The 115343-nt window shown below is 68.7% G+C and carries 95 protein-coding genes and 2 pseudogenes (2 of these 97 running past the window's edge); 41 read left to right on the top strand and 56 right to left on the bottom strand.

Annotated elements, in window-relative coordinates; translation table 11 throughout:
* The 5 genes from ACOYR3_RS01255 to ACOYR3_RS01235 all read left to right on the top strand — a co-directional run.
* Positions 1-72, top strand: the end of a protein-coding gene (locus ACOYR3_RS01255) for a ligase-associated DNA damage response exonuclease (RefSeq protein WP_422846649.1). The gene continues 1005 nt to the left of window position 1, outside the view; only the last 72 of its 1077 coding nucleotides appear in the window; its start codon lies off the left edge, out of view; the stop codon is at positions 70-72.
* Complete coding sequence (locus ACOYR3_RS01250) at positions 69-1862, top strand: ATP-dependent DNA ligase (protein ID WP_422844723.1); 1794 nt, start codon at positions 69-71, stop codon at positions 1860-1862. Before ACOYR3_RS01255 ends, ACOYR3_RS01250 begins: the two co-directional genes overlap by 4 nt.
* On the top strand, positions 1859-4615 hold the full coding sequence (locus tag ACOYR3_RS01245; protein ID WP_422844722.1) for a ligase-associated DNA damage response DEXH box helicase: 2757 nt from the start codon (positions 1859-1861) through the stop codon (positions 4613-4615). The genes ACOYR3_RS01250 and ACOYR3_RS01245 overlap by 4 nt, the downstream gene beginning before the upstream one ends.
* 26 nt (positions 4616-4641) lie before the next feature.
* Positions 4642-5376: a ligase-associated DNA damage response endonuclease PdeM gene (gene pdeM, locus ACOYR3_RS01240; RefSeq protein ID WP_422844721.1), complete on the top strand. Its 735-nt coding sequence runs from the start codon at positions 4642-4644 to the stop codon at positions 5374-5376.
* Positions 5377-5580: 204 nt separating this feature from the next.
* Positions 5581-7815, top strand: a complete 2235-nt coding sequence (locus ACOYR3_RS01235; RefSeq protein ID WP_422844720.1) for an NADP-dependent isocitrate dehydrogenase — start codon at positions 5581-5583, stop codon at positions 7813-7815.
* A 143-nt stretch (positions 7816-7958) separates the two neighbouring features.
* On the opposite strand, the gene ACOYR3_RS01230 is transcribed toward ACOYR3_RS01235, so the two are convergent.
* From ACOYR3_RS01230 to ACOYR3_RS01220, 3 genes are all read right to left on the bottom strand, one after another.
* Complete coding sequence (locus ACOYR3_RS01230; RefSeq protein WP_422844719.1) at positions 7959-9401, bottom strand: hypothetical protein; 1443 nt, start codon at positions 9399-9401, stop codon at positions 7959-7961.
* Between the two features lie 288 nt (positions 9402-9689).
* A complete protein-coding gene (gene ggt, locus ACOYR3_RS01225; protein ID WP_422844718.1) occupies positions 9690-11555 on the bottom strand; it encodes a gamma-glutamyltransferase in 1866 nt (621 codons plus the stop codon).
* A gap of 313 nt (positions 11556-11868) precedes the next feature.
* Positions 11869-13140 carry an MFS transporter gene (locus tag ACOYR3_RS01220; RefSeq protein WP_422844717.1) on the bottom strand — a complete coding sequence of 424 codons (1272 nt, stop codon included), beginning with the start codon at positions 13138-13140 and terminating at the stop codon, positions 11869-11871.
* 65 nt (positions 13141-13205) lie between these two features.
* Between ACOYR3_RS01220 and ACOYR3_RS01215 the strand changes: the two genes are divergently transcribed.
* Positions 13206-14153 carry an AraC family transcriptional regulator gene (locus tag ACOYR3_RS01215; protein ID WP_422844716.1) on the top strand — a complete coding sequence of 316 codons (948 nt, stop codon included), beginning with the start codon at positions 13206-13208 and terminating at the stop codon, positions 14151-14153.
* A 64-nt stretch (positions 14154-14217) separates the two neighbouring features.
* Here ACOYR3_RS01215 and ACOYR3_RS01210 read toward each other — a convergent pair whose 3' ends face one another.
* Positions 14218-15312, bottom strand: a complete 1095-nt coding sequence (locus tag ACOYR3_RS01210) for a helix-turn-helix transcriptional regulator (RefSeq protein WP_422844715.1) — start codon at positions 15310-15312, stop codon at positions 14218-14220.
* Positions 15313-15578: 266 nt separating this feature from the next.
* Here ACOYR3_RS01210 and ACOYR3_RS01205 point away from each other — a divergent pair, with 266 nt between their 5' ends.
* Entirely contained in the window at positions 15579-16310 is a 732-nt protein-coding gene (locus tag ACOYR3_RS01205) for a hypothetical protein (protein WP_422844714.1), read from the top strand.
* Between the two features lie 31 nt (positions 16311-16341).
* Here ACOYR3_RS01205 and ACOYR3_RS01200 read toward each other — a convergent pair whose 3' ends face one another.
* From ACOYR3_RS01200 to mnmG, 13 genes are all read right to left on the bottom strand, one after another.
* Complete coding sequence (locus ACOYR3_RS01200; RefSeq protein WP_422844713.1) at positions 16342-17496, bottom strand: alpha/beta hydrolase; 1155 nt, start codon at positions 17494-17496, stop codon at positions 16342-16344.
* Positions 17497-17616: 120 nt separating this feature from the next.
* On the bottom strand, positions 17617-18579 hold the full coding sequence (locus ACOYR3_RS01195) for a hypothetical protein (RefSeq protein WP_422844712.1): 963 nt from the start codon (positions 18577-18579) through the stop codon (positions 17617-17619).
* A gap of 19 nt (positions 18580-18598) precedes the next feature.
* Positions 18599-19213, bottom strand: coding sequence for a penicillin-binding protein activator LpoB (gene lpoB, locus ACOYR3_RS01190; RefSeq protein WP_422844711.1), 615 nt, complete (start codon positions 19211-19213; stop codon positions 18599-18601).
* A gap of 128 nt (positions 19214-19341) precedes the next feature.
* The gene (locus ACOYR3_RS01185) at positions 19342-19740 is read right to left on the bottom strand and encodes a YcfL family protein (RefSeq protein WP_422844710.1); all 399 of its coding nucleotides are present in this window, start codon (positions 19738-19740) and stop codon (positions 19342-19344) included.
* Between the two features lie 57 nt (positions 19741-19797).
* Positions 19798-21336, bottom strand: a complete 1539-nt coding sequence (locus ACOYR3_RS01180) for a COG3014 family protein (protein ID WP_422844709.1) — start codon at positions 21334-21336, stop codon at positions 19798-19800.
* Between the two features lie 336 nt (positions 21337-21672).
* Positions 21673-22413: a class I SAM-dependent methyltransferase gene (locus ACOYR3_RS01175; RefSeq protein ID WP_422844708.1), complete on the bottom strand. Its 741-nt coding sequence runs from the start codon at positions 22411-22413 to the stop codon at positions 21673-21675.
* A gap of 26 nt (positions 22414-22439) precedes the next feature.
* The gene (locus ACOYR3_RS01170) at positions 22440-23801 is read right to left on the bottom strand and encodes a hypothetical protein (RefSeq protein ID WP_422844707.1); all 1362 of its coding nucleotides are present in this window, start codon (positions 23799-23801) and stop codon (positions 22440-22442) included.
* A gap of 316 nt (positions 23802-24117) precedes the next feature.
* Complete coding sequence (locus tag ACOYR3_RS01165) at positions 24118-25101, bottom strand: ParB/RepB/Spo0J family partition protein (RefSeq protein ID WP_422844706.1); 984 nt, start codon at positions 25099-25101, stop codon at positions 24118-24120.
* A 22-nt stretch (positions 25102-25123) separates the two neighbouring features.
* Positions 25124-25663: an RBBP9/YdeN family alpha/beta hydrolase gene (locus ACOYR3_RS01160; protein WP_422844705.1), complete on the bottom strand. Its 540-nt coding sequence runs from the start codon at positions 25661-25663 to the stop codon at positions 25124-25126.
* A 33-nt stretch (positions 25664-25696) separates the two neighbouring features.
* Complete coding sequence (locus ACOYR3_RS01155) at positions 25697-26509, bottom strand: ParA family protein (protein WP_422844704.1); 813 nt, start codon at positions 26507-26509, stop codon at positions 25697-25699.
* A gap of 23 nt (positions 26510-26532) precedes the next feature.
* Positions 26533-27147, bottom strand: a complete 615-nt coding sequence (locus ACOYR3_RS01150; RefSeq protein ID WP_422844703.1) for a LysE family transporter — start codon at positions 27145-27147, stop codon at positions 26533-26535.
* Between the two features lie 67 nt (positions 27148-27214).
* Positions 27215-27895, bottom strand: coding sequence for a 16S rRNA (guanine(527)-N(7))-methyltransferase RsmG (gene rsmG / locus ACOYR3_RS01145; RefSeq protein ID WP_422844702.1), 681 nt, complete (start codon positions 27893-27895; stop codon positions 27215-27217).
* The gene (gene mnmG / locus ACOYR3_RS01140; protein ID WP_422844701.1) at positions 27892-29865 is read right to left on the bottom strand and encodes a tRNA uridine-5-carboxymethylaminomethyl(34) synthesis enzyme MnmG; all 1974 of its coding nucleotides are present in this window, start codon (positions 29863-29865) and stop codon (positions 27892-27894) included. The genes rsmG and mnmG overlap by 4 nt, the downstream gene beginning before the upstream one ends.
* Positions 29866-30044: 179 nt before the next feature.
* Between mnmG and ACOYR3_RS01135 the strand changes: the two genes are divergently transcribed.
* The 4 genes from ACOYR3_RS01135 (at position 30045) to ACOYR3_RS01120 (ending at position 33116) form a co-directional block, all read left to right on the top strand.
* Positions 30045-30659: an NADPH-dependent FMN reductase gene (locus ACOYR3_RS01135; RefSeq protein WP_422844700.1), complete on the top strand. Its 615-nt coding sequence runs from the start codon at positions 30045-30047 to the stop codon at positions 30657-30659.
* 129 nt (positions 30660-30788) lie between these two features.
* Positions 30789-31922, top strand: a complete 1134-nt coding sequence (locus ACOYR3_RS01130; RefSeq protein WP_422844699.1) for a hypothetical protein — start codon at positions 30789-30791, stop codon at positions 31920-31922.
* A 115-nt stretch (positions 31923-32037) separates the two neighbouring features.
* On the top strand, positions 32038-32829 hold the full coding sequence (locus ACOYR3_RS01125) for a DsbA family protein (RefSeq protein WP_422844698.1): 792 nt from the start codon (positions 32038-32040) through the stop codon (positions 32827-32829).
* Positions 32829-33116: a YkgJ family cysteine cluster protein gene (locus ACOYR3_RS01120; protein WP_422844697.1), complete on the top strand. Its 288-nt coding sequence runs from the start codon at positions 32829-32831 to the stop codon at positions 33114-33116. The genes ACOYR3_RS01125 and ACOYR3_RS01120 overlap by 1 nt, the downstream gene beginning before the upstream one ends.
* 53 nt (positions 33117-33169) lie before the next feature.
* On the opposite strand, the gene ACOYR3_RS01115 is transcribed toward ACOYR3_RS01120, so the two are convergent.
* The 7 genes from ACOYR3_RS01115 to ACOYR3_RS01085 all read right to left on the bottom strand — a co-directional run bounded on the left by ACOYR3_RS01115 (position 33170) and on the right by ACOYR3_RS01085 (position 41585).
* The gene (locus tag ACOYR3_RS01115) at positions 33170-34462 is read right to left on the bottom strand and encodes a cytochrome P450 (protein WP_422844696.1); all 1293 of its coding nucleotides are present in this window, start codon (positions 34460-34462) and stop codon (positions 33170-33172) included.
* Positions 34463-34479: 17 nt separating this feature from the next.
* Positions 34480-35271 carry an SDR family NAD(P)-dependent oxidoreductase gene (locus ACOYR3_RS01110; protein ID WP_422844695.1) on the bottom strand — a complete coding sequence of 264 codons (792 nt, stop codon included), beginning with the start codon at positions 35269-35271 and terminating at the stop codon, positions 34480-34482.
* Positions 35271-35492 (bottom strand): acyl carrier protein, encoded by a 222-nt coding sequence (locus ACOYR3_RS01105; protein ID WP_422844694.1) that lies wholly within the window; start codon positions 35490-35492, stop codon positions 35271-35273. Before ACOYR3_RS01105 ends, ACOYR3_RS01110 begins: the two co-directional genes overlap by 1 nt.
* A 20-nt stretch (positions 35493-35512) precedes the next feature.
* A complete protein-coding gene (locus tag ACOYR3_RS01100; RefSeq protein ID WP_422844693.1) occupies positions 35513-37237 on the bottom strand; it encodes an AMP-binding protein in 1725 nt (574 codons plus the stop codon).
* The gene (locus ACOYR3_RS01095; RefSeq protein ID WP_422844692.1) at positions 37230-37850 is read right to left on the bottom strand and encodes a hypothetical protein; all 621 of its coding nucleotides are present in this window, start codon (positions 37848-37850) and stop codon (positions 37230-37232) included. The genes ACOYR3_RS01100 and ACOYR3_RS01095 overlap by 8 nt, the downstream gene beginning before the upstream one ends.
* 102 nt (positions 37851-37952) lie before the next feature.
* Complete coding sequence (locus ACOYR3_RS01090; protein ID WP_422844691.1) at positions 37953-38732, bottom strand: SapC family protein; 780 nt, start codon at positions 38730-38732, stop codon at positions 37953-37955.
* 192 nt (positions 38733-38924) lie between these two features.
* On the bottom strand, positions 38925-41585 hold the full coding sequence (locus tag ACOYR3_RS01085) for an IPTL-CTERM sorting domain-containing protein (protein ID WP_422844690.1): 2661 nt from the start codon (positions 41583-41585) through the stop codon (positions 38925-38927).
* Positions 41586-42039: 454 nt separating this feature from the next.
* Here ACOYR3_RS01085 and ACOYR3_RS01080 point away from each other — a divergent pair, with 454 nt between their 5' ends.
* The 7 genes from ACOYR3_RS01080 (at position 42040) to ACOYR3_RS01050 (ending at position 49309) form a co-directional block, all read left to right on the top strand.
* Positions 42040-42390, top strand: a complete 351-nt coding sequence (locus ACOYR3_RS01080; protein ID WP_422844689.1) for a hypothetical protein — start codon at positions 42040-42042, stop codon at positions 42388-42390.
* Positions 42391-42398: 8 nt separating this feature from the next.
* Positions 42399-44546, top strand: a complete 2148-nt coding sequence (locus tag ACOYR3_RS01075; RefSeq protein WP_422844688.1) for an IPTL-CTERM sorting domain-containing protein — start codon at positions 42399-42401, stop codon at positions 44544-44546.
* Positions 44547-44851: 305 nt separating this feature from the next.
* Positions 44852-45745 carry an RNA polymerase sigma-70 factor gene (locus ACOYR3_RS01070; protein ID WP_422844687.1) on the top strand — a complete coding sequence of 298 codons (894 nt, stop codon included), beginning with the start codon at positions 44852-44854 and terminating at the stop codon, positions 45743-45745.
* A gap of 191 nt (positions 45746-45936) precedes the next feature.
* Complete coding sequence (locus ACOYR3_RS01065; protein ID WP_422844686.1) at positions 45937-46398, top strand: carboxymuconolactone decarboxylase family protein; 462 nt, start codon at positions 45937-45939, stop codon at positions 46396-46398.
* 169 nt (positions 46399-46567) lie between these two features.
* A complete protein-coding gene (locus tag ACOYR3_RS01060; RefSeq protein ID WP_422844685.1) occupies positions 46568-47341 on the top strand; it encodes a class II aldolase/adducin family protein in 774 nt (257 codons plus the stop codon).
* Positions 47342-47426: 85 nt separating this feature from the next.
* Positions 47427-48035, top strand: coding sequence for a glutathione transferase GstA (gstA, locus tag ACOYR3_RS01055; RefSeq protein ID WP_422844684.1), 609 nt, complete (start codon positions 47427-47429; stop codon positions 48033-48035).
* A gap of 170 nt (positions 48036-48205) precedes the next feature.
* Entirely contained in the window at positions 48206-49309 is a 1104-nt protein-coding gene (locus tag ACOYR3_RS01050) for an alkene reductase (protein ID WP_422844683.1), read from the top strand.
* A 40-nt stretch (positions 49310-49349) separates the two neighbouring features.
* On the opposite strand, the gene ACOYR3_RS01045 is transcribed toward ACOYR3_RS01050, so the two are convergent.
* The 4 genes and pseudogenes from ACOYR3_RS01045 to ACOYR3_RS01030 form a co-directional block, all read right to left on the bottom strand.
* Positions 49350-49928 carry a hemerythrin domain-containing protein gene (locus tag ACOYR3_RS01045; RefSeq protein ID WP_422844682.1) on the bottom strand — a complete coding sequence of 193 codons (579 nt, stop codon included), beginning with the start codon at positions 49926-49928 and terminating at the stop codon, positions 49350-49352.
* 127 nt (positions 49929-50055) lie between these two features.
* Positions 50056-50316: pseudogene (locus ACOYR3_RS01040) on the bottom strand (CZB domain-containing protein); the annotation flags it as partial.
* 93 nt (positions 50317-50409) lie between these two features.
* Positions 50410-52074: pseudogene (locus ACOYR3_RS01035) on the bottom strand (methyl-accepting chemotaxis protein); the annotation flags it as partial.
* 124 nt (positions 52075-52198) lie between these two features.
* A complete protein-coding gene (locus ACOYR3_RS01030; protein WP_422844681.1) occupies positions 52199-54478 on the bottom strand; it encodes a heavy metal translocating P-type ATPase in 2280 nt (759 codons plus the stop codon).
* Between the two features lie 186 nt (positions 54479-54664).
* On the opposite strand from ACOYR3_RS01030, the gene ACOYR3_RS01025 reads away from it, so the two are divergent.
* Together ACOYR3_RS01025 and cueR are read left to right on the top strand one after the other, a co-directional pair.
* The gene (locus ACOYR3_RS01025) at positions 54665-54877 is read left to right on the top strand and encodes a heavy-metal-associated domain-containing protein (RefSeq protein ID WP_291483881.1); all 213 of its coding nucleotides are present in this window, start codon (positions 54665-54667) and stop codon (positions 54875-54877) included.
* A gap of 120 nt (positions 54878-54997) precedes the next feature.
* On the top strand, positions 54998-55477 hold the full coding sequence (gene cueR, locus ACOYR3_RS01020) for a Cu(I)-responsive transcriptional regulator (RefSeq protein ID WP_422844680.1): 480 nt from the start codon (positions 54998-55000) through the stop codon (positions 55475-55477).
* A 237-nt stretch (positions 55478-55714) separates the two neighbouring features.
* Here cueR and ACOYR3_RS01015 read toward each other — a convergent pair whose 3' ends face one another.
* Positions 55715-56581 carry a TetR/AcrR family transcriptional regulator gene (locus tag ACOYR3_RS01015; RefSeq protein WP_422844679.1) on the bottom strand — a complete coding sequence of 289 codons (867 nt, stop codon included), beginning with the start codon at positions 56579-56581 and terminating at the stop codon, positions 55715-55717.
* 157 nt (positions 56582-56738) lie between these two features.
* Between ACOYR3_RS01015 and ACOYR3_RS01010 the strand changes: the two genes are divergently transcribed.
* From ACOYR3_RS01010 to ACOYR3_RS00970, 9 genes are all read left to right on the top strand, one after another.
* On the top strand, positions 56739-57581 hold the full coding sequence (locus ACOYR3_RS01010) for an ABC transporter ATP-binding protein (protein ID WP_422844678.1): 843 nt from the start codon (positions 56739-56741) through the stop codon (positions 57579-57581).
* Positions 57578-58468, top strand: coding sequence for a branched-chain amino acid ABC transporter permease (locus ACOYR3_RS01005; protein WP_108500293.1), 891 nt, complete (start codon positions 57578-57580; stop codon positions 58466-58468). The genes ACOYR3_RS01010 and ACOYR3_RS01005 overlap by 4 nt, the downstream gene beginning before the upstream one ends.
* Positions 58468-59505 carry a branched-chain amino acid ABC transporter permease gene (locus ACOYR3_RS01000; protein ID WP_422844677.1) on the top strand — a complete coding sequence of 346 codons (1038 nt, stop codon included), beginning with the start codon at positions 58468-58470 and terminating at the stop codon, positions 59503-59505. The genes ACOYR3_RS01005 and ACOYR3_RS01000 overlap by 1 nt, the downstream gene beginning before the upstream one ends.
* Positions 59506-59523: 18 nt before the next feature.
* The gene (locus tag ACOYR3_RS00995) at positions 59524-60702 is read left to right on the top strand and encodes an ABC transporter substrate-binding protein (protein WP_422844676.1); all 1179 of its coding nucleotides are present in this window, start codon (positions 59524-59526) and stop codon (positions 60700-60702) included.
* A gap of 13 nt (positions 60703-60715) precedes the next feature.
* Positions 60716-61534: an ABC transporter ATP-binding protein gene (locus tag ACOYR3_RS00990; RefSeq protein ID WP_422844675.1), complete on the top strand. Its 819-nt coding sequence runs from the start codon at positions 60716-60718 to the stop codon at positions 61532-61534.
* A 178-nt stretch (positions 61535-61712) separates the two neighbouring features.
* A complete protein-coding gene (locus ACOYR3_RS00985) occupies positions 61713-63512 on the top strand; it encodes an AMP-dependent synthetase/ligase (RefSeq protein ID WP_422844674.1) in 1800 nt (599 codons plus the stop codon).
* Between the two features lie 85 nt (positions 63513-63597).
* The gene (locus tag ACOYR3_RS00980; protein WP_422844673.1) at positions 63598-64392 is read left to right on the top strand and encodes an enoyl-CoA hydratase/isomerase family protein; all 795 of its coding nucleotides are present in this window, start codon (positions 63598-63600) and stop codon (positions 64390-64392) included.
* 302 nt (positions 64393-64694) lie between these two features.
* Positions 64695-65450 carry a gamma-glutamylcyclotransferase gene (locus tag ACOYR3_RS00975; RefSeq protein WP_422844672.1) on the top strand — a complete coding sequence of 252 codons (756 nt, stop codon included), beginning with the start codon at positions 64695-64697 and terminating at the stop codon, positions 65448-65450.
* A 254-nt stretch (positions 65451-65704) separates the two neighbouring features.
* Entirely contained in the window at positions 65705-67588 is a 1884-nt protein-coding gene (locus tag ACOYR3_RS00970; protein WP_422844671.1) for a beta-galactosidase, read from the top strand.
* A 54-nt stretch (positions 67589-67642) separates the two neighbouring features.
* On the opposite strand, the gene ACOYR3_RS00965 is transcribed toward ACOYR3_RS00970, so the two are convergent.
* Both ACOYR3_RS00965 and ACOYR3_RS00960 read right to left on the bottom strand, forming a co-directional pair.
* Positions 67643-68716, bottom strand: coding sequence for an acyltransferase family protein (locus ACOYR3_RS00965; protein ID WP_422844670.1), 1074 nt, complete (start codon positions 68714-68716; stop codon positions 67643-67645).
* Positions 68717-68753: 37 nt separating this feature from the next.
* Positions 68754-69794 (bottom strand): recombination-associated protein RdgC, encoded by a 1041-nt coding sequence (locus tag ACOYR3_RS00960; RefSeq protein ID WP_422844669.1) that lies wholly within the window; start codon positions 69792-69794, stop codon positions 68754-68756.
* Positions 69795-70071: 277 nt separating this feature from the next.
* On the opposite strand from ACOYR3_RS00960, the gene ACOYR3_RS00955 reads away from it, so the two are divergent.
* Positions 70072-70662: a Spy/CpxP family protein refolding chaperone gene (locus ACOYR3_RS00955; protein WP_422844668.1), complete on the top strand. Its 591-nt coding sequence runs from the start codon at positions 70072-70074 to the stop codon at positions 70660-70662.
* Positions 70663-71760: 1098 nt separating this feature from the next.
* Here ACOYR3_RS00955 and ACOYR3_RS00950 read toward each other — a convergent pair.
* A complete protein-coding gene (locus tag ACOYR3_RS00950; RefSeq protein ID WP_422846648.1) occupies positions 71761-76638 on the bottom strand; it encodes an EAL domain-containing protein in 4878 nt (1625 codons plus the stop codon).
* Positions 76639-76918: 280 nt separating this feature from the next.
* Positions 76919-77713, bottom strand: a complete 795-nt coding sequence (locus ACOYR3_RS00945; protein ID WP_422844667.1) for an IclR family transcriptional regulator domain-containing protein — start codon at positions 77711-77713, stop codon at positions 76919-76921.
* A 249-nt stretch (positions 77714-77962) separates the two neighbouring features.
* Here ACOYR3_RS00945 and ACOYR3_RS00940 point away from each other — a divergent pair, with 249 nt between their 5' ends.
* On the top strand, positions 77963-79384 hold the full coding sequence (locus ACOYR3_RS00940; RefSeq protein WP_422844666.1) for an MFS transporter: 1422 nt from the start codon (positions 77963-77965) through the stop codon (positions 79382-79384).
* Between the two features lie 66 nt (positions 79385-79450).
* Here ACOYR3_RS00940 and ACOYR3_RS00935 read toward each other — a convergent pair whose 3' ends face one another.
* The 10 genes from ACOYR3_RS00935 to ACOYR3_RS00890 form a co-directional block, all read right to left on the bottom strand.
* Positions 79451-80551, bottom strand: coding sequence for a 3-deoxy-7-phosphoheptulonate synthase (locus tag ACOYR3_RS00935; RefSeq protein ID WP_422844665.1), 1101 nt, complete (start codon positions 80549-80551; stop codon positions 79451-79453).
* A 37-nt stretch (positions 80552-80588) separates the two neighbouring features.
* Complete coding sequence (locus tag ACOYR3_RS00930; RefSeq protein WP_422844664.1) at positions 80589-81086, bottom strand: C40 family peptidase; 498 nt, start codon at positions 81084-81086, stop codon at positions 80589-80591.
* An 82-nt stretch (positions 81087-81168) separates the two neighbouring features.
* A complete protein-coding gene (locus ACOYR3_RS00925; RefSeq protein ID WP_422844663.1) occupies positions 81169-84636 on the bottom strand; it encodes a DEAD/DEAH box helicase family protein in 3468 nt (1155 codons plus the stop codon).
* Positions 84637-84787: 151 nt separating this feature from the next.
* Positions 84788-85252 carry a type II toxin-antitoxin system death-on-curing family toxin gene (locus tag ACOYR3_RS00920; RefSeq protein WP_422844662.1) on the bottom strand — a complete coding sequence of 155 codons (465 nt, stop codon included), beginning with the start codon at positions 85250-85252 and terminating at the stop codon, positions 84788-84790.
* A 1-nt stretch (position 85253) separates the two neighbouring features.
* On the bottom strand, positions 85254-86264 hold the full coding sequence (locus tag ACOYR3_RS00915) for a DNA-binding protein (protein WP_422844661.1): 1011 nt from the start codon (positions 86262-86264) through the stop codon (positions 85254-85256).
* A complete protein-coding gene (locus ACOYR3_RS00910; protein ID WP_422844660.1) occupies positions 86265-87455 on the bottom strand; it encodes a restriction endonuclease subunit S in 1191 nt (396 codons plus the stop codon).
* Positions 87452-89014 carry a type I restriction-modification system subunit M gene (locus ACOYR3_RS00905; RefSeq protein WP_422844659.1) on the bottom strand — a complete coding sequence of 521 codons (1563 nt, stop codon included), beginning with the start codon at positions 89012-89014 and terminating at the stop codon, positions 87452-87454. Before ACOYR3_RS00905 ends, ACOYR3_RS00910 begins: the two co-directional genes overlap by 4 nt.
* Positions 89015-89116: 102 nt before the next feature.
* A complete protein-coding gene (gene leuA / locus ACOYR3_RS00900) occupies positions 89117-90805 on the bottom strand; it encodes a 2-isopropylmalate synthase (protein WP_422844658.1) in 1689 nt (562 codons plus the stop codon).
* Between the two features lie 308 nt (positions 90806-91113).
* Positions 91114-91818: an MOSC domain-containing protein gene (locus ACOYR3_RS00895; RefSeq protein WP_422844657.1), complete on the bottom strand. Its 705-nt coding sequence runs from the start codon at positions 91816-91818 to the stop codon at positions 91114-91116.
* The gene (locus ACOYR3_RS00890; RefSeq protein WP_422844656.1) at positions 91815-92522 is read right to left on the bottom strand and encodes a glutamine amidotransferase; all 708 of its coding nucleotides are present in this window, start codon (positions 92520-92522) and stop codon (positions 91815-91817) included. Before ACOYR3_RS00890 ends, ACOYR3_RS00895 begins: the two co-directional genes overlap by 4 nt.
* A 40-nt stretch (positions 92523-92562) precedes the next feature.
* Here ACOYR3_RS00890 and ACOYR3_RS00885 point away from each other — a divergent pair, with 40 nt between their 5' ends.
* Together ACOYR3_RS00885 and ACOYR3_RS00880 are read left to right on the top strand one after the other, a co-directional pair.
* A complete protein-coding gene (locus ACOYR3_RS00885) occupies positions 92563-93873 on the top strand; it encodes an aminotransferase class I/II-fold pyridoxal phosphate-dependent enzyme (protein WP_422844655.1) in 1311 nt (436 codons plus the stop codon).
* Positions 93874-93983: 110 nt separating this feature from the next.
* A complete protein-coding gene (locus ACOYR3_RS00880; RefSeq protein ID WP_422844654.1) occupies positions 93984-94343 on the top strand; it encodes a YciI family protein in 360 nt (119 codons plus the stop codon).
* Here ACOYR3_RS00880 and ACOYR3_RS00875 read toward each other — a convergent pair.
* The 4 genes from ACOYR3_RS00875 to ACOYR3_RS00860 form a co-directional block, all read right to left on the bottom strand.
* Positions 94331-96289: a putative bifunctional diguanylate cyclase/phosphodiesterase gene (locus ACOYR3_RS00875; protein WP_422844653.1), complete on the bottom strand. Its 1959-nt coding sequence runs from the start codon at positions 96287-96289 to the stop codon at positions 94331-94333. The genes ACOYR3_RS00880 and ACOYR3_RS00875 overlap by 13 nt on opposite strands.
* Complete coding sequence (locus ACOYR3_RS00870; protein WP_422844652.1) at positions 96286-96831, bottom strand: YfiR family protein; 546 nt, start codon at positions 96829-96831, stop codon at positions 96286-96288. The genes ACOYR3_RS00875 and ACOYR3_RS00870 overlap by 4 nt, the downstream gene beginning before the upstream one ends.
* A 7-nt stretch (positions 96832-96838) precedes the next feature.
* A complete protein-coding gene (locus ACOYR3_RS00865) occupies positions 96839-98908 on the bottom strand; it encodes a TonB-dependent receptor plug domain-containing protein (RefSeq protein ID WP_422844651.1) in 2070 nt (689 codons plus the stop codon).
* A gap of 147 nt (positions 98909-99055) precedes the next feature.
* Complete coding sequence (locus ACOYR3_RS00860) at positions 99056-101047, bottom strand: WG repeat-containing protein (protein WP_422844650.1); 1992 nt, start codon at positions 101045-101047, stop codon at positions 99056-99058.
* Positions 101048-101300: 253 nt separating this feature from the next.
* Here ACOYR3_RS00860 and ACOYR3_RS00855 point away from each other — a divergent pair, with 253 nt between their 5' ends.
* From ACOYR3_RS00855 to ACOYR3_RS00840, 4 genes are all read left to right on the top strand, one after another.
* Positions 101301-101714, top strand: coding sequence for a YciI family protein (locus ACOYR3_RS00855; protein WP_422844649.1), 414 nt, complete (start codon positions 101301-101303; stop codon positions 101712-101714).
* Between the two features lie 38 nt (positions 101715-101752).
* Positions 101753-102298 (top strand): SRPBCC family protein, encoded by a 546-nt coding sequence (locus ACOYR3_RS00850; protein WP_422844648.1) that lies wholly within the window; start codon positions 101753-101755, stop codon positions 102296-102298.
* Positions 102299-102412: 114 nt separating this feature from the next.
* On the top strand, positions 102413-102823 hold the full coding sequence (locus ACOYR3_RS00845; protein ID WP_422844647.1) for a VOC family protein: 411 nt from the start codon (positions 102413-102415) through the stop codon (positions 102821-102823).
* A gap of 9 nt (positions 102824-102832) precedes the next feature.
* On the top strand, positions 102833-104125 hold the full coding sequence (locus ACOYR3_RS00840; RefSeq protein WP_422844646.1) for an RNA polymerase sigma factor: 1293 nt from the start codon (positions 102833-102835) through the stop codon (positions 104123-104125).
* Between the two features lie 6 nt (positions 104126-104131).
* Here ACOYR3_RS00840 and ACOYR3_RS00835 read toward each other — a convergent pair whose 3' ends face one another.
* The 6 genes from ACOYR3_RS00835 to dinG form a co-directional block, all read right to left on the bottom strand.
* Complete coding sequence (locus ACOYR3_RS00835) at positions 104132-104623, bottom strand: ribonuclease HI family protein (RefSeq protein ID WP_422844645.1); 492 nt, start codon at positions 104621-104623, stop codon at positions 104132-104134.
* Between the two features lie 34 nt (positions 104624-104657).
* A complete protein-coding gene (locus tag ACOYR3_RS00830; RefSeq protein WP_422844644.1) occupies positions 104658-104909 on the bottom strand; it encodes a DUF3297 family protein in 252 nt (83 codons plus the stop codon).
* Positions 104910-105147: 238 nt separating this feature from the next.
* Positions 105148-105759, bottom strand: coding sequence for a PolC-type DNA polymerase III (locus ACOYR3_RS00825; protein ID WP_422844643.1), 612 nt, complete (start codon positions 105757-105759; stop codon positions 105148-105150).
* A 277-nt stretch (positions 105760-106036) separates the two neighbouring features.
* A complete protein-coding gene (locus ACOYR3_RS00820) occupies positions 106037-106537 on the bottom strand; it encodes a pyridoxamine 5'-phosphate oxidase family protein (protein WP_422844642.1) in 501 nt (166 codons plus the stop codon).
* A 180-nt stretch (positions 106538-106717) separates the two neighbouring features.
* Entirely contained in the window at positions 106718-107077 is a 360-nt protein-coding gene (locus ACOYR3_RS00815) for a zinc ribbon domain-containing protein YjdM (protein ID WP_422844641.1), read from the bottom strand.
* Between the two features lie 63 nt (positions 107078-107140).
* Positions 107141-109300: an ATP-dependent DNA helicase DinG gene (gene dinG, locus ACOYR3_RS00810; protein ID WP_422844640.1), complete on the bottom strand. Its 2160-nt coding sequence runs from the start codon at positions 109298-109300 to the stop codon at positions 107141-107143.
* Positions 109301-109474: 174 nt separating this feature from the next.
* Between dinG and ACOYR3_RS00805 the strand changes: the two genes are divergently transcribed.
* Both ACOYR3_RS00805 and ACOYR3_RS00800 read left to right on the top strand, forming a co-directional pair.
* Positions 109475-110749 carry a putative DNA modification/repair radical SAM protein gene (locus ACOYR3_RS00805; RefSeq protein WP_422844639.1) on the top strand — a complete coding sequence of 425 codons (1275 nt, stop codon included), beginning with the start codon at positions 109475-109477 and terminating at the stop codon, positions 110747-110749.
* Positions 110750-110753: 4 nt separating this feature from the next.
* Entirely contained in the window at positions 110754-111674 is a 921-nt protein-coding gene (locus tag ACOYR3_RS00800; protein ID WP_422844638.1) for a TIGR03915 family putative DNA repair protein, read from the top strand.
* 48 nt (positions 111675-111722) lie between these two features.
* On the opposite strand, the gene ACOYR3_RS00795 is transcribed toward ACOYR3_RS00800, so the two are convergent.
* Together ACOYR3_RS00795 and ACOYR3_RS00790 are read right to left on the bottom strand one after the other, a co-directional pair.
* Positions 111723-112751, bottom strand: coding sequence for a pyridoxamine 5'-phosphate oxidase family protein (locus ACOYR3_RS00795; RefSeq protein WP_422844637.1), 1029 nt, complete (start codon positions 112749-112751; stop codon positions 111723-111725).
* On the bottom strand, positions 112748-113404 hold the full coding sequence (locus ACOYR3_RS00790) for a glutathione S-transferase family protein (RefSeq protein ID WP_422844636.1): 657 nt from the start codon (positions 113402-113404) through the stop codon (positions 112748-112750). The genes ACOYR3_RS00795 and ACOYR3_RS00790 overlap by 4 nt, the downstream gene beginning before the upstream one ends.
* 133 nt (positions 113405-113537) lie before the next feature.
* Here ACOYR3_RS00790 and ACOYR3_RS00785 point away from each other — a divergent pair, with 133 nt between their 5' ends.
* Together ACOYR3_RS00785 and ACOYR3_RS00780 are read left to right on the top strand one after the other, a co-directional pair.
* A complete protein-coding gene (locus ACOYR3_RS00785; protein WP_422844635.1) occupies positions 113538-114461 on the top strand; it encodes a LysR substrate-binding domain-containing protein in 924 nt (307 codons plus the stop codon).
* A gap of 115 nt (positions 114462-114576) precedes the next feature.
* Positions 114577-114897, top strand: coding sequence for a hypothetical protein (locus tag ACOYR3_RS00780; protein ID WP_422844634.1), 321 nt, complete (start codon positions 114577-114579; stop codon positions 114895-114897).
* A gap of 102 nt (positions 114898-114999) precedes the next feature.
* Here the strand turns inward: ACOYR3_RS00780 and ACOYR3_RS00775 are convergent, their stop codons facing one another.
* A protein-coding gene (locus ACOYR3_RS00775) for a TetR/AcrR family transcriptional regulator (RefSeq protein WP_422844633.1) crosses the window boundary here: on the bottom strand, positions 115000-115343 show its 3' portion. Its footprint extends 253 nt past the window's final position; 344 of the gene's 597 nt are visible here — the last part of the coding sequence; the start codon falls outside the window, past its right edge; its stop codon occupies positions 115000-115002.

The raw sequence follows: 115343 nt of genomic DNA, 5'->3' as shown, positions 1-115343 counted from the left end.
GACGCCGCTGCAGCGCCCGAACCGGCCACTGCGCAAGCCGACGCGCCCGCGCCCGGAGAGGCCGCGCCATGAAGCAGTTCGCCGCCCTCTTCCAGGCGCTCGACGCCACCACCGCGCAGTCGGCCAAGCAGGCAGCGCTGGTGGCCTACCTGCGCGTGGCGCCCGCGGGCGACGCGGCCTGGGCCGTGTACTTCCTCGCGGGCGGCAAGCCGCGCCAGATGGTGCCTACCAAGCGCCTCAAGGCCCTGGCGCAGCAGGCTGCCGGCCTGCCCGAATGGCTGTTTGACGAAAGCTACGAGGCCGTGGGCGACCTGGCCGAAACCCTGGCCCTGCTGCTGCCCCCGCCCGCGCAGGCGGTGGACCTGCCGCTGGCCGAATGGATGGCGCAGCTGCTGCCGCTGCGCGCCCTGCCGCCCGAGGAGGCCGACGCCCGGCTGCGCGCGCAGTGGGGCATGCTGGCGGCGGAACAGCGCTTTGTGTACTTCAAGCTCATCACCGGCAACTTCCGCGTGGGCGTGTCGCGCCTGCAGGTCACGCAGGCGCTGGCCGCCGTGAGCGGAGTGGACGCCAAGCGCATCGCGCACCGGCTGATGGGCTACACGCAGATCGGGCGGCAGCCCCGGGCCGCCGACTACACAGGGCTGGTGGCGCCTGCCGAGGGCGCGGAGGACAACGCGCCGGACGACAGCGCGGCAGGGCACCCCTACCCGTTTTTCCTGGCCCACCCCTTCAACCAGCCCGTGGCCGACATGCCCGCTTTGCTGGGCGCGGTGCAGGACTGGCAGGTGGAGTGGAAGTGGGATGGCATCCGCGCGCAGATCGTGCGCCGGGCCGGCGCCGTGTGGCTGTGGTCGCGCGGCGAAGAGCTGGTGACCGACCGCTTTCCCGAGCTGGCCGAGGCCGCGCTGGCCCAGTGGCCCGGCGGCACCGTGGTGGACGGCGAGATCCTGGTGTGGCTGCCGGAGGAGCCCCGGCCCCGCCCCTTTGCCGACCTGCAAAAGCGCCTGGGCCGCAAGACCCTGGGCCCCAAGCTGCTGCGCGAACTGCCCGTGGTGCTGGTCTGCTACGACCTGCTGGAGCATGCGGGGCAGGACCTGCGCCAGACTCCGCAGCACGCGCGGCGTGCGCTGCTGGAGGGCCTCGTGGAGCCCCCCGCACCGTTCACGCTGAGCCTGTCGAAGCGCGGCGCAGGACTTCGACAAGCTCAGTCCGAACGGCTGGATGAGTTCAAACTGGCGCCTTCCCCAACATCGGAGCTTGCCTCCACCACTGCGCCATCTCCCAACACCCTGCGCCTGAGCCCCCTGCTGCACGGCGCGGACTGGCCGGACCTGGCCCGCCAGCGCGAGGCCGCGCGCGGCCTGGGCACCGAGGGCTTCATGCTCAAGCACCGCGATGCGCGCTACGGCGTGGGCCGCACCAAGGACGTGGGCGTGTGGTGGAAGTGGAAGATCGACCCCATGAGCGTGGACGCCGTGCTCCTCTACGCCCAGCGCGGCCACGGCCGGCGCGCGAGCCTGTACACCGACTACACCTTTGCGGTGTGGAGCGGCCCGCCGGAGGACCAAGAGCGGCAGCTCGTGCCCTTTGCCAAGGCGTACTCGGGCCTCACCGATGCGGAGATCGCCCAGGTGGACGCCATCGTGCGCAAGACCACGCGCGAGACCTTTGGCCCCGTGCGCAGCGTGGAGGCCACGCAGGTCTTCGAGCTGGGCTTCGAGGGCATTGCGAAGAGCCCGCGCCACAAGAGCGGCATTGCGGTGCGCTTCCCGCGCATGCTGCGCTGGCGGCAGGACAAGCCCGTGGCCGAGGCCGACACGCTGCAGACCCTGGCCGCCCTGCTGCCGGACGCCCGCCCATGAGCACGGCGCGGCGTCCCCGCAGGCCCGCGCCCGCCAAGGCCCCCGGCGCCGCCGACGCCTGGATGGCCGCGCGCGGCTGGCAGCCCTTCGGCTTCCAGCGCGAGGTATGGCAGGCCCTGGGCGAAGGCCGCTCGGGCCTGCTGCACGCCACCACGGGCGCGGGCAAGACCTATGCTGTGTGGCTGGGCGCATTGCAGCACCTGGCACACACCCCACCCGTTCGGGCTGAGCCTGTCGAAGCCGGGGTGCAGCAAGCTCCATCCCCGCCCGTCCGGGCTGAGCTTGTCGAAGCCACCGCACTGCGCGCCCACCGCGCCGCCGCCCCGCCCCTCACCGTGCTGTGGATCACCCCCATGCGCGCCCTGGCGGCCGACACGCTGCGCGCGCTGCAGGCCCCCCTGCCCGGCCTGGCGCCCACGTGGACCAGCGGCCTGCGCACCGGCGACACCGCCAGCGGCGAGCGCGCCGCGCAGGACCGCCGGCTGCCCACGGTGCTGGTGACCACGCCCGAGAGCGTGTCGCTGCTGCTGGCGCGGGCCGACGCGCACGAGCGGCTGGGCTCTGTGCGTCTGGTGGTGGTGGACGAGTGGCATGAGCTGGTGGGCAACAAGCGCGGCGTGCAGGTGCAGCTGGCGTTGGCGCGCCTGTCGGGCTGGAACCCGCAGCTGCAGGTGTGGGGCATGTCGGCCACGCTGGGCAACCTGGCCGAAGCGCTTCAGACGCTGCTGCCCCACCCAGCGCCCGGCGCCGCACCAGCACCTCCGGCGGTGCTGGTGCAGGGGCGCATCGACAAGCGGCTGGACGTGCAGGTGATGCTGCCCGCGCGGGCCGACCGCTTTGCATGGGCGGGCCACATGGGCCTGAGCCTGCTGCCGCAGGTGGTGCAGGCCATCGAGGCGTGTGCGTCCACGCTGGTGTTCACCAACACCCGCTCGCAGGCCGAGCGCTGGTACCAGGCGCTGCTGGAATCGCGGCCCGACTGGGCGGGCATGCTGGCGCTGCACCACGGATCGCTGAGCCAGGAGGTGCGCACCTGGGTGGAAGGCGGGCTCAAGACGGGCACGCTGAAGGCGGTGGTCTGCACGTCCAGCCTGGACCTGGGCGTGGACTTTCTGCCGGTGGAGCAGGTGCTGCAGATCGGCTCGGCCAAGGGGGTGGCGCGGCTGGTGCAGCGCGCGGGCCGCTCGGGCCATGCACCGGGGCGCACATCGAGCATCACGCTGGTGCCCACGCACAGCCTGGAGCTGGTGGAGGCCGCCGCCGCGCGGCGTGCGCTGGCGCAGGGCCGCATCGAGGACCGGCATTCGCCCCGCGCGCCGCTCGACGTGCTGGTGCAGCACTTGGTGACGATCGCGCTGGGCGGCGGCTTTGTGCCCGGCACGCTGCTGGCCGAAGTGCGCCGCGCACCCGCCTATGCGCAACTGGCCGACAACGACTGGCAGTGGGCGCTGCAGTTCGTGCGCCAGGGCGGCGCGTCGCTGGCGACTTACCCGGATTTTCACCGCGTGGTGCCCGACGAGGACGGCATGTGGCGCGTGCCCGATGCGCGGCTGGCGCGCCGCCACCGCAGCAACATCGGCACCATCGTGAGCGATGCGAGCATGCAGGTGCAGTTCGTGAGCGGCGGGCGGCTGGGCTCGGTGGAAGAGAGCTTCATCGCGCGCCTCAGGCCCGGCGACGTGTTCATGTTCGCGGGCCGCCTGCTGGAGCTGGTGCGCACCCAGCAGATGACGGCCTATGTGCGCGTGGCCCCCAAGGGCAGCGCCGCGCTGCCGCGCTGGAATGGCGGGCGCATGCCGCTGTCCAACACGCTGGCCGACGCCATGCTGGAGGTTCTGGAGCAGGCCGAGCGCGGCGTGTATGCCACGCCCGAGATGCGCTGCGCCCGCCCGCTGCTGGAGCTGCAGCATGCCTGGTCGGCCCTGCCCACGCCCGGCCGCCTGGTGGCCGAGACGCTGCACACGCGCGAGGGCTGGCACCTGTACCTGTACCCCCTGGCGGGCCGCCTGGTGCACCTGGGGCTGGCCGGGCTGCTGGCCTGGCGTGCATCGCAGCAGGTGGCCAACACGTTCTCCATTGCCGTCAACGACTACGGGCTGGAGCTGCTGTCGGCCAAGCCCATCGACTGGGCCGCGCTGCTGCCGCGCCTGATCGGCGAGGGCACCCCCACCGCCGTGGGGCAAGGGCTGGAGGACGAGGTGCTGGCCAGCCTGAACGCCACCGAGATGGCACGCCGGCGCTTTCGCGAGATCGCGCGCATCGCGGGCCTGATCTTCCAGAGCCACCCGGGCGAGCAGCGCAGCAGCCGGCAGCTGCAGGCGTCATCCTCGCTGTACTACGACGTGTTCGCGCAGTACGACCCCGGCAACCTGCTGCTGGCCCAGGCCCGCGCCGAGCTGCTGGCGCAGGAGCTGGACATGGAGCGCCTGGCCCGCACCCTGCGCAGCATGCAGGCGAAGGCGCTGAGCGTGCACGCCATCGAGCGCCCCACCCCGTTTGCCCTGCCGCTGATGGTGGAGCGCTTTCGCGAGCGCCTGAGCACCGAGACCCTGGCCGACCGGCTGGCCCGCATGGTGCAGGCGCTGGAGCAGGCGGCCGACGAAACCACCGGCACGCACCTGGTCCCCACGACGGTCCACGCTGCAGACCTGACCTGGGACGAGCCCGACAAGCCCTCCGCACAGCGGCGTGCCCGGCGCGATGCGGGCCCGCGCAGCCCTGTGCGGCACCCCCGCGGCCGGCACGGGTTTTGAAGCCGCCAGCGCCAGCGCGCACCACAATGCCGCTGGTGAACGCACCCGATCACTTCATCGCCGCAACGCCCCCGCAGACCCCGCCTGCGGGCGCCTGCCCGCTCACCCTGCCCTGCGGCACCCTGCTGTGGCTGCTGCCCGAACGTGCCGTGTGGTGGCCTGCGGCCGGCAGCGTGTTCGTGGCCGACGTGCACTTCGGCAAGGCGGCGGCGTTTCGCCGCGCGGGCCAGCCCGTGCCGCATGGCACCACGGCCGGCAACCTGGCGCGGCTGGATGCCGTGCTGGCTGCCACGGGCGCGCGGCGCCTGGTGTTTCTGGGCGACTTCCTGCACGCACGCAGCGGCGCGGAAGAAGGGCTGTGGAAACAGCTGCGGCCCTGGCGCGCCCGCCACGCCGCCGTGCAGATGACGCTGGTGCGCGGCAACCACGACCGGCACGCGGGCGATCCGCCGGCGCAGCTCGCCATGGCACGGGTGGACGAGCCCTGGCCGCCCGTGCCGGGCGCGCCCGTGCTGGCCTGCCACCACCCCCAGGCCGTGGCGGGCCACACCGTGCTGGCCGGGCACTGGCATCCCGTGGTGCGCCTGCGCGGGCGGGCGCACGACACGCTCAGCGCGCCCTGCTTTGGCTGGGGCGACGGGCAGCTGGTGCTGCCGGCGTTCGGGGCGTTCACCGGGGCGTCGCCGGTGGCGCTGCCCCGCCACTGGCGGCCGTTCGCGGCCGCGCCGGGCCAGGTGGTCCGTGTGCCGCCCGCCGCCTGAACGGCGCCGGCATGCCGGCCTGCTACCACCGTTTTAGTGAAAAAAAGTGCGTCCCGCCCATGAAAATTTTGCATTATGAGATTCGATTGCAAAAATGAGGGGGCCCGACAGGCCTGAGCAAGGAGAATCACCGAGCATCCGCATTTGACCCGTTGCGCGCGCCGCCGGCGGGGCATCTACTTACTCCGTTTCGAGAGACAAGCCATGACGACCCAGCAACCATCCATCATCTACACCCTGACCGACGAGGCCCCCCGCCTCGCCACGGCCTCCTTCCTGCCCATCGTCCGCACGTTCGCGGCGCCGGCGGGCATCAGCGTGCTGGAGAGCGACATCTCGGTGGCCGCCCGCGTGCTGGGCGAGTTCCCCGACTACCTGACCGAGGAACAGCGCGTTCCCAACAACCTGGCCGACCTGGGCAAGAAGACGCTGCAGCCCGACGCCAACATCATCAAGCTGCCCAACATCTCCGCCTCCGTCTCCCAGCTCAAGGCCGCCATCGCCGAGCTGCAGGCCAAGGGCTACGCGCTGCCGGACTACCCCGACCAGCCCAAGGACGACAAGGAAAAGGAAATCAAGGCCCGCTACGGCAAGTGCATCGGCTCGGCCGTGAACCCCGTGCTGCGCGAAGGCAACTCCGACCGCCGCGCGCCCAAGGCCGTTAAGGAATACGCGCGCAAGAACCCGCACAGCATGGCCGAGTGGAGCCAGGCCTCGCGCTCGCACGTGTCGCACATGCACGCCGGCGACTTCTACCACGGCGAAAAGTCCATGACGCTGGACCGCGCCCGCGACGTGAAGATGGAGCTGATCACCAAGAGCGGCAAGACCATCATCCTGAAGCCCAAGGTCAGCCTGCTCGACCGCGAAGTGATCGACAGCATGTTCATGAGCAAGAAGGCCCTGCTGGCCTTCTACGAGAAGGAAATCGAAGACGCGCGCAAGACCGGCGTGATGTTCTCGCTGCACGTGAAGGCAACGATGATGAAGGTGTCGCACCCCATCGTGTTCGGCCACTGCGTGAAGATCTTCTACAAGGAAGCGTTCGAGAAACACGCCAAGACCTTCGAAGAGCTGGGCGTGAACGTGAACAATGGCATGGTCGATCTGTACAACAAGATCGAGGCCCTGCCGCAAAGCCAGCGCGACGAGATCAAGCGCGACCTGCACGCCTGCCACGAGAACCGCCCCGAGCTGGCCATGGTGGACTCTGCCAAGGGCATCACCAACTTCCACTCGCCCAACGACATCATCGTGGACGCCTCCATGCCCGCCATGATCCGCAACGGCGGCAAGATGTGGGACGCCAACGGCCGCCTGAAGGACGTGAAGGCCGTGATGCCCGAGTCGACCTTCGCCCGCATCTACCAGGAGATCATCAACTTCTGCAAGTGGCACGGCGCGTTCGACCCCAAGACCATGGGCACCGTGCCCAACGTGGGCCTGATGGCCCAGCAGGCCGAAGAGTACGGCTCGCACGACAAGACCTTCGAGATCCCCGAAGACGGCGTGGCCAACATCACCGACCTGGCCACCGGCGAGGTGCTGCTGTCGCAAAACGTGGAAGCCGGCGACATCTGGCGCATGTGCCAGGTCAAGGACGCCGCCATCCGCGACTGGGTGAAGCTGGCCGTGAACCGCGCCCGCAACTCCGGCATGCCCGTGGTGTTCTGGCTCGACTCGTACCGTCCGCACGAAGCGCAGCTCATCACCAAGGTCAAGATGTACCTGCACGAGCACAACACCACCGGCCTGGACATCCAGATCATGAGCCAGGTGCGTGCGATGCGCTACACGCTGGAGCGCGTGATCCGCGGCCTGGACACCATCAGCGCCACCGGCAACATCCTGCGCGACTACCTGACCGACCTGTTCCCCATCATGGAACTGGGCACCTCGGCCAAGATGCTGTCCATCGTGCCGCTGATGGCCGGTGGCGGCATGTACGAGACGGGTGCCGGCGGCTCCGCGCCCAAGCACGTGCAGCAGCTGGTGGAAGAAAACCACCTGCGCTGGGACAGCCTGGGCGAGTTCCTGGCCCTGGCCGTGTCGCTGGAAGACCTGGGCCTGAAGAACAACAACCCCCGCGCCAAGCTGCTGGCCAAGACGCTGGACGCCGCCACGGGCAAGCTCCTGGACAACAACAAGAACCCCAGCCCCAAGACGGGCCAGCTGGACAACCGCGGCAGCCAGTTCTACCTGGCCCTGTACTGGGCGCAGGAACTGGCCGCGCAGACCGAGGATGCCGAACTGGCCGCCAAGTTCGCGCCCCTGGCCAAGCAGCTGACCGAGAACGAGCAGAAGATCGTCGACGAGCTGAACGCCGTGCAAGGCCATGCGGCCGACATCGGCGGCTACTACCTGCCCGACCTGGCCAAGCTGGATGCCGTGATGCGCCCCAGCAAGACGCTGAACGCCGCCCTGGAAACGGTGAAGTAATCTGGCCGCCCGGCGGACTCAAGCCAAATCAGGCTCCAGCGCTTACCCAGTAAGCGCTGGCAGCTATCAAAACAGTAGCATCAGAACACAAAGGCCCCGCTTTCGAGCGGGGCCTTTGTGCTTTGGGGGTGCGCTGCAGACGCTTACGGGCGCGCGCGCTCCGCAACCCGGCTTTCCAGCGGCGCGGGCACATACGCGGGCACAAAGGCGCAGCCCTTGCCGAACGTGGCCTCGAACGCGGGGCACTGGCGGGCCATGCCCTCGGGCGTGGGCTTTTCGCCCATGTCCACCCAGCGCAGCAGCGCGGCCATCAGCGTGGGGTAGGTCGGGTCGCTCAGGTAGCTGTGCGTGGCGTGGCGGGTGAAGGTCTGCACCAGGCGCGCCGCGCTGCCGCCGCGCTCCATGGTCTGCCTGAAGGCCGCATCCAGCTCGACAAAGGCCGTGGGGTCGTCCACGCCCTTGACGGTGAGAACGGGCACGAGGATGCGGCCCGTGAGGTCCGTGTCCTCGGCAAAGCGCGCCACGGCACCGGGGTCGGCACGGTAGCGCAGCACGGCGGCGTTCAGCGCTGCGTCGTCGGGCGAGCCCTGGTACTGCGCGCCCACGTTGCCAAACGGGCTGGCGCCGCCCGTGCGGTGCTGCACCACGTCGCGGAAGTGGAAGGTGGCCCAGTTCAGGTGGCTCTGGAGGGAGCTGGCCGGGATGCGGATCACGTCCACGATGGTTTGGACCTTGCGCTGCTGCCCGGGCGTGCGCTCGGCCGCGGGCTTGTTCAGCGCCAGGCATTCGTTCACGCGTGCGGCCAGGTCGGCCGGGGTCATCGCCGCATCGGCAGGCAGGCCGATGTTCAGCGGGTACTGCGCCTCGCCGGGCCGGGGGTGGTTGTGGCACAGGGACTGGTAGACCACCCGCAGGTCGGTGCGGAAGTCGTACGAGCGCGTGCCGCCCGCCAGCACGCCGCTGGTGAGCAGCACGGCGTCGTAGGGGCGCTTGCCGTCAGCGGTGGTGGTGAACATCTCGGCCCCCTTGGCCGCCACGCTGGCGCCCCAGGACTGGCCGTGGAGGATGGTGCGCTGCGGCTGGGCCACGTGGCGCACGAAGATCTGCCGCAGCCGCTCGGTGTCCTCGGCCGCGGCGCGCACCGCCACGCCGCCCTGGCGGAAGGTGCTGCCCGCCCAGGCATACCCGGCGCGCACCATGACGGACCAGCGCTCCAGGTCTTCCACCGACCGCTCCCTCTTGGGCGCGCCCAAGGCCGGGCCGCCATGGGCGTGCAGCACCAGGTGGCCGTTCCATTGCTGCGGCAGGGCGATCAGGTAGTAGGCGCCCGCGGAGTCCTGGCCCGACAGGCAGCGCGCGATGGGCGCCAGGGCCGGCGGGCAGGCGGTTCTTTGCGGGGCGGCCTCGGCACGGGCATCAGGCACCCCCACGCCCTGCCCCGCAGGCGCCGCCGCCTGCGGAGGCGGTGTGGAACAGGCCGCCAGCGCAGCAGCCACCAGCAGGCCCAAAGCCCGCGCGGGGCGCAACGCTGCGCGGAGGCAGGGACGGCAGGCGCCTGCAGCCTGCGAACGGATGGATGCGTTCATGGACAGATGCCTCCTGGATGGGGGCCGCGACGCCAGCCGAGAAACCGGGCCGGGGCTGGCGCCAGCGGCCTTCGCGCTGGCGAACGCGGCGCTGCACGCGGTGCGTACCGCGTGCAGGAGGCCCTAGGGATGCTCTGCACGAATCGAGCGGAAAGTGTGCGCTGCGGATCGAGAGGGGCTGCAAGGCGCAAAACGCAGCAATAGCCGTCGCTATTGCGAGGTTTTGCAACGCCGCAGACCGCCCGAGTCCGCAGATGCACACGGCGCGATGATTCGTGAAGAGGATCCCTAGTTGTTGCCTGCCGCAATCCCCTCACGGCGCGGGTCGGCGCCGCCGGCGTAGGTGCCTGCGGCGGGATTGCGGGCGAACAGCCCGGTCTGGCCGCTGGCGCGCACGCCGTTGAACACCACGCCATGCAGGCCGCTGGTGAAGCTGTCCGTCTGCGCCACGGTGTGGCCCCGTGCCTTGAGGCCGTCGCGCAGGGCGGCCGTGTCGATCACCGAGCCCTTTTCCAGCGAGGTGGTGGCGTTGGTCTGCGCGCCAAAGTTGGGCAGGTTGATGGCCTGCTGCACGTTCAGGCCCCAGTCGGCCAGGCCGATGATGGACTTGGCGGTGTACTGGATGATGGCGCTGCCGCCGGGCGAGCCGATCACGCCTTCCACATCGCCCGTGGCGGCGTTGAAGATCACCGTGGGGGCCATGGAGCTGCGGGGGCGCTTGCCGGCCTGCACGCTGTTGGCGATAGGCTTGCCCGCACCATCCGTGGCGGTGAACGAGAAGTCGGTGAGCTGGTTGTTCAGCAGGAAGCCGCGCACCATCTGCAGACTGCCGAAGCCGTTTTCGATGGTGGTGGTCATGGAGACGACATTGCCATTGCGGTCCACGATGGACATGTGGCTGGTGGAGGGCAGGCTGGGCGAGGTGTCCTTGCCCAGGGCCACGGCCACGCCCGGGGGCGTGCCGGCCGCGGGCGAGCCGAGGGTCTGGTCCATGCGGATGAGCTTGGCGCGGCTGTTCAGGTAGGCCGGGTTGACGAGGCCGTCCTGCGGCACGTTCACGAAGTCCGGATCGGCCACGTACAGCGCCCGGTCTGCATAGGCCAGGCGGTAGGCTTCCGAGACCAGGTGCACGGAGTCGAGCGTGTTGGGCTTGAGGGCCGCCACATCGAAGTTCTGCAGGATGCCCAGCGTCTGCAGCACCGCGATGCCGCCCGAGCTGGGGGCCGGCATGCCGCACACCCGGTACTGCACGCGGTACACGCCGCATACGGGCTCGCGCACCTTGTGCGTGTAGCCTGCCAGATCGTCCAGCGACAGGCGGCCCGGGTTGGTGGGGTGCTGGGTGACCTTGGCCACGATGTCGGCCGCGATCGCTCCCTTGTAAAACGCGTCGGCCCCTCCCGCGGCAATGGCGCGGAAGGTGGCGGCCAGCTCGGGGTTCTTGAGCAGCGTGCCGGTGGCCTTGGCCGTGCCGTCGGCGTTAAGGAAGTAGCTGGCGCCGGGCTCGCCCTGCGCCTTGATGCGCGCGGCCGAGCCGGCGATGGACACGCTCATGCGCTGCGAGATGGGGAAGCCGTTTTCGCTGAGCTGGATGGCGGGCTCGAACAGGTCCTTCCACGGCAGCTTGCCATGGGCCTTGTGCGCGGCCTCCAGCATGCGCAGCAGGCCCGGGGTGCCCACGGACAGGCCGCCATCCACGGCGTTGAGGAAGGCCAGCGGCTTGCCATCGGCACCGATGAACTGGTCGGGCGTGGCCTTGGCAGGTGCGGTTTCACGGCCATCGTAGGCCAGCAGCTTGCTGGCGCCCTTGTCGTAGTGCAGCATGAACGCGCCGCCGCCGATGCCCGAGGACTGCGGCTCCACCAGGTTCAGCACCATCTGCACCGCAATGGCGGCATCCACGGCGGAGCCCCCCTTGGCCAGGATGTCCACCCCCGCCTTCACGGCCAGCGGGTTGGCGGCCGAGACCATGTCCTTGTTGGCGTACGCGATGGCCTTGGGCGTGTAGCCCGAGGGCGGTTCGGGCGGCACGTACTGCTCGCCAGGCTCCGGCTGCAGTGCCAGGCCGGAGCCGCCGCCGCAGGCGACAAGGGTGGCGGCCGCAAGGGCACTGAGCGTGGCATGCAAGGCCCGGCGACGGGTGATGAGGGACATGGCTGGTTCTCCTGTGCTGTGGGTATGACGTTGTTGTGCGAATCCGGTGCACGCGCCCAGTGCGGCACCACCGCCCCGGTGGCGGCCGCAGGTTCCATGCCAGCGGCATGAAGGTGCTTCAGCGATTTTTGAGAGCCTCGCCAAAGTGTCTTTTTGGGCAGGCTCCTGAAACGTTCTTACGGATCCGTAAAACATTGTGCGTGCGCTGGCGTTTTTTTGCACAGCAGTCCCTGCACCGCGACAGGCCCCCACGGCACAGCCCCCTCTACGGCAGGAGCCGGGCCCTGCGCGCAAGCAAGGGCCCCCGGAGGCATCAGGAGGCCGTGGCCATGGCGGGCCGCGCAGCCCGCGCCGCCACCCCCACGCCCACGAGCGCCGCCGACACCACGCTCAGGCCCAGGGTCAGGGCCGAGCCGTAGAAGATGCCCGCCGTCATGCCGTGGTCCAGCATGGCGCCGAACACCGGCGCCGCCAGGCAAAAGCCCAGGTCCAGGCCCGAGTACACCGTGCCATACACGCGGCCCGTGGCGCCGGGGGGCGCGGCCCGCTTGATCAGCATGTCGCGCGAAGGGCCGGCCAGGCCCGTGCCCAGCCCGGCCACCGAGGCCACGACCAGCGCCGCCATGCCGGGCAGCAGCCCGGAAGCCACCACCACCAGCAGCGCGGCCGAGCCGAGCAGGCACACGGAGATGATCTTTTCGAGCCGCTGCACGCGCCCCACCAGGAAGCCGCCCACCAGCATGCCCGCCGCGCCGCACAGCATGTAGCCGGTGACGACCATGGCCGTCACGCTCAGCGGCAGGCCGTACATGGACTGCAGTGCCGGGCTGGCAAAGCTCTGGATGGCGCTGAGCGCGCAGGTGCTCCAGAAGAAGAACGAAAAGCACAGCCACACCGAGGGCAGCTTGAGGAAGGCCATGGGGTGCTCGGGTTGGGCCGCCGCTGCGCCGCCCTTGGCCTGGTGCGCCCAGGCGCCCTGGCGGTCATCGAGTGCGTCGCGGTTCCAGACCATGATGGCCAGCACCGTGAGGGCCAGCAGGCCGCCGCACAGGCAGGCCGTGCGCCACGAGCCGGTGGCCGTGGCAATGCCCGCCATGAAGACGGGCGCCGTGGCCCAGCCGAGGTTGCCGCTGATGCCGTGCACCGAGAAGCCGTGGCCCAGCCGCTGCGGCGACACCCGCTTGTTCAGGATGGTGAAGTCCACCGGGTGGAACGGCGCGTTGCCCAGCCCCGCCAGCGCAGCGGCCACCAGCAGGCCGGTGTAGCCCTGCGCCGTGCCCGCCGTGAGGCCGGCGGCCGCAAAACTCGACAGCGCAAAGAACATCACCGGCCGGGCGCCGACCCGGTCCACCAGAAAGCCCGACAGCGCCTGGCCCACGCCCGAGATGACGAAGAACACGGAAACCAGGAGCCCCAGCTCGGAATAGCTGAAGCCGAATTCACCGATCAGCCACGGGAACAGCGGCGGCAGCAGCATGTGGAAGAAGTGGGAGCTGCCATGGGCCAGGCCGATCAGTCCGATCGTGCGGGCATCCTGGCGCAGGGGCGCCGGCGTGGAGGCTTGGGGGGCGGAAGGCTGGGTCATGGACTTGATCTTAGGCAGGCCGGCCGCGGCAGGTTTACGATAGACGGACAACTTCTGTCGCAAACATGCCAACACCCGCCTCACCGCCCCCGCACTTCGCCGCCGCCGTGGTGCCCCGGGAGCGGCGGGGGGTCGCCTACGTGGACTCGCTCACGCCCGAGCTGTTCGTGCCCACCAGCGCGCGCCCCGTGCGCGCCAAGCTGCGCTGGCTGGCCGCCGACACGCAGGTGATGCCGCACAGCCACCCCTGGGCGCAGGTGGCCATCTCGACCACCGGCGTGATCCGCCTGACGGTGAGCCACGGCACCTACATCGTGCCGCCCTCGCGCGCGCTGTGGATCCCGCCCGGCGTGGAACATGCCGTGACCATGGTGGAAGACGCGGACCTGCGCACGCTGTATTTCCACCAGCCGCGCGGCCGGTGCGGCCCTGGTGCCCTGGGCGCGGCGCGCGAGGGCGCCGCCGATGCCGCCGCGGCCCCGGCCCACTGGCGGCAGTGCCGGGTGCTGGAGGTGTCCGACCTGCTGCGCGCCCTGGTGCGCGAAATGCCCACGGCCCCCGACGGCGGCCCGGCGCTCACGGCGGCCGGGCGGCAGCGCGAGCAGCACCTGAGCGCCCTCATCCGCGACGAACTGGCCCACGCCGCCGCCGTGAAGCTGGGCGTGGACCTGCCACAGGACAAGCGCCTGCTGCACCTGTGCGAAGCCGTGCTGGCCGACCCCACCCGCCATGAAACCCTGGCCGACTGGGCGCAAGACACCGGCGCCAGCCCGCGCACCGTGGCGCGGCTGTTTCGCGCGGAGCTGGGCGGCACCTTCACCCAGTGGCGCCAGCAGGTGATCCTGGCCAAGGCCGTGGCCCTGGCTGCGGGGCGCATGCCCATGGGGCACATTGCCGCCGAACTGGGCTACAGCCCGAGCGCCTTCAGCGCGATGGTCCGCCGCACGGTGGGCATGCCGCCGGGGCGGTTCTTCGGCCAGCAGGCTGCGGGGGCTGCAGAGCCCGGGGCCTGATCGGGCCGCCGCGCTCCCCCGGCCGCCAGGGTCTGCGGCGCGACAGAGCCCTGCGAAGAAATTTCTAGGCGCTGCCTGCAATCTGCGCCAGCAGCTCCTGGCGGTTGTTCACCGCCAGGCGCAGGTACAGCTGCCGGCGGTGGTAGACCAGCGTATTGGCGCTGACCCCCATGCGTGCGGCGATCTGCGATTCGGGCAGCCCGCGCGCGAGCCAGTAGGCCAGTTCGTGCTGCCGCTGGGGCAACCCCAGCGCCTGCAGCGCCGGCAGCAGCCGGGCCGCGCGCGCCACCCGCTGGACGATGTGGATGCCCACGGCCGCGCCCTGGCCCGCCGCAGCCGCCAGCGCCGTGGCGCGCAGCGAGAACCAGCCGCTGGCATTGCGCAGTTCCATCTGGGGCAGCGCGGACACCGGGCCCTGCGTGCCCGCGCAGTGCAGGCGCTGCAGCAGCAGCTGCAGCGCGGGCGGCAGCTCGGTGCGGCTGCGCCAGCGCGGACCGAACGCCTGCGCCATCAACGCCTCGGCCTGGGGAGAAAGCCACAGCAGCTTCCCCATGGGCGTGGTGACCAGCAGCGCGCTGTCCTGCACGACGCTGTCTTCCGTGTCCATCTCGCCGTACTGCAGGGCGCGCGCCAGGCAGGACTCGACCTGTGCCAGGACGGCAATCTCCTCGCGGCGAAACCAGGGCGACGATGCAGACCGGTAGAGCTTGAGGGCCCCCACGCCCGCGCCCTGCGGCGTGCGCAGCACCAGGCTCACACAGTCGCGGATGCCCCCGGGCCGCACCACCACGTTGTAGAAATCGCTGCGCTGGAACTCGGCCCAGGGCACCTTGATGAGCCGGTCCAGCATTTGCGGCCCGTATTCGCTGCGCACCGCCTCGCTGAAAAACCGCGCGCTGCGGCTCACCACCTTGCGCTCGCTCTCCAGCAGCCGGTTGTCGAAATACGTCGGCATGAGGGCGCTCATCTGAGGGGCCTCCATGAAGACCTCCAGATCCCCATCGCTGCCCGGATAGAAATACCCCCCGTGGTCGAAACCGACAAGGTGGTGCAGCTCCTTGAAGACCGCGGCAATGAGCTGCGGGCCGTTGACGTCAAGGCACGCCATCTGGTGCAGGCGCGCCATCGCCTGCCGCTGGATTCGGCGCTGGATGGGCATGGTGTTGTTGTGCGTTTTTTTGCAAGCAAGCGCGCCGCAGCACGCCTCGCCAACTTCGCACATCTTATTTTCTGCCACCCCACCCCGCCAGGGTGGGGATGCGCGCGGCCCCGCTCCGTAGGCTCATCCATGTCCCCCGGAGCGTCGTCCGGCCTGCGCTGCGGCGCCCGGGGGGCGGGTTGCACCGGCCTGAATTTGCTCTGCATGCAATGGCGTCAGACAGCCGATCGGAAAGCGCCCCAACACACAACACTACCCACAGACCCATGATCCCCACCACCTTGCGCCGTACGCTGCTGCCGCTGCTGCTCGCGGCATCCACCCCCGTCCTGGCCGAGCCTTATGCCATCACCTATACCGGCACGGTTTCCGAGTCCGAGTTTGCCCAGATCAACGACGGCGAGCCCTACCGCCTGACCCTGGTCTTCGACAACGGCGGAGCCTCCGCCGTGAACCAGACCTGGACCGGCGCACACCTGACGTGCGCCCTGTGGCGCATGAACACGACCGGGGATGTGGCCATCGCGCACGACCTGGCCATCGCGCCGCCCTCGATGGCGGACGGCGCCATCACCACCGATGGGGCGGGTGCGCTGGCGTCCGTGTTTTCCCGGCTCGCCGCCCGCGCCAACAGCAGCACCCCGGGCGCAGCGAACGCGACGGGCATCTCGCTGGGCAGCTTTGTGCGCTGGTATGCCAACGATGCCAACTACGTCCTCTACATCCGCTGGGACACGGACGCCGAGGCGAGCTTTGGCGATGCCGGCGGCGGCGTGGCCATGGCCCCGGGCGCATGGAGCGCTCCCCGGCCCTTCTCAGGCCCCTGCGCCGCCACGGCAGTCCCGCCGCCGGCACCGCCCTCTGCCACGCCGGTGCCAGCGCTGTCGGTGCCCGGCCTGGCGCTGCTGGGCCTGGCGGCCGGCGGGTTGGGCGCACGCAGGTTGCGCCGCAACGCCGCAAACCGCCCTGCAAGGCGCTTGCCCGCAGGGTTGGAATGAATCGGGCGATGGGATGCCCGGCGCGCGGGCGTCAGGGCTGCAGCAGCAGCGGCCCGCACAGCCCGCCCGATGGGGTGCGGGCCCATTGCTCGACCCAGGACCACACCAGCTGCACGGCATCCATGCCTTCCGCGCGGCGCTGCAGGCCATGGTCGGCACCGTCCAGGCGGCGGCCGCAGTACGGCACCGTCCGCACGGCGGCGAGGCGTGCAAAGCGCTCGTACGCGGCAGCTGGCACCAGGGCGTCCTCGCTGCCCCACACCTGCAGGAGCGGCCAGGGGCTTTGCACCAGCGGCAAGGTCAGGGGCCAGCTCCACAGATCGCGCCAATACCCCAGGCTGCGGCCCTGCAGCACCGCGCTGTCGGCCCGCCCGCCCGCCTGGGCCTCGCCCAGGGCCTGCCAGTCGGCCTGCGCCTCCAGGCGTTGCGCCTGCAGGGCCCCGGCCTCCTGGGGGTCCAGCCCGCTGGAGGACAGCACCACCAGGCCCGCCAGCTGCGGCACCTCGGGCGCCAGCGCCGGCAGCAGCTCTGCGCCTTCGGAGATCCCCACCAGCAGCTGCGGCAGCGCCGGAGCGCCCGCCTGCGCGCGTTCCCGCGCATCGGCCTGCAGGGCCGCCCGCGCATGCGCAAGCCAGGTGGACAAGCGGTCCTGCTGCACGAAGTCGCGGCCGCAGTCGCCCGGTGCGGTGCGCGCCTGCGGGTCCACGCCCGGCTTGTGCAGCACCAGCACCTGCGCATGCAGCAGGCCCGCGAAGTAGCGGTCGGCAATGCGGCCCATCCCGGCGCAACCCGAACCGGGGATGACGATGACCCGGTAGCGCTGCGGCACCGTGCGCGCATCGCGCACCAGGGCTTGCAGCGTGGCGCCGCCCACGCCAGGCAGCGGGTGGAGGGCAAAGACGGGGTCGGAAGGGCTGGGGACGGGCGCTGCAGGCGCCTGGGCGGGCGTAGAAGAGCCCCCGGGGGAGACACCGGGAGAGGACTCGGCGGAAGCCCCGGAAGAGGCTTCCTTGCCATACACATCCGCCAGCGATTCGGAGGCCGCGGCCGCGTAGAACGGCGGCGGTGCGGCGCACCCGCCCAGGGCCAGGACGGCCGCCGGGGCCACGACCAGGGCCAGCAGCGCGCGGCCCGGACGCCGCAGGGATGCTGCGGCACCAGCAAGAAGTTTTTTTAGATCACGCACCCCTGAAGTCTGGCACGACTGCGCGGCCTTGAGGCCAAGGGCTGCGGCGCAGCGCGCCGGCAGGGCCGGCGAATGCTGCCGGAATCCCGCCAGCCCCTTCAGGGGCGCGCTGCCAGCCCGCTACTTCAGGATGATGACCTGCTCGGGCTGCTGGGGCACGGGCATGGGCATGGGCTGGCCGCCCTGGGGGTACACGGGCGCGGGGCGCACGCCGCGGGCCAGGTTCGGGTCGGAGTAGCCCAGCTGCATGGCGAGCTGCTGGTACACGTCCTGCGCCAGCGACAGCGAGGTTTCGCGCATCACCTTGGCACGGTTGGGCGGGGCGATGTCGCCGCGGTTGGACAGGATCTTGGTGTCGTTGCCCTCGCCCTGGGCGGAGAACGCGGCCTTGATCTCGTACGTCTTGGTGTTGATGAGCGAGAAGTCGGCCAGCAGCTGCAGGCCGTATTGGCGCGTGGCGCTGGTGGTGCCTTGCAGGGGCGAGAGCGCGTCGGTGAACTCGATGCTGGAGACCACGCCGAAGAGCACGTAGTCGGCGCCGTTGAACTCGCCCTTCTTGATGCGGGCGATCACGTCGTTGACCTGGGGCTGCACCTGCGGCGTGGCCATCTTGCCGCCCTGCACCTGGTTGAGCACCTGCTCGGCCTTGCTGGGCTGGGGCTTGCCGGCATCAAAGCCCTTGCCCTGCACCAGCTTGAAGTAGGTGCCCTGCAGGATGGCGCCCTTGATGTCGTTGGTGTAGCCGCCCAGCTCGCGCTGCTCGATGTAGCTGTAGCGCCCGGCCACATAGGTGCCGCTGGCCTGCTCGGACGCCTGCATGGACTGCTGGCCCGAGTACGAGCCCCCGCCGCCGTACATGCCGTGGCTGTAGCCGCCGCCCTGGCTGCCCTGCGCGCTCATCTGGCTGCTGCGCTGGTACGTGCCGGCCACGAAGTATTCGGACACGCGCTGGGCGTAGGCCAGGTCGGTCACGGCGATCTTGGGGGCCGCGCCCGGCTGCTGCGCCTGCGCGCCCGCGCCCCAGGCCAGCGTGGTGGCCGCGATCACGGCCAGGGCCGTGTGCAAGGTGGTTCTGCGTTGCATGGTGTGCTCCTTAGGCAGATCAGCGCTTGCTGGTCTTGCGAATCTCTTTCTCGTCCTGCCACTCGATCGTGCCTTCCTGCACATCAAACAGCTTCAGCGTGAACTTGTAGTACACGTCCTTGGTCGTGTTGTTCTGCTTGACGATGCTGGTCAGCTCGCCCTCCATGCTGTACTTGGCGGCCGTCATCTGGCCGACCTTGGCGGTGGTGCCCTGCTTGTACAGGCCGCTCTGGTTCTGGCGCTGCAGCTCGTCCACGCCAGCCTGCATCTCGTTGATGGAGCGCACGAAGCGCACCTTGCCGGACTTGACCAGCGCGGTCTGGATGGAGTTCATCACGTTGGTGGTGTCGATGTACTCGCTGGTCTTGTTCTTGACGGTGGAAATGGTCACCGTGGGGCGGCCCTGGAAGATGCCGGTTTCGAGCAGGCCGCCGGTCATCTTCTCGGCAATCATCTGCAGGTCGGTGGAGCCGAACTCGTTGGTCACCAGCTCCACGGCCTTGGCGTCGCCGTAGTTGACCTGGCGGTCGAAACGCACGGTGGGCGAGGACAGGTTCTGGCAGGCCGACAGGGCCAGGGTGCTGGCGGCAAAGGCCAGGATGAGCGCAGTGCGCTGGATGGGTTGGGTTGTCATAGTTGGCTCCTCATGCGGTTTCGCGTTCGGTACATCACAACCGTTCGGGCTGAGCCTGTCGAAGCCTTGCGCGGTGCTTCGACAGGCTCAGCATGAACGGATTTTTCTGTTCAGAGAATGGCAGCGCCTCAGCGAGCCTCCACGTTCATTTCAAGGCGCAAATCCACGGCAGCGCTGGTCGGCGCCACGCTCTTCACGGTCTGCTGGCCCAGGCCCAGCACGGTCATCTGCTTCCACGATTCGCCGTCGCCCACCTGGTTGCCCACGTTGTCCAGCCACTTGAAGCGGTAGAACACGGTGCGGTCGGTGCGGCCCATGTTGGCCATGTCGGCCTGCACGACCAGGATGTCGTTCTTGCGCACGATGCGCATCTCGCGCACGGCGATGCTGTTGGCCTCGCCGCGCAGGGCGATCTTGGAGGCCACGGCCAGCGGGGTGGCCGGATCGTGCAGCTGTGCGCTGGCGGTGGTGGCGGCGCCAGCCAGCGCCACGGTGGCGGCCGCGAGGGCCAACAAACGGACTTTCATGCCAGGTTCCTCGAAAAAAGGCGGATCAATGGATACGGCGGTGGATGGATGGCGGACTCAGTTCTTGGCAGCCGGCGCGGTGGACGTGGACTTGACCGTGCCCTTGGGCGCCGAACGCGTGCGGCTGGTGGTGGTGGTCGTCGTCGTGCGCACGGTCGTGGTGGTTTCTGCGGCGGCAGGCTGCGGGGCCGCGGCCACGGCGGGCAGCTGGCCCAGCATGGCCACGTCGCCGGTCAGAACGCTGTTGTCGTACAGGCGCAGGGGCACCAGGGCGTACTGGCCGTCGATCTTGATGGGCTGGGGCAGCTGGCGGCCGTTCACGCTCACCACATGCTCGCCGGGCGGCAGGTAGCCGCGGGCCACATACACGCGGCCGGGCAGCATGCGCCACATGCGGTCGTCGGCCTGTTCGGTGGCCACCGAGGCGGCCGCGCCGATGATGCCGCCGATCAGGCCGCCGCGCTTTTGCAGCTCGTTCTGCAGCACGCCCTTGGCCACGGCGCGGGTGAAGCCGCGCAGCACCATGCCGGGCATTTCGTCCTTGAGCGCGCGGCGCGCCATCACGTTCACGTCCACCACCTTTTCCAGCTTGAGGTCCGTGCCGGCGGCGGAGATCACCGTGAGCGGGGCGTCCTTGGACGGCTCGATCACGGGGTAGGAAATGCTGGCCGTCACCAGGCCGCGGCCGGTGGGCACGGGCACGGTGAACGCTTTGGGCTTGCGGGCCGGTGCGTCGCCCGCCTCCACCAGGAAGAGCACGTCGGTCATGCGCTGGCGGCGCTTCCAGGTGAAGCCCGTGCGCTGGTCCAGGCCGCGCAGGCCTTCTTCGAGCACGGGGGTGTCGGGCTTGAGCTCGATGGCCTTGCGGTAGCCGGGCGCAGCCAGGCCGGGCTCGTTGAGCATTTCGTACAGGAAGCCGGCCAGGTAGTGCGACAGCGCGTTCGAGTAGCCGTTCTTCAGCGCCAGCACCTCGGGGTCGTTGAGCGTCTCCACGGGGTAGCCATTGAGCTCCTTGCCGCCCGAGGTGGCACCCTTGGACTTGGCTTCTTCCTCAGCGGCCAGCGTTTCCTTGGCGCGGAACTCGGCAATGATGGCCTCGCGCTCATGCGTGCGCTTGATGTCCACGCGGGCGTTTTCAAAATCGCCGACGGCCATGCGGTTCAGGGCCAGGCGCGTGGTCAGCCACACCTTTTCATAGTCCTGGCCTTCATAGACCTTCAGGCGCTCGCTGACGATGGCTGCGCCCACGGTGCCCATCAGCTTGGAGGGGTTGGTCTTGGCGGTTTCTTCCCATTCCTTGACCTTGTTGTCGGCCAGCAGGAAGGCGTTGGTGCTGTCGGGGTAGCGGCGGTCCATGCGCAGCAGCTCGCCGCGTTCCAGGTTGTAGAGCAGCGCGGTCTTTTCCTCTTCCGTCTTGGCCGTGCTCTCCAGGCTGGCCAGCGCGGCCGGAATGCCGCCCGAGCGGCCGGCCGACTGCATGTCGGTGGCCAGCTTGTCGTGGCTCTGCATGGTGGCGCAGCCGGTCAGGGCGGCGGTGAGGGCCAGGGCCCACACGAGGCGCGGGCGGAAACGGGGCGGGAAGGCGGTGGTCGTCATCAATGCTCCTTGCAAATCGGTCGGCGGCTTCACGCCAGAACACCCGAACACCGTCCCTGCGCGGACCCGCGCACCCTTGCGGGCGCAGCGCACAGGGCGGCGTACCCGCGGGGTGGGCAGGAACAGGTAAAAGGAATGCCTCGGGCAACGAGGGTGCCGGCAACCGGTGCGCCCCCTCCCGGCGCATGCGCGTGCTGCGTACAGCCCCTCTGGCTGTGAGTTTTTAGGTAGTTTTGTATGGACTTGTAGCCCGGCGCGCAATGTAGCAAATGCTTGTATCTTTTTTGTAACCGCAATGCGGGGCCACGGCCCTTGCGGCCCACAGCTTGCGGCATGTCAATCTCCGGCACCGGTGCGGCGCTCCAGCGGCAGGCGGTACAGCCAGACCACGCGCCCGCCCGGCACGCCGCATTGCGCGCTGGGCACCACGCCGGGCACCGCGAACTCCAGGCTGGCCAGCCAGGCACCGGGCGCCAGTTCCGCCTGCGCCTTGGCCGCTGCGCGCTCCATGCTTTCAGGCCGCTGGAACAGGTAGACCATCTGGAAGGGCCGCCAGTCGGCCGCCCACATGTCGCCCTGCCGCACCTGCGCCCACGGGCAGCGCAGCGCGCACAGCAGCCGCAGCGGCCAGCTCCATTCCACGCCTTCCAGCGCCGCCTGCGGGTAGGCGCTGCGCAGCGCCTTGAGGCCGTCGCCCAGGCCGCAGCCGGCGTCCAGCACCCGCGCACCGTCGGGCAGCGGCGCCTGTGCCGGAAGCGCCTGCAACGCTCCCGGGGGCGTGGGGAACAGCGGCGCATCGCGCCAGGCGTTGAGGGGGTACACGCACAGCAGCAGCGCCAGGGGCACCAGCCAGGCCCAGTGCGGCAGGCTGGCCCCGCCCAGCAGCGCCAGCGAGAGCGGAAACCCGGCCGCAATCAGGCCGCGGCGCCACCAGGTGCCCCCCAGGACGCTGGCGGCCGTGCCCAGCAGGCAGGCCACCACCAGGGCCGCGGCCGGCGGCACGGCGGCCCGCTGCAGGGCCGCGAAGACAAGCCACGCGCTTGCCCACACGGCAAGCGCGGGCAGCGGCCAAGGCATGCGCAGCGACACCCTGCAACCCCCCCTCAGCGGCCAAAAATGCCGCGCAACAGGTTCACCGGGTTGACCACGCTGCCGGGGTCCGCGCCGCCTTCACCCGCAGGCGGCTGGCCTGCGGGCGCCGAGCCGCCGCCCATGCCGCTCGAATACGCCCCGCCGGCCGGTGCGCCCGGCGCTGCCGAGCCCATGCCGCCGCGTGCGCCCTGCGCCATTTCCTCGCCCAGCATCGCCAGGGTGTGCGACTTCACGCGCACGCGCACGGACCACTCGGGCTCCCATGCGGCCTTGGGGTCGGCCGGGCGCGGCGGGTGCACGATGGTGGTCTCGCCGCCATAGGCCATCATGCGCAGCATGGGGGTGGCGTCGCGCCCGCCGCCGGCAAAGATGCCCTGGGGGATCGCGCACTGCGTGGTCTCGGGCGACAGGAGCACGCGCTCCTTGAGCCAGCGGTCGATGGTGGCGGGCGCCAGGTAGTCGAACAGGCCCATGCCGGTGTCGGGCGTCTCGGCGCTGGACCACATCACCAGGTCGTCCCCGTTCTGCGACATGGCATGCAGGTAGTAGGCGCGCGCATTGCGCACGGGCTGCCAATTGGTGCCCATGCTGTCCTGCGGCTTGCCGGTGGTGCGCAGGTCGATGGCGGGCATCAAGTCTTGCGCCGCGCCCAGCGTGAACTTCATGGACGCGGGAATGCCCTCCCCCCGCACCTGGTGCTCGCCCACCACCGAACTGTCCCGCGACAGGTTCACCTGGTTGCGCTCGTTGGGGTACAGCGCATAGGCCGGGCCCACGCGCGGGCCGCGGTCGGGCACGGCCCGGCCCGCGAAGGCCTGGGCGTAGTCCGTGGGCTTGGCGCGTGCCAGGTCGATCACGCGCGGCTGGCCTGCGCGCACGGTGCTGCCGCAGCCCCAGTACAGCAGGATGCGGCCCTTGGGCTGGTGCTGCTGGTACTCCTGAGGTACCTCGCCCGGCTCGGTCTGCGTGGGCTGCGCGCGGGGCGGGATCAGCGGCAGGGATTCACCCATGCGCATGCCGGGCGGAATGGCCTGGCTGGCCTCCACGCCCGGGCGCAGGCTGTTGTGCAAGGCGATGTCGATGACGCGCGGCGGCATGACCGACATGGCGCGGGCATTGCCGTACGCGGTGTTGCCGCTGCCCGCCCGGCCCTGCGCGCCGCCGCCCGTGCCCCCCATGAGGCCGCCGAGCATGCCGCCGCCGCCGGGCAGGCTGTCCATCTCGGGCATGCCCGCCATGGTGCCGGTGGACAGGTCCATCCACAGCTGGACCTTGGGGGCCTTGGTGTTCTGGGCCTGGGCGCCCAGGCTGGCGAGGCACAGGCCCATAGCCAGTAAAGCCAGGCACACGGGGGAAAAGCGCGAAGGGGTCATGGTCTGCTCCAGGAGATGCGTGGATCACCCGGCAAACCAACGTGGGCCGCAGGGCGGCACCGTCGCCGCCCTGGGGTGAGGCCTTGCGGTCAACCCGGGTGTGTTGAACGCAGCGCAGTGTAGGCCCCGCGCCGACGCATTTTGCCCGCCCAAGTTACGGCTGGAAACCGTTTCCGTGCGCTATTTCACGCGGGGTTGCACCGGCGCGGAACCTGCGGCCCGGCGGCCCGGCGGCCCGGCGGCCCGGCGGCCCGGCGGCCCGGCGGCGCGGATGCACGCGGCGCGGTGATGCGTGCCGAGGCCCCCCCCGGCGGCATCAACCGCGCAGCCGGTCGATCAGCCCGTTCAGCGCTTCGAGCGAGCCGAACTGGATGGCCAGCTCGCCCATGTCTTCCACCCGGCCGTTGCGCTTGACGCGCTTTTTCACCCGCACCTCGACCTCGGCCATCAGCAGATCGGACAGCTCTTCTTCCACGCGCTTGAGGTCGCGCGACTTTTCCTTCTTGGGCTTTTGCGGCACCAGGCTGAACTCGGCGCTGAGCTTCTTCACCAGCGCCTCGGCCTCGCGCACCGACAGCTTCTTGGCCGCGATCTGGTTGCCCGCCGTGATCTGCGCCGCGCGGTCCAGCGCCAGCAGGGCCCGCGCGTGGCCCATGTCGATGTCGCCGGCCATGAGCATGGTCTGCACCGGCTCGGCCAGGTTCAGGAGGCGCAGCAGGTTGCTGGCCGCGCTGCGCGAGCGGCCCACGGCCTGCGCGGCCTGCTCGTGCGTGAGGCCAAATTCGCGCACCAGGCGCTGCAGGCCCTGGGCCTCTTCCAGCGGGTTGAGGTCTTCGCGCTGGATGTTCTCGATGAGCGCCATCGCGGCGGCGGACTCGTTGGGCACGTCGCGCACCAGCACCGGCACCTCGGCCAGGCCCGCCAGGCGCGAGGCCCGAAAACGCCGCTCGCCCGCGATGATTTCGTACAACGGCCCTGTTTCGCTGAGGGCGCCCATCGCAGGGGAGGGCCCCTGCGATGCTCGTTCTTGTCGGCGCAGCCGAGCTTGTTCGTCGTCGAGACGACGAACAAGTATCGGCTGCATGATGCCCTGGGCCTTGATGGACTCGGCCAGCTCGTACAGCGCGCCCTCGTCCATGCGCGTGCGCGGCTGGTACACGCCGGGCACCAGTTCGGACAGCGGCAGGGTGCTGGGCAGGCCGGCTTCAGCGGCCTGGGCCTGCTCCACTTTGTCTTCGACCTTGGGGCCCAGCAGGGCTTCCAGGCCGCGGCCGAGGCCCTTGGGTTTCTTGGTGACCATGGTGTTGTCGTTTTCTCTCACGTCAGATGTTGAACTCGGTGCGCAGCCAGGCCCGCCCCTCTTCCCAATCGCCCAGCCCGGATTCGGCATTGATATGCCCGCGCTCGCCGTAGTCAGCAAACCGCGCCCCCCAGGCCTGCGCCAGCCCTTCGGCGCGCTCGAAGCTGCAGTACGGATCATTGCGGCTGCCCACCAGCACGGCCGGGAACGGCAGGGGCTGGCGCGCAATGGGCGCCCAGCCGGGAATCCTCTCGGCCACATCGGGCCGCTCCACGTCGCCCGGCGCCACCAGCAGCGCGCCGCGCACCTTGGCGGCGTGGCGGGTGTGGGCGGCCCACCAGGCGGTGAGGATGCAGCCCAGGCTGTGCGCAGCCAGCACCACGGGGCCGTCGGCGTCGGCCACGGTTTCTTCCAGGCGGGCCGACCAGTCGCCGCGCAGGGGACGCATCCAGTCGTGCTGCTCCACGCGCTGGTCGCCATGCAGCGCCTCCCAGCGGCTTTGCCAGTGGCCGGGGCCGGAGTTCTGCCAGCCGGGCAGCAGCAAGATCTGAACAGGCTTCATGCTATTAAATGGATAGCTGCTTGCGCTTATCCATCAAGCGCTGGAGGCCATTTTGGCCATTGATGCTGCGGCAGCAGGCATGGTCTGCACGCGCTGCACCATCTCGTGCGCAAATTCCACGAACGACTGGCTGCCCTTGGCGCTGGGGTCGAACACCACGCCGGGCAGGCCGTAGCTGGGCGCCTCGGCCAGGCGCACGTTGCGCGGGATCACGGTGTTGAACACCTTGTCGCCAAAGTGGCCCTTGAGCTGGTCGCTCACCTGCTGCTGCAGCGTGATGCGCGGGTCGAACATCACGCGCAGCAGGCCGATGATCTGCAGGTCGGGGTTGAGGTTGGCGTGCACCTGCTTGATGGTGTTGACCAGGTCCGTCAGCCCTTCCAGCGCAAAGTACTCGCACTGCATGGGCACGATCACGCCGTGCGCGCTGCACAGGCCGTTGAGGGTGAGCATGCTGAGGGACGGCGGGCAGTCGATGAGCACGAAGTCGAAGTCGCCATCGGCCTCCGCCAGCGCGGCCTTCAGGCGCTTCTCGCGGTGCTCCAGCGTGACCAGTTCGACCTCGGCCCCCGCCAGCTCGCGGTTGGCGCCCAGCACCCAGTAGCCGCACTTGTCCGACAGCACGGCCGCCTCCTTCACCGAGGCGGATTCGAGCAGCACGTCGTACACCGTGAGGTCCAGGCTGCGCTTGTCCACGCCCGAGCCCATGGTGGCGTTGCCCTGCGGGTCCAGGTCCACCATCAGCACGCGCTGGCCGATCTTGGCCAGGCCCGCGGCGAGGTTGACGGTGGTGGTGGTCTTGCCGACCCCGCCCTTCTGGTTGGCAACGCAAAAGATCTTGGCCATGTGGTTTCAGCGCTCGGTGGGGTTTACTTGGAAAGGGCCAGCTTGATGCCAAAGCCGACCAGGAACACACCGGCCAGCTTCTCCAGCGTGCGGCCGATGCGCGGGTTGGCGCGCATGCGCTCGGCCAGGTGGTGGGTGAGCAGCACCACGGTGAGGCCGTAGGCAAAGGTCAGCACGGCAATGGTGGCGGCCATCACGCCAAAGGTGACGAGACCCTGGTGGCGGGCGGGGTCCACAAACAACGGGAAGAAAGCCATGTAGAAAACGATGGCCTTGGGGTTGAGCAGCGTAATGAGCCCGGCCTGCCGGAAATAGTGCCGCGGCTGGATGTTCAGGATGGGCTGGGCGCCGGGCTTGGCCGTGAGCATCTTGAAACCCAGCCAGGCCAGGTAGGCCGCGCCCAGCCACTGCACGGCGTTGAAGGCTGCCGGGTAAGTGGCCAGCAGTGCCGCCACGCCGGCCACGGCCGCCCACATGAGCACCTGGTCGCCGGCAATCACCCCCATCGTGGCGGCCATCCCGCCGCGCACGCCGCCCTTGCTGGTGGAGGTGATGAGCGCCAGATTTCCGGGGCCTGGAATGGCGAGGAACACCACGATGGCGGCGACGAACGCGCCGTAGTCTGCAATGCCGAACATGAATCCCCCCGGGCAGTGGCGGGCGGCGCTGCACCGCAACGCCCGCCCAAGAAACGAGAGGCCGAGTTTACGCGACCGGTCGCATCCAGACGATGCAGCGCTCGGCCTCCAGACCCGGAACTGCCAGCGGTTCCACGTGAAACATTGTCACCCCGGGCGGCAACGCCGCGATTTCGTCGTCCGGCCGCTTGCCCTTCATGGCCAGCCACACGCCATGGGGCACGGCCAGGGCGCTGCGCGACCAGGCGACAAAATCGGGCAGGGAGGCAAACGCACGGCAGCTGATAACGTCAAACGGCCCCGCCAGCGTCTCTACCCGCGCATGCACACCGTGCAGGTTGGGAAGCCGCAGCGCCACCGCCGCCTGCTGGGTGAAGGCCGCCTTCTTGCCCACGGTGTCCACGCAGCTCACGTCCACCCCCGGGCAGCAGATGGCGAACACCACGCCGGGCAGTCCGCCCCCCGAGCCGACATCCAGCAGCTTGACCGGCGCGCCCCCGCCCTGCCCCACTGAAGCCGCCTGGCGGCGCAGCGGCGCCACGGCCGCCAGGCTGTCGAGCAGGTGGTGGGTCAGCATCTCCTGCGGGTCCCGCACCGCCGTGAGGTTGTAGACCTTGTTCCACTTTTGCAGCAGCGCCAGAAAATCCATCAGCTGGCCCACCTGGGCTTCGCTCAAGTCCAGCTCCAGCGCCCGGGCACCAGCCTCCAGCTGCATTCGCAGCGCGTCGTGGTTGGCGGGTGCACTCATGCCGTTTCGCCCTCGGCCTTCGCAGGCACCGTGGCAAAGTCCTTGAACCCGCCCTTCTTCAAATGCACCATCAGTAGCGAGATCGATGCCGGCGTGATGCCCGTGATGCGCGAGGCATGGCCCAGCGTCTCGGGCCGGTGGCGGTTGAGCACCTGCCGCGCCTCGATGCTGAGGGCCGTGACCTGCATGTAGTCCAGGTCGGGCGGCAGGCGCAGCTTCTCGAAGTGCGCGGCGCGCTCCACCTCGCCCTTTTGGCGGTCGATGTAGCCCGCGTACTTGGCGGCGATCTCCACCTGCTCCAGCACCGGCTCGCTCAGCTCGCCCAGGGTTTCACGTGAAACATCCGCCGATGCGTACTTGCCGCCGTCCAACGACATCAGGCTGGCATAGCTCACGTCCGGCCGGCGCAGCAGTTCGAACAGGTTGTATTCGTGCTCAATGCTCTTGCCCAGCACCCGCTCGGATTCGGCGGCCGGCAGGTTGCGCGGATTCACCCAGGTGGCCTTGAGGCGTTCTGTTTCACGTGAAACAGCGTCGCGCTTGCGACTGAACGCATCCCAGCGCGCGTCATCCACCAGGCCCATCTGGCGCCCCACTTCGGTCAGGCGCATGTCCGCGTTGTCCTCGCGCAGCTGCAGGCGGAACTCGGCCCGGCTGGTGAACATGCGGTACGGCTCGGTCACGCCCTTGGTGATCAGGTCGTCCACCAGCACGCCCAGGTAGGCCTCGTCCCGGCCGGGCAGCCAGGGCGCATCGCCCCGGCACTGCAGCGCGGCGTTAATGCCGGCGAACAAGCCCTGGGCTGCCGCCTCTTCATAGCCCGTAGTGCCGTTAATCTGCCCGGCAAAAAACAGCCCCTGGATCTGGCGCGTCTCGAAGCTGCTCTTGAGCGAGCGCGGGTCGAAGTAGTCGTATTCGATGGCGTAGCCGGGGCGCAGGATGTGCGCGTTCTCCAGCCCGGGCATGCTGCGCACCAGCGCGTACTGGATGTCGAACGGCAGGCTGGTGCTGATGCCGTTGGGGTAGTACTCGTGCGTGGTCAGCCCTTCGGGCTCCAGGAAGATCTGGTGGCTGTCCTTGTCGGCAAAGCGGTTGATCTTGTCCTCCACGCTGGGGCAGTAGCGCGGGCCCACGCCTTCGATCTTGCCGGTGAACATGGGGCTGCGGTCAAAGCCGCTGCGGATGATCTCGTGCGTGCGCTCATTGGTGTGGGTGATCCAGCACGGCACCTGCCGGGGGTGCATCTGCGCATTGCCCATGAAGCTGAACACGGGCACCGTGCCCTCGTTCACGCCGCCGGGCATGCCGTCGCCGGGTTGTTCGGTGCACTTCGAAAAGTCGATGCTTCGCCCGTCAATGCGCGGGGGCGTGCCGGTCTTGAGGCGCCCTTGAGGCAGCTTCAGCTCCTTGAGGCGTGCCGACAGCGACACGGCGGGAGGGTCCCCTGCCCGGCCGGCCGCGTAGTTGTTCAGGCCCACATGGATCTTGCCATCCAGGAAGGTGCCCGCCGTGAGCACCACCGTGCGCGAGCGGAAGCGGATGCCCACCTGCGTCACAGCACCCACCACCCGGTCGCCTTCCACCATCAGGTCGTCCACCGCCTGCTGGAAGAGCCACAGGTTGGGCTGGTTCTCCAGCATGCGGCGGATGGCGGCCTTGTACAGAATGCGGTCCGCCTGCGCCCGCGTGGCACGCACAGCCGGGCCCTTGGAGCTGTTGAGAATGCGGAACTGAATGCCGCCCTCGTCCGTTGCCAGCGCCATGGCGCCGCCCAGCGCATCCACCTCTTTCACCAGGTGGCCCTTGCCGATGCCGCCAATGCTGGGGTTGCAGCTCATCTGCCCCAGCGTCTCGATGTTGTGGGTCAGCAGCAAGGTCTTGCTGCCCATGCGCGCGGCGGCCAGCGCGGCCTCGGTGCCTGCATGGCCACCGCCGACAACGATCACATCAAATTCCTGGGGGTACAACATGGGGAAAGCGCTCCGGGGCCCTCGTGGCCCGTTGGTGAAAAGCCCGCCTGCCGCGGGCAACCCGTAATTTTCCCACTTTGCACGGCCTGCGTGCTTTTGCCATGACGGCAGCCCCGTTGTTCCACGTGAAACAGGCTTGCAGGATTCCTGCCGTGCAACCGTGGTCCAATCGCTGCACCATGCCCAACACCTCCCCTGACTCCGCTCCCTCTCTCCTCGTTTTTGCAGGCAGCACCCGCCAGCAGTCCTTCAACCGCAAGCTGGCCCACGCCACGGCCGCCATCGCCCGCGATGCCGGCGCCACCGTCACGCTGCTGGAGCTGTCGGAGTTCGACATTCCCCTGTACAACGCCGACCTGGAAGCCCAGGGCACGCCGGCCGATGTGATCCGCCTCAAGGAAATCCTGTGGCGGCACCCGGCCTGGGTGATCTGCTCGCCCGAGTACAACGGCAGCTACACCGCCCTGCTCAAGAACACCATCGACTGGGCCTCCAGCCCCGTCAAAGGCCACCCGGACTGGGAAGATGGCGGGAAGTCGTTCCGCGGCAAGGTGGTCGGCATGCTCAGCGCATCCCCCGGCGCGCTGGGCGGCCTGCGGTCGCAAAGCCATCTGGCGCCCCTGCTGATCAACGCGGAATGCTGGCTCGCGCCCAAGGCGTTTGCACTCGGCCTGGCCGGCAGCGCCTTCGACGAGAGCGGCGCCCTGGTGCACCAAGCCCACCGCGACCGCGTGCTTGCCGTGGTGGACCAAGTGCTCTGGGCCAGCCAGCGGCTGGCACCTCCCGCCGCATAGCCTGGCATTTTTGCCCTGCAGCAGGGCCGCCGCCTTGGCCATAAATTTGTTGCGCGCAAAAAAGTCCTCGTTAGCATGGTTTCGCGCGGCCGGAGGGGCCACGTTCTCTACAAAGCCAACCACAACACCATGCAACGGAAATTCGGGATCGCGCTCCTCGCGGCGCTGGGGGGCGCGTCGCACGCCCTCGCGGAGACGGGTTCTCTCACCATCAACACCAGTTTCGGCAGTGTCTCGGCGGTGCTCGCGTCCGGGGCCATGGCAGTGCCGGCCGCGTCCTGGTACACCTTGCTGGCGGCCGCCCTTTTCATCCTGCTGGCCACGCGCAAGGGCTTGCTGCGGCTTCGCAGCACCACGCCGCTGGCGACGGCCGTGCTCATCGCCACCACGGTGGCGGCCATCCATTGGTACGGCGACGCACAGGCGGTGGGGGCGCTCAACCTGACGCCCCCCACCCTCTTTGCCGGCAGCGGCGCCCAGCAGACGCTGCAACTGGACAACCAGACGGGCCAGCCCATCAAACTCCAGGACATCCGCACCCAAGGCCGCTTCACGCAAACCAACAGCTGCGGCGGCATCCTGGGCAGCAACGCCCACTGCTCTATCACCGTGGCCTACCAGCCCGGCATTTGCCAGACCTGCGACAGCAGTGCCTGCATCAACGGCATCTGCCAGGGCCCCACCTGCTCGGACCAGCAGCGCAACGGCACCGAAACCGATGTGGACTGCGGCGGCACCTGTGGCGCGTGCGGGGACGGCAAAACCTGCTCCGTGAACACCGACTGCCAAAGCAACGTCTGCGGCGCCGGGGGCGTCTGCCAGCCGGCCGCGTGCACCGACCAGGTCAAGAATGGGAGCGAAACCGACACGGACTGCGGCGGCACCTGCGGAGCTTGCGGGGACGGCAAAACCTGCTCCGTAGGCGGCGACTGCCAAAGCAACGTCTGCGGCGCCGGGGGCATCTGCCAGCCGGCCGCGTGCACCGACGGCGTCCAGAACGGCAGCGAAAGCGCCACCGACTGCGGCGGCACCTGCGGCGCATGCGGGGACGGCAAAACCTGCTCTGTGGGCGCCGACTGCCAGAGCCATGTCTGCGGCGTGCTGGGCTTCTGCCAGGCGGCGGCGTGCAATGACGGCATCCAGAACGGCAGCGAGACCGACACGGACTGCGGCGGCATCTGCGGGGCCTGTAGCACAGGCCAAACGTGCAACGTCTCGGCCGACTGCGTGAGCGGTACCTGCAACAACGGCATCTGCCAGTAGTCCAGCGCAGAGTGCCGCCGCCAACCCCGGCGGTGGCGGCACCTGCCACAGCGCACAATACGGCCGGCCCGCTCCCACCAGCTTCCCTTCCCCTCGCCCTTTTCTTTACACCGCCATGCCTTCCCTCTTTCTCCGCAACACCGCGCGGGCCTGCGCACTGGCCTGCTCGCTGGCCACTGTCGGCCTGGCCGGCACCGCGCACGCCGAACCCCTGTCCCGCGAACAAGGTGCGGCCATCCTCCAGGAACTGCGCGCCATCCGACAACTGTTGGAACAACAACAGCAGCAGGCCCCCAAGGCGGCCGCCGCCGCACCCGCTGCGCCAGTGGCGGTGCCCACCACCGTCCGGGTGGATTTGTCGCAGGAAGGCCATACGCTGGGCGCGGCCACGGCGCCCCTTACGCTGGTGATGTTCACCGACCACGAATGCCCGTTCTGCAAGCGCTTTCTGCAGGAGTCCCTGTCCCGCCTGCGGCAGGACTACATCGACCCGGGCAAGCTCCGCCTCATCCTGCGCGACCTTCCGCTGGACATCCACCCCAACGCCCAGCGGGCGGCCGAGGTAGCCCGCTGCGCTGGCGAACAGGGCAAGCACTGGCCGCTGCTGGAGGCCTTCGGGTCCGTGTCCGAACCGTTGGCACCTCCGGTCATGGCGCGCCTGGTGCAGGCGGCCGGGCTGGACAGCAGCCGCATCGACGCTTGCGTAGCCGAAGGCCGCTACACGGCCAAGATCAAGGCCTCGGCGGCCGAGGCCCGGCGGCTGGGATTCAACGGCACCCCCACGTTCGTGCTGGGCGCCACGGCGCCCGGGACGCTGGAAGGGGAAAAAATGGTGGGCGTGCAGCCCTATGAATCGCTCAAGCGCCGGCTCGATGAGCAGCTAGCCAAGGCACGGCCCAAATCCTGATGCCCAGCACCGGGGCACCCCGCGCCGCGCCTGCCTGCCGACCGGCATGTGGCGCCTGCTGTACCGCCCCCTCCATCAGCTCGCCCATCCCCGGCATGCCGCAGGGCAAGCCGGCGGGGGTGCGCTGCATCCAGCTGGGGGACGATGCGCGCTGCCGCATCTTCGGCCAGCCCGAGCGCCCGGCCGTGTGCGCGGGGCTCATGCCGTCGGTGGAGATGTGCGGGCCGGGCACCGCGCACGCAATGCACTACCTGGCGCGGCTGGAACGCCTGACGCAGCCCGGCTGACCACCGCCAGCGCGGGCTGAGGCCTGGCGGAACGCCGCCCGGCACGGGGCCCTTTATGGCAAATGTGCCTCCGGCGCGACCGTGCTGCGGGGCGCAACGCGCACACGGTGCCCGCCCTTGCGGCGCATCTGCCCCACCCATTCGTACTGCAGCGCCTCCTGCGAGGAAGCGGTGCATTGGAGCTCGTGCACCAGCACCCCCAGCACGACGCTGAGCTCCAGCAACGCGAAACCCCGGCCGCCGCAGACGCGCGGCCCCCAGATGAAACTGGAATGGGTGCCGCTGCCGGCACCGATGCCCTCGCGCATCGCGGCATCGATATCCGGCACCCACGGATCGGTGCGCGCCAGGCCCTTGTGGTTCACCCCCACCAGGGACACGATGACCACGTCCCCGGGCTGCGCCGCCATGTCCGAGAGCTGATCCGCCGCGTTGGCCACGCGGGTCACGAAGGGCAACGGCGGATACAGCCGCAGCAGTTCGGCGATGAAGTACTTCAGCTCCGGGCACGAGGCCAGGGCTTCGGCCAGCGCCGGACCCTGCGGGTGCGCGGCATACACCGCATCCACCGAGCGCTGCAGCCGCGCCTGGACCTCCGGATACTGGGCCAGCAGGTGCAACGCCCAGCCCACGGAATAGGCGGCCGTGTCCGTCCCGGCGCCAAACAGCATGACCAGCTCTTTTTCAAACTGGAAATCTGCGCCTTCCACCAGTTCGGCGTCCAGCAGCTTCTTCAGCAGCGGCCCCGGCTGGGGCAGCCCGCGCAGGGATTGCAGCGCGGCAAACGTCTCTTTTCTCAGCGCCAGGATTTCGCGCAGGTGCTCGCGCGGGTATCCGCCCCGCTCCTTGCCGGGCGCCTTGAACGCAAAGGCCGAAGCCAGTTCGATCAGCCGCGACGCGTTGCCGTGCGGCATGGGCACGTCCTTGAGCGCCACCTCCAGAAACATATGCGTGAAGATGGACAGCATGCCCTCGTGGATCACGCCCTCGTCGAGCACCGCGCGCCCGCTGGAGGCCGCCAGATGCCGGGCAATGTTCTGGGCGTGCTGCAGGCTCACCACGCAGCCACGGGCGTGGTCGTATTTGCTGAAGAAGGGCTGGGAGAGGTCCCAGCGAAACTTCCACGCCTCGCCCTCCTCCGTGAGGCGCGAGTTGCCGGCCACCTGCACAAACCAGTGCAGGTTCTTGGGGTAGTTGGCCAGGTTGCGGCGCATGATGCGGTCCGCATCGGCCCAGTCCTGGACCACCAGCACCCGACGCCCGTCGGACTCGATCACGGAATTGCGCCCCGGCGCGCTGCGCGCCTGCTCGTACAGATAGGTGCAGCAATCGGATGCGGTGTTCATGTGCTTCATCGGAACTCCTAAGGCGCTTTCGGTGGGGCGGAAGCGCCGCCCTGGCGCAGCTCGGCCAGCGGCCGCGCGCCGAAATCCGGGCTTTCCAGCAGGTCAAGCGCCTTGCAGGCCGCCTGCGCGGCGGGCATCAGGCGCTTGGACGCGTGCAGAAAGCGAAACCGTGCAGCGTCGGGAAACTGCGCTTCGGCGGTGTCGCGCATCTGCTGCTGCATGCCGGTGTCCACCACGCCCGGCGCCAGGGCGCACACCCTCGCGCCCCCCGGCTTGCGGGCCTCCTCCAGGGCCAGGCAGAGGGTGAACTGGTCCACCCCCGCCTTCGCGGCGCTGTACAGCGCCATGGAGGCCATGGGCGCACGCGCCAGGCCGGACGATATGTTGAGGACCTTGCGCGGCACCTGCCACGCCCCGGTACTGCGCAAGAACTGCGCCGTCAGCTGCAGGGGCGTGTGCAGGTTCACCCGCAGCACGTCGTCGATGTCGTCCGCGGCGCTCTCGGACAAGGGGGCAATCGTGGCGGGCAGCAGGGCGGCGTTGTTGACCAGGCACACCTCGCGCCATTGCGCGGGCTGCCCGGCGAGCCACTGGGCCAGCCGGCGCGCCACCGCCGCCCCGTCGCGCAGGTCCACCGGCCATTGCTCCAGCACCGCGCCGTGCGCAACGGCCCGCGCCTGCAGGGTCGCGCTGGCCTGCCGGGACAACGCCAGCACCTGGGCGCCCGGCTGCTCCAGCAGCAGAGCGGCCAGCGCCTCGCCAAATCCCCGGGAGGTGCCGGTAACGATGTACAGCGCGGGCAGGCCCATCAGTCCAGAAGCTTCGCCAGATCGCCCACCGTCTTCACGTGCATCAGATCCATCGGATCGATCGTGCGGCCGGTTTCTGATTCGATCGAGACCAGAATCATTTCAAACGTCAGGCTGTCGATGTTCTTCAATTGCGCGATCTCGTCCTCCGGGCGGATGGACTCCGCGGGGATCAGCAGGCTCTCGGCAATCAGCCGTTGTAGTGTGTCGAAGTGGGTCATGGTTTCCTTGTCCTTCATCATCAGCTGGGATAAATGGGTCGGTGCGCGATGCGGCCGCTGAGAAAACCGGCGCGGGTCGGGCCGCGGGCCTTCTTTCCGGACGATGTCCGCTCGATGGTCCCGTTGGCCACCACGCAAGGCTGCACGGCCGCGCCACAGGCCGCCACCAGCGCGGCCACCAGGTGGGCGTGGTGCTCCGCGCCCTGCACGCGGGCTGCAGCCTTCTCGTGCACCAGCAGCACCAGTTGCGCCTCGGGGCCGTCCCTCTGCAGCAGCATCAGGTCATCGGCGTCGGCCCCCAGGACTTCGGCCGCCACCCGCTCCAGGTCCAGGGGCCAGAGGTTTCTGCCCCGCACGATGACCAGATCCGCGCCGCGCCCCACGACGAACCATTCGCCGTCGGCGGCCACAAAGCCCAGGTCACCGGTCTCGATGCCCCGCGACCGGTCCACCGCCTCCAGGCGGCCCTGCGCCAGCAGGCCCGACATTTGCGCCTCGCCCTGCACCACGATGCCTCCCACCCGCAGCGGGGGCAGCGGCTGGCCCTGCGCGTCCACCACGGTCACGGTCCAGCCCGGCAGCGCCTTGCCGCAGCTCACCAGCGCACGCGCTGCGGGCTGGGCCGCGTCCACCTCCTGCACCCCGCCGTCATCGCCGATGGCAAAGTGCCGCTGCAGCCGGTCGAACGGCGCGTCGCACATCGTCACGGCCAAGGTCGCTTCCGCCAGCCCATAGCTGGGCTTGAACGCGTTCACGTCAAATCCCTGGGGCGCCAGGGCGCGGCCAAATTCCTCCAGTTGGGCTGCGTGCACCTGGTCACCGCCCACGCCCGCGATGCGCAGCGCGTGCAGCCGGGGCGCGGGCCCTTGCGGCGGCAACCGCCGGGCCGCCAACGCATAGGCAAAGCCGGGCGCATAGGTGATGGTGCTGCCCTGCCGCTCCATGAGGGCCAGCCACACGTGGGGGCGGCGCACAAACGAAGACGGCGCCAGGTAATCCACGCTCACCTGCCCGCAGATGGGCGCCAGCAGCAGGCCCACCAGGCCCATGTCGTGGTAATACGGAAGCCACGAGCATGCCCGGTCCTGCGACGTCAGGCGCAGGCCATGGCGCAGGATGTCATCCACATTGGCCATCAACGCCCGGTGCGCAATGGCAATGCCCTTGGGCTGGGCCGTGGAGCCCGAGGAAAACTGCACATACGCCACGTCCGCGGGCGCGGGCGCGCCACCGGCCTGCCAGGCCGCTTCGCAGGGGGCCTCGTCGCCGCCCAGGTGGGCCGTCGCTTCATAGTCCAGCCCGGCCTGGCCGGACATCCCCGTCTGCAGCGAAGCCAGCAATTGCCGGGGGCCGATCAGCAGCTCGATACCAGCCGCGGCCTGCATGTTAGCCAGGGCCTGCTGGTAGCGGCTGGCCCCCTGCAGCGACGCCGGCAAAGGCAGCGGGCAGGGAATCCACCCCAGCAGCTGGCAGGCACAGAAATGCACGATGAAGTCCGGCCCCGTCTGTGCCAGCAGCCCCACCCGCGTGCCCCGCTGCGCGGCCATGCCGCGGCGCAGCCAGAGCGCCACCGCGCAGGCGCGGCGCCACAGGTCGCCATAGCCCATGCGCGCGGTCAGCTGCCCCTGGCCGTCGAAATAGCTGAACCCCTGGTCCGGAAACGCCGTGGCCGCATACCGCAAGGCCTGCGGCAGCGACGAAAAGCCCCCCATGCGCCGCTCAGCGGGCGCTGCCCTGTCAGCCATGGTGGTGCGGCGTCTTCTTGGGGCGCAGGGCCTCGTCCTTGAAGCAGGCCACGGCCAGAATGTCGAGCCGCTTGCCGTCCCGGCCCATGCACTCCTGGCGCAGCATCCCTTCGCTCACGAAATGGTCGTTGTCCATCAGCGCAAACAGCACGCGGCGGTTGTTGGCCAGAATGCGGCCAGAGATCTTGTCAATGGCGGCCTTGGCGAACATTTCGTCGAACAAGGGGCCGGCCGTCTCCCACAAAATGGCGCGCCCCAGCCCGGACCGCGGCTCCATCCCCAGCGTCAGCGTGGCCAGCCGGTGGGCCTGGTTGACGCTGAAGTTGTAGAACCCCCGCAGCTGGCCGCCCTCCTTGGCGAAGGCGCCGATCAGGAAATTGTCCAGGTTGTTGAAGCTCGCGGCAAAGGCCCGCAGCCCGTCCACCGAGAAATGCAGCGCCGGCAGATTCAGCCCCAGCAGCATCAGGGGGTCGTCGAACCAGGCCGCAAACTCCGGCGTCACGTCGGCCGCCGTGATGCTGCGCAGCACGTAGTGGGCGGTTTCCACCCGCACCCACACGCCCTGGGATGCGGGGGGGCCGGGCGGCCGCAGGGAAAAGGTGAAACCGCTCATCGTCGTGCTGTCCAGGTCAGAAGGTTGGCGGCGGCTCGGCGGCGCTCCGCGCGCGCAGGCATTGCACGCCGGGACACAAGGCACAGGAAGCCGCGGCAATGGCTATGCATGGTGCAACGCGGGCTCCGCGCCAGTCGGGCCTTGTTGTTGCTGCTGCTGCTCCATGCGATGGTGCAGGGCCACCAACTGTTGCCAGTTGTAGGTGAGCGACCAGTGGTGCACGGCCACCAGCGCCGCCCAGCCGTTGCGCACCCATTGCGCCAGCGTCGCTTCCGGGAGCTTGTGAAACGCCTCAACATCGACCGTGCGGAACCCGCCGAGCTCATAGAACCGGCCGGGTGCGAGTTCGATCCGCGCGTGCCGGTCCACCAGCAACCGCTCGCGGTGGAGCGCGGCCATGAACTGCGCCGTGGCGAACTCATCCTGCAGGCACTGCAGGCAGAACTGCACGATCTCATTCAGCGCCGCATTGGGCTGCCCGCGGAAGTCAAACAACGGCCGCGCATCACCGTCGTCCTGCAACGGCACCACAGCCCCCGCCTGCGGGTCGAACCACAGGTTGGCTTGCTGGGACTGCTGGTCCACCTGCGCCCAGAACGGGTACCGGCGCAGGTAGCCTGGCACGTACACGCCGGGCTCCCACGCGCCCTGCGTGTCCACAAACAGATTGCGCCCCTCCACCACCGCGGTAATCGCCACGGGAATGCTGCCCGGGCCTTCGGGCCCGAACACGATCGGATAGTACCTGCTGGCCCACGGAAACTCGCTCACCCCCAACGGCACGGCGTTGGCCTGGGCCGCCGCCAGGAAATTCCGGCCCGTGCGCACGCCGTAGCCCAGATAGCGCTGCGGGTCCAACGGCTGCAGCTCCCGGTAAAACATGGGCAGCGGGGGCGGCGTTGAAGCCTGGGGAGACGGAGTTTGCATACGCTGTTCGCAAGTAGAAGAAGAAATGCCCGGATCAAAAAGGTCGCCGCCAGGGCTGACCGCGCGGCCATCGCCGCAGGGCCTGTCCGCGCCGAGAGGCCGGCGCAGCAGCAGCCGCCAGCCGGCGCCGGTCAACCCGTCAGCAGCTCACCGCAGCACGCGCCGGCGCATGCCGGCCATGGCGGCCAGCATCAGTGCGGCCAGCGCCGCCAGCCCTCCTTCACCCAGCGTGGGCACGGGAGTGGCCGTTCCGGTGCCGTTGCCGTTTCCGTTCCCATTGCCATTACCGGTACCGCCAGGGCCGGTGCCCCCTCCGTTCTGGGTCAGGGTGTTGCTGATCGTGATGGTCTGCGAGCCTGCCCCGGGCATGGCGCCGCTGGGCTGCACGTACACCGGTGCTCCCCAGGTGAAGCCGGTGACGCCCGGCAGTGCGCCCTGGCTCACGGTGCACACGCTGCCTGCCGCCACGGTGATCGGCGCTGCCGTGCCCGTGTTGTTGGTCACGGTGATGGTGCCGCTGAACTGGTAGCTGGGCGTGGTGCAGTTCAGCGTGAAGGGGATGCTGCCGCTGTAGGGCGCCGCTCCCGCTGCCGTGCTTACGGTTTGCTGGATGGTGATCACGCCGCTGGGCGGCGGTACGGGGGTCGATTGCAGGTACCAGTTGCCGTCTGCTGCCTTGACCAGCGAGTACACGAAGCCGCCTTGCACCAGGGTGCCTCCGGCCAGTGTGAAGGTGCCGCTGCCGCTGGCGCTGGCGGCGTCCACGACCAGGATGCCGTTGCCGGTGGTGGCAGCCCCTGCTCCTCCCAGGTTGCTGATCTGCAGCACTGTCGTGCCGCTGATGGGGCCTGTGATGCGCAGTTTGTCGCTGGGGCTGCCGTCTGTGCCCAGCACGGTGTCCAGTTGCACGGTGCCGCCGCTGCCGCTCCAGGCGGTGGCGTTGGCGGTGTCGGTGGCGCCGGGTGTGCTGCCGCCGGTCAGTTGCAGCACGCCCCCGCTTTGGGTGACTGCGCCCAGGTTCTGGCTGGTGCCTCCTTGCATGAGGGTGCCGCCGGTGATGCTGATGGCGGTGAGGCTGGGCAGGATGTTGGTGGTGGGCAGCACGAGGGTGCCGCCTTGCACTGCCAGGCTGCCTGCGAAGGCCGATTGGTCTGTGGGGTAGCTGGAGGCCACGGCGGGCATGCACGCTGCCGTGGTGTCGAACTGCCACAGGTTGGGGTCCAGCGCAGGCAGTCCGGCCAGCGTGGGCGAGATGGTGGTGGTGCCTGCTTGCTGCACCACGGTGCCGCTGCCCACCAGCGGCAGGTTGAAGTTGATGCTGCTGGTGTGGTTAAAGCGCAGTTGCGAGGTGGCGTCTGCCAGGTTGATCTGCGAGGCTTCGATGGTGCCGGGGGCGGTGGCTGTGGCGGTCTCTGAGCCGTAGACCACGCTGCCGCTGCCTGAGACGTTGACCGGGCCCAGGCCTCCGACCGTGGTGTTGACAAAAACCGGGGAGCCCGTGGACGACGTTGCCATCTGCAACAAGTTCGCACCCACCTTGACGGTGCCGGTGTCGGCCGTGACCAGCGTGCCGCCCGTGCCGATCTGCACCCGGCCAATCACGTGGTCCTGGAGCAGGACCGGCAACGAACCCATGTTGTTCATCTTGCCCGTCACAAGCAACTCGGTGGCGCTGCCCGTGGCGCGCACCAGGCCGGTGGAGGCCCCGTCCGCGCTGATCTGCAGAGAAGCGGGCGCCGGGGGATAGCTCGAAGGCTGGGTAGCCGAGCACGTGCCCGGAGCCCCCGGATAGGCCATGCCGTTGCTGACCAGCGACTTGCCGCCCGCCAGCACATCGAGGGCGCCATTGCCGCCCGTGGTGCCTACGGACAAGCCGCTGTAGAAATCCGCCTGGTTGGGGAAACCGCCCGTCGTCGGCTGGACGGTGACTACGCCCGTGCCACCACTTTTGCCAATGAAGTTGTAGGGAAGCTTGGGACCCGACTGGGAATTGTCGACCCAGTTCGGGTTGCTGGAGGAAAGCTTGCCGCTGCCCAGCACATTGACCGCCCCTGTGCTCCCAGCACCCTCGCCCACAGCAAAGTACGTGGTCGGGGTGGAATACTGGTTTGCCGTCCCCGTTTCCAAGTGCAGGCTGGCGCCGTTGATGTTAACCAGACCATTGCCCCCAGCCTGGCCCACCAGCGAGTTGCTGTTCGAGGGCCTCACCACCATGGAGTTGGGGGCGGCATAGCCGAGCTGGTCGGCCGACTTGCCCGCGCCCAGCACATTGACCTGGCCGGTGCTGCCGGCGCCCAGCCCCACCCCCAAGCCTGGTCCCCACGTCGTGACCCGGGCGGATCCGGGAGGAACCGTGAGGGGGGTAGTCATATCGACGGTCAGGGTGCCCGTCCCTCCCGCATCGCCTACGCGAAGGTAAGGGTCGGTGGCTGCCAGGGGCGGCAGGGCCGGGTCACTGGCTTGGTTCACACTCATGTACAAGTTCGAAGCACTGCCATCCGGCGTGATGTTGAACGCGCCGGAGGCACCGCTGCCGTGCCCTACGTACAGGTCCTGGAGGTTCAAGCCTGAAGTAAAGGTCGTAGCGTTCCATGGCGCGGCCGGGGACGACGAATTGATGACGTTGGCGCCACCGGCCGGGTCCGTCACGCTTCCTACCGACCAGGAAGCACCCTCCGTTACATCCCCGGGGCCAACCCAGAAATTGGTGGCCCAGGCGCCGCTGGCGGGCACCATTGAAAACGCACCCACCAAGGCGCCTTGCAGCAGGGTGAGCGAATGCCGGGAAACAGGCGTTTTTTTCTTCATGGGGTTACCTCGGGTCTCTCAGATTTCTTTGAATTAATAACCCCATCAACCCAAACATCTGCCCCGGCAGCGAAATACGGGGTAGACAGCAAGAGGTGCATTTGCGGGGAATGCGCCCTTCTCCGCGAAGGCGCTTTCTGATTCCACCATGCAGCGCCAAGAGGCGGCACCCCCCGAAATGTCAAACACGGTTAACTTGCCACACTTTCGGCTTTCTGTATTTGTTAAATACTGTCAAATATTTCCGCGCAGAAATTTCGCCAATACAGTGACAGCGTGGCTGCGGTGCTCCATGCCTTGTTTTCACAGCCCCAGGGTATTGATTTTTGTCAAATGACCGATTGCTTCGGTGATTATTGTTTTTGCCCTGTAGCCAGAAATTCGCCGTGCCACTCATTTCCCGTGTCTGGCTGAATACCGGGAATATTGGTCAGCAAAAATTCGTGGGTTAAAAATGGGCAAGAAAATATTCAGTTTCAAACCGCGCGCCATTGCGCTGGCGCTGGGCGCCCCCGCGCTGGTGCTGGGCGGCACGTCCGCCTGGGCCGCCTGTACCTTGAGCGCCGGGGTGTATACCTGCTCGGGCTCCACGCCGTCCACCCTCATCACGGGGCCGTCGCTCAATGTGGTGGTGGACCCGACGTTCGCCAGCACGGGGGTGGGCGGCCCTGGCCTGCGCCTGACGAGTACCGGCGGCGCAACGCTCACGCAGACAGGCAACGGCACCATCACCGGAAGCACGACCACCAACAGCCAGGGCGTTGATGTGAACAACACGGCGGGGGCAATGTCAGCCTGGTCCTGACGGGCCCGGTGTCCACGCTCAATGCCACCGCCGCCGCCGTGCGTGTGATCACCGACGCCACCACCCAGCAGGTCACCCTGCAAAGCAGCGGCCCCTTGTCCAGCCCGGGCACGGGCATCCTGATCAATAGCAGCGCCGCCACCGGCCTGCACACCATCAACGCCACGGCGCCCATCACGCTCAGCACCGCCAACGGCTCGGGGATCTGGCTCTCGACGACCGGCGCGGGAAACAGCATCACCGCAGCCGACATCTCGGGCGGATACCAGGGCGTGTACAGCACCTACGGCGGCACCGGCGGGTCCAACATCGTCACCATCAATGGCAGCGTGCTGAATACGCCCCTTGGCATCTCAGCCATCAACTCCACCGCAGGCAGCGCCAACGTGGCCGTGACGGTGACCGGCAGCACCAGCGGGCGCATCTTTGCCTCCAACGCCTCGACCACCGGCACCACCAAGGTGACGGTGGGCGGCAACGTGTCCGACCCCAAGTTCTACGGGATCGGGGCCAACAACGCCGGCAGCGGCCTTGAGATCAATGTGGGCGGAGACGTTACCGGCACCACGACGGGCATCCAAGCGTCCACGTTCCCCGGCAGCACCGGCGACATCCTCATCAACACCGCTGGCAATGTCACGGGCAAGGGGGCTGTGGGGCTGTATGCCCGCAACGAGAGCACAGGCAACATCGCCATCACGACCGCAGCCGGTAAAACCGTGACGGGCTCGGGCACCGACGACGGCATCTTCGCCGGCAATACCGAAGCCACCGGCGGCACCATCACCATCCAGGCCGACAGCAGCGTGGTCGGCGCGCTGGACGGTATCGGCGCTTTCAACGATGGCACTGGCGACACCACCATCGTCGCCACGGCCAACGTGACCGGCACCGGGCGCATCGGCATTGTCGCCAGCGACTGGTACGACGGCCCCACGGGCACGGGCGCCATCACCGTCACCACCACGGGTGCGGTGGCGGGTTCTTCCACCGCGACGGACGCTGCCGGCATTGCCGCAGGCATCTACAACACCGCCAATACCAAGCCCGTCACAATCAACCAGGACAGCGGCAGTGTGCGCGGCTTCACCGGCATCCTGGCGGAGAACTATGGCTCGGGCACCACGGCCCTCAATCTGCGCGGTGTGGTGGCGGGCACGGGCAGCACGGGCGCCGGCATCCAGACGGGGACCACGGCGGGCAATGCGGTGGCCATCAACCTGTTCAGCGGCGCGGATGTTTCCGCGGCTTCCGGCGTGGCGATCCTTGACGGCGCTGGCAACGCCACGGTGACTGCACCGTCCGGCTCCAAGACCACTGGCGAGGTGCACCTGGGCAATGGCAGCGATACGCTCATCCTCCAGAACGGTGCCGATATCAGCGGTGTGACGGTCCTCGATGGTGGCGATGACAGTTCGACGGCCGATGGCTTTGTCGATGTGCTGACGTTCCAGAATGTCACGCTCAATGCTTCCAGCATGAGTTTCGTGAACTGGGAGACGATCAATCTGTATGCCTCCACGCTGACGCTGAACAGCCCGACCTTGGCTGCGGGCCTGGGGGGCGCGCAGCTGTATGTCGATAGCGCCAGCACGGTGGTGCTGGGCACTTCGATGACGCTCAACGACAGTGTGGCCAATTCGGGCACGCTGTCGACGGCCAACGGCACCACGGGCGATGCCATCGTGGTGACGGGCAATTACACCGGCGGCGGTGCCTTCAATCTGGATGCGCAGCTGGGCGATTCGGCGTCGCCCTCGGATGTGCTGACCATCAATGGCAATGTGACGGGCACCACGACGCTGCGCATCACCAATGTGGCCGGGCTGGGCGCTGCCACGACCGGCAACGGCATTTTGGTGGTGAGTGTGGCGGGCTCTTCTCCGGACAACGCCTTTGTGCTGGCCGGCGGCTCGATCACGGTGGGCGGCTTTGTCTATACGTTGCACAAGGTGGGCAACAACTGGTACCTGCAGTCGGCGGCCGTGGTCACCCCGCCGCCGCCGCCTCCTCCCCCCGCGCCTTCCCGGCCCATTCCGACCTTGAGCGAGCTGGGCCTGGGCCTGTCGGCACTGTTGCTGGCCTTTACCGGCTTTGCCGCGCAGCGCAGCAACCCGCGCAATCCGCGCAGCGCGCACAACGCTCGCTGGTTCTAACCGAAGCTGCGGCCCGGCCAGGAACGCCGGGCCACGGCCGCACCCTCGGCGGCCGTGCTGGGCTGCCGTGGGCCAGGCAGCATTCGGCACCGGGTGGTCGGCGGACAGCCCGCCTCACGCACTCCGCCGTTGACGACTATTGCCAAAAACGGCTGTAGCCATTGCCCAATCAGCGCAAGCAGCTATCAAAATTGAAGTAACCCTGCCGCAGTGTCACAACCCGGGCCGGCGCAACGTCTGGCCTGTGTGTACAACCGGGGCTGTCCGGGCCTGGCCCGCAGCCCTCTTTTTCGGACACTGCCCGCATGAACACCGCCCTCGCTCCCACCGCCCCGGACCCCTTTACCGCCCTGCGCCCGCGCCTGTTCGGCATCGCCTACCGCATGCTGGGCGTGCGTGCCGATGCCGAGGATGTGCTGCAGGACGCCTGGCTGCGCTGGAGCCGCCAGGACACCGCCGCGCTGCAGTCGGCCGAGGCCTGGCTGGTGACCGTGGTGACGCGCCTGTCCATCGACCGGCTGCGCGCGGCCAAGGCCGAGCGGGATGCCTATGTGGGCTGGTGGCTGCCCGAACCGCTGGTGGAGCCGCTGGACGAGCACACGCCCGAAGCCGCGGCCGAGCTGGCGGGTGAGCTGTCGGTGGCGTTCCTGTACGTGCTGGAACGCCTGGGCCCGGAGGAGCGGGCCGCCTTCCTGCTGCGGCAGGTGTTTGACTACGACTACCCCGACATTGCCGCGCAGCTGGGCAAGACCGAGGCGGCTTGCCGGCAGATGGTGCACCGCGCCAGCGAACGCGTGCAGCAGGCGCGTGCGCGCTTCGAGGTACCCCGCGGCGTGCACCACCAGCTGCTGGAGCGCTTTGTCGCCGCCGCCCACAGCGGCGAGCGGGCCGCCATCCAGGCCCTGCTGTCGCACGATGCGATGCTGATTGGCGACGGCGGCGGCAAGGTGCGCTCGTTCCCGCATCCGCTGGTGGGCGCGTTCCGCATTGCCAACCTGTACTGGGCGCAATGGCGGCGCCTGGCCGACCAGGTGGTCTACCGCCCGGTGCTGCTCAACGGCGAGCCGGGCCTGCTGCGCTACGTCCAGGGCCGGCTGGAATCGGCGCAGGCCATGGTGACGGACGGCGAACGCATCGTGGCCATCTATGCGATCCGCAACCCCGACAAGCTGGCGGGAGTCGCGCTGCGCCTGGAGTGAGCGCCCGGGCCCTGCGGCCCGGAGCCCCCGAAGCTCCAAAAAAAGCGGCGGGGCGCCGTCACAACCGCACGCCGGCTTGCGTCTTGAAGGGTATGGAAGGCGGCGGCGCCCGGCCCGGCCACCCCGGCCGGCGGGCGGCCGCCCCTTTCAGGCAATGGTTCATTCAACCCCCCTTTCAGGAGCTTTCCCCCATGTCCCAGCACACCGCCCGCCTGCCCTACCACCAGCTCTCGTCCAAGGCCTTCATGGGCTTGGTCAACGTGTCTGAAACGATCAAGAAAGGCGCCCTGGGCGCGCGCCTGGCCGAGCTGGTGTTCCTGCGCGTCTCGCAGATCAACGGCTGCGCCTATTGCATGGACATGCACTGGAACTACCTGGTGAAGGACGGCATGGAGCCGCGCCACCTCAACGCCGTGGCCGGCTGGCGCGAGGCGCCGTTCTTCAGCGAGCGCGAGCGCGCAGCCTTCCGCTGGGCGGAAATCATCACCGCCACGCCGCACAGCGACGCCAGCGACGAGGAGTTCGCCAGGCTCCAGGCCCTGTTCACCGAGGCCGAGATCGCCGACCTGGGCTTTGCCATCGCCGTCATCAACGCCTGGAACCTGCTCAACGCGGGCATGCGCGCACCGATTCCCGAAAAGCCGGTGGCATGATTTATCTATAAAAATGGCCTCTAGCGCTTGTGCAGCAATCGCTGGAAGCTATCATTTTTGATACTCCAGATTCCCCTGCCACGCGAGCGGCCTGTGTAGCCTGCCTGACAGTCACCCGCGCGCACGCGGCCTACAGTGGTGCTTTCCCCCCATTACGGAGACACCGCCCATGACCGCCCTTCCCTCCCTGCAAGCCAGCGTCAGCCCCGAAGAATGGCAGCTGCGCTGCGACCTGGCCGCCTGCTACCGCCTGGTGGCGCTGTACGGCTGGAGCGACCTGGTCTTCACCCACATCAGCGCCAAGCTGCCCGAATCGGTGGCGGGCCCGGGCGCGCACCAGTTCCTCATCAACCCCTACGGGCTGATGTTCGAGGAGATTACGGCCTCCAGCCTGATCAAGGTCGACATGCAGTGCAACAAGCTGCACGACTCGCCCTTCCCGGTGAACCCGGCCGGCTTCGTGATCCACAGCGCCGTGCACGAGGCGCGGCCCGAGGCCGGCTGCGTGCTGCACACCCACACCCGCGCCGGCGTGGCCGTGAGCGCGCAGCAATGCGGCGTGCTGCCCATCAGCCAGCAGAGCACCTTCGTGCTGGCCTCGCTGGCGTACCACACCTACGAAGGCGTGGCCTTCCGCGACGAAGAAAAGCCGCGCCTGCAGGCCGACCTGGGCGGGGCCAACTTCCTCATGCTGCGCAACCACGGCCTGCTCACCGTGGGCAAGACGATTGCCGACGCCTTCCTGTCGATGTACACGTTCGAGAACACCTGCCGCATCCAGATCGACGCCCAGGCCGGCGGCGCCCTGACCGAAGTGAACCCCCAGATCGTGAGCGGCGTGGCCCAGGCCATGCGGGTGCAGACGGGCGGGCTGGGCGGCGCGTTTACCTGGCCCGCGCTGCTGCGCAAGGTGCAGCGCGAGGCGCCGGGGCATGACATGTGAGCAGGCCCGCCAGCGGCGCACGCCAGCAAAAAAACAGCGCAGCGCATAGCATCAACGGTTTCCGACCGTTTGCAAGGACTGATCCATGAAGCTGTACTACTCGCCCGGCGCCTGCTCGCTGTCTCCCCACATCGCCCTGCACGAAGCCGGCCTGGCCTACACCCCCGTGCTGGCCAGCACCAAGAGCCACAAGCTGCAGGACGGCACCGACTACTACACCATCAACCCCCTGGGCTACGTGCCGGTGCTGGAGCTGGACGACGGCACCCGCCTGCGCGAAGGCCCGGCGATCGTCCAGTACATCGCAGACCAGGTGCCCCTGAAGATGCTGGCCCCCCAGAACGGCAGCCTGCAGCGCTACCGCCTGCAGGAGTGGCTGACCTTCATCGGCACCGAGCTGCACAAGGGCTTCAGCCCCCTGTTCAACCCCGCCACGCCCGAGGACTACAAGCCCATGGTGCGCGAACGGCTGCTGCAGCGCCTGCAATGGGTGGACAGCCAGCTCGCCGGCAAGCAGTACCTGATGGGCGACCAGTTCACCGTGGCCGACGGCTACCTCTTCACCGTGACCAACTGGGCCAAGCCCACCAACCTGGACATTGCCGGCCTGGCCCACCTGGCGGCCTACCGCGAGCGGGTCGCCGCCCGCCCGGCAGTGCAGGCGGCCATGAGGGCCGAAGGATTGCTCAAATAAGCCTAAGCCGGCGCCGTCCCCCGGCGGGGGGTCCGGCGCTGCAAAAGTCTCCGGCAGTCTCCTCGCCCTGACCCGCAAGAACCTGCCTTAGAGCATGTTCTAAGAGCGAAGACGGGGCTAAGCTGGGGGACTCATCGTTGCTGCGCGCAGCAGCTTTTCAGGACTTCTGTATGACCTCACTGTTCGAACCCACCCGTGCGGGCGACCTCCAGCTGGACAACCGCATCGCCATGGCGCCGCTCACCCGCAACCGCTCGCCCGAGGCGATTCCCACCGACCTGGGCGCCACCTACTACGCCCAGCGCGCCAGCGCCGGGCTCATCATCTCCGAGGCCACGGCCATCAGCCCCCAGGGCCAGGGCTATGCGGACGTGCCCGGCCTGTATGGCACCGAGCAGCTGGACGGCTGGAAAAAGGTGACCCGCGCCGTGCACGAGGCCGGCGGAAAGATCGTGGTGCAGCTGTGGCACGTGGGCCGCGTCTCGCACACCGACCTGCAGCCGGGCAATGCGGCCCCTGTCGCCCCGTCCGCCATCCGGGCCCACACCAAGACCGTGCTCATCAAGGACGGCGTGCCCACGTTCACCGAAACGTCGCAGCCGCGCGCCCTGGACTCCGAGGAACTGCCCGGCATCGTGCGGGACTACCGCCATGCCGCGCGGCACGCCATCGCAGCGGGCTTTGACGGCGTGGAGATCCATGCGGCCAATGGCTACCTGATCGACCAGTTCCTCAAGACCGGCGCCAACCACCGCACCGACGACTACGGCGGCAGCATCGAGAACCGCGCGCGCCTGCTGCTGGAGGTGACCCGCGCCATCACCGAGGAAATCGGCGGCGGCCGCACCGGCATCCGCCTGTCCCCCGTCACCCCGGCCAACGACATCGTGGACGCCGATCCCCAGCCCCTGTTCGAGTACGTGGTGCGCGAGCTGGCACCGCTGGGCCTGGCCTACGTGCACGTGATCGAAGGCGCCACGGGCGGCCCGCGCGAACTGCCGGACCGGCCGTTCGACTACGCGGCCCTGCGTGCCGCCTACCGCGCCGCGGGCGGCAAGGGCGCGTGGATGGTCAACAACGCCTACACCCGCGAACTCGCCGAGCAGGCCCTGGCCCAGGGCGCGGACATCGTGGCCTTTGGCCGGCCGTTCATCGCCAACCCCGACCTGGTGGAGCGCCTGCGCCGCAACGCACCGCTCAACGAGGTGAACCGCGCCACGCTGTACGGCGGCGGGTCCGAGGGGTACACGGACTACCCGGCGCTGAGCGCCTGAGGGCCAAGAACGGGGGCCGGCGAAGCGGCCGGCTCGGGGGTCACCCCAGCCCGATCGGGCTGGGTGCCCGCATGACGATGCGGGTGAACAGGCGGTCGTACGCCGCGTCGCGCGGCTTGCCAGCCGCCAGGGGGTTGGTGTTGCTGGCAAACGCCACGTCCATGGCCGCCCAGTCTGCAGGCTGCAGCACCTGCTGCGCCGCCGGAATCACCACCACCTCCTCCACGCGCATGTGCTCCAGGTAGAAGTGGATGTAGCTGTCGAGCGCCTTGGCAAAGGCTTCCCGGCGGGCATCGCCCATCAGTTCCCAGGCCAGCAGAAGGTGCTGCAGCTCCCGCACGGCGGCCTCGCCGCCTTCGTGGTCGCGTTCGAGCTGCGCGATCGCGTCGGCCGCCTCGGGCGAGCGCTCTGCGACTTTCGGGAACAGCAGCTGCGACTCCTTGGGGTGGTGCTGGCGCTCTGGAAACTCGTCGATGTAGAACAGCATGGCCCGCATCACGTCGAAGAACACCGCCGGCTCATCGCCCGGCCCCTGGTCCATCATCAAACGCAACGAATGCAGGATGGCGGCGAGCGACGCATGCTCTTCGCGAATGGTCCGCAAACTGACTGACGGCATGGCGCTCCCCCGTTGACACGAAGCCGCCAGATTGCCACGGTCCGCCCGCCGCGGACCTGACACACATCAAGCAATCCCCCGCCCAGGCGCACCGCCGGACAAGGCGGGGGCTGGATGCCTCCCGGCGTTACAGGCTCTTGCGCAGGCGCACGATGGCGGAGCCGACCTCGGCGGAGGCCCGGGAGAACGGCGTGTTGCCCTCCAGGGCCTGCTCGGCTTCGGAATACGCGCCCCGGTTGATCAACTGGGCGACGCTGCCGGCCACTTCGTGGAATTCACGGTGGCGGTCCACCAAGGCCTGGAAGGCCGGCACGCTGCCATAGGAACCCTGGCCCCGGCCGTGCAGCCAGCGGCCCAGTTCGCAGCAGTCATCGCGGCCGATGGTGTCGGCGTCCAGCTGTTCCTGGTGCCGCGCCGCATCGCGCAGCTTGGTGCGCCACTGGGCGTGGGCCTTGATGGCCGACTCCAGGTCCACCCCCTCGGCGGCAGGGGCTGCCAGCGCAGCCGCGGGTGCCGGCGCGGCCACCGGGGCGCGGTGCGCCAGCATGGCGCCCGCCGCGGGCATGCCGGCGGCCTGGCCTTCGTCCGCCAGGCGGAACTGTTGCACCACCTGCGACAGGCGCGCCGCCTGCTCGCGCAACGAGTCGGCCGCGGCGGCGGACTCTTCCACCAGGGCGGCGTTCTGCTGCGTCATGCGGTCGATCTCGCCCACCGACTGGTTGACCTGGCCGATGCCCGCGGACTGCTCCGAGGCTGCCGCGGTGATCTCGCCAATGATGTCGCCCACGCGCTGCACGCTGGTGACGATCTCGTTCATGGCCGCGCCGGCGTCTTCCACATGGCGCACGCCGCCATCCACGGCCGTCACGCTGCTGTGGATGAGGCCCTTGATGTCGCTGGCCGCGGCCGCGGAGCGCTGCGCCAGGCTGCGCACCTCGCTGGCCACCACGGCAAAGCCCCGTCCTTGCTCGCCGGCCCGCGCGGCCTCCACGGCGGCGTTCAGCGCCAGGATGTTGGTCTGGAACGCGATGGAATCGATCAGGCCGATGATGTCGCCGATCTTGCGGCTGGAGGCCGAGATCTCGTGCATGCTGGCCACCGCCTGCTGCACCACCGAGCCGCCGCGCGTGGCGGTGCCGGAGGCCGAGGCAGCCAGCTGGTTGGCCATCTGCGAGGACGATGCCGTCTGCTGCACCGTGGCGGTGAGCTGCGACAGGGAGGACACCGCCTCCTGCGCGTTGCTGGCCGTCTGCTCCGTGCGCTGCGACAGGTCATGGTTGCCCATGGCGATTTCCTGGCTCGCCGTGGCGATGTTGCCGCTGGCGTCGCGCACCTGCGCCACCAGGGCGCCCAGCCCCTGCTGCATGTCGCGCAGGGCGCGCTGCAGGTCGGCCACCTCGTCACGCCCCTCGGCCGCGATGTGCTGCGAGAGATCCCCGCCGGCAATGGCCTGCGCCATGTGGCGTGCCTCTTCCAGCGGCCGGCAGATCGAGTTCATGTTCATCAGCGTGGTGGGCACCACCACCACCACGGTCACGAGCACCGCCAGCGCAAACAGCCACTTCGTGTCGCCCGCCACCTCGCCCTGTTCCTTCACGGACCGGGCCACCTCGGTGCGCAGCACCGAATCGAGCTCCATCATCAGCTTGTCCGCCTCGGCAAACTCGGCCACGGCCTTGGCGCTCATGCGGTTGGCGATGGTGGCGGTGTCGTAGCCGCCGGCCTCCAGCTGGCGCGCGACATGCGCGAACTGCTCCCGGTAGCTGTCCAGGCGCTTGACGATGTTGCGCACGATGGGGTTGTCGACGTCCTCCTCCCCTTCGAGGAACTGGCCCGCGATCTTCTTGGCCTTGTCCTGGCTCTCGATCCACTTGGCATGCGCCGCCTTGACCGCCTCGGGCTTTTCATAGCCGATGATCATGTCCTTCTCGTACTGGCGGATGGCGCCCATCTCGCCCCGCAGTTCGGCCAGGCTGCTCACCTCGGCAAACGAGCGCGCCATGAAGTTCTCGCTCATCGCATGGATGCGGAACATGCCCAGCATCCCCGCGCCCCCCAGCAGGCCCAGCAGCCCCAACACCACGCCAATGGCCCCCAGCATGCGCATGCGGATGGTGAAGTACCGCATCAGCGAGAAGAGATTCATGATCGTTCGTCCTTCGTTTTGATATGTACACGCGCCTGCCTCCCCAGCCGCCCGGGTCCCGGCTCCGCAACAAATCGTTGCAGTTTGCCAGACAACTGTGAACCCGTTGTACCCGTGGACGTATTTATCCCATGCGCCAGCGCTTGAGCAAGAGCGCATTCGCCATCACGCTGACCGAACTCAAGGCCATGGCGGCCCCCGCCACCACCGGGTTCAGGTACCCGAGCGCGGCCAGCGGAATGCCGGCCACGTTGTAGGCAAAGGCCCAAAAGAGGTTCTGGCGGATCTTGAGCACCGTGCGGTGCGAGATGTCCAGCGCGGCCGCCACCAGCATCGGGTCGCCGCGCATCAGCGTGATGCCGGCCGCATGCATGGCCACGTCGGTGCCGTTGCCCATGGCCAGGCCCACGTCGGCCGCCGCCAGCGCCGGGGCATCGTTGACGCCGTCGCCTACCATCGCAACTTGATGGCGCTTGCCATCGGCCCCCTGTTGCAGCGCCGCCACCTTGGCCGCCTTGTCGCCCGGCAGCACCTCCGCCATCACCTCGCCCGCCTCCGGGTCCAGCCCCAGGCGCCGGGCCATGGCCTCGGCGGCGCCGCGGTTGTCGCCCGAGACCATCACCGTGCGGATGCCGCGCGCCTTCAGGGCGGCCAGGGCTTCCCGGGCGCCGGGCTTGGGCTCGTCGCCAAAGGCCAGCACGGCGCGCAGCTGCAGCCCTTGCGTGACGCGCTGCGCCACCGCCGAGACGGTGGCGCCCTCCTGCTGCAGGGCCTGCGACCGGCCCGCCAGCGGGCCCAGGTCCACCCCAAGCTCCTGCATCCAGCGCAGGCTGCCGACCAGGTAGCTCTGGCCAGCCACCTCGCCCTCGGTGCCGCGGCCGGGCACGGCGCGCACGCCATCGGGCTCCGCCAGGGGCAGCTGCCGGTCGGCGGCGGCCGCCACCACGGCCCGGGCCAGCGGGTGTTCGCTGCCGCTTTGCACGGCGGCCACGGCCGCCAGCACCACGGCCTCGTCGGCGCCCGGCACCACCTCGAACGCGGTCAGCCGCGGGCGCCCCACGGTCAGGGTGCCGGTCTTGTCGAACGCCACCGTGTCCACCTTGTGGGCCAGTTCCAGCGCCTGCGCGTCTTTGATCAGGATGCCGTGCTTGGCGGCCACCCCCGTGCCGGCCATGATGGCCGCTGGCGTGGCCAGGCCCAGCGCGCAGGGGCAGGCAATCACCATCACCGCCACGGCGTGGATCAGCGCGGCCTCCAGGCCCGCGCCCATGGCCAGCCAGCCCAGCAGCGTGACCACCGCCACCACCAGCACCACGGGCACGAAGACCGCGGAGACCTGGTCCACCAGCCGCTGGATGGGCGCCTTGGCGGCCTGGGCGTCCTCCACCAGGCGGATGATCTGGGCCAGCACCGTCTCGGCGCCCACCGCCGTCACTTCCATCACGATGCGGCCGTCGCCGTTGATGGAACCCCCGGTCACGCCCGCGCCCGCGTCGCGCGCCACCGGCAGGGGTTCACCGGTGAGCATGGACTCATCGACCTGCGTGTGCCCCTCCACCACCGTGCCATCCACCGGAATCCGCTCGCCCGGCCGCACCACCAGGCGGTCGCCCACCAGCACCTCGGCCACGGGCACGTCCACCTCGCCGCCCTTGCCCAGCAGGTGCACCACGTCCGGCCGCAGCGCATGCAGGGCGCGGATGGCCGCGGTGGTCTGGCGCTTGGCGCGCGCCTCCAGCCACTTGCCCAGCAGCACCAGGGTGACCACCACCGCCGACGCCTCGAAATACAGGTGCGGCACGTGCCCCGGATGGTCGGTGGGGGCCGTCAGCCACAGCCACATCGACAGCCCCCAGCCCGCGCTGGTGCCCAGCGCCACCAGCAGGTCCATGTTGCCCGACAGCGCCCGGGCCGCATGCCAGCCCGCCTTGTAGAACCGAGCCCCCAGGATGAACTGCACCGGCGTGGCCAGCAGGAACTGCGCCCACGGCGGCAGCATCCAGTGCTGCCCGAACAGATCGCCCAGCATGGGCAGCACCAGCGGCGCCGACAGCACCAGCCCGATCCCCACCGGCAGGAACCCCGCCCAAGGCGAGGTGTCTTCCGGCGCCTCGTCCTGGCCGGCCGCCCGCGGCTCGTAGCCCGCGTTGCGCACCGCGCGGCGCAGCTGGGCCTCCATGGCGGCCGCATCGCCCCCGCCGGGGCCGGTGGCAAACGCCACGCGGGCCGATTCGGTGGCCAGGTTGACCGAGGCGTCCTGCACGCCCGGCACCTTGCGCAGCGCACGCTCGACGCGGCCCACGCAGCTGGCACAGGTCATGCCGGAAATGCCCAGGTCAAGCGAGTGCAGGGGTCCCGGGGATGCTGCGGACGCAGCCAGGGGAGGGGTGGTGGTGGTGTTCATGGCAGGGATGGTGATCCTTGACGCGATGGCAAGGTCAAGCGTTGCGCCGCATCAACCCTCGCGCCGTCAGTGCCTTCACAATCGCTTGACTTTGCCACGGTGTCAAGCTTCACCATCGGCACCCGTGGGATCGCAGGGTTTCGGCCGATCCCGCCACTGTCACCGACCGACCCAGGAGTTTTCACCATGACCAGCAACACCACCACAACCACCTTCCAAGTCCAGGGCATGACCTGCGGCCACTGCGAACGCGCCGTCACCCAGGCCGTCCAGCAGGTGGACCCCCAGGCCCAGGTGCGCATCGACCGCGCCAGCGGCAAGGTGGACGTGGACAGCACCGCGCCCCGCGAGGCGATTGCCGCCGCCATTGCCGAAGAGGGCTACACCGTCGCCGCCTGATGCGGGTGTGCAGCCCCGCAATCCCGACCCGCCGCGCGAGGCCTCGACCCGCTCAGCCCGGGCGGTTGTGATGAAGGCACACGCACCGGCACACCCCCTCCACCCCACAAGGGTCCCACCATGACGACGCCAACGCCCCAGCACGCACACGCCCCGGCCCCCGCGCCTGGCAAACCGGCAGCCCCCCGCGCCACGGCCTGGCCCGTGGCCATCGGCACCGCCGCCCGGCGCGCGGGCATCTCGGCGCGCATGGTGCGGCACTACGAAGCGCTGGGCCTCATCACCGGCGTGGCCCGGACCGACAGCGGCTACCGCCAGTACACCGAGGCCGACGTGCACGCACTGCACTTCATCCGCCGCGCGCGCGACCTGGGCTTTTCGATGGAGGAGATCGCCGAGCTGCTGGGCCTGTGGCACGACCGCAGCCGCGCCAGCAGCCAGGTCAAGCGCATCGCCCAGGCCCACATCGACGACCTGAACACCCGCATCGCCGCCATGCAGGCCATGCAGCGCACGCTGCAAACCCTGGTTTCGTGCTGCCAGGGCAACGACCGGCCCGAATGCCCGATCCTGGACGACCTGGCCAAACCGGCCGCATAAATGCTATATTTTTAATAGCTTTCAGCGCTTGCTGGACGGGCGCTGGAGGCCAAAAGTGCCTGATTATCGACCTACCTCAGACGCTTTCTCTTCCCCACCCGTTCGGGCTGAGCCTGTCGAAGCCTCGCACGCGCGCTGCAAGCCCTGGCTTCGACGGGCTCAGCCCGAACGGATGGAGTGGTATCTGAGACAAGAAACCAATCAGGCAAAAGTTGCCTCAACCGCAGCAAGCCTGCGTCATGCCAGCCCCGCAGGCTTGCTCCGAGCAGGCGCGGCCCCGCGCCTCGCACGGGGCTTTTGGCCGGGCGCCGTGGCGGGCGAGCACGCCGCCGCTGGCGGCCGCCGCAGCACCCCGCCCATCAGCGTCTCCACACACTGCTGCGCCACCTGCTCGGCCGTGTACTCCCCGCCCGGCTGGTACCAGCGGCCGATCCAGCTGAGCGCACCGGCAATCACAAACGCCGTCATCTTGGGATCGCAGGGCGCAAGCGACCCTTCGGCCACGCCCTCGGCCACCAGACGCCGGAATTCCTGGTCGATGGCGGACTTGAGGCGGCGCAGTTCCTTGCGGCTCTCGGGGGGCACCTGTTCGTCGCCCACGCGGATCAGGCACATGCCGAAGTCCTGCGTGACGATGCGTGCGTACACCTGCATGCAGGTGATCAGCTGGTCGATGGCCTGGCCGCCCGCCGCGCGCGAAACCTCGATGCCCGCCAGCATCATGTCCAGGCCTTGGCGCACGCACTGCAGCAGGATCTCGTCCTTGTTCTTCACGTAGTAGTACAGCGTGGGCTTCGTCACGTTCAGGCGCGCGGCAATGTCGTCAAGCGACGTGGCGTGAAAGCCCCGCTCGTTGAACAACTGGGCCGCGGCCTGTAGCACGGCATAGCGCTTGGCCTCGCGCTGCTGCTCGCGGTGGGACACCGGCGCCCAGGGCGAGGCGCTGGAGGGCGCCTCGCCGTCGGCCTGCGCTGCGGATGTCTCCGGGGAGGCAGTGGCTCGGGAGCGCGGCACCTTGCGCGCGGGCGTGCTGCTGCTGTTGCTGCCGCCGCTTTTGCTGGGGCTGGGGCTGCGTCGGGGCGATGCCGCTTTGGCACTGGGCATGGGTCGAGATCCCTCGGGAAAGTACGGATGCTGAATGGGGGTGCGGCTTCCAGAATCTACTCGTCGGTAAACAGTTTACGCACAAGTAGAAAATTTCCGCAGCCTCCGCGCAAATTTTCTGGTCGCCCGCCGTGAATCAACCCGTATTAGAAAGCCAATGGAGACAACCGCTTCCGGCCTCTGTGCTGTCCCGCCGCTGCTGCAGGTACAAGGCGTCACGCTGGCGTTCGGAGGCGTGAAGGCGCTGACCGGGGTGGGGTTTGACGTGGCGCCCGGCTCCATCACGGCGGTCATCGGCCCCAACGGCGCGGGCAAGACCTCGCTGTTCAACACCATCTCGGGCTTTTACCGGCCCAGCCAGGGCTCCATCCGCTTTCAGGGGCAGGACATCACCCGTGTGCCTGCACCGCAGCGCGCCAAGCTGGGCCTGGGTCGCAGCTTTCAGAACATCGCCCTCTTCCGCGGCATGACGGTGCTCGACAACATCAAGCTGGGCCGCCACGCGCACCTCCAGACCAACGTGCTCGACGCGCTGTTCTACCTGGGCCGCGCCCGCCGCGAAGAGGCCGCGCTGCGCCGTGACATCGAGGAACGCATCATCGACTTCCTCGAAATCGACCACATCCGCCACGCGCCCGTCTCGGCCCTGCCCTACGGCCTGCAAAAGCGCGTGGAGATGGCCCGGGCCCTCGCCATGCAGCCGCAGATCCTGATGCTGGACGAGCCCGTGGCCGGCATGAACCGCGAAGAGACCGAAGACATGGCGCGCTTCATCCTCGACGTGCGCGAGGAATGGGGCGTGACGGTGCTCATGGTCGAACACGACATGGGCATGGTGATGGACCTGTCGGACCACGTGGTGGTGCTCAACTTCGGCCAGGTCATCGCACAGGGCACGCCCGCACAGGTGCAGGCGGACCCCGAGGTCATCCGCGCCTACCTGGGCGCGGGCGATGTGGGCGACCTGCGTGCCAAGCTGCAGGGGGCGGCCACGTCATGACCGGCAACTTCGACTGGGCCTACCTGTTTGAGATCAGCCTCACCGGCATCGCCGGGGGCGGGCTGTATGCGCTGGCGGCGCTGGCCTTTGTGATGGTCTACAAGGCCACGCGCGTGGTCAACATCGCCATTGGCGAGCTGCTGATGGTGGGCGCCTACCTGTTCTTCACCTTTGCATCGATGTTCGCGCTGCCACTGTGGCTGGCCATCCCGGCCGCCGTGCTGGGCACGGGCCTGCTGGGCGCAGTGATCGAGCGCACCATGATCCGCCCGCTGCTGGGCGAGCCGCCCATCTCCGTGTTCATGGTCACCGTGGGCCTGGCCTCGGTGCTGGTGGGCCTGGTCGAGATGATCTGGACGGCCGACCAGCGCCGCCTGCCGGACTTCATGCCCACGCAGCCCATCATGGTGGGCGATGCCTTCCTCGCGCCCAAGGTGTTCTGGGGCGCGGTGATCGCCATCGCGTTCATCGCGGCGGTGCTGGTGGTGTTCCGCTTCTGGCGCGGCGGCGTGGCCCTGCGCGCCACGGCCAGCGACCAGGCGGCCGCGTATTCGGTGGGCATCAACGTGCCGCGCGTGTTCTCGCTGGCCTGGGTGGCCTCGGCCATGCTGGCCGCCATCTCCGGGATCATCGTCGGCTCGATTGGCGGCATCTCGTCCAGCATGGGCGTGTTCGGGCTGTCGGTGCTGGTGGTCGTGATCGTGGGCGGGCTCGACAGCGTGCTGGGTGCGCTCATCGGCGGCATCCTCATCGGCCTGATCGAGGCACTGGCCGGGGCCTATCTGGGCGGCGAATACAAGCTGCTGGCGACCTTCATCGTGCTGGTCGCTGTGCTGCTGGTGCGGCCGTATGGCCTGTTCGGCACCCATGAAATAGAGAGACTCTGATGCGCATCGGAACCCTCAAGGAAACCTACATCGCCGACGCGGCGCTGTTCGACTCGCGCACGCAAAAAACGTGGCTGGCCGTGGGCGCTGCGTTGCTGGTGCTGTTCCCCTTCATGGCCAGCGACTACTGGCTGTACCTGGCCTGCCTGGTCAGCATCAATGTGGCAAGCAGCACGGGCCTCAACATCCTCACGGGCTACACGGGGCTGGTCAGCCTGGGACAGGCCGCCTTCATGGGCCTGGGCGCCTACACCGTGGCCGTGCTGGAAACCAAGGTGGGCACACCCTTTGTGCTCAACCTGCTGGCCGGTGGCTTCGTGGCCATGCTCGGGGGCATCGTGGTGGGCATCCCTTCGCTGCGCGTGAAGGGCCTGTACCTGGCGATTGCCACCATTGCCGCATCGTTCATCGCGCACTTCATCTTTGCCAACTGGAAGTTCACCGGCGGCACCGGGGGCCTGAGCGTGCCGCCCGCCAGGCTGTTTGGCATGGCGCTCGACACCTCGTTCCGCCTGTACTGGCTCATCGTGCCCGCCACCATCCTGATGCTGCTGGGCGCAGCCAACCTGTTCCGCACGCGCGTGGGCCGTGCGTTCATCGCCATCCGCGACCGCGACATCTCGGCCGAGGTGCTGGGCATTCCGCTGCTGCGCTACAAGCTGCTGTCGTTTGGCCTCTCGTCGTTCTACGCAGGCGTGGCGGGCGGACTGTGGGCGTACTTCTTCCGCGTGGTCACACCGGAGAGCTTTCCGCTGCAGATGTCCATCTTCTTCCTCGCGGCCATCATCGTCGGCGGCATGGGTTCCATCCTGGGCGGCATCCTGGGGGCCGTTTTCATGACCATGGTGCCCGAGCTGCTCAAGCTCGTGGTGGACCTGATGCCCGGCGGCAGCGAACTCACGGTGTTCCTCTCGCCCGTGCGCACGGTCATCTTTGGCCTGCTCATCATCGGTTTTCTCGTCTTCGAGCCCCATGGCCTGGCCGAAGTGTGGCGGCGCGTCCGTCGTTTCTTCCATCTCTGGCCTTTCAGAAACTAAACCACCCAGGAGACACGCATGCACCCCACCTCCACCTCCCCGCGCCGCCGCACCCTGCTGGCCGCCGCCGGCGCGGCCGCCCTCACCCACCCGCTGTCGGTGCTGGCGCAAGGCGCTGAAGAGATCGTGATCGGCGGCTCCATCCCGCTCACCGGCGTGTTCGCATTTGCAGGCGTTGGCATCAACGCGGGCATGGGCGACTACGTGAAGATGCTCAACGACGCGGGCGGCATCAAAGGACGCAAGGTCAAGTACGTGCCCGAAGACACGGGCTACAAGGTCGATGTGTCGGTGGCTGCGTTCAAGAAGATCACCAGCCAGAACAAGGTCAACCTGTACTACGGCGACTCCACCGGCTTCTCCAAGACCATCAACCCCGAGCTGGACCGCAACGGCAACATCCTGATGGCGGGCGCGTCGTTTGCCACCGAACTCAACGACCCCAAGAAGTACCCGAACCAGTTCCTCGTGGGCCCCGACTACACCGAGATGTTCGGCATCCTGCTCAAGCACATCGCCAAAGAGAAGCCCGGCGCCAAGGTGGCGTTCGTCTATTCCGACTCCGAATTCGGCCGCGACCCCATCGAGTCCAGCGAAGCCATGGCCAAGAAGCTCGGCCTGTCGGTGCCGATCAAGATCATGACGCCCGCCGGCAGCGTGGACGTGTCGGGCGAGGTCATCAAGCTGCGCCGCGCAGCGCCCGACTACACCATCTTCCATGGCTACATCCTCGCGCCCATCCCCGAGTTCATCACCCAGGGCAAGCAGCAGGGCATGACCAGCAAGTGGATGGGCACGTTCTGGACCATGGACAGCTCCACCGTGATGAAGATGGGCGAAGCCGCCGACGGCTTCATGGGCGTGATGCCGTATCGCTACTACTACGACACCGAGAAGGCGCCCATGCTGGAGAAGATCCGCTCACTGCGGCCCGAGTACCAGAGCACGGCTTACATCCAGGGCTTCCTGGCGGCGATGCTGTTCACCGAAGCCGCCAAGCGCACGCTGGATGCGGGCAAGCCCCTCACCGGCCCCAACCTGAAGGCTGCGCTCAACTCCATCAAGGACTTCGACACGGGCGGCCTCATCGGTGTGCCGATCACCATCAGCGGCAACTCCATCCCTGTGGGCCGCGTGTACCGCGCGGACATGAAGGCGCAAAAAATGGTGGCTGCGTCGGACTGGATCAAACTCTGACCTCGCCTTTGCCATGACCCAGCCAACCCCGGCCCACGTCCTCGAAGTCAACAACATCGAGGTCATCTACAACAAGGTGGTGCAGGCCCTGCGCGGCCTCTCGCTGGCCGTGCCAAAGGGGCAGATCGTGGCGCTGCTGGGCAGCAACGGGGCGGGCAAGAGCACCACGCTCAAGGCGATCTCGGGCCTGTTGGCGCTGGAGGATGGTGTGGTCGAAAGCGGCAGCATCCACTTCAACGGCCAGCCCACCGCTGCTGTGACCCCACAGCAACTGGTGCGCAACGGACTGAGCCATGTGATGGAAGGCCGCCGCGTGTTTGAAGACCTCACGGTCGAAGAGAACCTGGTGGCGGCCACCTATGCGCTCACGGGGCGCAAGGATGCGACGCCGGATTTCGATCTGGTCTACAGCTATTTCCCGCGCCTGCACGAGCGGCGCAAGGGCCTGGCCGGGTACCTGTCAGGCGGCGAGCAGCAGATGCTGGCCATTGGCCGCGCACTCATCGCGCAGCCCCAGCTCATCCTGCTCGACGAGCCCTCGCTGGGCTTGTCTCCCAAGCTGGTCGAAGACATCTTCACCATCATCGCGCGCATCAATGCCGAACGCGGCACCAGCATGCTGCTGGTGGAGCAAAACGCCACCGTGGCGCTGGCCGTGGCGCACCGGGGCTACATCATGGAGAACGGCAAGATCGTGATCGACGGCACGGCCGAGCGCCTGGCCAACGACCCCGATGTGCGCGAGTTCTACCTCGGCATGGGCGGTGGTGGCGAAGCCAAGAGCTTCAAAGAGATCAAGCATTACAAGCGCCGCAAGCGCTGGTTGTCATGAGCCGGACTGCGAGCCCCTCGCCCCTCGCGGGAGAGGGGTTGGGGAGAGGGGGCGGCAACCGGCGCTGCGCCCACATCGACCACCCCCCTCTCCCCAGCCCTCTCCCACGAGGGGAGAGGGAGCCATACCGGCCCATTTCTGCGGCTTTGGGCGGCGTGCTGCGCCATGGACGACTGACATGAATTTATCCGACCTCACCCTGCCCCAGATGCTGCGCGAGCGCGCGCGCACCGACGCGCAGCGCATCGCCATCCGGCAAAAGGACTTCGGCATCTGGAAACCCTTCACCTGGGCGCAGTACCACCAACGCGCCAGCCACTTCGGCCTGGGCCTGCGGGCGCTGGGCCTGCCTGCGGGCGGGCATGTGGGCGTGATCTCCGAGAACCGCATCGAATGGGTGCTGGCCCAGATGGGCGCAGGCCTGGTGGGCGCCGTGACGGTGGGCGTGTACCCCACCAGCCCCACCAACGAGGTGGCCTATGTGGTGGGCCATGCCGACATCGAAATCATGGTCTGCGAGGACCAGGAGCAGACCGACAAGCTGCTGGCCGCGCTGCCCGAGCTGCCGCGCCTGAAAAAGATCGTGGTCATGGAGACCAAGGGCCTGCGCAGCTTTGCGCCCGAGGTGCGGCAGTTCATCACCACGTTTGACGAGGTGGAGCAGCTGGGCGCGGCATCCGGCCAACAGGCCATCATCGACGATGCCCTCGCACGCCAGCGGCTGGATGACGTGGGCCTGATGATCTACACCTCGGGCTCCACCGGCAAGCCCAAGGGCGCGATGATTTCGTACCGCAACATCCGGGGCGTGGTGCCGGGCATCGTGGACCGGCTGGAGCTGTCGCAAGGCACCACGCACCTGTCGTACCTGCCGCTGTGCCACGTGGCCGAGCAGATGCTCACCAGCTTTGTGCCCGTGTACATCGGCTCGCAGGTGAACTTTGGCGAATCCATCCGCACCGTGCAGGAAGACCTGCGCGAGGTTGCGCCCACCATGTTCCTGGGCGTGCCGCGCATCTGGGAAAAGCTGCACGCCGCCATCCACATCAAGCTGCAAGAGACCGGCGGCCTGCGCCGCGCGCTGTTCCACAAGGCCTACAACGCCTGCAAGCCACTGGCCGAGAAGCCGCGCAGTGCCTGGAGCGCTGCCGACAAGCTCGCCTTTGCTGCCAGCTATTGGCTCGTCTTCCGCGCGCTGCAGAACTTCATCGGCCTGCGCAATGCCCATGTGGCGCTCACCGGCGCCGCGCCCATTCCGCCCGATGTGGTGCGCTTCTTCCGCGTGCTGGGCGTACCGCTCATCGAGGTGTATGGCCTGACCGAATCCACCGGCATGGTCACGGGCCACCGTCTGGACCACGTAGTGGTGGGCACCGTGGGTGTGCCCACGCTGGGCGTGGAGCACCGCATCGCTGACAACGGCGAGCTGCAACTCAAAGGCGACATGGTGTTTGCGGGCTACTACAAGAACCCCGAAGCCACGGCGAGCAGCATCCAGGGCGGCTGGCTGCACACGGGCGACGTGGTGCGCGAAGAGCAGGGGCAAATCAAGATCGTGGACCGCCTGAAAGACATCATGATCACCGCCGGCGGCAAAAACCTCACGCCGTCCGAGATCGAGAACACCATGAAGGCCAGCCCCTTCATCAAGGAATGCATCATCGTGGCCGAGGCGCGCAAGTTCGTCGGCGCGCTGGTGATGATCGACTACGAGACCGTGGGCAAGTGGGCCGAGGCGCGGCGCATTCCGTTCACGCACTTTCGCTCGCTGGCGGAGCACCCCGAGGTGCGCGGCCTCATCGACGCCGAAATCAGCCACAGCAACCAGCGCCTCGCGCAGGTCTCGCAGATCCGCAAATTCCACCTGCTCACCAAAGAGCTGGACCATGACGACGGCGAAGTCACCGCCACCATGAAGGTGCGCCGCGCCAGCATCTACAAGACCTACGCGGCCGAGATCGAGGCGCTGTACCACTAGCCGGGGGCTTACTAGTGCCGCGTTGAATGCTATAAAAACAGGAGCTGTTAGCGCTTACCCATCAAGCGCTAGAGGCCAATTTGACATGAAAAACACCGCCGCCGACACCTCCCCGTTGCTGCTCGAACGCGCGGGCGCCATCGCCACGCTGCGCTTCAACCGGCCCGAGGCACTCAACGCCATCGATGTGCCCATGGCCCGGGCCTTCCTGGCGGCCGTGCAGACCGTGGCAGCCGACCCCGGCGTGCGCGCCGTGGTGCTGTGCGGCAACGGCCGGGGCTTCATGGCCGGGGGCGACCTGGCCACGCTGCGCGCCGCGCCGGTGCAGGGCGCCATCGACATCCTCACGCCCCTGAACCAGGCGCTGCTGTTGATGGCGCAGATGGACGCGCCCGTCATCGCACAGGTGCATGGCGCCGCCGCCGGAGCGGGCCTGAGCCTGCTGCTGATGGCCGACTACGTGATCGCCGCCGAAGGCACGCACTTCAACCTGGCCTACATCAACCTGGGCGCCAGCTGCGACGTGGGTGCGTCGTGGGCCTTGCCGCGCATCGTCGGCGTGCGCCAGGCGCTGGAGATTGCGCTGCTGGGCGAGGCCTTCGGCGCCGACGACGCGCTGCGCCTGGGCCTTGTCAACCGCGTGGTGCCCGCCGACACGCTGGAGGACGCCACCACCGCCCTGGCGCAGCGCCTGGCCCAGGGCCCCACACGGGCCTACGGCGCGATGAAGCGCCTCATGCGCCAGTCGCTACAGCACACGCTGCCCGAGCAGCTGGAGGCAGAGAAAAACGCCTTCGTGCAGTGCGCAGCGACACAGGACTTCGAGAGCGGCGTGGAAGCCTTCCACCAACGCCAAAGCCCGGTGTTCGCCGGGCGGTAGAGCGACCAGCCGGCTCTACGCCGCCGATTGGTCGCAAATCCAGAACACTGCGTTGGCCCGCGCCCGGTTTATCCGGCCGCCCGCGCGCTCTACAGTGCTTTCCACGCCCCGCAACGCGGTGCGCAACCAAGACCACCGCCCACGCAAGGCTTGTTCCCCCTACTCCAGGCCCCTGCCCACCATGATCACCGTCCGTCCCGCCGCCGAGCGGGGCCGCTCCTTCACCGGCGGACTGCCCAGCGCGCCCAGCGGCACGCTGGCGTGCCGATAGGCTGCACACCATCCCCCCACCGCACGCCGCCATGCACCTGACCTCCCATGCCTTCGCCCACGTGCCTGAACTGCAGGGCCGCGTCACGCCCGCACACGCTTCGGGGCTGCGCCTGACGGATGCGGTGCTGGCCGAGTGGGATGCCCAGGCCCGCTGCCAGGGCCTGCCGGCCGACTGGCGCCTGCCCGACGCGCAAGTGGAACGCTCGCGCCGCGCAGTGCTGGCCGCCGTCACCGCCGGCCCGCAAGACCTGTGGGTGTTCGCGTACGGATCGCTGATGTGGAACCCCGGCTTTCACTTCGACGAAGTGCGCCGCGCCAGCCTGGGAGGGTATGCGCGCCGGTTCGCGCTCAGCACCAGCATCGGCCGCGGCACGCCCGATTGCCCGGGCCTGGTGCTCACCCTGCAGCCGGCGCAAGAACAGGTCTGCGAAGGCCTGGCATTCCGTATCCCTGCACCACGGGTCGACGGCGAATCCCGCCTCCTGTGGCGGCGCGAGATGATCACCGGCGCCTACTGCCCCGCGCTGATGCCCCTGCGCACCCCCCAGGGCTCCCTCGCCTCGGCACTGGTGCTGACCGCCAACACCGCCCACCCCCAGCACCGGGCCAATCTGTCGCTGCAGGCCACGGCCGCCACCATCGCCCGCGCCTGCGGCAACATGGGCAGCAACCGCGACTACCTCGACCAGCTGGTGGCGCAGTGCGAAGTGCTGGGCATCACCGACCGCTATGTGCAGGAACTGGCACTGCGGGTGCGCGCGCTGGGGACGCTCTGCACGGATTGAGCGGCAAGTGGGTGCTGCAGACCGCCCGAGACCGCAGCTGCAGCCGGCGCGACGGTTCGTGAAGGATGCTCAGGGTGAACAGGCCGGTCTTCACCCCGCCAAGGCTGCACATTTTCAAGGCAGGTCGCGACGGCGTTCATGGAACAATCGCCGGGCTCCATGTGTCTGGGCGGCCCGTCAATTGAACACCCCTCCCGCTGGGGAAGCCGGCATTCTGCCGGGCCGTCGCACCCTCCTCTGCGCCGATCCACTTCATGAAAAAACACCTTTGCACCGCAGCCCTGGTCCTGTTCTCGCTGTTGCCCCTGAGCGCGCAGGCCGCCCCCACCCCGCCTGTCTCCAGCGTCATCGTGATGCCCTGGGACTACCAGCGCAACAAGAACCTGCCCGCAGAGCTCAAGGCCCAGGGCTTCACCCACGCCACCGTCTATCTGAACTGGTCCGACATCGAAAGCCGCCGGGGCGAATATGAGTTCGCGCACTACCACGCGCTGATGGACGCCCTGGTCAACGCCGGCCTGTCGCTGCTGCCAGTGATCGACATGGGCGGGCGGCCGTACAAGGACGACAACGGTCAGGTCGTACCCGGAAAATCCACCGTGCCGCAATGGCTGTCCGCCGCGCATCCGGACACGGCCCTGCGGAACTTCTCCGGCGACCCCAGCTGGCAGCCCGACTTTGCCGACCCCAACGTACGCAAGTACGCGAACCCGTTCATTGCACAGACCGTCGCGCACTTCGCCCAACGGTATCCCGCCAAGGTGCTGGGCTTCGCGATCGGGCTTCAGGAGGAGCACGAAATCAAATACGGGCAGATGGGCTACCAATGGCGGGATTACAAGGAGGCCACCCAGAACGCCTTTGCCCGCCTGTACAACGCAAAACAGCCCGTCATCAACTACAACAACAACATCGCCGGCGGCGTTCCCAAGCCCGAGCCCCTGCTGCATGCCCACAAGGAGTTCCGCGAAGAGCGCCTGCGCGAGGCCACCTGCGCCTATGCGGACGTGATCCGCACCCAGGGCGCACAAGCAATGGGCTATTTTGCAGAGACCTTTACCTCGCACGACGCCATCTACGCCACCGGGATCGTCGAAAAGCTGGCCTCTTGCATCGACATCGCCATCATCGACTTCAATTTCTACGATGGCTACAACCTGGTGCCAGATGCCGATGTGCTGCCCACCCTGGCCAACTACCTGGGCTCGCTGGGCTACAAAAAGGTGATGGTGGGCGCCTACGGAGAGCGCTGGGAGGCTTCGCAAAAAGCCTCCCTGCTGATGCCCATTCTTCAACGCACCATCACCCAGTCGCTTGCCCAGGCCCACGTCATGGGCTACGAAGTGGGCGGCTTCGAGCACCGGGCGGGTGGCCCGCTGGCCAGCCCCGAAATGGCAAAGCTCCATGCCAGCGCAGCCAAAGCCAAGCAGGACAACAACACGGCCCCTGCGGCCACCCGGCGCACCCGGATCGGCATTCTGGGCTCCGCCTCCAATTTCTATGTCTGGCACGGTGAACGCAGCGCCGGCCGCAACACGCACCGCGACGCCCTGTTTGCCGCCTACAAAATCCTGAGCAACGAGCCGGGCCTGGAGGTCCACGTCCTGGGAGAAAAGAACCTGCTGCAGGGCGATGCCCTCGTAGAGCAGCTGGACGCGATCCTCGTCCCCCACCAGGCAGCCTTGCCTGCCAGCATCAAGACCCGACTCACGGCCTTCTGGAAAAAGGGCGGCGTCCTCATCCAGGACATGCGCCTGGGCGAATTCGACGAAAACGGCAAACCCACGTCCGACTGGATGCACGAAGTGTTCGGCATTGCCCATATCGAATGGAAGAAGACCGGCGGCATTTTTCTCCTCGACGGGAAGATCTACCGGCTCAAGCCTTCCAAGCAGCTGTACACCGGTTACGCGTCCCTCGTTCCGCGGCCCGGATACCAGGTGCAAGCGACCGAACTGCTGCAAAAGGACCAAGGCATTTTGCTGACGGGTCCCCGCACGCTGGCCTTCGGCTTCATGCCCCAGCTGGTCGAGGACGCAACCCAGGACGCCTGGAAAAAACTGTTTGTGCGCGAAATCACCAAGGCGGCAGCGCAGCGGCTGCCGCGCGCTCAGGCTGCATCGCTTGCCGCGCCCTAAAAGCCGCCACAGTCTCCGCCGGGCCGCACCACAAGACCCAACGGCTTGCCTGCCTCAGCCTGCGCTGGGGCCGGCGTCCTTGGTTCGTTTTTTTGCCATGTTCATGAACGGCTGTTCAATCAGCTTGTAGCTGACATACGAGACAGCCACCGTCACGACAAACGCCAGGAGCGTTCGCTGGTACTTGTTCTGGACCACGTGGGCCGACAGCACCAGGATAGGGTAGTGAACGAGATAAAAAGAGTATGAAATGTCCGAAAGTCTTTTCACAAATTTCGGGTTTTCATATTCCGTATCCTTCAACAGAAGAAACAGGGCTGAAATACCCAGGCCGGTGATAAATATGGGCGTCATGAACACCGGCTCCCACGCCTTGTAAAGAACGATGGTCGTCACAAAGATGGACAGCAAAGCAGCTTTGTCATATTTTGGCTGCTTCACTGCAATCCATGCACCAAACAGAAAGAACGGCAACTGTGAAAATGCGCTGTTTTGAATGAAAAAATAAATATATATTCCTTCCAGCTTGTTGATCAGTGGATGCCATCTCATTCCGCCATAGACCCAGAAGCAGGCCAAAGCCACAAAAATCGCCGTAATTTTGGTGGGGCTTTTGGCAAACCTGGCGGCGATGAAGAACGCGACCACATACCAGACCATCTCGATGGTCAGCGTCCAGCTGACGCTCAGCGCGTTGTACTTCTCGTACGCAGCCGGAAAGAAGTGCTGAAGAAAAACCAGGTGAATCAACAGGCTCTTCACATCGATATTGTTCCATTGAAGATGCTGGAACACCAATGAGAAGAGAAAGAACCAAAAAAGATAGGCCGGATAGATTCGCAGCGCGCGGTGCTTGAAGTAATCTGCGGCAGAGTACCGCAAGGCGCTCTGGATGATGAGATACCCGCTGATAACAAAAAATATCTGAACCCCGATCCATCCTCCCGAGATACCAAAATAGGGAATCGTGAGAATATTCAATGAATGCAGGTGATTCATGAAAACAAGAACCACCGCGGCAGCCCGCAGGGTCTCGATGGAGTGATTCTTGGAGGTTTGAATGACTGGATTCATATTTTTTTCTGAGGCACGGGGGAGAAGAGCCTGAAGCTCTCCCTCATCCGCCATGGCGGAATGGCGTTATGGCGGCTGCGAAGCAGCCTTGTCAAAACGGTACCGATCCTGGATCGGTGTCCACCGGCTCCTGTTCGGGCCCCGTCACCACCCCTGCGGCAGCGTCTTTGCTTTTGCGCGGGGCAACGGCGGTTGCGGCCTTGCCGTCCGGCTGAGTAAGGGCCGCCCCTGCAGCCGCAGGCCCACCCTCCACCTCCCCACCCAGCGCCTCAATCAAGTCGGGGATCAGCTTCACCAGCTCCCCGGTGGCGATCGCCACGTCGGTGTCGAAGCCGCCGTCGTCCGCCTTGGTGCCTTCGAACACGGTGTCCAGAAAGGCCACCTTCTTGAGCTGCAGCCCCTCGGTGAGCATGAACGACACGCGGTCGTCCCAGGTCAGGGCCAGCTTGGTGGGCAGCTTGCCGGCGTCGATGTGGGCCTGCACCTCCTCGATGTCCAGGGGGTGGCGGGCGTAGCGCACCACGGCCTTGTCTTCGGTGGCGCTTTTCAACTCGCACTCGCGGTCGATGCTGAAGCCCACGGGCGGCTCCTGTTCCTTGAGCCAGTGCGCCATGGCCGCCTGGGGGCTGGTCTGGGTGTGCAGCAGGGCCACGGACAGGCCGGGCAGCGAATCCACGAGCAGGCTCACCACCTCGTCCGCGCGGCCCTGGCTGGAGGTGTCCAGCACCAGCAGGCGCGAGGCGGGGTCGATCCACACCCACATCGAGCCCTGCTTGGTGAACGCCATGGGCAGCAGGTCCAGCTTGGCGTCTTCCTTGAGCTCCTTGGTTTCCTTCTTGCCGGGCTTGCGGCCGGTTTCCTGCTCGATGCGCGCGGCCTTTTCCTTGACCTTGCGCGCCAGCACGCTGCCGGGCAGCACCTTGGACTCGACCATGAAGCGCAGGATCCACTGACCGCCCACGGACTCCGCCAGGGCGCCGTGCTGCTCGCCGCGCGGCGGCACCCAGCCCAGGGATTTTTCCTGCGTGGCGCCGCACTCCATGAAGGGGGTCTTGGCCAGGGCCTCTTCCACTTGCGTCAACTCAACCTGCCATTGCGGGGCAATGCGGTACACGATCATGTTCTTGAACACGAAATAGCCTTTGTTATTTGAACCGTTGAAAAAACCCATCCACCGGCAGCCAGGGATGCTGTGCACGCATTGTCGGGGGTTCGCTGCCCTTGCACGCACCCAGGGCACGGGAGCGCCCCCCGACCGCGCAGAACAGACGCGCAGTGCGAGAAGCTTCTTGGCACAACTTTACACAGACTCACCCAAGCGGCACCGCGCCGTTACATGCGGGGCAGACACTGGATGCCAATCGCCGAGACGGTCGTCCTGGCGAGCTTCCACCTGAAAGGACCCCACCATGGTTTCCACCTTCCAACGCCGTCTGGCGGCCACAGCCGTTCTTGCCGCCCTGGCCCTGCCCGTCCTGGCCCAGCCCCAGCCGCCGGCAGCCCCGGCGCCCAATGCGGGCGCCTCGGGCGCGCCAGGCCGCTTCAAGGGAGGCGACCCTGAGCAGCGCTTGGCCCGCCACCAGGCGCACATGGCGCAGCGCCTGGCGGCCCTCAAGGACCAGCTCAAGCTGACCCCCGCCCAGGAGTCCGCCTGGACGGCCTACACCGCCGCGCTGCAGCCGGGGGCCCGTCCGGCCCGCCTGGACCGCTCGGAGATGGAAAAACTCTCCACCCCCGAACGCATCGACCGCATGCGCGCCCTGCGCGCGCAGCACGCGGCCGAAGCCGACCGCCGCGGCGAAGCCACCAAGACGTTCTACGCAGCCCTCACGCCCGAGCAGCAAAAGGTGTTCGACACCCAGACGCGCCACGACCACCCGCGCATGGGCGGCATGCGGGGCGAGGGCCCGGGCCACCACGGCCGCCACGGCGCCGGCCCGCAAGGCCCGCGCGGCCCTGCAGCAGCAGGCACCGCGGCCCCTGCCGCTCCGGCCAAGTAAACAGCCACAGCCTCCCGCTCCCGTGCAGCCGCCGTCCGGCGAAAAGGACGGTGCGCCTGCCGCCCTAGCCCGGCGTCCCCCTGGACCCCGGGCTTTTTTGCGCCCTGTCCCGGCTCACGCCCCTGCACCTTGGGGGGCGGCGCGCTCCCCGGCAGTTGTCCCCCTGGTTTTTCTTCTTAGGCTTTTATAAATACATAGTGGTAGTAGTAAGGACCGGGTCCTTCTGTGGACAACCGGGTTTTCTCCAGGCGGGGCGCGCACTTGCGGCGCGGCCAACCTTGTGCATGAACCCCGGCTGCGGGTGTCTTTGCAACGGGGACAAAACGCTGGGCCCCCGCCTTTCTGTGGACAAGCCCCGCGTTGTGCCACAACTATCCCCAAGGTTGCACACCGCAGGCGCCTAGCGGCAAAAATAGAGCAAAAAGTACCTCTAGCGCTTGATGGTTAAGCGCAAGCAGCTATATTTTCAATAGCAAAACGCAGGCATCCGCCCGCTCCGCCCCCCCGTCCGGGCGCCCGGGCGCACCGCCGCCACCGCCGTGTGCGGCCACCCTGCGTGCCTGGCCCCGGCCGCAGTCCCTTTCTCAAGCCGCGCGCAGGGTTCCGCTTCATGAATCGTCGCGCCGCGAGCAACTGCAGTCTCGGGCGGTCTGCAGCGCATGCGTTCCACACGATTCGTGCGGAGGACCGCCCCAGGCTGGCGGCGCAATCCGGCTGCGTCTGCGCGAGGAGGCGGTTTGGGGTTCCTGTTATTCCTTAAAGTCTCTATAAATCAATAGCAGTAGTAGTAGAGGCGGCCGTTTTCTGTGGACAAGACCGGTTTTCCCAATGCTGGCGCCCACTTGCAGCCTGCCAAACGCTGTGGGAGACGCCACCGGAAACCGCAGGGGCCACCGACAACAACTTTCCGCAACCCGCTCCGGCTGTGGACAACTGCCCGGTTGTGCCAGCAATGTGCCCAGGGTTGTCCACAGGGTGGGGCAAAAAGGGCCCAGGGCGGCCGGACAAGGCCGTCAAGCAGAGCCAGCGGTGGGGAGCGGGGGGAAGGGAGGGGCAGAGGGGCGAGGGAAAAGGCCCCTGAGGCCTCCCCAGGCCGCCTCAGGGGCGCAGGAAGGTGTCCAGAACGTCCGCCGAGAGGGGGCGGCTGAACAGGTAGCCCTGGTAGTGCTGGCAGCCCGCGCGGGCCAGCAGCTCGCGCTGCTCGGGCGTTTCCACGCCCTCGGCGATGACCTGCAGGCCCAGGCTGCGCGACAGGCCGATGATGGTGTCCACGATGGCGGCGTCGTTGGGGTCGGTCAGCAGGTCGCGCACGAAGCTCTGGTCGATCTTGAGCTGGTCCAGCGGCATGCGCTTGAGGTAGCTCAGCGACGAGTAGCCCGTGCCGAAGTCGTCCAGCGAGAAGCCCACGCCGTGCGACCGCAGCGCGGCCATGGTGGCGATGGTCGCCTCCATGTCCTCGACCAGCACGCTTTCGGTCAGCTCCAGCTTGAGCAGGTGGGCCGGCGCGCCGGTGATGGCCAGCACCCGCGCCACATCGTCCACGAAGCTGGCATGCCGGAACTGGCGCGAGCTCACGTTCACGGCCATGGTGAGGTGGGCCCGCTGCGGGTCGTCCTGCCAGGTGGCCAGCAGCTTGCAGGCCGTGTGCAGCACCCAGCGGCCCAGGGGCAGGATGAGCCCGGTCTCTTCTGCCAGCGGGATGAACTGCGCCGGCGACACCATGCCGCGCCGGGGGTGGGCCCAGCGCACCAGCGCCTCGACGCCCACGCACTGCCCGGACAGGTGCACCTGGGGCTGGAAGTGCAGCAAAAACTCCTCCTGCGCCAGCGCCGAGCGCAGGTCCGTCTCCAGGCCGGCCCGGGCGGTCACCACCGCCTGCATGCCGGGGTCGAAGAAGCGCAGCGTGTTGCGCCCCGCCGTCTTGGCCTGGTACATGGCCAGGTCCGCCTGCTTGAGCAGCTCGCCCACGCTGGTCTGCTCGCCCGTGAACGGCGCCACGCCGATGCTGGGGGTGCTGCGGTACTGGTAGCCCGCCAGCGCATACGGCACGGCCAGCATGGTCAGGATCTTCTCGCCCACGCTGCGCGCGTGCAGGGCCAGCTCGTGCGGCTTGGCGCTGAGCTCCTCCAGCATCACCACGAACTCGTCGCCGCCCAGGCGGGCCACCGTGTCCATGCTCCGCACGCAGGTGTTCAGGCGCTGCGCCACCTGCTGCAGCAGCAGGTCGCCCTGGTCGTGGCCCAGGGTGTCGTTCAGGGTCTTGAAGTTGTCCAGGTCGATGAACAGCAGCGCCCCGCCCTGCTGGCGCCGCTGGGCGTTGGCCAGCGCGTGGGCCACGCGGTCCATGAGCAGCATGCGGTTGGGCAGGCCCGTGAGCGCGTCGTAGAACGCCAGGCGCTGGATCTCGCGCTCGTTGGCCTTGCGCTGGCGGATGTCGGTGTTGATGGCCAGGATGGACTGCGGCTGCCCGTCCTCGCCGCGCACCAGGGTCCAGCGGCCTTCCACCTCGATGGTGCTGCCGTTGCGGTGGCGCTGCACGATCTCGCCCGTCCACTCGCCCTGCTCCAGCACGGTCTGGGTGGCGTGGCGGAAATGCGTGGGGTCGGCGTAGAGCAGCGTTTCCACCGACTGGCCCAGCGCCTGCAGCTGCGACCAGCCGTACAGCCGCTCGGCGCTCTTGTTCCAGTAGATGACGCGGTGCTCGAGGTCGCGCACCAGGATCGCGTCCTGCGCCTTGTCCAGCAGCGACGCCTGGTGGCGGATGCGCGCGTCGGCCAGCTGCCGGTCGATCTCGGACGACGCGCGCGCCGCAAAGATCTGGAGCGTGGACGTGATGAAGCCCGTCTCCGCGATCGGCTGGCGGAACAGCACGAATACGATGCCCACCACCTCGCCGTCGGCATTGCACAGCTGCTGGCCCGCGTAGCCCTGGGCGCCCACGAGGCGCAGGATGGGCGCTTCGGGGTAGCGCTGCTGCACCTTGTCCGCCACCACATACTCCCGCTGCGACAGCAGCTGCAGGCTGGGCGTTGCGGCCAGGGAGTACTCGTCGTTGGGCAGCATCTGCCCGTCCAGCACCGCGGCCAGCGTCACCACGCGCGGCGGCTGCCCGGCCGCGTGGGGCAGGAGCCGCACCACGCAGCCCCCCTGCGCGCCCAGCGCATCCGCCATGTTGCGCACCAGCTGTACGAAGAACTCGGTGCCCGTGCTGGCCGAAACCGCCGCCGCCACCTTGAGCACCGACGCCTGCAGGCGCTGCTGCGCCTTTTGCGCGCGCAAGCTGGTGATGCCGAAGGCCAGGTCGCCCGCCAGCTCCTGCAGCAGCGCCGCTTCTTCGGGGCTGATCTGCAGCACCTCGGGCGCGTACAGGTACAGCAGGCCGAAGGTGCGGTCCTGGTCGCGCACGTGCTCCTTCAGCGGCAGGCAGATCACGCCGTGAAAGCCGTGGTCCAGCATGCGCTCCGTCCAGTCGGCGAAGTCGCCTTCTTGCCGGATGTCCTTGACGATCACCGGCCTGCCCGAGCGCACGGCGATACCCGCGGGGCCGCGCCCGTAAGGGTCCGCGGCGTCCCACGACAGGCGCAGGTTTTCAAGGTAGTTGTTGTTGTAGCCCGCGTGCGCCACCGGCTGGATGGACTTGCGGTCGTCGTCCAGGGCAAAGCCCACCCACCCCATGCGGTAGCCGCCGATGTCCACGGCGATCTGGCAGATGGCCTGGAGCAGCGCGGTCTCGGAGGTGGCGCGCACCAGGGTCTCGTTGCAGGCGCTCAGCAGCCGCTGGGCGCGGCCCATGCGCGCCAGCTCGCGCTCGGTGCGCAGGCGCTCGGTCACGTCGGTGGCCAGCACCTGGCGGGCCGGCCGGCCGTTGAAGCTGATGCTGCCCGCCGTGATCTCCACGTCCATGAAGCTGCCGTCCTTCTTGACGTGGCGGCTGATGACGGGCTTGCTGCGCTCGTCCATCGGAATGGAGCGAAGCACTTCCTCGATGTGCGCGCGCTGCTCGGCCGGCCACAGGTCGGGCATGCGCAGGGCCAGCAATTCGGCCTCGGTGTAGCCGTAGTGCGTCTCCATTGACTGGTTGACGGCCTGCAGGCGCAGGGTTTCCCGGTCGTACACCCACATCGGATGCGGGTGCTCGTTGAACAGCATGCGGTACTGGTGCTCCGACGCCCGCAGCTGGCCCGCCACGTGGCGCAGCTGCACCATGGCCCCCAGCGATTCGGTAAGGATCTCCAGGTGGGCCACGTCGCGCCGGGAGAAGGCGTGCGCCCGGTCCGACAGGACCTTGAGCGAGCCCACCACGCCCTGCGGCGTGCGCAGCGGCACCGCCATCACCGAGCGCACGCCCTGGCGGTGCGGCAGCGACGCCATGTCCCAGCCCTCGGCCTCGGTGTCGTTGCACACCACGGTGCGCCCCTCGCGCAGCGCGGGCCACACCAGGCTTTGTTCCACCGCCATCAGGTGGCCCGGGGGGCGCACCAGGTCGCCCGACGACGCCTGCGCCACCAGCTGGCGGCCCTGCAGCAGCTCCACCACGGCCCCGCGGGCCAGGGTCTGGCGCAGCACGGTGTCGGCCACCAGCTGCAGCACCTCGGGCAACGGCATGTCCAGCGACGAGATGCGCTGCTGCACCTGCAGCAGTTCCGCATGGGCCTGGGCATCCCGCTGGGCCTCCAGCTCGACCGTCTTTTGCGCGCTGATGTCCGTCATGCCCCCCACCATGCGCACCGCCTTGCCGGTGGAGTCGCGGATCAGGAAGCCGCGGTCCAGCACCCAGGCATAGCTGCCGTCCTGGCGGCGGAAGCGGTACTCGGCCGACCAGTGGTTGTCCGTGCCCCCGATGGCGGCCTGGATGCCCTGGACCACCGCCTCGCTGTCCTCGGGGTGCAGGCGCAGCGTCCAGGACGTGCTGTCGGGCGGCAGCTGGTCCATGGGGACGCCGAACAGCGTCTGCATGCCCTCGTTCCACCACATCAGGTCGGTGTGCAGGTTCCAGTCCCACACCGCGTCGGCCGTGGCCCGGGACACCAGGTGAAAACGCTCCTCGCTTTCGCGGCGCGCCTGCCGCGCCTGGTGCTGGGCCGAGATGTCCTGGAACGCCCCCTGCACGCGCACGACCCGGCCCTGGCCGTCGCGCACCGCCTGCCCCGCCGCGCGCGCCCAGACGCGCACGCCGCCGGGCAGGGTGACTTCGGCCTCCAGGTCGAACGGGGTGCCGTGCTGGATGCAATCGTCCAGCGCCTGGTGCACCTGGGAGCGGTAGGGCGGGTTGAACAGCTGCACCACCTGGTCCAGCGTGCTGGCGCGGTGGGACAGGCCGTAGGCCGCCGCAATTTCCTGCGACCACGCCACCTGCTGGCCCGGCAGGTCCAGGGTCCAGGCGCCAATGCGGGCGATGGAGCCGGCCACGCGCAGCGCCTCGCCCTGGGCAAGCAGCTCGGCGTGCATCCGGTCGCGCTCCTGCACCAGGTGCGCCAGCTCGCGCCGCTGGCGCCGCAGCTCCAGCTGCACCATGGTCTGGTCGGCCAGGATCCTGAGGCCCTGCAGCTGCTGGTCCTCCAGCGTGCGCGCAACGGTGTCCATCACCGCCAGGGTGCCCAGCGCGAACCCTTCCGGCGTCACCAGCGGAACACAGGCGTAGAAGCGAATGCCCGGCACGTCCAGCACCAGCGGATTGGTCGCAAAGATGGGGTGCTGCAGGGTGTCGGGCACCACCACGGCGTCGCGCCGCCCGTCCAGCGCATGGGCGCAGAACGCGATGGCGCGGTCCGTCTGCGCCAGCGGTACGCCCACCGCAGCCTTGAACCACTGGCGCTCGCTGTCCACGAAATTCACCACCGCCATGGGGCAGCCGCACACCTGCGCGGCCAGCAGGGCCAGCTGGTCAAAGGCGGCCTCGGCGGGCGTGTCGAGGATCGCGTAGGACTGCAGTGCTTGGAGCCGCGCGGCCTCGTCGGGAGCGTGCGCTGGCGGCATGGTCATCGGGCGCAGGCCGGCCCCGATGGCGCACGCACGCCCGCCCAGGCCGGCTGGGACCGGGGCGCAAGGCAGGGCGTGGGAGTGGGCATCGTCAGGGCGGTCGGGTGGCGGGGACAGGCAACGGGGCATCGCGGCCCCCTGGGGAAACACCGCCGTTGTAGGCCAAAATCCCCCGGACCACAATTGTTAACTGTTAATGCTACACCGCGCTGCGCTGCCTCCCGGCGCGCGGGGGTGAGGGTTTGCCCCATGCGCCTGGCCGTCCCGCCGCGGGGGATCAGACCAGGTTGCGCATCGCCTGCGCAATCTCCCGCAACAAGGGGAGGACGCGGGCCGCGGCGTCGGCGCTGCTTTCGTGGCCCATGGGCATGGTCACGTTGAGGGCCCCGACCACTTCGCCGTGCCGGTCGCGCAGCGGCACCGCGATCCCGCGGGAATTGAGGTCCAGCTGCTGCTCCGACAGGGCCCAGTCCTGCGCCCGGATGCGGTCGAACTCCGTCGCCAGCTGTTCCTTGTGGGCAATGGTGTGGGAGGTGAACACCTTGAGCGGCCGGGTCGCCAGCCAATGGGCGACCTGCTCTGGCGGCTGCAGGGCCAGCATCAGCATGCCCGAGGCGGTGACCTGTGCCGGGATCCGTGCGCCCAGCACGTAGCCGGTGTTCATGCTGCGGCTGGGGCCGTTGCGCGCGATGTAGACGACCTCGTCGCCATCCAGCACGCTCAGGTAGGCGTTCTCGTGCGTGCCGGCGGCCACGCGCTGCAGGAACGGCTGGACGATGCGGGGCAGCCGTGCGGATTCCAGGTAGGACTGCCCCAGCCGCAGCACGCGCGGCGTGAGCCAGAAGAGCTTGCCGTCGGTGGCCACGTAGCCCATGTGCTGCAGGGTCAGCAGGTAGCGGCGTGCCGCCGTGCGCGTCATGCCGGTGCGCTGGCCGGCTTCGCTGGCGGTCATGCGCGAATGCTCGTCGTCAAAGGCTTCGATGATGCCCAGCCCGCGTTCCAGGCCGGCGATCCAGTCGCGCCGCTCCAGGCCCGGCGGCTGGGGGGATGGCAGCGGTGGCGGAGGGGGCATGGCGATGTTGAGCAAATGTTGCACGGGTTCGGGACAAACCCTGCTTGCGTTCGATTATCGCGCTGTGCTGATCGATGATCGAACAAACCACGGCCGCGCCCGGCGCCAGGCAGCACTCCACCGACCTACATTGCGCCCCAGAGCGAACGGGGCCGGACGGCCGAACGGCCTCTTTCGCGCCGTGAACCGCCCCCTGGCGGTCCCCGCCCGAAGCCATTGGCACAGCGACAAACAAGGAGACAAAGCACCATGCCCTCATCGTCCACCCACGAGCCGCCCAAGGGGCGGCACCAGTCTCAGAAAGCCGCGGCCAGCGGCTGGATCGGCTCTGCCCTGGAGTACTACGACTTTTTCATCTACGCCACCGCCGCGGCGCTGATCTTTCCGCAGATCTTCTTTCCCAAGGGGGATCCGGCCATCGCCATCGTTGCCTCGCTGGCCACGTATGGCGTGGGGTACGTGGCGCGCCCGGTGGGTGCCTTCGTGCTGGGCCACCTGGGCGACACGCACGGGCGCAAGCAGGTGCTGGTGTGGTGCATGTTCCTGATGGGCTTCTCCACCATCGCCGTCGGCCTGCTACCCACCTACGACCAGGTGGGCCTGCTGGCGCCCGTCCTGCTGGTAGTGCTGCGCCTGATCCAGGGCTTTGCGGTGGCGGGCGAGATCTCGGGGGCCAGTTCGATGATCCTCGAGCACGCGCCGTTCGGCCGGCGCGGCTTCTTTGCCAGCTTTGCCCTGCAGGGCGTGCAGGCGGGCCAGATTCTGGCCGCCGCCGTTTTTCTGCCCCTGGCGCATTACATGCCGGCCGAGCAGTTCAACACCTGGGGCTGGCGCATCCCCTTCCTGCTGAGCTTCATCGTCATCCTTGCCGGCTGGATGATCCGCCGCGAGGTGGACGAGACCCCCGCGTTTGCCCAGGAGGAAAAAACCGCACCGCAGTCCCGCCCGCGCTCGCCCGTGGTGGATGCGTTCAAGTACCACTGGGCCGACATGCTGCGCGTGGTGGGCATGGCGCTGATGAACGTGATCCCCGTGGTGGCCACCATCTTCGGCGCGGCGTACGCGGTGCAGCCGGCCTACGGCATCGGCTTCGCCAAGGACGTGTACCTGTGGATTCCCGTCCTGGGCAACATCCTGGCCGTGGCCGTGATTCCGTCCGTGGGCAACCTGTCCGACCGCATCGGACGGCGGCCGCCCATCATCGTGGGTGCGCTGCTGTCGGGGCTCCTGGCCTTTGGCTACCTGTATGCCATCAGCATCCACAACGTCCCGCTGGCCGTTGCCATGTCGCTGCTGATGTGGGGCCTGGTCTACCAGGGCTACAACGCCGTCTTCCCCGCGTTCTACCCCGAGCTGTTCCCCACCCGCACCCGCGTCTCGGCCATGGCCATTGCGCAGAACGCCGGCACGGCCATCACGGCCATGCTGCCGGCGCTGTTCACCGCGGTGGCCCCTCCGGGCGCGGCCAACATCTGGCTGACCGTGGGCGCGATCACCTTCGGCATCACGGCCATTGCGGCCTTCGCCGCCTTCACCGCGCGCGAGACCTTCCGCGTGCCCATGGACCAGCTGGGCCAGCGCGGCGCCGCGGCCCTCCCCGCGTCGGAGTACGACCAACTGCGCGCCGAGTCGGTGGCGGCCGCCCGCAGCACCGGCGCTGCGCCCGTCTGACCAAAGGGCACGGCAAAGGGCAAGGGCGGGAACCCACCCTGCCCGGCCCGCGCAGGCTGCGCTGCCTCAGCGAAGCGCCCGCCGCGCCCGCACGGCCGCAGCCAGGTCCTGCAGCACGGGCACGGTCTGCGCCATGCTGATGCACGCATCGGTCACCGACACGCCGTGGCGCAGGGGCTGGCCGGGCACGATGTCCTGGCGGCCTTCCTCCAGGTGGCTTTCGATCATGATGCCGGTGATGCGCGCGTCCCCCGCCGCGATCTGCGCGGCCACCTCGCCGGCCACCGTGATCTGGCGCTGGTGCTGCTTGCTGCTGTTGGCGTGGCTCACGTCGATCATCACCTGCTCGCGCAGGCCGGCCGCCTTGAGCAAGGTGCAGGCGGCGTCCACATCCGCGGCGCTGTAATTGGGCTGCTTGCCGCCGCGCAGGATCACGTGGCAGTCCTGGTTGCCGCGGGTTTCAAAGATCGCGGCCTGGCCCATCTTGGTCATGCCCATGAAGGCGTGCGGTGCCTGCGCGGCCTGGATGGCGTCGCTGGCCACCTTGATGCCGCCGTCGGTGCCGTTCTTGAAGCCCACGGGGCACGACAGGCCGCTGGCCAGCTGGCGGTGGCTCTGGCTCTCGGTGGTGCGCGCGCCGATGGCGCCCCAGCTCACCAGGTCGCTGATGAACTGGGGGGAGAGCAGGTCCAGGAACTCCGTGCCCACCGGCAGGCCCAGGGCCAGCACGTCCAGCAGCAGCTGGCGCGCCAGTTCCAGCCCTTCGTTGATGGCAAAGCTGCCGTCCAGACGCGGGTCGTTGATGTAGCCCTTCCATCCCACGGTGGTGCGGGGCTTTTCAAAGTACACGCGCATCACGACCAGCAGGTCGTCCTGCAGCGCATCGGCCTGCGCCTTGAGCGCGCGCGCGTACTCCATGGCCTGGCCATGGTCGTGGATGGAGCAGGGCCCCACTACCACGATCAGCCGGTCGTCCTGGCCGTGCAGCACGCGCGAAATGGCGGCGCGGCTGGCCTCCACCAGCGTGAGCGCGGCCTCCGGCGTGGGCAGCCACTCCTGCAGCAGCGCAGGCGTGATGAGCGGCCGCACGGCCTTGATGCGCGTGTCGTCGATGCGCGTGGTGTCGTGGGTGGAAACGGGGTTGGCGGAGCGGTGTGCGTGGGTCATGGTGGCCCCGATTGTCGCGCGGCGCCCCGGGGGGCTTCTACGGTCGCCTGAAAGCCGCGTTTTGCCGCGCCCAGTGGCGCGATTGCAGCAGGTCCAGCCGCACGGTGCCGCCCGTGGAGGGCGCGTGCACAAAGCGCCCCTCCCCCACGTAGATGCCCGCATGGTTGGGCCGGGAGCCCGTGCCGAACACCACCAGATCGCCCGCCCGCAGCTCACGGCCGTCAATCGGGTAGCCCCAGGTGTCCAACTGCGCCACCGTGCGCGGCGGCGGCGTGCCCACCTGGTTGCGGTACACGTAGCCGATCAGCCCGCTGCAATCAAAGCCCGAGTCCGGCGTGTTGCCGCCGTAGCGGTACGGCGTGCCCACCAGCCCCAGGGCATGGATGGCGATGTCGTGCGCCTGCTCGGCCGTGAGCGGCGGCGTGGTGCGCACAGGGGCGACCGGCACGGAACGGGACGGAGGCCGGGAGGTGCCACAGCCGGCCAAGGCCAGCAGCGCCGCGGCGCAGACCATGCAGGAGAGAATTGCGCGCATGGGCAGAAGTTTAGGTCAAATCGGCCTCCAGCGCCTATCCCGCAAGCGCTGGCAGCTATGAATTTCGCAGTGACCCGAATGTTCAGGCAACGGCGCGAGGACTCTCAAACTGCTGCAAAGCGGCAAAAAGCCGCTCCACGTTGTGCGCGTCAAAAACGCCGTCCGGCCCCTGGGCATGGATGTCCGTGAAGGGCGAGGCGTAGAGCCGCTCTGCCGGCATGGCGCCATGTTCGGTGAGATGGTGAATGATCTCTTCGATGAACTGCATTTGGCTCGCGGTAGCCGTGCCTGCCGCGATGAGGTGGGAGAAAGCCTGCGCGGCCGCCTCGCGGTCCAGCCCGACAAGTGAGCGGATAAATGCCGGCAGGCTGGCATGCAGTTCGCGGGCGCGGGCTACGAAAGCGTCGGTAGCGCCCGCCTCGTGCAACATGGATTCCAGCTCAGTGAGATCGGCCTCCGTCAACGGCAAGTTGCGCCGCAGCCGGTGCAGCGCCAGCCGGTCTTCATGGGCGCGCAAGAACACCTTGGCCTTGGCGCGAAAGCGGTCAAAGTCCACGGCGCTGGCCACCAGGGGTAAATCCACTTCAGCGGTCTCGCCCAGGGCGTCTTCAAAGTCGGTGTAGACCACCTTGCGGCTGCTCTTTTCGATGAGCTTGACGAGGCTGCGCAGCTTGCGCCGCGCCTGCTCCAGCATGGGCAGCGTCACGTCTTGCCACCACTCGTCGCCAGCCACAGCCTCGATCAGCAGCAGGTGCTCGCGCACGCTGGGCACGTTGGCCAGTTCCTGCAAGCTGCTGGCCAGTTGCTGCACCTTGGTTTGCAGACGGGCCAGGGCCGGTTCGCTGCGCAGCAGCGCCAACTGGGTGCTGAGCAGCAGGGCGTCAAAACGCTTGGCGTCTTCGTCGTCATCGCGCACTGCGGTGGGCAGGCCCGACAGGTGCGCGGATACCTCGGCCAGTTGTTCGGCCGTAGGGCGCTTCCAAGCGTCGGCTTGCGCCCAGGCCTCCACCCAGCGGCGCTGCGGGCGCACCACAAAGTTGTCGAGCGACATGCCGGCCACCATGCTGTGCAGCAGCGCAGCGGTGTCGCGGCGGATGGCGGCCTCTGTCAGCACCGGCGATTGGTCGGGCGCTTCGGCCACGCCATTGCTGGCCAAGCGCTTGTCGAGCACTTCGATCAGCTCCAGCCGCGCGTTGAACAGCCGCTGCGAGAGTGGCTGGGCCAGCGCGCCCTCGCTGCCCTCCAGTTCCTGGCTGAAAAACTCCAGGTTCTGGCAGAAGTCGAAGATGAAGAAGTCCTTCTTGTCCTCCCCCGGCCCGTACAGTTCCTTGCACAGCCGCGTGCCGCGCCCGACCATCTGCCAGAACTTCGCTTTGGAGCGCACGATCTTGAAGAACACCAGGTTCACCACCTCGGGCACGTCGATGCCCGTGTCCAGCATGTCCACCGAGATGGCAATGTGCGGGGCTCGGTCCTTCTGCGCAAAGGCGTCGATCAGCGACTGCGCGTATTCGGTCTTGAAGGTGATGGTGCGTGCAAACTCGCCCCGGTATTCGGGGTAGTTCGCATCAAAGCGCGCCTGGATGAACTCGGCGTGCCGCTGGTTCTTGGCAAAGATGATGGTCTTGCCCAGCCGGTCGCCGCCCGCCACCTTGTGGCCGCGCTCCATCAGCAAGGCCAGCATCTTGTCCACCGTGTCGGTATTGAAAAGCCACTGGTTCACCGCCTCGGCGCTCACTTCGTCGGGGGCCTCGCCGCCCTCTTCATCCCATTCCAGCGCGTCCCACTGGTCCTTTTCGTCGTCGCTCAGGTCGTCGTAGCGAATGCCTTGGCGCTGGAACTTCAGCGGCACCGAAATCGCTTTGGGCGGGGCCAGGTAGCCCTCGGCAATGGCGTCGTCCAGGCCGTAGGCATCCGTGGGCACACCGCTTTCCAGGCCAAACAGGCTGTAGGTGTTGCGGTCGATCTCGTCCTTGGGCGTGGCCGTCAGGCCCACCAGCAGCGCGTCAAAGTAGCTGAAGATGGCGCGGTACTTCTGGTAGATGGAGCGGTGCGCCTCGTCCACCACGATCAGGTCGAAATGCCCCACGCCAAAGCGGCGCTTTCCGCCGCCCGCGCTTTCGTTGATCAGACCCATCATCGTGGGGTACGTGGACACATACACCCGCCCCTCGGTGGCGCGGTCGGTCACCAGGTTCACCGGCGCAGCATCAGGCAAGTGGGCCTTGAAGGCGTTGACGGCCTGGTTCACCAGCGCAACGCGGTCGGCCAGAAACAGCACGCGCTTGGCCCAGCCCGCGCGCATGAGCAAGTCCACCAGCGCGATCACCGTGCGCGTTTTGCCTGCACCCGTGGCCATCACCACCAGCGCTTTGCGGTGTTGGTCACGCTCAAAGGTTTCGGCAATGCGGCGGATAGCGCGCTGCTGGTAGTGGCGCTCCACGATGCCGGCCGCAATGCTGAGGCTGGCCAGCGGCTTGCGCGTGGTGCGGCGCTGGGCCATCAGCGTCAGCTCGTCCCGCGTATGAAAGCCTTGCACAGCACGCGGTGGGCTGGTGGTGTCGTCCCACATCCAGTGTTCATAGCCGTTGGTGCCGTAGATCACGGGGCGATGGCCCGTGCTTCGTTCCAGGCAGTCGGCGTACAGGCGGGCCTGCTGCTGGCCCTCCTGGGCGCTGCGGCGGGTGCGCTTGGCTTCCACAATGGCCAGGGGGATTTCGCCACTCCACAGCACGTAGTCCACAAAGCCTTTGCCTTCACCATTGGGCATACCCTGCACTTCAAACTCGCGGTCACGGGGCTGGTCCAGCGCCCAGCCGGCTTCTTTCAGCAGCAGGTCGATAAACAGGTCGCGCGTGGCGGCTTCGTTGTAGTCGTGGGCTGTGGCGGGTTGCGCCGCGTTGGCGGCCTTGGCGGCGGCAATCTCGGCGCGGTAGCGGGCCAGCTCGGCGTCCAGCGCGGCATTGCGGGCCGCGGCTTCGCGCAGGGCGGCATCACGGTCGGCCAGGGCTTGGGCTTGCTGGGCCAATGCCTCTTGTGCAGCCGCCTGGGCGGCGCGGCTGGCGGCCTGCTCTTGCGCCACTGCCGTGCTGGCAGGGGGCGGCAACAGGTCCACGCGAAACTGCAGCCCTGCCCCAGGCCGGTCGCCCACGCGGCGCGCGTAGTGCTGCGCCAGCCAGAACGCCACATGGAACAGCTCGCGCAACGCGTTGAGCGCATCCTGCGCAGCCACCGGGCGCACATCGTGCACCGCCTTGTTGCCCAGGCGGCGGATCACGTCCATCTTGGCGTGCACCGCATTGCCCACCAGTTGCTGGAAGCTGGGTTCAAACAAGAAAGCCGACAGGTCGGCCTTGTACGGCATGCGCAGACTGCCACCGCGGCCGCCTTCCGCCTCGTAGAGCCATGCCACCGCGAGCTCCAGCGTGCGGCGGGCGTAGAAGCAGGCGGTGCGCGGGTCGCTGTGGGCAGCGGCCTCGGCACGGCGGGCTTCGGCCAGCAGGTCGGGCCAGTCGGGCTGCAGGAATGCGAAGTTCGACGTTGCGCTCAAGGGACTCCCTCCGGTGCTGAATCGGTTCTAAGGATTTTCTAAAGCTGAGAAACCGGCCGAAATCTTTAGAACAGGTTTTATAAGTCTTTGTTTTTAAAAGATATTTTTAAGATCAACATGAATCCTAAAACCCTTTGGGCAAAGCAGGGCTTTAGAAATCAGGTTGATGCCGTGAGATCGCATCAATCAACGCCAGCTTGAGGCTTTCGGAATAGTCCTCTTCATACAGCAGCGATGCGATGATTTCCCGAAGCAGATCCTTGCCCACCACATTGCTCGCCACATACACGGCGATGTTTTCCATTTCCAGCACAAAACGCTTGACCACATAGTCGTAGCCATTGAGTTCCAGAAAGTACGCGCCCAAGCCGATGGACGAGCGCTTGTTGCCGTCGTTGAACGGGTGGTTCTTGTTGACTGAAAAGACCAGGTGGGTCAGCTTGTCTGCCATCTCCGGGTAGTACCAGTCATTCTGGATGTGGCCCAGCACACTCTCCAGGTGCTCCACATTCTTGACGCCACCCAGCCCACCAGAGTTTTCAATGATCCACGCCTGCGTGCGCAAGGCGTGGGCCACGTCGAAGTACAGGTAACGCAAGCCCTCGTGCTCGTCCATCTCAGCGGTCCTTGAGGCGCTTGAACACGGCCAAGGTGGCGGGGTCGCTCAGGCGGTCTTCCAGCGACTTGCTGGTCTCGCCCAGAAAGCGATCAAAGTCGGCTTCTGGAACGGACTGGATATAAGCCTCCAGCTTGTGGTGCAGCGCGTCCCGAAAGCCCAGGTCGCGGCTGGCCATCTTGGTGCGGGCATCCAGGATGAGCGGCTTGAAGAGTGGGTGGCTTTCAAAGCGCCCGAACAGTGCCTCCACCTCCTGCATGCTGAGCTTGCGGCCCAAGCGATTGAACTCCTGCTCCAGCTCATGGGCGATGCCCGCTTCAAAGCTGGCGATCAGTGTCAATACCTCGGAATACATCGTCTCCCGAATGCTCTCCTTGGCCGCAAGCTTCAGCACCTTGCGGTATTCGGTGGCGTTTTCACGGAAGATGCACTGGTAGATCAGGTTGGTGAAGCGCACGTATTTCCACTGGTGCTCCACCACAAAGTGGTCCAGCGCATCGGTGAACTGCTTGCGGTAACTCTGCTCCTGGAACGTGGCCGTCAGGTAGTGCTCATCGCGCTGGTTGATGTACTTGGTGTGCCCGCCCGTGCGCGCGGCCAGCACGTCCATCACGATGTCGAGCAAGCGTGAGCGAACGGCCTTGGCGCGTTCGCTCTCCGTCAGCAGCATGGCCAGGTTGAGCACGGCCCGGAAGCTGAACACGCCCAGAATGCTGGTTTTGATACCCTCATTCATGAGGGTACCACCCACTAAGTCTTTGAATTCGTTAAGGTTTTTTCCTCGAAGCAGTTGGTAGCCATTGACCTTGAGCTCTTCCCCATGGTTGCTGACGTAGCGCTCCACCGTGGCATCGCTCACCTCAAACAGGGCCATCACCTGCTGTTTGGTGAACACCGTCTGCCCCTGAAACACCACCCCGCCCAGTTGCAGGTGCTGTTCTGCCACCTGCAGGGCAAAACGGTTGTTCAGGATGTTCTGGCGCTGCAGTTGCGCGGTGGTGAGTTCGTTCATTTACAAGGCTCCGGTAAACGCCCGCTGCTGCAGCGAGGCAACCAGCGCATCCAGCGCGGCCAGGGCGCGGCGGTGGGTGGCTTTGAGGGCTTCGATGGAGGCGATGCGGGTGGCGAAGGTTTGTTGGAGGGGGAGGGGGGGGATGGGGATAAGGGCAGCATTCATTGCCCCCACATTCAAGTGCTTTTGCACTTGCCCACGTTGGGCACCAAGCACCAATTTTTTGCCAGCATCGGAATTGAAAAAGTAGCACAGATAGTCTGCTAAAACTTTCGATGTGTCTGGCGTGGCGATCAATATGTCGATTGCGTTGACGCCGTCCAGTTCTGGCGGAACAACCGCAGCGGTTCCCGGTTGGCCTGTTCTGACCAGTAGTACATCTCCCTTGCGAACTCTCGTTTTGGCCAGTTTCGTCTCGTTGTCTTCAGAGGAGAAGTAAACGAGGTTTTCCATCACGACCTTGTTAGGGCGGATGTTCAGTGACCGCAGTGCAGGGACGCCCTCACTTCGGTAGTACGAAGATGGTTGGACAACTATTCCCACTGTGATGCGACTACAAATCTCATCGCCTCTGAAAAGTGGCAATTTCTTTGGGTTTGTCACTGGGTCCCCAAACATATTGAGAAAGAGGGACTGGGTGAGGCTGTCGAGCAGGGCCAGGGCGGTGCGGCGTTGAGTTCGGAGGGTTTCGGCTTGGTCGAGGATGGCGGCGATGCGGCGTTGTTCTTCCAGCGGGGGTAGTGGGATCGCTAGATCAGCGAGAAAACTTGCAGGAACCCGTCTTTGCCCGCCGCTGCCTGTCATGCGGCGCTGACCATTTGCACGCACTTCTTCGAGCCGCAGGTAATGGTGCAGATACCGCGACTCAGCGACTCCAGAACGTGCCCGAACTACGTGAAACTCTGTGGAGCCGAAGCCATGCGGACGCGGCAGACGGGCTTGGGCGATTTTTCCGTTTTCAAAGCAAGGGGTGATCTTTGCCACCAATACATCGCCGTCGAGAAACGGCGTGAAGCCTTTCGCTACTTCTGCGTAGGACCGGTCTTGCGTGGTTTCCACGCTGGCAGATTCAGCGCTCAGTGACGCCATTGGCACAAAAGAAACAAGTTCCTCCGCTGGCAGCTTTTTGCCCAGCGTGGGGTTCAGCTCGGCAATAGCGGTCAGCTTGGCGGTTGGGAATTTCGCACTCACTTCAACATCCCCTCCAACACCCCCATCCCCCGCGCAATCTCATCCTCCAGCGCCCGCAGCTCCGCCAAGATGTCCCCCGGCGCCCGGTGCTGCACCTGTTCACGCACCACTTCCTTGTAGCGGTTGATGCTCAGGTCATACCCATTGGCCTCAATGTCGGCCTTGGGAACGCAAAAGCTTTGGGCGGTGCGGGGGCGGTCGCGTTCGGTGCCGCTGCGCTGGCCCCAGCGCTCCAGCACATCGGGCAGGTTGTTTTTGGCGCGCTCTGATTCTGATAGCTGGTTGCGACCGTCCACAAAGCGCTGCAGGCCTAAAAGGCTGGTATCCAGCAGGGGCTGGCGCTTGTCGTCCAGGCTCCAGCCGTCGGCCTGCATGTCGTAGAACCACACGTGGTCGGTGCCGCCGCTCATGGTTTTGGTGAAGAGCAGGATGGCGGTGCTGACGCCCGCGTAGGGTTTGAACACGCCGCCGGGCAGGCTGATGACGGCGTCGAGCTTTTGCTCTTCCACCAGCTTGCGGCGCAGTTCTTTGTGGGCTTTGCTGCTGCCAAAGAGCACGCCGTCGGGCACGATCACTGCCGCGCGCCCGCCGGTTTTGAGCAGGCGCAGGAACAGGGCCAGAAAGAGCAGCTCGGTCTTTTTGGTCTTGACGGTTTGCTGCAAATCCTTGGCGGTGTTTTCGTAGTCGAGGCTGCCGGCAAAGGGCGGGTTGGCCAGGATGAGGCTGTAGGCCTCGGCATCACCCGCCGCGCCTTCGGCCAGCGAGTCGCGGTATTCGATGGCCGGGTGTTCCACGCCGTGCAGCACCATGTTCATGCTGCCGATGCGCAGCATGGTGTTGTCGAAGTCGTAGCCGTGGAACATGCCGTTGTGGAAGTGCTTGTTCTGCGCGGGCACGCGCAGCATGTCGGGGTAGGTGCGGCGCAGGTATTCGCCTGCGGCCACCAAGAATCCGCAGGTGCCGCTGGCCGGGTCGCAGATGGTGTCTTGCGGCGTGGGGGCCGTCAGGGCCACCATCAAGTCGATGATGTGGCGCGGCGTGCGGAACTGGCCGTTTTGCCCGGCAGAGGCGATCTTGCCGAGCATGTATTCGTACAGGTCGCCTTTGGTGTCGCGGTCGTCCAGCGGGATGGTGTCGAGCAAATCGACCACCTTGGCCAGCAGGCCGGGTGTGGGGATGGTGAAGCGCGCATCGCGCATGTGGTGCGCAAAGGCCGATTCAGACGCCGGGCCGCCGGAGGCTTGCAGGCCGCGCAGGAAGGGGAAGACCTGGTTGCTGAGCACGTCGAACATTTCGGCCGGGGCCATGTTCTTGAAGCGGGACCAGCGCATGTTGTCGTGCGGGCGCTCCAGTGCGTCCACGCCTGCGGGGATGAGGCGCACGGGCTGGGTCTTGAGGCGCAGGGCCTTGTTGTCTTCGCGGGTCTGGTCGCTGTCGAGGGCGCGCAGAAAGAGCAGGTAGGTGATCTGCTCGATGACTTCAATGGGGTTGGCGATGCCGCCGGACCAGAAGGCGTTCCAGACTTGATCGACTTTGTTGCGGAGTTCACCGGTGAGCATGGGGTGGCAGTTTCGCTGCGTGTTGGAGAGGGAAACAGCGAGTCTGCCACGCCAGGGGCGTCACCTTGAATTTATAGAAAAATGGCCTCTAGAGCTTATCCATCAAGCGCTGGCAGCTATCATTTTTGATGTAACCGCCCCACCCCGCGCCATCAGCCGGTTCGCCACGCTCACGATGGCCTGCACCGAGGCCGTCACGATGTTGTGGCTGGCGCCCGCGCCGAAGGTGGCGCCGGCTACGCCGTCCATGGCGGCTTCCACGATGGCCAGTGCCTGGGCGTGGGCGCCGGTGCCGGTGGCGCGTTCTTCGTAGTGGTCCACGCGCAGTGGCAGGCCGAGCGCGTCCACCGTGGCGGCAATCGGGCCGTTGCCCTGGCCGCGCAGGGTCTGGCGCGTGCCGTCGATGGTCACGTCCAGCTCGATGCCCTGGCCGTCGTCGTCGATGCGGTGGCTGTGGCAGGTGATGGCGGCCTGAGCTGGCGCGCGCAGGTAGGTGGCCTGGAACAGCTCCCACAGCGCATCACCCGTCATCTCGCCCTCGCTCGCGTCCGTCTGGCGCTGCACCACGGCGCTGAATTCGACCTGCATGCGGCGCGGCATCACCACGCCCTGCTCGCGCTCCAGCAAGAAGGCGATGCCGCCCTTGCCCGACTGGCTGTTCACGCGGATCACGCTGTCGTAGGTGCGGCCGAGGTCCGCCGGGTCGATGGGCAGGTACGGCACTTCCCACAAGGCGTTCGGGTCTTGCGCGGCAAAACCCTTTTTGATCGCGTCCTGGTGCGAGCCCGAGAAGGCGGTGAACACCAGGTCGCCCGCATACGGGTGGCGCGGATGCACCGGCAAGGCGGTGCATTCCTCGGCAATGCGCGCCACCGAGGTGATGTCCGAAAAGTCGAGGTTCGGGTGCACGCCCTGCGTGTACATGTTGAGCGCCAGGGTCACGATGTCCACGTTGCCGCAGCGCTCGCCGTTGCCGAAGAGGCAGCCTTCCACGCGGTCGGCGCCGGCCATCATCGCGAGCTCTGCAGCCGCCACGCCCGTGCCCCGGTCGTTGTGCGGGTGCACCGAGAGCACGATGTGCTCGCGCGGCGTGAGGTGCCGGTCCATCCATTCGATCTGGTCGGCAAACACGTTGGGCGTGGCGTTTTCCACCGTGGTGGGCAGGTTGATGATGATGGGGCGGCCGGGGCCCGCGTTCCACGCCGCGATGGCGGTCTGGCAGGCCTTGAGGGACACGCTGAGTTCGGTGGCGCTGAAGGTCTCGGGCGAGTACTGCAGCGTCCACGCTGTGCCGGGCTGTGCGTCGGTGAGCTGCTTGAGGTAGCCCACCTGGTGTGCAATGAGTTGCATCACCTGTGTCACGTTCATGCCGAACACGATGCGCCGCCATGCGGGCGCCGTGGCGTTGTACAGGTGCACGATGGCGCGGGGCACGCCTTTCACTGCTTCCACCGTGCGCGCGATCAGGTCCTCGCGCGACTGGGTCATGACCATGATCGTCACGTCGTCGGGAATCAGGTTTTCGTCGATGAGGCGGCGCACAAAGTCGAAGTCCGTCTGCGACGCGGCCGGAAAGCCGACTTCGATCTCCTTGAAGCCGATGCGCACCAGCTCCTGGAAGAGCTTCATCTTGCGCTCGCCGTTCATCGGCTCGAACAAGGCCTGGTTGCCGTCGCGCAGGTCGGTGGAGAGCCACACGGGCGCGCGGGTGATGCTGCGGGTGGGCCATTGGCGGTCGGTCAATGCGACCGGGGCGATGGGCTGGTACTTGGTGGCGGGCTTGGCAATCATGAGAAAAGGCTCCACGAACGGTGGGCGGTGCGCGCAATGGGCGTCGGCGCACGGCCGGTCAACAACGAATGAAAAACAAAACGTGTGACATCCCCTGCAGCCCTTTGCATGGTGCAAAGGCTGGTTCGCGGGCCGGGGTCAGGGGGAGATCAGGGGTTGCGCTGAGCGGATCAGGCAACCAGGGTGGCGAACGCAGGCAGACCCCGGCCAGGCACTAGGCCTAGCGATAGGGTGGACAGGGGCATGCTGCGTTGCATAGCGGCAAATCCTAGCACGGGTCGGGCGCTGCTGCCAAGCGCCGCGGGGGCTCAATCCCTTGCCGGGCCTTGGGTGCGCTGGATCCAGTCCTCCACGGTGCCGTGCTCCAGCCGGCGCGCGACGAGCTTTTGCCAGGACGGTGGCAAGGGCAGCTGCGCCAGCTCACGCAACTGCGCCGCATCGAGCGTGCGGTGGTACAGCACCTCGATTACCCGCGACAACGGCCATGCCGGATACGGCCGCGCCACCAAGGTGATGGCATCGCCGGCCTGCACCGTGCCGGGCTCCAGCACGCGGTAGTACCAGCCGGTGCGCCCGGTGCGTTGCAGGCGCAGCGCCATGTCGGCCAGGCCGAAACGGGTGTTCAGCTTCCAGCACGGCTGGCGTGTCTGCGTGACCTCCAGCAGCACGCTGCCCATGCGCACGCGGTCGCTCCAGCACAGGTCGGCTTCGGTCATGCCGGTGCTGGAGATGTTCTCGCCAAAGGCGCCTGCCTGCGCTAGCGGCGGCAGGGCGCCCAGCTCGCTGCGCCATGCGGCGTAGTGGTCCAGGGGGTACTGGTGCACGGCCTTGTCGGGGCCGCCGTGGATGCGCGGGTCGCCCTGTTCATCGCCCTGCAGGCCGGTGGCCTCCACGCGCACGGCGCTGGTGGCGGCCTGCTTGGCGATGGCGCTGCGCGTGCCGGGCCGGTCGCCAAACGGCACGGCCTGCCCGCGCAGCACCACGGCCACGTGGCCCAGCAGCAGCGGCTTCACTGCGAGCCACCGGTCTCGATGCCGTCCAGCCAGGCACCGAACACGGCCTCGGCCGCCCGGGCCAGCGCGGCGCCGTGCTCCCGTGCACCGCTGCGCAGCGCATGCAAGTCCACGCCCGCCGCGGCCAGCTCGCAGGCGTGGCCGATCAGCCACTGCTCCATGCGCGAGAGATCGGCCTCCAGGTGGAACTGCAGGCCCAGCGCATGCGTGCCCATGGCAAAGGCCTGGTTCGGGCACAGGGGCGTGGCCGCCAGGCGCTGGCCGCCGGGCGGACTGTCGAACTGGTCGCCATGCCAGTGCAGCACCGGCGTGCCGTGGGCCAGCGGGGCCAGCACCGAGCGTTCGCCGTCCAGCGTGAGGGCCAGCGGCGCAAAGCCGATCTCCTTGTGCCCCATGGGCGCCACCCTCGCGCCGAGCGCGCGGGCCATGAGCTGCGCGCCCAGGCAGATGCCGAGCACCGGCAGCCGGCGCGCCAGTCGCGCGCGCAGCCGCGCCAGCGTGTCGGCCAGGAACGGGTAGGCAGCCTCGTCAAACGCGCCAATGGGCCCGCCCAGCACCACCAGCAGATCGGGCTCGGGATGCCCGTCCAGCGTGCCCACCCCCGCATCGTGGATGCGCACGGCGTAGCCGCGTTGCTGCAGCACGGGGCCGAGCAGGCCCAGGTCTTCGAACGGCACATGCCGCAGCGCCAACACGGTTTTCATGGCATTCTCCGGTTTTGTACTAATACATTACAATCAATGTATGAGTTCATTGTACGCCCGTGGCCAAACTGCTGCCGAGATCGCCGACAGCGTGCTGGAGGCCCTGCGCAGCGGTGCCCTGCAGCCGGGAGACACCCTGCCCGCCGTGCGCGCGCTGGCGCAGCAGCTGGCGGTGAACCCCAACACCGTGGCCGCGGCCTACGCCCGGCTGCGCGATGCCGGCCGCGTGGTCACCGATGGGCGCCGCGGCACGCGCGTGGTGGAGGCGCCTGCCCGCATGCCCCAGGCCTATGCCGTGCCCGAGGGGTTGCGCGACCTGGCCAGCGGCAATGTCGACGCGGCGCTGCTGCCCCAGCTGCGGGGCGGCGCGGCAGCCTGGGCCGCGCTGGCCGCGTCGGTCCGCTACGAGGTCCCGGCCGACCTGCCTGCGCTGCAGGCCGAGGCGCAGCACTGGCTCAGGGCACAGCGCCTGCCCTGCGAAGAGATCGGCGTTTTCTCGGGAACGCTCGACGCGGTGGAGCGCGCCCTGCGCGCGCACGCCCACCCCGGCGACCGCGTGGCGGTCGAGGACCCGTGCTGGCCGCCGCTGGTGGCCCTGCTGCACAGCCTGCGCCTCAAGCCCGTGCCGCTGCCGGTGGACGCGCAGGGCCTGTGCGTGCCCGGTGCGGGCGTGCTGCGCGGCTGCGCGGCCCTGGTGCTCACGCCGCGGGCCCACAACCCCACGGGCGCCGCCATCAGCCCCGCACGCTGGAAGGCGCTGGGCCGGCAGCTGCGCGCCTTGCCCCACCTGCTGGTGGTGTTCGACGACCACTGGGGCCCGCTGTCCGCTGCACCGCTGGCCCCGGCCGCATCGCTGCCCGCGCTGTGGCTGCATGTGGTGTCGGTCAGCAAGTTCCTGGGGCCCGACCTGCGCGTGGCGGTGGCTACCGGCACCCCCGCCCTGCTGCAAGCCCTGCGCGCCCAGCAGGCCCTGGGGCCGCGCTGGGTCAGCCGCATCCTGCAGGGGCTGGCAGCGGGCCTATGGCGGCAGATGCGCGAGGGCCGCGCGTTCGCGCAGGCCGGGGGGGCCTACGCCGCCCGGCGACAGGCCCTTGTGCGGGCCCTGGCTGCAGAACATGTCGCGGTGGCGCCGGGCGAAGGCTTGCACGTGTGGCTGCCGGTGGCGGACGAAGCGGCGGTGGTGCAGTCCCTGGCCGCCCGCGGCTGGGCCGTGCAGGCCGGCAGCCCCCTGCGCCTGGCCAGTTCCCCCGCGGTGCGCGTGAGCCTGGGCGCATGCGCCGTCACCGACATGCCGCGCCTGGCCGCCGACCTCGCGCAAGCGTTGCGCACGCCGGGGCGCGCCGTGTTCTAAAGGCTTGTGGAAGACCTTGGAGATCTCCCATCGGCTCTCCATCGCCAGGGCTTCGGGGACGCTTCTAGAATCGCGCCCATCTTCCCTTCCACACCCCCACCGGAGACGCCATGCCCTACATGCTGCTCATCATGGAACCCCACGGCCAGCGGGCCGCGCGGGGCTTGGCCGGCGGGCAGGAGGCCTATGCGCGCATGCTGCGGTTTGGCGACGGCCTCAAGGCCCGCGGCCTGCTGCTGGCCACCGAGTCGCTGGCGTCCACCGAGCAGGCCGTGCGCCTGCAGGTGCGCGACGGCGCGGCCCGCATGGTGGACGGGCCCTTTGCCGAAACCAAGGAGATGGTGGGCGGCTTCTTCCTGGTGGACTGCGCCACGCGCGACGAGGCCGTGGCCCTGGCCCGCGAATGCCCGGCCGCCGAGTGGGCCACGGTGGAGGTGCGCGCAGTGGCGCCCTGCTATCAAGGCGCCTGAAGCGCGCCCGCCGCAGTGCCCTGCGCGCCGCCTGCCAGCAGGGCTTGCAGCAGCGCGGCCGGCATGGGCCGCGCCAGCAGGTAGCCCTGCAGCACGTCGCAGCCCTGGCGCACCAGGTAGTCCGCCTGCTCCGGCGTTTCCACGCCTTCGGCCGTGATCTGCAGCCCCAGTCCGTGGGCCAGCGCCACGACGGCCGTGACGATGGTGCGGCTGTGTTCGTGCGCGGGCAGGTCCTTGACGAAGCTGCGGTCGATCTTCAGCCGCCGCACGGGCAGCTGGCGCAGGTAGCCCATGGACGAATAGCCCGTGCCGAAATCGTCGATGGCCAGGTGGATGCCCAGCTGGCTCAGGCGGTGCAGGACGTGCGCGCCGGCCTCCATGTTCTCCATCAGCACGGTTTCGGTGAGTTCGATCTCCAGCTGCTGCGCGGGCAGGCGCTCTTCGCGCAGGATGTCCATCACCCGCTCCAGGAACTGCGGGTCGCCCAGTTGCCGCGCCGAGATGTTGACCGACACCCGCAGCGGCCCGTGCGCCTGGAACCGCGCGGCATCGCGGCAGGCGGTGCGCAGCACCCAGTAGCCCAGCGGCACGATCAGGCCGCAGTCCTCGGCCGCCATCACGGCCTCCAGCGGCGAGACCTGGCCCAGCTCCGGGTGCGTCCAGCGCAGCAGGGCCTCGGCGCCCACCAGGGAGCGGTCGGCCGCGGCAAACAGCGGCTGGTAGTGCATCGACAGCCCCTCGCCCTCCTGCAGGGCCCCGCGCAGCGCCTGCTCGATGGCCTGGCGCCGCACCACGGCCTGGTTCATGGACGCCTCGAACCGCACGCAGCGGTTCTTGCCCATGTCCTTGGCGCGGTACATGGCGGTGTCCGCGTTGCTGACCAGGCTGTCCATGTCGGCGGCGTCGGCGGGAAAGGTGGCGATGCCGGCGCTGCAGGTCATGGTCAGCTGCTGGCCCTGTTCCACGAAGGGCTGGCGAAAGGTGCCCACGATCCGTTGCCCGTAGCTGTGCAGCGCGGCGTCGTCCATGTCCAGGCGCAGCACCACGGCGAATTCGTCGCCGCCCACGCGCGAGATGGCGTCGCCGGTGCGCACCGCCGACTGCAGCCGCTGCGCCACCTGGCGCAGCAGCCCGTCCCCGGCCGCGTGGCCGAAGGTGTCGTTGAGGGTCTTGAAGTTGTCGAGGTCGATGTACACCAGCGCCAGGCGGGTGCCCAGGACCTGGGCGCGCGCAATCTCGGCGGCCAGGCGCTCGTTGAAGGCATGGCGGTTGCCGGTGCCCGTCACCGCGTCGGTGTGCGCCAGCGCGTGCAGGCGGTTTTCCGCATGGCGCACGGCCGCGCGGCTGCGCAGCACCATGGCCACCGCCATGGCCATGGTGCATCCGGCGATCAGCAACGCGCTGACGAAGCGCACCAGCAGGCGCGAGTACACCGCGCGCATCGACTTGCGGAAGTACAGTGTGCCGGACACCACGCCCGCCATCTCCACCGGCCGGGCGATCTCCAGCACGCGCAGGCCGGCGCGCTCGCTGGCCGGCTGCAGGCCGGTGCCTGCCAGCGTGGGCGCAAAGCGCTGGCCGGTTTCGCGGGTGTAGTGCGCCAGCAGGGTGCCGTCGGCGTCGTACACGCCCGCGCCCAGCACCAGCGGGGCGGCCTTGAGCGCGGCCAGCATCTCGCTGGCCGCCCGCGCATCGCGGAACACCACCGCGGCCGAGAGGTTGTCGGCCACGATAGCGGCCTCCACCCGGCTGTCCTCCAGCATCGACTGGCGGGTGCTCCAGTAGTCGAGCCCTGTGAGCGCCAGCACCACCGTCAGCAGCGCCAGGCCCGCCGCCAGGATGCCGGTGACCACCAGCCGCGACGACAGCAGCAGCAGCGGCGGCGCCTGCCGGGGCTCCGCCCCCTCTTCGGGGCCCGTTGCGGCGGTGGGGCGCTGGGAGTTCATGGCGCTGCCTTGGCCAGGCGCAGCAGGCGCGAGCTGACGGTGAGCCCCGCCCGGCTGGCCGCGTCGGTGTCTACCGCGAAAACGATCCGCTGGGCCTGGCGGCCGAGGGCGATGGCGATCTCGGGGTGGTCTGCCACGCCTTCGTCGGCCACCGTCAGGATGCCGTGCCCGGCGGGCAGGGCCCGCAGCGCGCGCAGCGCGGGCTCCGTCTCCGGGCCGTTCAGGATGAGCACGCGGCACTGCCGCAGATCGCCGGGCTCCAGCAGGCGCACCCGCAGGACGCGGCCCTTGCGCACCGGGCGGCCTTCCAGCGCAGCCAGTGCGCGCTTGAGCGGGCTGAACGGCGAAACGCACACCGGCCATTCGCCCTCGGGTGCCGCCGCGCTCTCGGGCCACTCCACGAACTGGATGAAGTTGAAGACATACGCCGCCTTGAGATCGGGCTCGTCCACCGGCCCGGCGGCCTGCGCCGCGCCGCCGCTGCAGCACAGCAGCAGCAGGCCGCTCCACAGCAGGTTGGGCAGACGCAGGGCGCGGGCCATGGGGTTCTCAGAAGGCGTACGTGAGCTTGAGCCGGTAGGTGCGTCCGTCCTGGCGGATCGCGTCCTCGCGGATCTCGTAGGACGCCGGGTCCGCATACCGGCGGTTGAACAGGTTGTACACGCCCAGCGACAGGTCCACGTCCGCGATGCGCCGGCTGTAGACGAGGTTGGTGACGATGTACCCCGGCAGGCGCGCGTGGGACAGCGTCTCGCGCGCGGCCACGCCGATGGCTTCCACCGCGTACTGGGCGGGCTGGCCCGGACCGGCCGCGCCCAGGCGCAGGGTGTCCGACCACTGCAGCTTCAGCAGCTGCCGGGGGGCATTGGTCAGGGGCGGGGCGCTGGCGTTCGCGTCCCGCGCGTGCTGCCAGCCCCAGGCCAGGCGCAGGCGGGCGCCGCGCTGCCAGCGCTGCTCCACCTCGGCCTCCACCCCATGCACCTGCACGCCGCGCGCACTGCTGAACACCAGCCGGTCGGGCGCCGCCGCATCGCCCAGCGACAGCAGGTCCGTCACCTGGGAGCGGAACGCCGTCACCAGCATGCGCGTGGTGCCCGTGGGCGCATGCTCCAGCGCGATTTCGGTGGTGCGCACCTTCTCCGGGCGCAGGCCGGGGGTGCTGAGAATGCCGCCCGGCAGGTCCACGGCGTAGTCCCGTTCGTAGGCGTTGGGCGGGCGGTAGGCGGTGCCGTGCAGCAGCTTCAGGACGGTGGACGGGTTCCACCAGTACACCAGCCCCAGCCGGGGATGCACGCTGCCCGCGCTGCCCGACTGCTTGCCCCAGCGTACGCCGGTGTGCAGCGTGAGGGTGGGCGCCAGCGCAAACTCATCCTGCACGTACAGGCCCACGGCGCTGCCGGTGCGGCGGCTGTCGAGGTACTGCGCCGCGGGCTCCACGTCGAAGTTGAGCTGGCGGATGCCGGTGTCGCGCCGGTAGTCCACGCCCCAGGCGAGCTTGTGGCGCGCAATCGCGGTGCTGATCCACTGCAGCTCCGTGCCCCACCACTGGCCCGCGCCGACGTCGCGGTTGAGCGTCAGGGGCGGGTAGTCGTACACGTAGTCGCCGTCAAACCGGTACCGCCCCGCATGCAGGCGCCCGGTGAAGGACAGGGACGGCTGCAGCTCGCGCGTGATTTCTGCGGCCAGCCGCGTGGTGGTGTCGATCATCCGCGAGCGCGGGTCGTTGAAGGTTTGCGAGAACGCGGCGGTGGGCGTGCCCTTGACGCGTTCGCTGTGGGCCAGCGTCAGGCTCAGGCCGTCCCGGCGCATGCGCGCAAACAGCTGGGTGCTGCGGTCGTAATCCAGACGCTGCGCAACGCCATGGTTGTTTTCGGGCGTGTCGTAGGCCGCGTAGTACTGGTCGGTCCCCCGGCTGCTGGACCGGGTCAGCGCCACGAGCCAGTCGCCTCCGTGGTCGTCCATGCCGCCCAGCGAAAACCGGCCCTTGGCACTGCCATGGCTGCCCGCCTCCACACTCACCTGCGGCCCCGGCAGCTGCCGGCCGTCGCGGGTGATCACGTTGACCACGCCGAAGAACGCATTGGCGCCGTACACGGCCGAGCCGGGGCCGGGCACGAACTCCACCCGCTCCACCAGGTCCAGGTCCAGCGGGAAATCCGTGCCGATGGTGGCCTGGTCGTAGAGGTTGTCGTTGAAGCGCACGCCGTTGACCAGCAGCAGCACGCGGGTGTTGTAGTCCCCCGGCGTGGCAAACCCGCGGTTGCCCAGGTAGTGGTAGGAGCGGTCGTAGGAGACATACAGGCCGCGCATGCTGCCCAGCACCTCGGCCAGGGTGCGGTAGCCGAAAAGGCGGATGTCTTCCGCGGTGACCACGCTGACCACGGCCGGCGCTTCCAGCGCCGTTTGCGCGTACCGGCTGGCGGTGGTGACCTCCATCTGCATGAGCTGCTCCAGCGGCAGCTGGGCCATGTCCGCCTGGGCGCTGGTGTGCGTGGCGGCGGCGCACAGCCACGCCAGGGCGGCATGCTGCTGCCAGCGCCGCCGCGGCAGGGCCCGGGAAGCTTGCAGGGCGGGCGCGCGCGCGCCGGCGGTACGGGTGGGGAAAGGGAGCGTTCGCACGGGCGGCCCTGGCGTCGGGAGAGGTTCTGTCGTAAAGCGTTGCACGCGGCGGGTGCTGCACCGCAATCTTTACAAAGTGTATCAACCAGCGACAGGGGGCCAGACCTGCCCAGGCGCGCGCAGCCTGGGGCCGGGGGTGTCGCGGGCTCAGGGGGCCAGCAGGGCCGTGAGTGCCAGCCCGGGGCTCCACGGATCGGAAAACAGGAACTGCCACGCCCAGTACAGCTCCGAGAAGCCCGCCAGCAGCAGGGTGGCGGCCCCGGCCCACGCGCCCTCGGCGTGCCACGCGGCGGCGGAGACCACGCCGTGGCCTGCCAGCGCTGCCAGGCCCCCCAGTCGCCGCAGGGTGAGGGGTCGCACCAGGGTAGCGTTGCCGGGGCTGGGGGGCGGCGCATCGCCGCCTGCCGTGGCCGCCAGCCACAGCTCCCACCCGGCTGCGCCGTCGCCGTCGAAGGGATCGGCGCGCGGCTCCAGCGTGAGCCACTGGATGCGCGGCGCCCCGGCTGGGGCTGGCGTGCCCGGCGCGGCCGGCAGGGGGCCCGCAGCGGGCACGGCCCAGGCCAGGGTGCCGCTCCCGTCGGTCGCACCGGCAGCACCGGGCATTACCGGCGCGCCGTAGCGCGCGGCCAGCCGCTGCGCCAGGGCCGCCTGGGCCTGGTGCGCAGCGGCTTGCAGGTCGGCAGCCAGGAAGGCATACGGGCCGCGGAGCGGCGCGCTCAGGCCCGCGTGCAGCACGCGGCAACGCGCGCCGGGCTCCAGGCCTTCGGTGGCAGCACGCGCCAGCAGCCGCTGGGCCAGCGGCACGATGCCGTCCAGCGTCTGCAGCCCTTCCAGGTGGTCCGCCAGCGGCGGATGAAAGAACGGCCGGGGCGGCCAGCACAGGTCCCGCACGCTGCTGCGCCACAGCACGGCCCCTGTGGCATCCAGCAGCGCGGCCTGCTGGCCGTCGTAGTGGGCGCGCCAGACCTCCGTGCCGTCTCCATCGACCCACGCCATCTGGCCGTCGCGCGTGATGAAAGGCACCAGCGGCGTGCCCGCCAGCGGCGCCACCAGACGGCCCGCGCCGTCGGTCAGCGGCTCCAGCAGCTGCGCGGGCGCCGGCACGAACCGGCCGTCCGGATGCAGCAGGCCCCAGGGGGGCGCGGGCGGCGTCTGGGGCGTGTCGGCCCGCACCACGGCAACACCCCGGTCCGCGGAAAAGTCCGTGCCAAAGCTCCATGCCGCCCCCGGCAGCGGCTGGCCCCGGGCCGTCAGAAACCGCGTGCCGTGGGTCCTGTCTGCCACCACCCCGCAGGCCATGTGGCGCGACAGGTGGCGCCCGCCGCGCACGACCACCCGGCCGGCGGCATCCACGTAGCCGCAGCCCCCGCCGTCCCCCGCGCCCGGCTCGGCGAAGAAGGCCAGTCCGTCGGCGTTGAAAGCGTCCAGGCAGGCGTAGCGCGGCTCCAGCACCCAGTGGCCCGCCAGGTCGATCAGGCCATGGAGCACGCCGTCGCGCGACGCGGCCGTGGCGGCCACGGCGCCGAACGGCTGCGCGCTGCGCAGGCCGGGGGCAATGGCCCACCGCCCCTGCCGGTCCACAAAGCCGTGGGTGGGCGGCCCGCCCGCAGCGCCCGCAACCGTGGCGCGCGCCAGCCCGTGGGGGCCCAGCGGGCCCAGCGCTGCGAACGTGGCGCCAGCGCCGATGGGCTGGCCCCGGCGGTCCACCAGGCACCAGCCGTCCCCGGGCCGCTGCACCGGGGCCACGCCCTGGCTGAACGGGTGCACCTCCTCAAAAACGGGCGCCAGCGCCACCTGGCCGGCCAGGTCGATGAAACCCCAGCGCCCGCCGTCGCAAAACGCGGCCAGACCGTCGCTGCCGGCGCAAAACCCGCGGGCCTGCTGCAGGGCGGGCGGTACACGCCATTGGCCGTCGCCGCCGATGTAGCCCCACCCGCCATCGGCCGCGCGGGCGGGTGCGATCCAGCCGCCCGCACCGTCGGCATGAAAGCCGTGGACCTCGCGCAGGCCTTCGGCGGGCGCCGCGGCCCGCCCCTGGTGGACGATGAGCAGCGCAACCTCCCCGCACGCCGGGTCCAGGGGCAGGCTGGCCAGCCAGGGGGCGGCTGCAGCGGAGGCGGGGGGGCGGTCGCGGTGCATGGTCGTGGGGAAACTCCCGGCGGCATGCTAGCCACGGTGCCCGCCCGCGCCGGTAACGATTTGCACGGCGTTGCCAAATCGCCCACATCCGGCCCCGCGGGCGGAGGCGCGGCGATTTTTCTGGGGATTTACCCTGATTTTTTTGCCGGCCTGTCGATTGGGCCGGGGGCGGTTCGTCGTGCAGGGGAAGGCCGCGGAGATTTTGGTGTCCGTTTCTTCACCCCCCTTGTTTGTTCGACCCCAGGAGAACCCCATGCGATTCATGATCATTGTGAAAGCCACCGCCGAATCCGAACGCGGCGACATGCCCACGGCCCCGTTGATGGCCGCCATGGCGCGCTACCACGAGGAGCTGGCCCAGGCCGGCGTGCTGCTGGATGCCAGCGGCCTCAAGCCCACGGCCCAGGGGTGGCGGGTGCGCTATGGCGCGGGCGGGCGCAGCGTTACCGACGGCCCGTTCACCGAAACCAAGGAGCTGATTGCCGGCTACACCCTGATCCAGGTGCGCAACCGCGACGAGGCGCTGGAGTGGACGCGCCGCTTTCCCAACCCGCGCGGCGAGGGGCTGGAGGCCGAGATCGAGGTGCGCCAGCTGTTCGAGATGGAAGACTTCGCCGGCGTGGAAGGCGTGGAGGCATTCCGCGACCTGGAAGCCCTGCGGGGCTGAGCCCGGACCAGGACCCCCAGGACGACCAGGAGCCACCCATGCTCAAGACCATCGCCCTGCTGCTGCTGGCCGCTGTGGCCCTGCTGCTGGCCTATGCCGCCACGCGGCCGGACACGTTCCGCGTGGAGCGCAGCCGCGTCATCGGCGCGCCGCCGGACCGGGTGTTCGGCCTCATCCACGACCTGCGCCAGTTCAACACCTGGAACCCCTACGAGCGCAAGGACCCGGCCCTGAAGGGCGAATACAGCGCCACCACCACCGGCCCCGGTGCACGCTACGCCTGGCGCAGCGACAAGGTGGGCACGGGCAGCCTGGAAATCGTGGAGGCGGTGGCCCCGCACCGCGTGGACATGAAGCTCGACTTTGTGGCTCCGTTCGAAGCCCACAACCGGGCCGAGTTCACGCTCCAGCCCGAGGGCGCCCAGGCCACCCGCGTCACCTGGGCCCTGCAGGGGCCCGTGCCCTACCTGGCCAAGATCGCGCACCTGTTCTTCAACATGGACCGCATGGTGGGGCGGGACTTCGAAGACGGCCTGGCCCACCTGCAGGCCGTGGCGATGGCGGCGCCGAAGCCCGCGCCGTAGCGCGGTGCCACCAACGCGCCACCAATGCCCGCACCGCAATGCGGTGCTCTGCCCGCCCCGCTTTGCCAAGCGGCCCCGTTCCCTTTACCGTCACCACCCCCAAGGAGTTTTCCCATGCACCACGCACAGATCTTCGTCAACCTGCCCATTGCCGACATGGCGCGCTCGCAGGCGTTTTTCAAAGCCCTCGGCTACCACTTCAACCCCCAGTTCACCAACGACCAGGGCGCCTGCCTGGTGGTGGGCGACAACCTGTTCGTGATGCTGCTGGTGCGGGACTTCTACCAGACCTTCACCAGCAAGGCGATTGCCGATGCGCACACCACCTCCGAAGTGCTGGTGTGCCTGTCGTGCCCAAGCCGCGATGCCGTGGACACGCTGGTGGACCGTGCCGTGGCCGCGGGCGCCGCCACGCCGCGCCCGGCGCAGGACCTGGGCTTCATGTACTCGCGCAGCTTTGACGACCTGGACGGCCACACCTGGGAGTTCGTGCACATGGTGGACGCCAGCCAGGCCCTGGGTTAAGCGGTCGGCGTGAACGAATCCGCCCTGCCCGGCCCCGACGCCCTGCACCGCACCATTGCGTCGGTGTGGCGCATCGAGGCCGCGCGCATCATCGCCAGCGTGGCGCGCATGACGCGCGACGTGGGCCGTGCCGAAGAGCTGGCGCAGGACGCGCTGGTGGCCGCGCTGGAGCATTGGCCTGCCGCCGGCCTGCCGGCCAACCCGGCCGCGTGGCTCATGACCACCGCCAAGCGCCGCGCCATCGACCACCTGCGCCAGCAGGCGCTGCACGCGCGCGAAAACGAAGCTCTGGGCCTGGACCTGCAGGCGCTGGAGGCCCAGTACGCGCCCGATGTGCTGGACACCCTGCTGCACGCCGAGCAGGACGGCATTGGCGACGACCTGCTGCGCCTGGTCTTCACCGCCTGCCACCCCGTGCTGCCCACCGAGGGCCGCGTGGCGCTCACGCTGCGGCTGCTGGGGGGCCTCACCACCGGCGAGATCGCGCGCGCCTTTCTCGTGCCCGAGCCCACGGTGGCCCAGCGCATCGTGCGCGCCAAGCGCAGCCTGGCCGCCGCGCAGGTGCCGTTCGAGGTGCCGGGCGCCGCCGAGCGCGCGCCGCGCCTCGCGTCGGTGCTGGAGGTCATCTACCTCATCTTCAACGAAGGCTATGCCGCCACCGCTGGCGACGACTGGATGCGCCCCGCGCTGTGCGGCGAGGCCCAGCGCCTGGCGCGCGTGCTGGCCACGCTGGCGCCCGACGAGCCCGAGGTGCAGGGCCTGGTGGCGCTGCTGGAGCTGCAGGCTTCGCGCCTGCCCGCCCGCGCCGACGTCCACGGCCGCCCCGTGCTGCTCATGGATCAGGACCGCACGCGATGGGACCACCTGCTCGTGCGCCGCGGCCTGGCCGCGCTGGACAGGGCCGAGCAGCTGGCCCGTGCCGGACACGCCTGGGGGCCTTATGCGCTGCAAGGCGCCATTGCCGCCTGCCACGCGCGGGCGCGGCGCGCCGAAGACACCGACTGGCAGCACATCCTGGCCCTGTACGACGCCTTGCTGCAGGTGGCGCCCTCGCCCGTGGTGGCCCTGAACCGCGCGGTGGCCGTGGGCATGGCCGAAGGTCCGCAGGCCGCGCTGGCGCTGGTGGACGAACTGGCGGCGCATCCGTCCCTGCGGCACTACCACTGGCTGCCCAGCGTGCGCGGCGACCTGCTGGCCAAGCTGGGCCGCGGGGACGAGGCGCGCGCCGAGTTCAAGCGCGCAGCCAGCCTCACGCGCAACGCGCAGGAGAAAGCGCTGCTGATGGCCCGCGCGTGCGGCTAAGAGCCGTCAGCGCCGCTTTTTCTTCGGCTTCTTCCGGTCGCGCTGGCTGGGCGGCGTGGCCGCCTTGGGGGCCAGCCCCAGCGCGGTGCGCGCCAGGGTGTCGGCGGCGCCGTTGCGGTGGCGCGGAATCCACTGCAAGCGAACGTTGTCGAACCTGTGCAGCACGCTGCGCGCCTCGTCAAACAACGGGGCCAGCCGCGCCAGCGGCGCCGCCGGGCGGCCACCCAGCTGCTCCACCAGCACGCTGCTGTCGCTGAACACCTGCACCGGGGTCGATGCCGCCAGCCCTTGCTGCGCCAGCCACCGCAGCGCGTGCATCAGTGCGCGCAACTCGGCTTCGTTGTTGCAGCCGGTGAAGGTCGTGGCTTCGGAAACCTGGTGCCGCACCGCTCCGTCAGGCCCCGTTACCACCGCCCCCAGCCCCATGCGCCCCGGGTTGGGCCAGGCACTGCCGTCGCAATGGATGACCCAGGCCGGCGGAGGGCTGCTTTCGTTCATGGCAAGCGCTGATGCGCAGCCGCCCGGCGGGATGTCACTTGTAGAAAGCCTCGACCTTGCCCTTGAGCTTGATCATCAGCGGCTGGCCCTTGCGGTCCACCGTCTTGCCGGCGGGCACCTTCACCCAGCCTTCGCTGAGGCAGTATTCCTCCACATCGGTGCGGTCCTTGCCGTTGAAGCGGATGCCGATGTCGTGCTGGAAAACGGCGGCCACGTGGTGCGGGCTGCGGGGGTCCACCGACAGGCGGTCGGGCAAGGGAGGAGGCGTGGTAGCGGCGTCGTTCATGGCAAATTCGCGGCCCGGGGGCCGCAGCTGAAAAAAGGAAAGCGCCGATTCTCCGGCTTTTGCGGGCCCGCTCCCGCGTGGCGGGTTGCGTACCCCGGCGTTGCATGCCAGCAAAACCCGTTGTCGCGCCCTGGGACGCCGCAGCGCTGCACGCCACGGGCCCTCAATTTTAATGAAATTGGCTTCCAGTGCTTATGGATAAAGCGCGAGAAGCTATCAAAAATATAGCGTTCCAGCTTTAAGCCGCCGCGTGCCGCGCCAGCAGGGCCGGCACGGCCGGCCGGGCGCAGCGCTGCACGGCCTGCAGCAGCGCATGGCTGGGCTCGGCCACGTGCCAGTGGGTGCGCAGGTCGTGCTGGATGCGTGCCAGCAGCGCGGCGGCCATTTCGGCGTCCGCCAGCGCACGGTGGGCCTGGCCGGTGCGGGGCAGGCCGTGGTAGTCCACCAGCGTGCCCAGCTTGTGGCTGGGCGCCTGCGGGTACAGGCGGCGCGACAGCAGCACCGTGCACGCAAACGGCTGGGGCGCGGCCAGGCCGGCGTGGGCCAGCTCGGCCTGCCAGAACTTGCTGTCGAACGCGGCGTTGTGCGCCACCATGGGGGCATCGCCCACGAAGCGCGCCGCGTCGGCCATCACGCCGGCCGCGTCCGGCGCGGACGCCACCATGGCGTTGGTGATGCCGGTGAGCTGCGTGATGAACGGGGGAATCCACGCGCCGGTTTTCATCAGGCTCTGAAACCGGTCCACCACCTGGCCTTTTTCCAGCAGCACGATGGCGACCTCGGTGGCACGCGCGCCCTGGCCGGGCGAGACGCCGGTGGTTTCAAAGTCGATGACGGCGATAGGAGGCATGGCAGGCAGCAGCACAAGAACAAAGGCAGCGCCGGACGCGCTGCCCGCATTGTGCCGCTGGCGGGCGCTTGCGCTGCCAAGCCCCGCTGTGTCACCTCGCGTGCATGAGAGTACAGCGGCGAAGCTTAGCCCGGGCCGGGTGTCCCGCAGCCCGTTGGTCCGCCGCGAGATGGCTCCTGGTTGCGGCTGCCGATACGTGCAGCGTGGCTGGAGCGCTTTGTGCTCATGGAGCCTCCCTCCGGCACGGTGGGAGCCGCCTGCAGCCGTGGGGCAACGCTCAGGGCAGCGCCACCTTCTGGTGCTCGCCCAGGCGCGGGGGCTCGCCGGTGACGGCGGCCTTGGCCATCTGGAACAGCTGCACCATCTTGTTGGCTTTCACGTCCCAGAATTCCGCGTGGCGGATGCGCACCGCCAGCAGCACCACGTCCGGGTCGGTGGGCCCGCCGGGGAACCACGCCTGCGCCCCGGTGGACCACAGGGCTTGCTTTTCCACCGGGTCGTCCACGAAGCGCACCTGGCCCGACAGCGACACGTAGCTGTCCTGGCCCGGGTCGGCATAGGACACGTTCACCTCGCCGTCGGTCAGCAGCCGCTCGTACAGCTCGCCCGACTTGGGAATGAAGAAATACAGCTCGGCCTGCTCGTCCATGCTGCGGTTCTGCGTGGTGAGCGGATGGGCGTGCAGCATACCGGTGGCCGTGCGGTGGGTCAGCATCCCGAAGCGAATGTCCTTGATGAGTTTCCACAAGGTTTCGTGGGCGGGGGTGTCGTGTGCCATGGAGTCTCCAGCGGGTGGGGGGATCGGAACCGGCCCGTGATCGGCACGGGCGCATCGGTCCACTGTGCAAGCTGCGCGAGGGGCGGGCCATCGGCAGCTTGCCCGGCTGGATGTGGGCATTTGTCTGACAGGGCCGCGCCGCGCGGCGGCAGGCCCAGGGGCTGGCGTGCTGCGCCAGCGTCAGGCCTTCTTCAGGAACTCCGACTTCAGCAGCATGCTGCCCAGGTCCGTCTTGCAGTCCACGTTGTGGCCGTCGGCGCCGTCCACCAGCCGGATGCTCTTGATCTTGGTGCCCTTCTTGAGGGTGGACGAAGAGCCCTTCACCTTGAGGTCCTTCACCAGGATCACCGCATCGCCGTCGGCCAGGGGGTTGCCGTTGGCATCGCGCACGATGCCGTCCCCCGCATCGGCGTCAGCCTCCGCCGCCTCGGCCACCTGCGGCCACTCAAAGGCGCAGTCGGGGCACACGTAGTTGCTTCCGTCGGGGTAGGTGTTTTCCAGGCCGCACTGGGGACATGCCGGAGGGGTGGAGGTGCTCATGGTGTTCTCTTTCTTTCTATCGATCGTTGTTGGAATGGTTTTGGGGAAACACGGAAAAATGCGTCACAAGGCTGCCCGCTGCTGCAGCGCGAACGGCGGCAGGCCCTTGAGCAGCCGCTGCCCGTAGCTGGTGCGCGTGAGGCGCTTGTCGTAGCAGTACACATGGGCCTGGTCTTCCTCGGTGCGGATGGCGCGGCCCACCCATTGCGCCAGGCGGATGGCGGTGGCGGGCACCACCAGCTCGCTGAACGGGTCGCGCCCCACGGCGCGCAGCCACTCGGCGCGGGCCTCGCCCACCGGGTCGTCGGGCGGGGCAAAGGGCAGCTTGGTGATGAAGACCGACTCGCACAGCCGCCCGGGCAGGTCCAGCCCTTCGCCGAAGGACTGCATGCCGAAGATGACCGAGGGCTCGCCGTTGTCCACCCGCTCGCGGTGGCGCTTGAGCAGCTGCGTGCGCGGCAGCGCGTTTTGCACCAGCACCACGCTGCGCATGGCGGTGGGCAGCGCGTCCACGGCCTGGCGCATCTGCTCGCGCGAGGTGAACAGCACCAGCGCGCCGTATTCCACGTGGGCAATGTCGTGCAACAGCGCATCGACCATCTCGGCGGTGAACTGCGCGGCGTTCTTGGGGTCGGCGCGCGTCTCGGCCGCCACCAGCGTGCCCTGGGCGGCGTAGTCGAAAGGACTGGCCACTTCCAGCGTGGTGGTGGCATCGTCGCCGTGCAGGCCCGTTTCGCGCAGGAAGAAATCAAAGCTGCCGCAGCTGGTGAGCGTGGCCGAGGTCAGCACCGCCCCGCGCACCGCGCTCCACAGGTGGTTGCGCAGCGTCGTGCCCGGCAGGATGGGGCTGGCGTGCGCCTTCACCACGATGAAGTCGCCGTCCGTCTCCAGCGTGAACCATTTGGACGCGGGCACGGCGCCCTCGGGCGCATCCTGCAGCAGCAGCTGCGCGGTGGCGTGCAGCTCTTCCAGGCGCGGCGCCAGCATGCCGATCTGGGCGTACAGCGTGGACAGGCGCTTGGCCTCGTCGGGCTTGTCGCGCATTTCGGCGCGCAGCGCCTTGCTGATGGCACGCAGGGCTTCGAGAAAGCCCTCGGAACTCGCAGCCAGCAGGCCCAGCGGTGCAATCAACTGTTCGGGCAGTTCGCCCCGCGGAACGCGCACGCGCGCCGGGCCCCAGGTGTCCTTCTGGCTCTTGAGTGCGGTGCCGTACACATCCATCACGATGCGCGCCAGGTCCTGCAGGGTCTGGCGAAGCTGGGCCGCGTGTTTGGGGATGTCGGCGATCTCTTCGACCTCCAGCAGTGCCCCGATGCGCAGCCCGCGGCTGGACAAGCGCTCGATCCAGGTGATGCGCGACAGGTCCATGCTGCAGGCGAACTGCTGCAGCGCGGTGGCGGGCAGGTGGTGGGCCTCGTCCAGCACCAGCAGGCAGTTGTCGAGCTCGGGCAGCACGCGGGCGCCCAGCGAGGACAGCAGCAGGTCATGGTTGGCCACGATCACCTGCGCGCCCACCAGTTCCTTGCGCTTGTCGTAGTAGGTGCACTGGCTGAAGGCCGGGCAGTGCTTGCCGGTGCACGACGCGCCCTCGGCCGCCACCGGGCTCCACACCTCGGGTTCGGGCGGTGTTTCCAGGCTGTCCCGGTCGCCGTCCCAGGCGCCTTTCGAGAGCGTCTGCGCCATCGTCGAATAGAACTGGATGCGCGCCTCGGTCTCCTGCCGCGGGCGCTTGGCGCGCTCGGCGGCCTCTTCCTCGGCAAACAGGTCGTCGTCGGCCGCATCGGCCTCACCCGTGCCCGCCAGGCGGTCGAGCTTGAGCTTGCACACGTAGCGGCCGCGCCCCTTGGCCAGCGCAAATTTGAAGGGCTGCGGCATGCGCGCGGCCAGCGCCGGCAGGTCCTTGTGCACCAGCTGCTCCTGCAGCGCCACCGTGGCGGTGGAAATCAGCACCCGCGTGCCGCGCGCCAGCGCCAGGGCGATGGCCGGCGCGCAGTACGCCAGCGACTTGCCCACGCCCGTGCCCGCCTGGATGACGGCAATCGAGCGCGTGGGCGCATCGCCGTCGCCGTCCTCGTCCACCTTGCCCAGGGTGGCGTTGCTGAAGGTGTGCGCCACCTGTTCGGCCATCCGCCGCTGCCCGGCGCGGCTGCGAAACCCGTCGGTGGCTTGCACGACCGCATCAAATGCTTGCAGGGCCTGTGCGGCCCATTCCTTGGGAGACATACGGGAATCGGTGGGGTTCCGGTGGCGCGCCCGGAGCTGGATGAAAACCCAGATGTTAACGCGGGCGTGCAGACCAGGGCCCCGCAAGGGCGCCGGTTGCCAGATAATAACTGGATGAAAACACAGTTATTGCAACCCCGGCCGGTGCCGGGCGCCTGCTGAAGAAGGTGCCCCGTGTCGTTGCAGTCCAAACTCGCCATTCTGGCCGACGCGGCCAAGTACGACGCCTCGTGCGCGTCGAGCGGCGCTGCGCCGCGCAACTCGTTGGGCGGGCGCGGCATGGGCTCGACCGAGGGCATGGGCATCTGCCACAGCTATGCGCCGGACGGCCGCTGCATCTCGCTGCTCAAGATTCTGCTCACCAACTTCTGCCAGTACGACTGCCTGTACTGCGTGAACCGCGTGACCAGCAACGTGCCCCGGGCGCGCTTCACGGTCGATGAGGTGGTGCAGCTCACGCTGGACTTCTACCGCCGCAATTGCATTGAGGGGCTGTTCCTGTCCAGCGGCATCATCCAGAGCCCCGACTACACCATGGAGCAGGTGGTGGAGGTGGCCCGCGTGCTGCGCGAGGAACACGACTTCCGCGGCTACATCCACCTCAAGACCATTCCCGACGCATCGCCCGAGCTGATGCAGCGCGCCGGCCGCTATGCGGACCGTTTGTCCATCAACATCGAGCTGCCCACGGCCGAGAGCCTCACGGCCCTGGCGCCGGAGAAAGACAGTGGTGCCATCGACCGCTCCATGGCCCGCATGGCCGTGCACATTGGCGAATCGCGCGCCGCGCGTAAGGAGCAAGCCGCGCAGGCCATCGTGTCGATGCCGCAATCGCGCACCACGCGCCGGGCCAGTGCGCCGCTGTTTGCGCCCGGCGGGCAAAGCACGCAGATGATCGTGGGGGCCGATGCGACGGACGACCGCACCATCCTCGCCACCAGTGCCCGCCTGTACGGCGTGCACCGGCTGCGGCGCGTGTACTACTCGGCCTTCAGCCCCATCCCTGATGCGGCCCGCGCCCTGCCGCTGGCTGCGCCGCCCACGGTGCGTGAGCACCGGCTGTACCAGGCCGACTGGCTGATGCGCTTTTACGGCTTCACCCACGACGAGATCGTTCCACCCGCTCAAGTGGGCATGCTGGCGCTGGACATGGACCCCAAGCTGGCGTGGGCGCTGGCGCACCGCGAGCGTTTTCCGGTCAACCTCAACACCGCCCCGCGCGAGCTGCTGCTGCGCGTGCCCGGCTTTGGCGTGCAGACGGTGGATCGCCTGCTGGCCGCCCGCCGCGTGCGCCGCCTGCGGCATGCCGACCTGGCGCGGCTGCATGTGCCGCTCAAGAAGGTGCTGCCCTTTGTGGAGGCTGCGGACTACCGGCCCGGGCGCGCCCTGGAGGCGGCGGACCTGGCGGCGCAACTGACCCCGCCGCCGGTGCAGCGCAGTTTGTTCTGACGCCGTGCAGCGCCACACCATCACGCTGGACCACCCCACCGACTGGCCCGGCTTTCGCACCGCCGCGCGCGCCCTCGTGCAAGCCGACGTGCCCCCACAGGCCGTGGACTGGCGCTGCCGCGCCGATGCGGCCAACGATCTGTTTGCGCCCGAGCCCGCTGGCGAAACCCTTCCCTGCCCGGCTGCCGATGCGCCGCCACTGCGCGTGCCGCCCGACTTTGTGCGCCTGTGCGAGCAGCTCATCCTGCACCGCGACCCGGCCCGCTTCGCGCTGATGTACCGCCTGCTGTGGCGCATGGCCCAAGGCGGCACAGAGGCCAACGCCGCGCGGCACGACCCGCTGGACGCCGACCGCCTGCAGGCCCACCACATGGCCCGCGCCGTGGGGCGCGACATGCACAAGATGCACGCCTTTGTGCGCTTTCGGCCCGTGGTGGAGCCGGATGGCCAGACCCTGCACATGGCCTGGTTCGAGCCCGACCACTACATCACCGTGGCCAATGCGGGCTTCTTCATCCGCCGCTTCACGCAGATGCGCTGGGCCCTCCTCACGCCCGACGCCAGCGTGCGCTGGGACGGCCAGCGGCTGCACACCGGCCCCGGCGCGCAGCGCAGCGACGCGCCGCCGCCCGACGCGGGCGAGGCGCTGTGGCTCACCTACTACCGCCACATCTTCAACCCCGCGCGGCTCAAGCTCTCGATGATGAAAAAAGAGATGCCCACGCGCTACTGGCACAACCTGCCCGAGGCCGCGCTCATCACCGAACTGGCGCAGACCGCGCACGAGCGCAGTGCGCAGATGGTGGCGGCCGGGCCCACCACGCCGCGCAAGGCGATTGCGCCGCTGCGGCGTGACAGCGGCGTTAAAGGCCCACCAGCGCTTGTTGAGCCGGACAAACAGCGCTCACACACCCGTTCGGGCTGAGCCTGTCGAAGCCTTGCGCGGCGCTTCGACAGGCTCAGCGTGAACGGTTCAGGTGGGTGGGCGCAGCCCCTGAACGCCCTCGGCCTGGCGCATCGCATGGAACTGCGGCGCGGGCTGCGCCGCCGTCCACCGCCAGGGCAGCGCCTGTGCGCGCCACACCCCGCCCAGCACCTGCAGCCGCAGCACACGCTGCGCGCCCGGCCAGGGCGCACGGTCGGCCTCGCTCCACAGCAGCTCGGCACGCGCGGCCACGTGCAGCAGGCCGCCGTCGTCGTAGTCCACCCACAAGAGCCCGGCCAGCGGGTGCCGGGCCAGATTGCCCAGCGTGTTGAAGAACAGGTTGCCGGGGTAGTCGGGCAGCCGCAGCTCCAGGCCCCCGGCCGTGGGCTGCGCGTGCACAAAGCCCGGCTCGCCCCCGCGGTGCGACACATCCACACCCTCCCCCCTCTGCAGACCGGGCCGGGCGGCCGAGGCGCTGGCGATGAACAGCGTGTCGCTGCGCGCGATCAATGCCCGCGCCGCTGCGTCCAGTGAGGGCCCCAGCGGCTGCGCGGGCTGCGGTGGGGTGACGGCGGCCCGCAAGCCAGGCGTGCGCGCCTGGATGTACTTGGGGCAGTTGCCAAAGCTCTGTGCCACGGCAATCGACAGGCCCTGCTGCGAGCCCCAGCCCGCCACCCGGCCGTTCATGCGGTTGCGGCGGCGCGTGTGCGGCTCCAGCCCCAGCACGCCCACCGGGGCGCCGGGGCCGTGCGCGGCCAGGGCCGCCAGCGCGGGATCGGCTGGGTCCATGGCGGCCGCAATGTCCATCTGCTGCGCGTGGGGCGTGCGCACAAAGCCGGGCGGGCCTGCCAGCAGTGTGGCCCAGGGCTGGCCGTGTGCGTCGAGTGCGCCCAGCAGCAGCGTGGGCAGCTTTTCAAACAGTTCGCGGTGCTGGTCGGGCATGTGGTCGCGCACCACCACCTCGCCCACGGCGGCCATGCGCTCGCGCACGCCGGCACGGGCCTGCAATGCCTGCTCGCCGGGGTGCCAGGCACTGGGTGGCGCCGCGCCGCCGGCGCCCAGGGGCCGCGGGTTCATGCGGCCCCCGCGGGCTGGGGATCCAGGTGGTCCTGCAGCGGCACGTAGCCGGGCAGCGCCTGCAGGCGTGCCACCCAGGCGGCGATGCCGGGGTAGGCGGGGGCCAGCGGCAGCCCGGCCAGATGGGCCTGCGAGGTGTAGCTGACCAGGGCCACATCCGCCAGGCTGGGCGCGGCGCCGCCCAGCAGCCAGTCGCGCCCCTGCAGCGAGGTTTCCAGAAAGTCCAGCAGCCGCCGCCCCTGGGCCTGCACCGTCTCGTTGATGGGCTTGCCCGTCAGCGTGGCAAAACGGGGGCCGGCAATGCCCGTGGCCAGCAGCCCGGCGGCCAGGCTGAACCAGCGCTGCAGCTGCGCCTGGCCGACCGGGTCTTGCGGCATCCAGGCACTGCCGGGCGCGTAGCGCTGCACCAGGTAGACCAGGATGGCGTTGCTGTCGCTCAGCACCACATCGCCGTCCACCAGCACGGGCACCTGCCCCAGCGGGTTCAGCGCGCGGTGCGCGGCTAACTGGTGTTCGCCCCGCAGCAGGTTCACGTCCACCAGCCGGTACGGCAGGCCCAGCAGGGACAGCAGCAGTTCCACGCGGTGGCAGTGGCCCGAAATGGCCGTGCGGTGCAGCGTGAGCGGGGTGGTGGGAGCCGTGCGGGAGGTCATGGGCGAATCCTTTGTAAACGGTACGCAAGCACAAGAAGAAGCAGAAGAGAAGCAGAAGGCCCGAACGTTAGCTATTGCGCTGCGCGGTGGGAATGGCGATAGTGCGTCTTTCACAATTTCGCTTGCTGCAACAATGGACCACCTCGATACCCTGCGCTGCTTTGTGGCGGTGGCCGATGCGGGCGGCTTTGCCGCGGCCGCCCGGCGCCTGGGCTGCTCGGCCGCGGCGGCCACGCGTGGCATCGCGGCGCTGGAGGCCCGCCTTGGCGTGCTTCTGTTCCAGCGCAGCACGCGCGTCGTGCGCCTGACCGAGGCCGGCGAACGCTTCCTGGCCGACTGCCGTCCGCTCCTGAACGACCTGCACGAAGCGGAGCAGGCCGCCAGCGGAGCGCAGGCCGAGGCGCAGGGCCAGCTGTGCATCACGGCACCGCAGATGTTCGGCATCCAGCATGTGGCGCCCATCGTGCGCGACTTCGTGCAGGCGCAGCCGCGCGTGCAGGTGCGCACGCTGTTCGTCAACCGCCTGGTGCACCTGCTGGAAGAGGGCATGGATGTCGCCGTCCGCATCGCGCACCTGCCGGACTCGGGGCTCACGGCCGTGCAGGTCGGTGCGCTGCGCCGGCTGGTGGTGGCGTCGCCCGCGTACCTGGCGCAGCACGGCCGGCCCCGCCACCCGGCGGACCTGGCCGCGCACCGGGCCATCGGCTTTGCCTTTGATGCGCAGGCCCCGGCGCCCTGGAAGTTCCGCGACGGGGCGGTGGGCCAGCCGCAGTTCGCCTGGATCAGCAACAGCAACGAGGTGGACATCGCCGCCGCCGAGGCCGGCCTGGGCCTCACGCGCTGCCTGGCCTACCAGGCGGCCGCGGGTCTGCGCGCGGGACGGTTGCGCACCGTGCTGGCCGACCACGAGCCCCCGCCCGTGCCGGTGCACGTCGTGTACCCCGCGGGCCGGCGCGCACCGGCCAAGGTGCGGGCCTTCGTGGCGTTCGCGCGCGAGCGGCTGGCCCAGGAGCCGGTGCTGCAGGGGCGGGGGCTCAGCGTGTCGCGGCGGCCGTAACACCTGGTTGCCAAACCGTTCAACGGCCGTGTCATCGGCCCTTCCGCGCGGGCCGTTGTAGGTTCAAGTCCGGCGCGTTGCCGGGCGGTTGATCCGAATGGAAAGGATGCCTCTCATGAACAAGCTCATCGCTGCCCTTTTTGCTGGTTTCTTCGCTGTGGCCTCGTTTGCCCAGGCACCGGCTGCTGCACCTGCAGCGCCTGCCACACCGGCAGCGGCCGCGACCCCCGCGACCCCCGCAGCACCGGCCGCCAAGGAAGACGCCAAGTCCGCAGTGAAGGCAACGCCCGCTACGCCTGCCGCCCCGGCCGCCGCAGCCTCCGCACCGGCTGAGAAGAAGGTCGTGAAGAAGCACAAGGCCAAGAAGGTCCGCGCCACCGCCGAGAAGAAGGCAGAGAAGGCCGCTCCGGCCGCTGCTCCCGAAGCCGCCAAGTAAGCGCTTCAGCAGCCTCCAAAAAAGCCCGCATCGCGGGCTTTTTTGCTTTTGGCACCCCCGTGTCGTCCCCGCCGAAGCGCGGCCCGTGCGGAGGCCGCGGCCTCACTGTGCGGGGGCTGCCGCGGGCAGGCGCAGCGCCGCCGCCGCGGCGTGGAGGATCTCGTCCGACAGCGCAGGGTCGTCCACTGCGCGCGCCAGCACCATGGCGCCGACCAGGCTGGCGTAGTCGGCCAGCGCGCGCTGGCGCTTGGCGGCCTTGGTGCGGCCGGGCACCAGGCCGGCCAGCCCGTCCACCTGGGCGCGCACCCCTTCGGTGACGGCGCGGCGCACGGCCGGGCCCTGGCGGGCCGTATCGCTGCCCAGCGCGGCCAGCAGGCAGCCCTGGCCGGGCGCGTCGCGGTGGCGCGGGGAGAGGTAGGCCGCTTCAATGGCCGCCAGCGGCTCCT

This window comes from Acidovorax sp. M2(2025), assembly GCF_049330835.1.
Taxonomy (GTDB): domain Bacteria; phylum Pseudomonadota; class Gammaproteobacteria; order Burkholderiales; family Burkholderiaceae_C; genus Acidovorax.
This window is presented reverse-complemented; position numbering and strand designations above follow the sequence as displayed.

Coding starts and splice junctions, on each gene's coding strand:
- ACOYR3_RS01250 (WP_422844723.1), top strand. CDS start 69: ATGAAGCAGTTCGCCGCCCTCTTCCAGGCGCTCGACGCCACCACCGCG.
- ACOYR3_RS01245 (WP_422844722.1), top strand. CDS start 1,859: ATGAGCACGGCGCGGCGTCCCCGCAGGCCCGCGCCCGCCAAGGCCCCC.
- pdeM (WP_422844721.1), top strand. CDS start 4,642: ATGCCGCTGGTGAACGCACCCGATCACTTCATCGCCGCAACGCCCCCG.
- ACOYR3_RS01235 (WP_422844720.1), top strand. CDS start 5,581: ATGACGACCCAGCAACCATCCATCATCTACACCCTGACCGACGAGGCC.
- ACOYR3_RS01230 (WP_422844719.1), bottom strand. CDS start 9,401: ATGAACGCATCCATCCGTTCGCAGGCTGCAGGCGCCTGCCGTCCCTGC.
- ggt (WP_422844718.1), bottom strand. CDS start 11,555: ATGTCCCTCATCACCCGTCGCCGGGCCTTGCATGCCACGCTCAGTGCC.
- ACOYR3_RS01220 (WP_422844717.1), bottom strand. CDS start 13,140: ATGACCCAGCCTTCCGCCCCCCAAGCCTCCACGCCGGCGCCCCTGCGC.
- ACOYR3_RS01215 (WP_422844716.1), top strand. CDS start 13,206: ATGCCAACACCCGCCTCACCGCCCCCGCACTTCGCCGCCGCCGTGGTG.
- ACOYR3_RS01210 (WP_422844715.1), bottom strand. CDS start 15,312: ATGCCCATCCAGCGCCGAATCCAGCGGCAGGCGATGGCGCGCCTGCAC.
- ACOYR3_RS01205 (WP_422844714.1), top strand. CDS start 15,579: ATGATCCCCACCACCTTGCGCCGTACGCTGCTGCCGCTGCTGCTCGCG.
- ACOYR3_RS01195 (WP_422844712.1), bottom strand. CDS start 18,579: ATGCAACGCAGAACCACCTTGCACACGGCCCTGGCCGTGATCGCGGCC.
- lpoB (WP_422844711.1), bottom strand. CDS start 19,213: ATGACAACCCAACCCATCCAGCGCACTGCGCTCATCCTGGCCTTTGCC.
- ACOYR3_RS01185 (WP_422844710.1), bottom strand. CDS start 19,740: ATGAAAGTCCGTTTGTTGGCCCTCGCGGCCGCCACCGTGGCGCTGGCT.
- ACOYR3_RS01180 (WP_422844709.1), bottom strand. CDS start 21,336: ATGACGACCACCGCCTTCCCGCCCCGTTTCCGCCCGCGCCTCGTGTGG.
- ACOYR3_RS01175 (WP_422844708.1), bottom strand. CDS start 22,413: ATGCCTTGGCCGCTGCCCGCGCTTGCCGTGTGGGCAAGCGCGTGGCTT.
- ACOYR3_RS01170 (WP_422844707.1), bottom strand. CDS start 23,801: ATGACCCCTTCGCGCTTTTCCCCCGTGTGCCTGGCTTTACTGGCTATG.
- ACOYR3_RS01165 (WP_422844706.1), bottom strand. CDS start 25,101: ATGGTCACCAAGAAACCCAAGGGCCTCGGCCGCGGCCTGGAAGCCCTG.
- ACOYR3_RS01160 (WP_422844705.1), bottom strand. CDS start 25,663: ATGAAGCCTGTTCAGATCTTGCTGCTGCCCGGCTGGCAGAACTCCGGC.
- ACOYR3_RS01155 (WP_422844704.1), bottom strand. CDS start 26,509: ATGGCCAAGATCTTTTGCGTTGCCAACCAGAAGGGCGGGGTCGGCAAG.
- ACOYR3_RS01150 (WP_422844703.1), bottom strand. CDS start 27,147: ATGTTCGGCATTGCAGACTACGGCGCGTTCGTCGCCGCCATCGTGGTG.
- rsmG (WP_422844702.1), bottom strand. CDS start 27,895: ATGAGTGCACCCGCCAACCACGACGCGCTGCGAATGCAGCTGGAGGCT.
- mnmG (WP_422844701.1), bottom strand. CDS start 29,865: ATGTTGTACCCCCAGGAATTTGATGTGATCGTTGTCGGCGGTGGCCAT.
- ACOYR3_RS01135 (WP_422844700.1), top strand. CDS start 30,045: ATGCCCAACACCTCCCCTGACTCCGCTCCCTCTCTCCTCGTTTTTGCA.
- ACOYR3_RS01130 (WP_422844699.1), top strand. CDS start 30,789: ATGCAACGGAAATTCGGGATCGCGCTCCTCGCGGCGCTGGGGGGCGCG.
- ACOYR3_RS01125 (WP_422844698.1), top strand. CDS start 32,038: ATGCCTTCCCTCTTTCTCCGCAACACCGCGCGGGCCTGCGCACTGGCC.
- ACOYR3_RS01120 (WP_422844697.1), top strand. CDS start 32,829: ATGCCCAGCACCGGGGCACCCCGCGCCGCGCCTGCCTGCCGACCGGCA.
- ACOYR3_RS01115 (WP_422844696.1), bottom strand. CDS start 34,462: ATGAACACCGCATCCGATTGCTGCACCTATCTGTACGAGCAGGCGCGC.
- ACOYR3_RS01110 (WP_422844695.1), bottom strand. CDS start 35,271: ATGGGCCTGCCCGCGCTGTACATCGTTACCGGCACCTCCCGGGGATTT.
- ACOYR3_RS01105 (WP_422844694.1), bottom strand. CDS start 35,492: ATGACCCACTTCGACACACTACAACGGCTGATTGCCGAGAGCCTGCTG.
- ACOYR3_RS01100 (WP_422844693.1), bottom strand. CDS start 37,237: ATGGCTGACAGGGCAGCGCCCGCTGAGCGGCGCATGGGGGGCTTTTCG.
- ACOYR3_RS01095 (WP_422844692.1), bottom strand. CDS start 37,850: ATGAGCGGTTTCACCTTTTCCCTGCGGCCGCCCGGCCCCCCCGCATCC.
- ACOYR3_RS01090 (WP_422844691.1), bottom strand. CDS start 38,732: ATGTTTTACCGGGAGCTGCAGCCGTTGGACCCGCAGCGCTATCTGGGC.
- ACOYR3_RS01085 (WP_422844690.1), bottom strand. CDS start 41,585: ATGAAGAAAAAAACGCCTGTTTCCCGGCATTCGCTCACCCTGCTGCAA.
- ACOYR3_RS01080 (WP_422844689.1), top strand. CDS start 42,040: ATGGGCAAGAAAATATTCAGTTTCAAACCGCGCGCCATTGCGCTGGCG.
- ACOYR3_RS01070 (WP_422844687.1), top strand. CDS start 44,852: ATGAACACCGCCCTCGCTCCCACCGCCCCGGACCCCTTTACCGCCCTG.
- ACOYR3_RS01065 (WP_422844686.1), top strand. CDS start 45,937: ATGTCCCAGCACACCGCCCGCCTGCCCTACCACCAGCTCTCGTCCAAG.
- ACOYR3_RS01060 (WP_422844685.1), top strand. CDS start 46,568: ATGACCGCCCTTCCCTCCCTGCAAGCCAGCGTCAGCCCCGAAGAATGG.
- gstA (WP_422844684.1), top strand. CDS start 47,427: ATGAAGCTGTACTACTCGCCCGGCGCCTGCTCGCTGTCTCCCCACATC.
- ACOYR3_RS01050 (WP_422844683.1), top strand. CDS start 48,206: ATGACCTCACTGTTCGAACCCACCCGTGCGGGCGACCTCCAGCTGGAC.
- ACOYR3_RS01045 (WP_422844682.1), bottom strand. CDS start 49,928: ATGCCGTCAGTCAGTTTGCGGACCATTCGCGAAGAGCATGCGTCGCTC.
- ACOYR3_RS01030 (WP_422844681.1), bottom strand. CDS start 54,478: ATGAACACCACCACCACCCCTCCCCTGGCTGCGTCCGCAGCATCCCCG.
- ACOYR3_RS01025 (WP_291483881.1), top strand. CDS start 54,665: ATGACCAGCAACACCACCACAACCACCTTCCAAGTCCAGGGCATGACC.
- cueR (WP_422844680.1), top strand. CDS start 54,998: ATGACGACGCCAACGCCCCAGCACGCACACGCCCCGGCCCCCGCGCCT.
- ACOYR3_RS01015 (WP_422844679.1), bottom strand. CDS start 56,581: ATGCCCAGTGCCAAAGCGGCATCGCCCCGACGCAGCCCCAGCCCCAGC.
- ACOYR3_RS01010 (WP_422844678.1), top strand. CDS start 56,739: ATGGAGACAACCGCTTCCGGCCTCTGTGCTGTCCCGCCGCTGCTGCAG.
- ACOYR3_RS01005 (WP_108500293.1), top strand. CDS start 57,578: ATGACCGGCAACTTCGACTGGGCCTACCTGTTTGAGATCAGCCTCACC.
- ACOYR3_RS01000 (WP_422844677.1), top strand. CDS start 58,468: ATGCGCATCGGAACCCTCAAGGAAACCTACATCGCCGACGCGGCGCTG.
- ACOYR3_RS00995 (WP_422844676.1), top strand. CDS start 59,524: ATGCACCCCACCTCCACCTCCCCGCGCCGCCGCACCCTGCTGGCCGCC.
- ACOYR3_RS00990 (WP_422844675.1), top strand. CDS start 60,716: ATGACCCAGCCAACCCCGGCCCACGTCCTCGAAGTCAACAACATCGAG.
- ACOYR3_RS00985 (WP_422844674.1), top strand. CDS start 61,713: ATGAATTTATCCGACCTCACCCTGCCCCAGATGCTGCGCGAGCGCGCG.
- ACOYR3_RS00980 (WP_422844673.1), top strand. CDS start 63,598: ATGAAAAACACCGCCGCCGACACCTCCCCGTTGCTGCTCGAACGCGCG.
- ACOYR3_RS00975 (WP_422844672.1), top strand. CDS start 64,695: ATGCACCTGACCTCCCATGCCTTCGCCCACGTGCCTGAACTGCAGGGC.
- ACOYR3_RS00970 (WP_422844671.1), top strand. CDS start 65,705: ATGAAAAAACACCTTTGCACCGCAGCCCTGGTCCTGTTCTCGCTGTTG.
- ACOYR3_RS00965 (WP_422844670.1), bottom strand. CDS start 68,716: ATGGCGGATGAGGGAGAGCTTCAGGCTCTTCTCCCCCGTGCCTCAGAA.
- ACOYR3_RS00955 (WP_422844668.1), top strand. CDS start 70,072: ATGGTTTCCACCTTCCAACGCCGTCTGGCGGCCACAGCCGTTCTTGCC.
- ACOYR3_RS00950 (WP_422846648.1), bottom strand. CDS start 76,638: ATGCCGCCAGCGCACGCTCCCGACGAGGCCGCGCGGCTCCAAGCACTG.
- ACOYR3_RS00945 (WP_422844667.1), bottom strand. CDS start 77,713: ATGCCCCCTCCGCCACCGCTGCCATCCCCCCAGCCGCCGGGCCTGGAG.
- ACOYR3_RS00940 (WP_422844666.1), top strand. CDS start 77,963: ATGCCCTCATCGTCCACCCACGAGCCGCCCAAGGGGCGGCACCAGTCT.
- ACOYR3_RS00935 (WP_422844665.1), bottom strand. CDS start 80,551: ATGACCCACGCACACCGCTCCGCCAACCCCGTTTCCACCCACGACACC.
- ACOYR3_RS00930 (WP_422844664.1), bottom strand. CDS start 81,086: ATGCGCGCAATTCTCTCCTGCATGGTCTGCGCCGCGGCGCTGCTGGCC.
- ACOYR3_RS00920 (WP_422844662.1), bottom strand. CDS start 85,252: ATGGACGAGCACGAGGGCTTGCGTTACCTGTACTTCGACGTGGCCCAC.
- ACOYR3_RS00915 (WP_422844661.1), bottom strand. CDS start 86,264: ATGAACGAACTCACCACCGCGCAACTGCAGCGCCAGAACATCCTGAAC.
- ACOYR3_RS00905 (WP_422844659.1), bottom strand. CDS start 89,014: ATGCTCACCGGTGAACTCCGCAACAAAGTCGATCAAGTCTGGAACGCC.
- leuA (WP_422844658.1), bottom strand. CDS start 90,805: ATGATTGCCAAGCCCGCCACCAAGTACCAGCCCATCGCCCCGGTCGCA.
- ACOYR3_RS00890 (WP_422844656.1), bottom strand. CDS start 92,522: ATGAAAACCGTGTTGGCGCTGCGGCATGTGCCGTTCGAAGACCTGGGC.
- ACOYR3_RS00885 (WP_422844655.1), top strand. CDS start 92,563: ATGAGTTCATTGTACGCCCGTGGCCAAACTGCTGCCGAGATCGCCGAC.
- ACOYR3_RS00880 (WP_422844654.1), top strand. CDS start 93,984: ATGCCCTACATGCTGCTCATCATGGAACCCCACGGCCAGCGGGCCGCG.
- ACOYR3_RS00875 (WP_422844653.1), bottom strand. CDS start 96,289: ATGAACTCCCAGCGCCCCACCGCCGCAACGGGCCCCGAAGAGGGGGCG.
- ACOYR3_RS00870 (WP_422844652.1), bottom strand. CDS start 96,831: ATGGCCCGCGCCCTGCGTCTGCCCAACCTGCTGTGGAGCGGCCTGCTG.
- ACOYR3_RS00860 (WP_422844650.1), bottom strand. CDS start 101,047: ATGCACCGCGACCGCCCCCCCGCCTCCGCTGCAGCCGCCCCCTGGCTG.
- ACOYR3_RS00855 (WP_422844649.1), top strand. CDS start 101,301: ATGCGATTCATGATCATTGTGAAAGCCACCGCCGAATCCGAACGCGGC.
- ACOYR3_RS00850 (WP_422844648.1), top strand. CDS start 101,753: ATGCTCAAGACCATCGCCCTGCTGCTGCTGGCCGCTGTGGCCCTGCTG.
- ACOYR3_RS00845 (WP_422844647.1), top strand. CDS start 102,413: ATGCACCACGCACAGATCTTCGTCAACCTGCCCATTGCCGACATGGCG.
- ACOYR3_RS00835 (WP_422844645.1), bottom strand. CDS start 104,623: ATGAACGAAAGCAGCCCTCCGCCGGCCTGGGTCATCCATTGCGACGGC.
- ACOYR3_RS00830 (WP_422844644.1), bottom strand. CDS start 104,909: ATGAACGACGCCGCTACCACGCCTCCTCCCTTGCCCGACCGCCTGTCG.
- ACOYR3_RS00825 (WP_422844643.1), bottom strand. CDS start 105,759: ATGCCTCCTATCGCCGTCATCGACTTTGAAACCACCGGCGTCTCGCCC.
- ACOYR3_RS00820 (WP_422844642.1), bottom strand. CDS start 106,537: ATGGCACACGACACCCCCGCCCACGAAACCTTGTGGAAACTCATCAAG.
- ACOYR3_RS00815 (WP_422844641.1), bottom strand. CDS start 107,077: ATGAGCACCTCCACCCCTCCGGCATGTCCCCAGTGCGGCCTGGAAAAC.
- dinG (WP_422844640.1), bottom strand. CDS start 109,300: ATGTCTCCCAAGGAATGGGCCGCACAGGCCCTGCAAGCATTTGATGCG.
- ACOYR3_RS00795 (WP_422844637.1), bottom strand. CDS start 112,751: ATGAACCCGCGGCCCCTGGGCGCCGGCGGCGCGGCGCCACCCAGTGCC.
- ACOYR3_RS00790 (WP_422844636.1), bottom strand. CDS start 113,404: ATGACCTCCCGCACGGCTCCCACCACCCCGCTCACGCTGCACCGCACG.
- ACOYR3_RS00785 (WP_422844635.1), top strand. CDS start 113,538: ATGGACCACCTCGATACCCTGCGCTGCTTTGTGGCGGTGGCCGATGCG.
- ACOYR3_RS00780 (WP_422844634.1), top strand. CDS start 114,577: ATGAACAAGCTCATCGCTGCCCTTTTTGCTGGTTTCTTCGCTGTGGCC.